Source organism: Cryobacterium sp. HLT2-28 (assembly GCF_004402495.1).
GTDB lineage: Bacteria > Actinomycetota > Actinomycetes > Actinomycetales > Microbacteriaceae > Cryobacterium > Cryobacterium mannosilyticum.
The window spans coordinates 169978-283220 of sequence record NZ_SOFH01000018.1 but is presented as its reverse complement, the minus strand read 5'-3'; the positions used below and the strand labels follow the sequence as shown (position 1 = coordinate 283220).

At 69.5% G+C, this 113243-nt stretch carries 108 protein-coding genes, 2 tRNA genes, 2 pseudogenes and 1 riboswitch (2 of these 113 only partly in view); of the genes and pseudogenes, 47 read left to right on the top strand and 65 right to left on the bottom strand.

Annotated elements, in window-relative coordinates; translation table 11 throughout:
• Both efeO and efeB read left to right on the top strand, forming a co-directional pair.
• On the top strand, positions 1 to 582 hold the 3' portion of the coding sequence (efeO, locus tag E3O48_RS08950; RefSeq protein ID WP_174774777.1) for an iron uptake system protein EfeO. It extends 588 nt beyond the left edge of the window; 582 of the gene's 1170 nt are visible here — the last part of the coding sequence; its start codon lies beyond the left edge, outside the window; its stop codon occupies positions 580 to 582.
• The gene (efeB, locus tag E3O48_RS08945; protein WP_134538136.1) at positions 582 to 1907 is read left to right on the top strand and encodes an iron uptake transporter deferrochelatase/peroxidase subunit; all 1326 of its coding nucleotides are present in this window, start codon (positions 582 to 584) and stop codon (positions 1905 to 1907) included. The genes efeO and efeB overlap by 1 nt, the downstream gene beginning before the upstream one ends.
• 26 nt (positions 1908 to 1933) lie before the next feature.
• Here the strand turns inward: efeB and E3O48_RS08940 are convergent, their stop codons facing one another.
• The 12 genes from E3O48_RS08940 to E3O48_RS08885 form a co-directional block, all read right to left on the bottom strand.
• Positions 1934 to 2395, bottom strand: a complete 462-nt coding sequence (locus E3O48_RS08940) for a hypothetical protein (RefSeq protein ID WP_134510612.1) — start codon at positions 2393 to 2395, stop codon at positions 1934 to 1936.
• Between the two features lie 113 nt (positions 2396 to 2508).
• Positions 2509 to 4419 carry a translational GTPase TypA gene (typA, locus tag E3O48_RS08935; RefSeq protein WP_134510611.1) on the bottom strand — a complete coding sequence of 637 codons (1911 nt, stop codon included), beginning with the start codon at positions 4417 to 4419 and terminating at the stop codon, positions 2509 to 2511.
• A gap of 201 nt (positions 4420 to 4620) precedes the next feature.
• Positions 4621 to 6285 carry an ABC transporter family substrate-binding protein gene (locus tag E3O48_RS08930; RefSeq protein ID WP_134510610.1) on the bottom strand — a complete coding sequence of 555 codons (1665 nt, stop codon included), beginning with the start codon at positions 6283 to 6285 and terminating at the stop codon, positions 4621 to 4623.
• A gap of 98 nt (positions 6286 to 6383) precedes the next feature.
• Positions 6384 to 8567: an ABC transporter ATP-binding protein gene (locus E3O48_RS08925; RefSeq protein WP_241982463.1), complete on the bottom strand. Its 2184-nt coding sequence runs from the start codon at positions 8565 to 8567 to the stop codon at positions 6384 to 6386.
• Positions 8560 to 9510 carry an ABC transporter permease gene (locus tag E3O48_RS08920; RefSeq protein ID WP_134510608.1) on the bottom strand — a complete coding sequence of 317 codons (951 nt, stop codon included), beginning with the start codon at positions 9508 to 9510 and terminating at the stop codon, positions 8560 to 8562. The genes E3O48_RS08925 and E3O48_RS08920 overlap by 8 nt, the downstream gene beginning before the upstream one ends.
• Before the next feature lies 1 nt (position 9511).
• Positions 9512 to 10495 carry an ABC transporter permease gene (locus E3O48_RS08915; protein WP_134510607.1) on the bottom strand — a complete coding sequence of 328 codons (984 nt, stop codon included), beginning with the start codon at positions 10493 to 10495 and terminating at the stop codon, positions 9512 to 9514.
• Between the two features lie 258 nt (positions 10496 to 10753).
• Positions 10754 to 11392: a PH domain-containing protein gene (locus E3O48_RS08910; protein ID WP_134538134.1), complete on the bottom strand. Its 639-nt coding sequence runs from the start codon at positions 11390 to 11392 to the stop codon at positions 10754 to 10756.
• A gap of 62 nt (positions 11393 to 11454) precedes the next feature.
• On the bottom strand, positions 11455 to 13200 hold the full coding sequence (locus E3O48_RS08905; RefSeq protein ID WP_134538133.1) for an ABC transporter ATP-binding protein: 1746 nt from the start codon (positions 13198 to 13200) through the stop codon (positions 11455 to 11457).
• Positions 13197 to 14183, bottom strand: a complete 987-nt coding sequence (locus E3O48_RS08900) for an ABC transporter permease (RefSeq protein ID WP_134538132.1) — start codon at positions 14181 to 14183, stop codon at positions 13197 to 13199. The genes E3O48_RS08905 and E3O48_RS08900 overlap by 4 nt, the downstream gene beginning before the upstream one ends.
• Positions 14173 to 15102, bottom strand: coding sequence for an ABC transporter permease (locus E3O48_RS08895; protein ID WP_134510603.1), 930 nt, complete (start codon positions 15100 to 15102; stop codon positions 14173 to 14175). The genes E3O48_RS08900 and E3O48_RS08895 overlap by 11 nt, the downstream gene beginning before the upstream one ends.
• 198 nt (positions 15103 to 15300) lie before the next feature.
• The gene (locus tag E3O48_RS08890; RefSeq protein ID WP_134538131.1) at positions 15301 to 16914 is read right to left on the bottom strand and encodes an ABC transporter substrate-binding protein; all 1614 of its coding nucleotides are present in this window, start codon (positions 16912 to 16914) and stop codon (positions 15301 to 15303) included.
• Between the two features lie 97 nt (positions 16915 to 17011).
• Positions 17012 to 18628 (bottom strand): ABC transporter substrate-binding protein, encoded by a 1617-nt coding sequence (locus E3O48_RS08885; RefSeq protein WP_134538130.1) that lies wholly within the window; start codon positions 18626 to 18628, stop codon positions 17012 to 17014.
• Between the two features lie 226 nt (positions 18629 to 18854).
• On the opposite strand from E3O48_RS08885, the gene E3O48_RS08880 reads away from it, so the two are divergent.
• A complete protein-coding gene (locus E3O48_RS08880; protein ID WP_134538129.1) occupies positions 18855 to 19247 on the top strand; it encodes a thiol-disulfide oxidoreductase DCC family protein in 393 nt (130 codons plus the stop codon).
• Between the two features lie 26 nt (positions 19248 to 19273).
• Positions 19274 to 20062 (top strand): CPBP family intramembrane glutamic endopeptidase, encoded by a 789-nt coding sequence (locus E3O48_RS08875; RefSeq protein WP_174774781.1) that lies wholly within the window; start codon positions 19274 to 19276, stop codon positions 20060 to 20062.
• Positions 20063 to 20160: 98 nt separating this feature from the next.
• Here the strand turns inward: E3O48_RS08875 and gcvP are convergent, their stop codons facing one another.
• From gcvP to abc-f, 6 genes are all read right to left on the bottom strand, one after another.
• Positions 20161 to 23055 (bottom strand): aminomethyl-transferring glycine dehydrogenase, encoded by a 2895-nt coding sequence (gcvP, locus tag E3O48_RS08870; protein ID WP_134538128.1) that lies wholly within the window; start codon positions 23053 to 23055, stop codon positions 20161 to 20163.
• Positions 23056 to 23083: 28 nt separating this feature from the next.
• Positions 23084 to 23455: a glycine cleavage system protein GcvH gene (gcvH, locus tag E3O48_RS08865; RefSeq protein WP_134538127.1), complete on the bottom strand. Its 372-nt coding sequence runs from the start codon at positions 23453 to 23455 to the stop codon at positions 23084 to 23086.
• A 26-nt stretch (positions 23456 to 23481) separates the two neighbouring features.
• Positions 23482 to 24666, bottom strand: a complete 1185-nt coding sequence (gene gcvT / locus E3O48_RS08860; protein WP_134538126.1) for a glycine cleavage system aminomethyltransferase GcvT — start codon at positions 24664 to 24666, stop codon at positions 23482 to 23484.
• A 170-nt stretch (positions 24667 to 24836) separates the two neighbouring features.
• Positions 24837 to 24934, bottom strand: a riboswitch (glycine riboswitch).
• 78 nt (positions 24935 to 25012) lie between these two features.
• Positions 25013 to 25630 carry an LON peptidase substrate-binding domain-containing protein gene (locus E3O48_RS08855; protein ID WP_134538125.1) on the bottom strand — a complete coding sequence of 206 codons (618 nt, stop codon included), beginning with the start codon at positions 25628 to 25630 and terminating at the stop codon, positions 25013 to 25015.
• Between the two features lie 42 nt (positions 25631 to 25672).
• On the bottom strand, positions 25673 to 26461 hold the full coding sequence (locus tag E3O48_RS08850; RefSeq protein ID WP_134538124.1) for a metal-dependent hydrolase: 789 nt from the start codon (positions 26459 to 26461) through the stop codon (positions 25673 to 25675).
• Positions 26458 to 28122, bottom strand: coding sequence for a ribosomal protection-like ABC-F family protein (gene abc-f, locus E3O48_RS08845; RefSeq protein WP_134538123.1), 1665 nt, complete (start codon positions 28120 to 28122; stop codon positions 26458 to 26460). Before abc-f ends, E3O48_RS08850 begins: the two co-directional genes overlap by 4 nt.
• A gap of 77 nt (positions 28123 to 28199) precedes the next feature.
• Here abc-f and E3O48_RS08840 point away from each other — a divergent pair, with 77 nt between their 5' ends.
• Entirely contained in the window at positions 28200 to 28556 is a 357-nt protein-coding gene (locus E3O48_RS08840; RefSeq protein ID WP_134538122.1) for a LysR family transcriptional regulator, read from the top strand.
• A gap of 64 nt (positions 28557 to 28620) precedes the next feature.
• Here E3O48_RS08840 and E3O48_RS08835 read toward each other — a convergent pair whose 3' ends face one another.
• Positions 28621 to 29340 carry a DUF2461 domain-containing protein gene (locus E3O48_RS08835; RefSeq protein WP_134538121.1) on the bottom strand — a complete coding sequence of 240 codons (720 nt, stop codon included), beginning with the start codon at positions 29338 to 29340 and terminating at the stop codon, positions 28621 to 28623.
• 7 nt (positions 29341 to 29347) lie between these two features.
• Positions 29348 to 29917, bottom strand: coding sequence for an HhH-GPD-type base excision DNA repair protein (locus E3O48_RS08830; protein ID WP_134510590.1), 570 nt, complete (start codon positions 29915 to 29917; stop codon positions 29348 to 29350).
• A 238-nt stretch (positions 29918 to 30155) separates the two neighbouring features.
• On the opposite strand from E3O48_RS08830, the gene E3O48_RS08825 reads away from it, so the two are divergent.
• The 5 genes from E3O48_RS08825 to E3O48_RS08805 all read left to right on the top strand — a co-directional run bounded on the left by E3O48_RS08825 (position 30156) and on the right by E3O48_RS08805 (position 32818).
• Entirely contained in the window at positions 30156 to 30530 is a 375-nt protein-coding gene (locus tag E3O48_RS08825; protein WP_134538120.1) for a DUF805 domain-containing protein, read from the top strand.
• A 169-nt stretch (positions 30531 to 30699) separates the two neighbouring features.
• Positions 30700 to 31392 (top strand): hypothetical protein, encoded by a 693-nt coding sequence (locus E3O48_RS08820; protein WP_134538119.1) that lies wholly within the window; start codon positions 30700 to 30702, stop codon positions 31390 to 31392.
• 40 nt (positions 31393 to 31432) lie between these two features.
• Positions 31433 to 31684: a hypothetical protein gene (locus tag E3O48_RS08815; RefSeq protein ID WP_198413044.1), complete on the top strand. Its 252-nt coding sequence runs from the start codon at positions 31433 to 31435 to the stop codon at positions 31682 to 31684.
• Entirely contained in the window at positions 31681 to 32373 is a 693-nt protein-coding gene (locus E3O48_RS08810; protein WP_134538118.1) for a DUF2306 domain-containing protein, read from the top strand. The genes E3O48_RS08815 and E3O48_RS08810 overlap by 4 nt, the downstream gene beginning before the upstream one ends.
• 172 nt (positions 32374 to 32545) lie before the next feature.
• A complete protein-coding gene (locus E3O48_RS08805; RefSeq protein WP_134510585.1) occupies positions 32546 to 32818 on the top strand; it encodes a DUF2277 domain-containing protein in 273 nt (90 codons plus the stop codon).
• A 123-nt stretch (positions 32819 to 32941) separates the two neighbouring features.
• Here E3O48_RS08805 and ychF read toward each other — a convergent pair whose 3' ends face one another.
• Complete coding sequence (gene ychF / locus E3O48_RS08800; protein ID WP_134538117.1) at positions 32942 to 34015, bottom strand: redox-regulated ATPase YchF; 1074 nt, start codon at positions 34013 to 34015, stop codon at positions 32942 to 32944.
• A gap of 84 nt (positions 34016 to 34099) precedes the next feature.
• Here ychF and E3O48_RS08795 point away from each other — a divergent pair, with 84 nt between their 5' ends.
• The 4 genes from E3O48_RS08795 (at position 34100) to E3O48_RS08780 (ending at position 37885) form a co-directional block, all read left to right on the top strand.
• Positions 34100 to 34723 (top strand): exonuclease domain-containing protein, encoded by a 624-nt coding sequence (locus E3O48_RS08795; protein ID WP_134538116.1) that lies wholly within the window; start codon positions 34100 to 34102, stop codon positions 34721 to 34723.
• A gap of 33 nt (positions 34724 to 34756) precedes the next feature.
• Positions 34757 to 35359, top strand: coding sequence for a hypothetical protein (locus tag E3O48_RS08790; protein WP_134538115.1), 603 nt, complete (start codon positions 34757 to 34759; stop codon positions 35357 to 35359).
• A 98-nt stretch (positions 35360 to 35457) separates the two neighbouring features.
• On the top strand, positions 35458 to 36861 hold the full coding sequence (gene rmuC, locus E3O48_RS08785) for a DNA recombination protein RmuC (RefSeq protein WP_134538114.1): 1404 nt from the start codon (positions 35458 to 35460) through the stop codon (positions 36859 to 36861).
• 82 nt (positions 36862 to 36943) lie between these two features.
• On the top strand, positions 36944 to 37885 hold the full coding sequence (locus E3O48_RS08780) for an alpha/beta hydrolase (protein WP_134538113.1): 942 nt from the start codon (positions 36944 to 36946) through the stop codon (positions 37883 to 37885).
• A gap of 135 nt (positions 37886 to 38020) precedes the next feature.
• Here E3O48_RS08780 and glpX read toward each other — a convergent pair whose 3' ends face one another.
• Complete coding sequence (glpX, locus tag E3O48_RS08775) at positions 38021 to 38953, bottom strand: class II fructose-bisphosphatase (protein WP_134538215.1); 933 nt, start codon at positions 38951 to 38953, stop codon at positions 38021 to 38023.
• A gap of 244 nt (positions 38954 to 39197) precedes the next feature.
• On the opposite strand from glpX, the gene fbaA reads away from it, so the two are divergent.
• Positions 39198 to 40223, top strand: coding sequence for a class II fructose-bisphosphate aldolase (gene fbaA, locus E3O48_RS08770; protein ID WP_134510575.1), 1026 nt, complete (start codon positions 39198 to 39200; stop codon positions 40221 to 40223).
• A gap of 29 nt (positions 40224 to 40252) precedes the next feature.
• On the top strand, positions 40253 to 40786 hold the full coding sequence (locus tag E3O48_RS08765) for a DUF6264 family protein (protein ID WP_134538112.1): 534 nt from the start codon (positions 40253 to 40255) through the stop codon (positions 40784 to 40786).
• A 66-nt stretch (positions 40787 to 40852) separates the two neighbouring features.
• Here the strand turns inward: E3O48_RS08765 and E3O48_RS08760 are convergent, their stop codons facing one another.
• Positions 40853 to 41893, bottom strand: a complete 1041-nt coding sequence (locus E3O48_RS08760; RefSeq protein ID WP_134538213.1) for a 4-hydroxy-3-methylbut-2-enyl diphosphate reductase — start codon at positions 41891 to 41893, stop codon at positions 40853 to 40855.
• 88 nt (positions 41894 to 41981) lie between these two features.
• On the opposite strand from E3O48_RS08760, the gene xseA reads away from it, so the two are divergent.
• The 5 genes from xseA to E3O48_RS08735 all read left to right on the top strand — a co-directional run bounded on the left by xseA (position 41982) and on the right by E3O48_RS08735 (position 46289).
• A complete protein-coding gene (gene xseA, locus E3O48_RS08755) occupies positions 41982 to 43235 on the top strand; it encodes an exodeoxyribonuclease VII large subunit (protein WP_134538111.1) in 1254 nt (417 codons plus the stop codon).
• Position 43236: 1 nt separating this feature from the next.
• Positions 43237 to 43479 carry an exodeoxyribonuclease VII small subunit gene (locus E3O48_RS08750; protein ID WP_134538110.1) on the top strand — a complete coding sequence of 81 codons (243 nt, stop codon included), beginning with the start codon at positions 43237 to 43239 and terminating at the stop codon, positions 43477 to 43479.
• Positions 43476 to 44141 carry a DUF4245 family protein gene (locus E3O48_RS08745; RefSeq protein WP_134510571.1) on the top strand — a complete coding sequence of 222 codons (666 nt, stop codon included), beginning with the start codon at positions 43476 to 43478 and terminating at the stop codon, positions 44139 to 44141. Before E3O48_RS08750 ends, E3O48_RS08745 begins: the two co-directional genes overlap by 4 nt.
• Positions 44141 to 44794: a carbonic anhydrase gene (locus E3O48_RS08740; protein WP_134538109.1), complete on the top strand. Its 654-nt coding sequence runs from the start codon at positions 44141 to 44143 to the stop codon at positions 44792 to 44794. The genes E3O48_RS08745 and E3O48_RS08740 overlap by 1 nt, the downstream gene beginning before the upstream one ends.
• A 79-nt stretch (positions 44795 to 44873) precedes the next feature.
• Positions 44874 to 46289 (top strand): aspartate ammonia-lyase, encoded by a 1416-nt coding sequence (locus tag E3O48_RS08735; RefSeq protein WP_134538108.1) that lies wholly within the window; start codon positions 44874 to 44876, stop codon positions 46287 to 46289.
• A 105-nt stretch (positions 46290 to 46394) separates the two neighbouring features.
• Here E3O48_RS08735 and E3O48_RS08730 read toward each other — a convergent pair whose 3' ends face one another.
• The 3 genes from E3O48_RS08730 to E3O48_RS08720 all read right to left on the bottom strand — a co-directional run bounded on the left by E3O48_RS08730 (position 46395) and on the right by E3O48_RS08720 (position 49878).
• The gene (locus E3O48_RS08730) at positions 46395 to 47729 is read right to left on the bottom strand and encodes a PhoH family protein (RefSeq protein WP_241982474.1); all 1335 of its coding nucleotides are present in this window, start codon (positions 47727 to 47729) and stop codon (positions 46395 to 46397) included.
• 234 nt (positions 47730 to 47963) lie between these two features.
• On the bottom strand, positions 47964 to 49085 hold the full coding sequence (locus E3O48_RS08725; RefSeq protein WP_134538106.1) for an aminotransferase class V-fold PLP-dependent enzyme: 1122 nt from the start codon (positions 49083 to 49085) through the stop codon (positions 47964 to 47966).
• A 7-nt stretch (positions 49086 to 49092) separates the two neighbouring features.
• Positions 49093 to 49878 carry an isoprenyl transferase gene (locus tag E3O48_RS08720; RefSeq protein WP_134538105.1) on the bottom strand — a complete coding sequence of 262 codons (786 nt, stop codon included), beginning with the start codon at positions 49876 to 49878 and terminating at the stop codon, positions 49093 to 49095.
• 69 nt (positions 49879 to 49947) lie between these two features.
• On the opposite strand from E3O48_RS08720, the gene E3O48_RS08715 reads away from it, so the two are divergent.
• The gene (locus E3O48_RS08715) at positions 49948 to 50649 is read left to right on the top strand and encodes a hemolysin III family protein (protein WP_134538104.1); all 702 of its coding nucleotides are present in this window, start codon (positions 49948 to 49950) and stop codon (positions 50647 to 50649) included.
• A 59-nt stretch (positions 50650 to 50708) separates the two neighbouring features.
• On the opposite strand, the gene E3O48_RS08710 is transcribed toward E3O48_RS08715, so the two are convergent.
• A complete protein-coding gene (locus E3O48_RS08710) occupies positions 50709 to 51014 on the bottom strand; it encodes a hypothetical protein (protein ID WP_134538103.1) in 306 nt (101 codons plus the stop codon).
• Positions 51011 to 51874 carry a mycothiol conjugate amidase Mca gene (mca, locus tag E3O48_RS08705; RefSeq protein ID WP_174774775.1) on the bottom strand — a complete coding sequence of 288 codons (864 nt, stop codon included), beginning with the start codon at positions 51872 to 51874 and terminating at the stop codon, positions 51011 to 51013. The genes E3O48_RS08710 and mca overlap by 4 nt, the downstream gene beginning before the upstream one ends.
• Positions 51875 to 51943: 69 nt before the next feature.
• Here mca and E3O48_RS08700 point away from each other — a divergent pair, with 69 nt between their 5' ends.
• On the top strand, positions 51944 to 52345 hold the full coding sequence (locus tag E3O48_RS08700) for a DUF4307 domain-containing protein (protein ID WP_166788658.1): 402 nt from the start codon (positions 51944 to 51946) through the stop codon (positions 52343 to 52345).
• Between the two features lie 106 nt (positions 52346 to 52451).
• Entirely contained in the window at positions 52452 to 52943 is a 492-nt protein-coding gene (gene greA / locus E3O48_RS08695; protein WP_134510562.1) for a transcription elongation factor GreA, read from the top strand.
• Between the two features lie 69 nt (positions 52944 to 53012).
• Here the strand turns inward: greA and ilvA are convergent, their stop codons facing one another.
• Genes ilvA through E3O48_RS08665 form a run of 6 tightly spaced genes read right to left on the bottom strand, consistent with a single transcriptional unit; the run spans position 53013 to position 59521 of the window.
• Positions 53013 to 54248, bottom strand: a complete 1236-nt coding sequence (gene ilvA, locus E3O48_RS08690; RefSeq protein ID WP_134538102.1) for a threonine ammonia-lyase — start codon at positions 54246 to 54248, stop codon at positions 53013 to 53015.
• Positions 54241 to 55473, bottom strand: a complete 1233-nt coding sequence (locus E3O48_RS08685) for an AI-2E family transporter (protein ID WP_134510560.1) — start codon at positions 55471 to 55473, stop codon at positions 54241 to 54243. The genes ilvA and E3O48_RS08685 overlap by 8 nt, the downstream gene beginning before the upstream one ends.
• 44 nt (positions 55474 to 55517) lie before the next feature.
• The gene (locus tag E3O48_RS08680; protein ID WP_134538101.1) at positions 55518 to 56639 is read right to left on the bottom strand and encodes an ABC transporter ATP-binding protein; all 1122 of its coding nucleotides are present in this window, start codon (positions 56637 to 56639) and stop codon (positions 55518 to 55520) included.
• Positions 56636 to 57544 carry an ABC transporter permease gene (locus tag E3O48_RS08675; RefSeq protein ID WP_134538100.1) on the bottom strand — a complete coding sequence of 303 codons (909 nt, stop codon included), beginning with the start codon at positions 57542 to 57544 and terminating at the stop codon, positions 56636 to 56638. The genes E3O48_RS08680 and E3O48_RS08675 overlap by 4 nt, the downstream gene beginning before the upstream one ends.
• A complete protein-coding gene (locus E3O48_RS08670) occupies positions 57541 to 58404 on the bottom strand; it encodes an ABC transporter permease subunit (protein WP_241982473.1) in 864 nt (287 codons plus the stop codon). The genes E3O48_RS08675 and E3O48_RS08670 overlap by 4 nt, the downstream gene beginning before the upstream one ends.
• A complete protein-coding gene (locus tag E3O48_RS08665) occupies positions 58391 to 59521 on the bottom strand; it encodes an ABC transporter substrate-binding protein (protein WP_134510556.1) in 1131 nt (376 codons plus the stop codon). The genes E3O48_RS08670 and E3O48_RS08665 overlap by 14 nt, the downstream gene beginning before the upstream one ends.
• A 299-nt stretch (positions 59522 to 59820) precedes the next feature.
• On the opposite strand from E3O48_RS08665, the gene E3O48_RS08660 reads away from it, so the two are divergent.
• On the top strand, positions 59821 to 61026 hold the full coding sequence (locus E3O48_RS08660) for a winged helix-turn-helix domain-containing protein (RefSeq protein WP_134538098.1): 1206 nt from the start codon (positions 59821 to 59823) through the stop codon (positions 61024 to 61026).
• A gap of 129 nt (positions 61027 to 61155) precedes the next feature.
• Here the strand turns inward: E3O48_RS08660 and E3O48_RS08655 are convergent, their stop codons facing one another.
• Both E3O48_RS08655 and E3O48_RS08650 read right to left on the bottom strand, forming a co-directional pair.
• Positions 61156 to 62043: a M48 family metalloprotease gene (locus E3O48_RS08655; RefSeq protein ID WP_134538097.1), complete on the bottom strand. Its 888-nt coding sequence runs from the start codon at positions 62041 to 62043 to the stop codon at positions 61156 to 61158.
• Between the two features lie 12 nt (positions 62044 to 62055).
• Complete coding sequence (locus E3O48_RS08650) at positions 62056 to 62622, bottom strand: LemA family protein (RefSeq protein ID WP_134510553.1); 567 nt, start codon at positions 62620 to 62622, stop codon at positions 62056 to 62058.
• A gap of 172 nt (positions 62623 to 62794) precedes the next feature.
• Between E3O48_RS08650 and E3O48_RS08645 the strand changes: the two genes are divergently transcribed.
• Both E3O48_RS08645 and E3O48_RS08640 read left to right on the top strand, forming a co-directional pair.
• The gene (locus E3O48_RS08645; protein WP_134510552.1) at positions 62795 to 63553 is read left to right on the top strand and encodes an ABC transporter ATP-binding protein; all 759 of its coding nucleotides are present in this window, start codon (positions 62795 to 62797) and stop codon (positions 63551 to 63553) included.
• Positions 63550 to 64284 (top strand): ABC transporter permease, encoded by a 735-nt coding sequence (locus E3O48_RS08640; protein ID WP_134538096.1) that lies wholly within the window; start codon positions 63550 to 63552, stop codon positions 64282 to 64284. The genes E3O48_RS08645 and E3O48_RS08640 overlap by 4 nt, the downstream gene beginning before the upstream one ends.
• Positions 64285 to 64430: 146 nt before the next feature.
• Here E3O48_RS08640 and E3O48_RS08635 read toward each other — a convergent pair whose 3' ends face one another.
• Genes E3O48_RS08635 through E3O48_RS08620 form a run of 4 tightly spaced genes read right to left on the bottom strand, consistent with a single transcriptional unit; the run spans position 64431 to position 69701 of the window.
• Entirely contained in the window at positions 64431 to 65900 is a 1470-nt protein-coding gene (locus tag E3O48_RS08635; RefSeq protein WP_134538095.1) for a glycoside hydrolase family 1 protein, read from the bottom strand.
• Positions 65897 to 67210: a D-arabinono-1,4-lactone oxidase gene (locus E3O48_RS08630; protein ID WP_134538094.1), complete on the bottom strand. Its 1314-nt coding sequence runs from the start codon at positions 67208 to 67210 to the stop codon at positions 65897 to 65899. The genes E3O48_RS08635 and E3O48_RS08630 overlap by 4 nt, the downstream gene beginning before the upstream one ends.
• Positions 67207 to 68442 (bottom strand): alanine racemase, encoded by a 1236-nt coding sequence (locus tag E3O48_RS08625; protein ID WP_134538093.1) that lies wholly within the window; start codon positions 68440 to 68442, stop codon positions 67207 to 67209. The genes E3O48_RS08630 and E3O48_RS08625 overlap by 4 nt, the downstream gene beginning before the upstream one ends.
• Positions 68442 to 69701 carry an MFS transporter gene (locus E3O48_RS08620; protein ID WP_134538092.1) on the bottom strand — a complete coding sequence of 420 codons (1260 nt, stop codon included), beginning with the start codon at positions 69699 to 69701 and terminating at the stop codon, positions 68442 to 68444. The genes E3O48_RS08625 and E3O48_RS08620 overlap by 1 nt, the downstream gene beginning before the upstream one ends.
• 243 nt (positions 69702 to 69944) lie before the next feature.
• Between E3O48_RS08620 and E3O48_RS08615 the strand changes: the two genes are divergently transcribed.
• Positions 69945 to 72143, top strand: coding sequence for a hypothetical protein (locus E3O48_RS08615; protein WP_134538091.1), 2199 nt, complete (start codon positions 69945 to 69947; stop codon positions 72141 to 72143).
• 31 nt (positions 72144 to 72174) lie between these two features.
• On the opposite strand, the gene E3O48_RS08610 is transcribed toward E3O48_RS08615, so the two are convergent.
• Complete coding sequence (locus E3O48_RS08610) at positions 72175 to 72804, bottom strand: response regulator transcription factor (protein ID WP_134538090.1); 630 nt, start codon at positions 72802 to 72804, stop codon at positions 72175 to 72177.
• Positions 72801 to 74042, bottom strand: a complete 1242-nt coding sequence (locus tag E3O48_RS08605; protein ID WP_134538089.1) for a sensor histidine kinase — start codon at positions 74040 to 74042, stop codon at positions 72801 to 72803. The genes E3O48_RS08610 and E3O48_RS08605 overlap by 4 nt, the downstream gene beginning before the upstream one ends.
• Positions 74043 to 74045: 3 nt before the next feature.
• Here E3O48_RS08605 and E3O48_RS18180 point away from each other — a divergent pair, with 3 nt between their 5' ends.
• The 9 genes and pseudogenes from E3O48_RS18180 (at position 74046) to E3O48_RS08570 (ending at position 80928) form a co-directional block, all read left to right on the top strand.
• Positions 74046 to 74180, top strand: coding sequence for a hypothetical protein (locus E3O48_RS18180; protein WP_255453739.1), 135 nt, complete (start codon positions 74046 to 74048; stop codon positions 74178 to 74180).
• Positions 74181 to 74226: 46 nt separating this feature from the next.
• The gene (locus E3O48_RS08600) at positions 74227 to 75303 is read left to right on the top strand and encodes an FtsX-like permease family protein (protein ID WP_134538088.1); all 1077 of its coding nucleotides are present in this window, start codon (positions 74227 to 74229) and stop codon (positions 75301 to 75303) included.
• Positions 75300 to 75992, top strand: a complete 693-nt coding sequence (locus E3O48_RS08595) for an ABC transporter ATP-binding protein (protein ID WP_134538087.1) — start codon at positions 75300 to 75302, stop codon at positions 75990 to 75992. Before E3O48_RS08600 ends, E3O48_RS08595 begins: the two co-directional genes overlap by 4 nt.
• Positions 75993 to 76048: 56 nt before the next feature.
• The gene (locus E3O48_RS08590; RefSeq protein ID WP_134538086.1) at positions 76049 to 76975 is read left to right on the top strand and encodes a Ppx/GppA phosphatase family protein; all 927 of its coding nucleotides are present in this window, start codon (positions 76049 to 76051) and stop codon (positions 76973 to 76975) included.
• A 162-nt stretch (positions 76976 to 77137) separates the two neighbouring features.
• Positions 77138 to 77395: pseudogene (locus E3O48_RS18325) on the top strand (phosphotransferase); the annotation flags it as partial.
• 53 nt (positions 77396 to 77448) lie between these two features.
• Positions 77449 to 77663, top strand: a pseudogene (locus tag E3O48_RS08585) (hypothetical protein); the annotation flags it as partial.
• 76 nt (positions 77664 to 77739) lie between these two features.
• Positions 77740 to 78669 (top strand): aldo/keto reductase family oxidoreductase, encoded by a 930-nt coding sequence (locus E3O48_RS08580; protein WP_134538085.1) that lies wholly within the window; start codon positions 77740 to 77742, stop codon positions 78667 to 78669.
• 265 nt (positions 78670 to 78934) lie between these two features.
• Positions 78935 to 80302: an HNH endonuclease signature motif containing protein gene (locus E3O48_RS08575; protein ID WP_166788657.1), complete on the top strand. Its 1368-nt coding sequence runs from the start codon at positions 78935 to 78937 to the stop codon at positions 80300 to 80302.
• Positions 80303 to 80442: 140 nt separating this feature from the next.
• Positions 80443 to 80928 (top strand): 2'-5' RNA ligase family protein, encoded by a 486-nt coding sequence (locus tag E3O48_RS08570; protein WP_134538083.1) that lies wholly within the window; start codon positions 80443 to 80445, stop codon positions 80926 to 80928.
• A gap of 18 nt (positions 80929 to 80946) precedes the next feature.
• On the opposite strand, the gene budA is transcribed toward E3O48_RS08570, so the two are convergent.
• Together budA and alsS are read right to left on the bottom strand one after the other, a co-directional pair.
• On the bottom strand, positions 80947 to 81678 hold the full coding sequence (gene budA, locus E3O48_RS08565; RefSeq protein ID WP_241975060.1) for an acetolactate decarboxylase: 732 nt from the start codon (positions 81676 to 81678) through the stop codon (positions 80947 to 80949).
• Positions 81675 to 83426 (bottom strand): acetolactate synthase AlsS, encoded by a 1752-nt coding sequence (alsS, locus tag E3O48_RS08560; protein WP_134538082.1) that lies wholly within the window; start codon positions 83424 to 83426, stop codon positions 81675 to 81677. The genes budA and alsS overlap by 4 nt, the downstream gene beginning before the upstream one ends.
• 115 nt (positions 83427 to 83541) lie before the next feature.
• On the opposite strand from alsS, the gene E3O48_RS08555 reads away from it, so the two are divergent.
• On the top strand, positions 83542 to 84432 hold the full coding sequence (locus E3O48_RS08555) for a LysR family transcriptional regulator (RefSeq protein ID WP_134510868.1): 891 nt from the start codon (positions 83542 to 83544) through the stop codon (positions 84430 to 84432).
• A 121-nt stretch (positions 84433 to 84553) separates the two neighbouring features.
• Here E3O48_RS08555 and E3O48_RS08550 read toward each other — a convergent pair whose 3' ends face one another.
• Positions 84554 to 85213 carry a GNAT family N-acetyltransferase gene (locus tag E3O48_RS08550; RefSeq protein WP_241982462.1) on the bottom strand — a complete coding sequence of 220 codons (660 nt, stop codon included), beginning with the start codon at positions 85211 to 85213 and terminating at the stop codon, positions 84554 to 84556.
• 310 nt (positions 85214 to 85523) lie between these two features.
• On the opposite strand from E3O48_RS08550, the gene E3O48_RS08545 reads away from it, so the two are divergent.
• Positions 85524 to 86078: an SRPBCC domain-containing protein gene (locus tag E3O48_RS08545; protein ID WP_134510867.1), complete on the top strand. Its 555-nt coding sequence runs from the start codon at positions 85524 to 85526 to the stop codon at positions 86076 to 86078.
• Positions 86071 to 86550: a DUF664 domain-containing protein gene (locus E3O48_RS08540; RefSeq protein WP_134510866.1), complete on the top strand. Its 480-nt coding sequence runs from the start codon at positions 86071 to 86073 to the stop codon at positions 86548 to 86550. Before E3O48_RS08545 ends, E3O48_RS08540 begins: the two co-directional genes overlap by 8 nt.
• A gap of 14 nt (positions 86551 to 86564) precedes the next feature.
• Here E3O48_RS08540 and E3O48_RS08535 read toward each other — a convergent pair whose 3' ends face one another.
• From E3O48_RS08535 to E3O48_RS08485, 11 genes are all read right to left on the bottom strand, one after another.
• Positions 86565 to 87959, bottom strand: coding sequence for an RNA polymerase sigma factor (locus tag E3O48_RS08535; protein WP_134538081.1), 1395 nt, complete (start codon positions 87957 to 87959; stop codon positions 86565 to 86567).
• 19 nt (positions 87960 to 87978) lie between these two features.
• Positions 87979 to 88311, bottom strand: a complete 333-nt coding sequence (locus E3O48_RS08530) for a YciI family protein (RefSeq protein ID WP_134538080.1) — start codon at positions 88309 to 88311, stop codon at positions 87979 to 87981.
• 97 nt (positions 88312 to 88408) lie between these two features.
• A complete protein-coding gene (locus E3O48_RS08525; protein ID WP_241975063.1) occupies positions 88409 to 88756 on the bottom strand; it encodes a YciI family protein in 348 nt (115 codons plus the stop codon).
• A 297-nt stretch (positions 88757 to 89053) separates the two neighbouring features.
• Positions 89054 to 89129 (bottom strand) — tRNA-Leu (locus E3O48_RS08520).
• 54 nt (positions 89130 to 89183) lie between these two features.
• Positions 89184 to 90722 (bottom strand): NAD(P)/FAD-dependent oxidoreductase, encoded by a 1539-nt coding sequence (locus E3O48_RS08515; RefSeq protein ID WP_134510862.1) that lies wholly within the window; start codon positions 90720 to 90722, stop codon positions 89184 to 89186.
• A 37-nt stretch (positions 90723 to 90759) separates the two neighbouring features.
• Positions 90760 to 92037, bottom strand: coding sequence for a S8 family serine peptidase (locus E3O48_RS08510; RefSeq protein ID WP_370249535.1), 1278 nt, complete (start codon positions 92035 to 92037; stop codon positions 90760 to 90762).
• Positions 92034 to 92555, bottom strand: a complete 522-nt coding sequence (locus tag E3O48_RS08505; protein WP_134510861.1) for a DUF501 domain-containing protein — start codon at positions 92553 to 92555, stop codon at positions 92034 to 92036. The genes E3O48_RS08510 and E3O48_RS08505 overlap by 4 nt, the downstream gene beginning before the upstream one ends.
• A complete protein-coding gene (locus tag E3O48_RS08500) occupies positions 92552 to 93028 on the bottom strand; it encodes a septum formation initiator family protein (RefSeq protein ID WP_134510860.1) in 477 nt (158 codons plus the stop codon). The genes E3O48_RS08505 and E3O48_RS08500 overlap by 4 nt, the downstream gene beginning before the upstream one ends.
• 118 nt (positions 93029 to 93146) lie before the next feature.
• Positions 93147 to 94427 carry a phosphopyruvate hydratase gene (gene eno / locus E3O48_RS08495; RefSeq protein WP_134510859.1) on the bottom strand — a complete coding sequence of 427 codons (1281 nt, stop codon included), beginning with the start codon at positions 94425 to 94427 and terminating at the stop codon, positions 93147 to 93149.
• Between the two features lie 93 nt (positions 94428 to 94520).
• Positions 94521 to 95783, bottom strand: coding sequence for a histidine--tRNA ligase (hisS, locus tag E3O48_RS08490; RefSeq protein ID WP_134538079.1), 1263 nt, complete (start codon positions 95781 to 95783; stop codon positions 94521 to 94523).
• 77 nt (positions 95784 to 95860) lie between these two features.
• Complete coding sequence (locus E3O48_RS08485; RefSeq protein ID WP_134538078.1) at positions 95861 to 96394, bottom strand: ferritin; 534 nt, start codon at positions 96392 to 96394, stop codon at positions 95861 to 95863.
• A gap of 84 nt (positions 96395 to 96478) precedes the next feature.
• Between E3O48_RS08485 and E3O48_RS08480 the strand changes: the two genes are divergently transcribed.
• Positions 96479 to 97423, top strand: a complete 945-nt coding sequence (locus E3O48_RS08480) for an ABC transporter ATP-binding protein (protein WP_134538077.1) — start codon at positions 96479 to 96481, stop codon at positions 97421 to 97423.
• Entirely contained in the window at positions 97420 to 98502 is a 1083-nt protein-coding gene (locus E3O48_RS08475; protein WP_241982461.1) for an ABC transporter permease, read from the top strand. The genes E3O48_RS08480 and E3O48_RS08475 overlap by 4 nt, the downstream gene beginning before the upstream one ends.
• 34 nt (positions 98503 to 98536) lie before the next feature.
• Here E3O48_RS08475 and E3O48_RS08470 read toward each other — a convergent pair whose 3' ends face one another.
• The 4 genes from E3O48_RS08470 to E3O48_RS08455 are packed head-to-tail and all read right to left on the bottom strand — an operon-like array spanning position 98537 to position 104237.
• Positions 98537 to 99265, bottom strand: coding sequence for a MazG family protein (locus tag E3O48_RS08470; protein ID WP_134510855.1), 729 nt, complete (start codon positions 99263 to 99265; stop codon positions 98537 to 98539).
• A 47-nt stretch (positions 99266 to 99312) separates the two neighbouring features.
• On the bottom strand, positions 99313 to 102951 hold the full coding sequence (mfd, locus tag E3O48_RS08465) for a transcription-repair coupling factor (RefSeq protein ID WP_134538076.1): 3639 nt from the start codon (positions 102949 to 102951) through the stop codon (positions 99313 to 99315).
• A gap of 48 nt (positions 102952 to 102999) precedes the next feature.
• Positions 103000 to 103581 carry an aminoacyl-tRNA hydrolase gene (gene pth, locus E3O48_RS08460; protein WP_134538075.1) on the bottom strand — a complete coding sequence of 194 codons (582 nt, stop codon included), beginning with the start codon at positions 103579 to 103581 and terminating at the stop codon, positions 103000 to 103002.
• A 38-nt stretch (positions 103582 to 103619) separates the two neighbouring features.
• Positions 103620 to 104237, bottom strand: coding sequence for a 50S ribosomal protein L25/general stress protein Ctc (locus E3O48_RS08455; RefSeq protein WP_134510852.1), 618 nt, complete (start codon positions 104235 to 104237; stop codon positions 103620 to 103622).
• Between the two features lie 385 nt (positions 104238 to 104622).
• On the opposite strand from E3O48_RS08455, the gene gndA reads away from it, so the two are divergent.
• The 4 genes from gndA to E3O48_RS08435 all read left to right on the top strand — a co-directional run bounded on the left by gndA (position 104623) and on the right by E3O48_RS08435 (position 108023).
• On the top strand, positions 104623 to 106026 hold the full coding sequence (gene gndA / locus E3O48_RS08450) for an NADP-dependent phosphogluconate dehydrogenase (protein WP_241982472.1): 1404 nt from the start codon (positions 104623 to 104625) through the stop codon (positions 106024 to 106026).
• Positions 106027 to 106493: 467 nt separating this feature from the next.
• On the top strand, positions 106494 to 106850 hold the full coding sequence (locus E3O48_RS08445) for a hypothetical protein (RefSeq protein ID WP_134538073.1): 357 nt from the start codon (positions 106494 to 106496) through the stop codon (positions 106848 to 106850).
• A 439-nt stretch (positions 106851 to 107289) separates the two neighbouring features.
• The gene (locus E3O48_RS08440; protein ID WP_134510849.1) at positions 107290 to 107655 is read left to right on the top strand and encodes a hypothetical protein; all 366 of its coding nucleotides are present in this window, start codon (positions 107290 to 107292) and stop codon (positions 107653 to 107655) included.
• Positions 107656 to 107690: 35 nt separating this feature from the next.
• On the top strand, positions 107691 to 108023 hold the full coding sequence (locus E3O48_RS08435) for a DUF1905 domain-containing protein (RefSeq protein WP_134538072.1): 333 nt from the start codon (positions 107691 to 107693) through the stop codon (positions 108021 to 108023).
• 81 nt (positions 108024 to 108104) lie between these two features.
• Here the strand turns inward: E3O48_RS08435 and E3O48_RS08430 are convergent, their stop codons facing one another.
• The 3 genes from E3O48_RS08430 to E3O48_RS08420 all read right to left on the bottom strand — a co-directional run bounded on the left by E3O48_RS08430 (position 108105) and on the right by E3O48_RS08420 (position 110650).
• Complete coding sequence (locus E3O48_RS08430) at positions 108105 to 109082, bottom strand: ribose-phosphate diphosphokinase (RefSeq protein ID WP_134510848.1); 978 nt, start codon at positions 109080 to 109082, stop codon at positions 108105 to 108107.
• Entirely contained in the window at positions 109083 to 110507 is a 1425-nt protein-coding gene (gene glmU / locus E3O48_RS08425) for a bifunctional UDP-N-acetylglucosamine diphosphorylase/glucosamine-1-phosphate N-acetyltransferase GlmU (RefSeq protein ID WP_134538071.1), read from the bottom strand. It abuts the gene before it with no gap.
• 71 nt (positions 110508 to 110578) lie between these two features.
• Positions 110579 to 110650, bottom strand: a tRNA-Gln gene (locus E3O48_RS08420).
• Positions 110651 to 110753: 103 nt separating this feature from the next.
• Between E3O48_RS08420 and E3O48_RS08415 the strand changes: the two genes are divergently transcribed.
• Positions 110754 to 111245, top strand: a complete 492-nt coding sequence (locus tag E3O48_RS08415) for a MarR family winged helix-turn-helix transcriptional regulator (protein ID WP_134538070.1) — start codon at positions 110754 to 110756, stop codon at positions 111243 to 111245.
• 41 nt (positions 111246 to 111286) lie between these two features.
• Here the strand turns inward: E3O48_RS08415 and E3O48_RS08410 are convergent, their stop codons facing one another.
• The gene (locus tag E3O48_RS08410; RefSeq protein WP_134538069.1) at positions 111287 to 112807 is read right to left on the bottom strand and encodes a CYTH and CHAD domain-containing protein; all 1521 of its coding nucleotides are present in this window, start codon (positions 112805 to 112807) and stop codon (positions 111287 to 111289) included.
• Positions 112808 to 112860: 53 nt separating this feature from the next.
• Positions 112861 to 113243 carry the end of a phosphate ABC transporter ATP-binding protein gene (locus E3O48_RS08405; RefSeq protein WP_134510844.1) on the bottom strand. It continues 526 nt past the right edge of the window, so only the last 383 of its 909 coding nucleotides appear in the window; the start codon falls outside the window, past its right edge; the stop codon is at positions 112861 to 112863.

Below are 113243 nucleotides of genomic sequence, written 5' to 3'. Positions count from 1 at the left end.
GCCGAGTCGTTCGGCGACCTGGACCCGAAGCTCGACCTGCGCGAGGCCGACCTCGAGGAGGGGCAGGACTGGACCGGCTGGCACGCGATCGAGAAGGACCTCTGGCCGGCGGATGCCGAGGCCGGCTTCACCGCGTACAGCCCGGACGAGCGGCAGCGCCTGGCCGGTCTCCTCGTCGCCGACACCGCCACCCTGAACGACAAGGTGCAGGACCTCCACTTCACCCTGGCCCAGCAGACGAACGGGGCGATCGGGCTGCTCGACGAGGTCTCGACCGGCAAAGTCACCGGCGAGGAGGAATTCTGGTCGCACACCGACCTCTCCGACTTCCAGGCCAACGTCGACGGCGCATCCGTGCTCTATGCCGGGGTGCGGGACATCCTCGTCGAGAAGGACGCGACACTAGCCGAGCGGCTCGACCGGGAGTTCGCGGCACTGCAGGAGCTCCTGGACGCCCAGCGCGCCGGGGACGGGTTCCGGCTTTACACCGAGCTGTCCCCCGCCGAGATCCGGGCGCTGGCCGACCAGGTCAACGCCCTCAGCGAGCCGCTGAACCAGCTCACCGCCACCCTGGTGCTGTGATGACCCGCACCGACCCCGGGGCCGCCCCCGAACCCACCGCTCCGGGGGCCGACCCCGTCGCCCGGCCGGAGCCGCGCGGACTCTCCCGCCGAGGCCTGCTCGGCCTGGCCGGGGCGGGCGTGGCCGGGCTCGGGCTCGGCGTCGGCGGCGACCGGGCGGTGCAGGCCGCGGTCGCCGTCGCGAGCCCGGCCGCCGCCTACCCGTTCTACGGCGCCCACCAGGCCGGCATCGTCACCCCCGCCCAGGACCGCCTGCACTTCGCCGCGTTCGACCTCGCACCGGACGCGACGCGCGCCGATCTCATCTCCCTGCTGCGGGACTGGACCGCCGCGGCGGCCTCCCTCACCGCGGGGGCGGCGATCGGCCAGTTCGGTGCCGCCTCCGGGTCGTACGACGCCCCGCCGGAGGACACCGGCGAGGCGCAGGGGTTGCCCGCCTCCGGCCTGACCATCACGTTCGGCTTCGGCCCCACCCTGTTCGAGACGGCGGCCGGCGCCGACCGGTTCGGTCTGGCCTCCCGCCGCCCGCCCCTGCTCGTGGACCTGCCGCACTTCCCGGGGGACCTGCTCGAGGAGGGCCGCAACGGCGGGGACCTCTGCATCCAGGCCTGCGCCGACGACCCGCAGGTGGCCGTGCACGCCATCCGCAACCTGTCCAGGATCGCCTTCGGCCGGGCCTCCCTCCGCTGGTCCCAGCTCGGGTTCGGCCGCACCGCGTCGACCAGCATCAGCCAGGCCACCCCGCGCAACCTGTTCGGGTTCAAGGACGGCACCGCGAACATCAAGGCCGAGGAGCCCGCAGTGGTCGACGAGCAGGTCTGGGTGCCGGCCGCCGACGGGCCGGCCTGGCTGGCCGGCGGCTCCTACCTGGTCGCGCGGCGCATCCGGATGACGATCGAGGCCTGGGACCGCACGATCCTGCGCGAGCAGGAGGCGGTGTTCGGCCGCACCAAGGGCGAGGGGGCGCCCCTGTCAGGCGGCACCGAGTTCACCGAACCGGACTTCTCCCTGGCCGGACGGGGCGACGCGCCCCTGATCGACGCGGCCGCCCATGTTCGGCTCGCCCACCCCCAGCAGAACGGCGGGGCGCGGATGCTGCGCCGCGGCTACAACTTCGTCGACGGCAACGACGCGCTCGGCCGCCTCGACGCCGGACTGTTCTTCATCAGCTTCCAGCGCTCACCCGAGCAGTTCAGCCGGGTGCAGCTCAGCCTGGCCCGCCACGACGCCCTGAACGAGTACACCCGCCACGTCGGCAGCGCGCTCTTCGCCGTGCCGCCGGGCGCCCGCCGCGGCAGCCACATCGGGGCCGCCCTCTTCGCCTGATCCACTCGGCGAGAGTGAGGGAGAGGTCAGGCGACGGGGGTGACCGTGTAGAGGAGGCCGTCGGTGTTGCCGACGACGACCACGGTGACGTTCGCGTTCTTCATCGCCACGACCCCGGCGGTGCCGACGGATGCCGACGGCGACTCATCGAGCACGAACCCCGCATCCGTCAGCGTCGTCTTCACCTCGGCCAGCGGATCGGCGGCGTCGGACTTCACGGTGACCACCCAGGTCCGCTTGCCGTTCTCGGTCTTCGTGGCGCCGAAGAGCAGCTTCCCGTCGACCACCGGCACCTCGGCCGGCCAGCCGGACGGCAGCTGCCCGGCCAGGCTCACGTCACCGCCGGTCGCCCCCTGCACGGCGCCGTTGACCGCGCCGCCGACCGCGTCGGCCGAGCAGCCGGCCAGCAGCGGTCCGGCGAGCACGGCCGCGGCCACCGCCGCGATGATTCGGAGTCGGGAGGTGGTCGGTTTCAGCGCGGTGCTCATGAGGCGATGCTACGTCACGCGCCGCCTCGCCTCCCAACCCGGGCGCGAAAACGCCGGTGGCGCCGCCCCGGACGAATCCAGGACGACGCCACCGGCGACGAGAGGAGCGAGGGCTAGTTCGCGTCCTGCTTCTTCAGGCGCGAGGTCTGGCGCTGGCGGGCGGATGCCGCGAGCTCGACCTTGCGGATGCGCACCATCGCCGGGGTGACCTCGACGCACTCGTCTTCGCGGGCGAATTCGAGGCATTCCTCGAGCGTCATCTGCTTCGACGGGGTCATCGACTCGAAGGTGTCGGAAGTGGACTGACGCATGTTGGTCAGTTTCTTCTCCTTGGTGATGTTGACGTCCATGTCGTCGGCGCGCGAGTTCTCGCCGATGACCATGCCCTCGTAGACCTCTTCGGTCGGGTTGACGAAGAACGACATCCGCTCCTGCAGGGCGATGATGGCGAACGGGGTGACCACGCCGGAGCGGTCGGCGACGATCGAGCCGTTGTTACGGGTGACGATGTTGCCGGCCCAGGCCTCGTAGCCGTGGAAGATCGCGTTGGCGATACCGGTGCCGCGGGTGTCGGTGAGGAACTGGGTGCGGAAGCCGATCAGGCCGCGGGACGGAACGATGAATTCCATCCGGACCCAGCCGGTGCCGTGGTTCGCCATGTTCTCCATCCGGCCCTTGCGGGCAGCCAGGAGCTGGGTGATCGCGCCGAGGTATTCCTCGGGCGAGTCGATGGTGAGGTGCTCGTACGGCTCGTGGATCTTGCCGTCGACGCGGCGCACAACGACCTGCGGCTTGCCGACGGTGAGCTCGAAGCCCTCGCGACGCATCTGCTCGACCAGGATGGCGAGGGCGAGTTCGCCACGGCCCTGGACCTCCCAGGCGTCGGGGCGTCCGATGTCGACGACCTTGAGCGAGACGTTACCGATGAGCTCGCGGTCGAGGCGGTCCTTGACCATGCGGGCGGTGAGCTTGTGGCCCTTGACCTTGCCCATGATGGGCGAGGTGTTGGTGCCGATCGTCATCGAGATGGCGGGCTCATCGACCGTGATGGTCGGCAGCGCGCGGGGGTCGTCGGGGTCGGCGAGGGTCTCACCGATGGTGATGTCCTCGAAGCCGGCGACGGCGACGATGTCGCCGGGGCCGGCGCTCTCGGTCGGGTAGCGGTCGAGGGCCTTGGTGATCAGCAGCTCGGTGACGCGCACGTTGTGCACGGAACCGTCGTACTTGATCCAGGCCACGGTCTGGCCCTTGCGGATGGTGCCGTGGAAGATGCGGAGCAGGGCGAGACGGCCGAGGAACGGCGACGCGTCCAGGTTGGTCACGTGCGCCTGCAGCGGGTGCTCGTCGTCGTAGACCGGGGCCGGGATGTGCTCGAGGATCGCTTCGAAGAGGGGCTCGAGGTCGTCGTTGTCGGGCAGCTGGCCGTTCTCGGGCTGGTTGCGGCTCGCGGCGCCGTTGCGGCCGGAGGCGTAGACGACGGGCACGTCGAGGATCGCGTCGAGGTCGAGGTCGGGGTAGTCGTCCGCCATGTCGCTGGCCAGGCCGATCAGAAGGTCCTGGCTTTCTTCGACGACCTCAACGATTCGAGCGTCGGGACGGTCGGTCTTGTTGACCAGCAGGATGACGGGCAGGTGCGCCTCGAGTGCCTTGCGCAGCACGAAACGGGTCTGCGGCAGCGGGCCCTCACTGGCGTCGACGAGCAGCACGACACCGTCGACCATGGACAGGCCGCGCTCGACCTCGCCACCGAAGTCGGCGTGGCCGGGGGTGTCGATCACGTTGATCGTGATCGGTCCGTCGGTGGCGTGGATGCCCTTGTACGAGACCGCCGTGTTCTTGGCGAGGATCGTGATGCCCTTTTCGCGCTCGAGCTCGTTGGAGTCCATGGCGCGTTCTTCCACGTGTGAGTGGTCGGCGAACGAGTTGGTCTGCTGGAGCATCGCGTCTACCAGCGTGGTCTTGCCGTGGTCGACGTGGGCGACGATTGCGACATTTCGGAGGTTATTGCGCGTGGCAATCGCCATGAAGTAAATCCTTACGAAGAATGATGTCGCAGAGTACCGCATGCGACGAAGAATGGATGTGTGTGGGCAAAGTCCGACCCAACGGATAATCCTACCGCACTCTCCCTGCCCGGAGCCTGAGAGCGCCAGGTGCGGCCGGAAACGCCGAAGCGGGGCGGGAACCGAAGTCCCCGCCCCGCCGTCGTGCCCGAGGGCTGGTGCCTACTTCTTCCAGCCGACGACGGTCCAGTCGACGGTCTGGAACTGGGTCGCGCCGTAGTTGACGAGCCCCTTCTTCACCGCGTACACGTTCGGCAGCGGCGCCAGCGGGATGATCGGCACGTAGGCGGCGAGCACCTTGTCGATCTTGTCGGCGATCACCAGGCGCTTGTCGGCGTCGAGTTCCTTGTTCGCCTCCTTGAACAGTGGGGCCAGCTTCTTGTCGGTGATTCCGGTGAAGTTGGACTCGCTCTTCACGGGCGAGAACAGGGCTTCGCTCGAGGAGATCGGGAACGCGGTGCCCTGCCAGGAGAAGCTGGTCAGCTCGAAGTCTCCCGGGATGATGTAGTCGGAGAAGTACTTGGCCGACGGGACCTCGTTGAGCTCGACGGTGATGCCGACATCCTTGAGGTCGGCCTGCACCTGCACGGCGCGCTGCTTGTTGGTGGGGGTTTCGGCCGGAACGGTGATCGAGAGCGTGAGCGGCTTGCCGTCCTTCTCGCGCACCCCGTTGCTGCCGGCCGTGTAGCCTGCCTCGTCGAGCAGTTTCTTCGCGGTCTCCACGTTGAAGCCGATCGCGGCGCCCACGTTGTCTTCGAAGCCCTTCTGGCCCGGCATGAAGATGTAGGAGCCCTGGGTGGTCGCGTCGACGCCGACCGGGGTGTTGGCCGACTCCGAGATCAGCTGGCGGTTGATCGCGTGGCCGATGGCGCGCCGCAGCTTGACGTCGGCGAGCGGCCCCTTGGCGCCGTTCATGGTGACGTGCGTCCAGGTGAGCCCCCCGGATGCCTGGATCTCGGCATCCGCCCGCTTCTTGGCGGTCTGGTAGGCGTCGGCGTTGGAGGAGATGTAGAGCACATCCGTCTCCGAGTTGCCGAATGCCGTGCCCTGCGAGGATCCGCTGACGACCTTGACGATGACGGTGTCGAGCTTGGGGGTTTCACCCCACCACTTCGGGTTGCGGACCAGGGTGACGACCTGGCCGGTGGTATCGATATTCGAGATCATGAACGGGCCGGAGGAGGGCAGCGCCTTCGACACGTAGCCCGTGTTGAAGACCTCAGGGTCGGAGGCGATCGCCGCGGGCAGCACACCCTGGACGCCGACGAGAATCGAGGCCCAGTCTGCGTTGACCTCGCTGAAGGTCACCTTCATGTCGAAGTCGGTGCCGGCCGACTCGATCGATTCGATCTGGTCCCAGATTGCCGTCGAGGCGGACGAGTAGGCCTCGTTGCTGCCGTTCATCGCCTTCCAGGTGGCTTCGTAGTCCTTGTAGGTGATCGGAGTACCGTCTTCCCAGACCGCCTTCGGGTTGAGCTTGATCTCGACGACCTGTGGGTCGTCGCTGGTCACCTCGACGCTGGAGGCGTAGTTCGGGTCGACGCTGGTCGTGCCGTCCTCCGTGATCCGGATCGGGCCACCGGTGGTGGGGGCGATGGTGTTGACCGTGTCGACCTCGTTGCCGTCGACCTCGTAGGTGTTCCAGTTGGCGGGCAGGGCGTTGATGGCGAGGTTCAGGGTTCCGCCGTCCTGCACATCGGCGGCGGCGGCGCTCTCCCAGGCTGTGGAAGGGAGGGCCTTGCTGCTCGATTGTGCGGGGCTGTCCTGTGCTGTGTTTCCGGGAGCGCATGCCGTGAGGAACAGGGCAGACGCACTCAGAACGGCCACTGCTGTGAATACAGTAGTTGTCCGTCTCATTGTGATTCTCCTTCTCTTGGTGGGTACTTTTCCTGGTGCGGAAGGTAGGTCTGGTGGGGGCCGGCGGCTCACGGAGCGAGCTCGTCCTCGCGGCCGGCGAGGGAGGCCGAGATGGCCAGGTCGTTCCGCTCCACGTGGTGGCAAGCGGTCTCGACCTGGCCGTGCGCCCGGAGCACGGGGTCCACGGTTTCGCAGAGCGCCTTGTCCGTGTCGGCGAGCAGGCTGTACAGCGGGCAACGGCTGCGGAAGTTGCAACCGTCGATCTGCTCGGTCGGGCTGGGCAGGTCACCCTCGAGCAGCACTCGCTTTCGGCTGCGTTCGATCACCGGGTCGGGGATCGGCGCCGCGGAGATCAGCGCCTGGGTGTACGGATGCCGTGGCCGGGCGAAGACCTCCGCCACCGGCCCGTATTCGACGATCCGGCCGAGGTACATGACGGCGACCGTGTCGGCGATCTGCCGCACGATTGCGAGGTCGTGCGCCACGAACAGGTAGGAGAGGTTGAGCTTCTCCTTGAGGTCCTCGAGCAGGTTGATCACCCCGGCCTGGATCGACACGTCCAGGGCCGACACCGGTTCGTCGAGGACGACGAGCCTCGGATTGGTGGCCAGGGCGCGGGCGATGCCGATCCGCTGGCGCTGGCCGCCGGAGAATTCGTGCGGGTAGCGGTCGGCCATCTGCGGGTCGAGCCCGACCAGGTCGAGCAGTTCGGCGACGCGGCCCTGCCGGGCGTCCGGCTTCACCCCGTGCACGGTCAGCGGTTCGCCGATGATGTCGCCGATCGGCAGCCGCGGGTCGAGGGCGGCCATCGGGTCCTGGAAGACGATCTGCACGTCTCTGCGCAGCCGGAGCAGTTCGGCCCGGCCGAGGCCCGCTACGTCCTTGCCGTCGATCAGGATCCGGCCGGCCTGAGGCCTGGTCATCTCCAGGACCTCGAGGATGGTGGTGGATTTGCCGCACCCGGATTCGCCGACCAGCCCGAGGGTCTGCCCGGCCTGGATCGAAAAAGACACCCCGTCGACGGCGCGCACGGTGCCGATCTGCCGGGAGAACACCCCGCCCTTGGTGAGCGGGAAGTGGCGGACAAGGCCGGTGACGCGCAGCACGGGCTCGGCGTCGGCGCGGGCCTCGCTGTGCTGCACGGCGAGCGGGGCCGGGCGAGGGAAGACGTCGGCGCGGGTGAGCAGGCCGCTCGCGATCTCGTCCGAGCGGTGGCAGGCGGCGACGTGTTCGGCCGCGAGTTCGGCCGCGAGTTCGTCCGAGAGCGTGAGACCGTGCACGAGCAGACCCGGCTCGGTCTCCCGGCAGACGTCGATGGCGATCGGGCAGCGGGCGGCGAACGGGCAGCCGCGGGGCAGCGCGGTCAGCGACGGCGGCCGGCCCTCGAGCGGCACCAGCCGCTCCGTCCCGGCGGTCTGCATGTTCGGGACCGAACGGAGCAGGCCGATCGTGTACGGCATGTGCGGCGCCGCGAAGACCTCGGTGGTGGTGCCGTTCTCCACCAGCTTGCCCGCGTACATCACGGCGATCCGGTCGGCGTGACCGGCGACGACGCCGAGGTCGTGGGTGATCAGCACCACTGCGGCGCCGGTGAGCTCCTTGGCCTTTTCGAGCACCTCGAGGATCTGCGCCTGGATCGTCACGTCGAGGGCCGTCGTCGGCTCATCGGCGATGATCAGCTGCGGGTCGTTGGCGATCGCCATGGCGATCATGGCCCGCTGGCGCATCCCGCCGGAGAACTCATGCGGGAAGGCCTTCGCCCGGCGTTCCGGCGCGGGGATGCCGACCACCTTGAGCAGTTCGACGGCCCTGGCCTGCGCCGCCCGTTTGCCCAGCGCCGAGTCGTGCAGCAGCAGTGCCTCCGCGATCTGATCGCCGACCGTGTAGACCGGGGTGAGGGCGGAGAGCGGGTCCTGGAAGATCATCGAGATCTCGCGGCCGCGGATGCCGGACAGCTGGCGGTCGTTCAGGTCGAGCAGTGAGCGGCCGCCGAAGCGGATGCTGCCGGTGACCCGGGCGGAGCTCGGCAGCAGGCCCATCAGCGCCAGCGACGACACCGACTTGCCCGAGCCGGACTCGCCGACGATGCCCAGGAACTCGCCCTTGTGCACCTGGTAGCTGATGCCGCGCACCGCGTTGACGTCGGGTCCGCCGCGCTGAGGGAAGGTGACCGACAGGTCGGTGACCTCCAGCAGCGGCGCCCCGGCCCGGGCCGGCGTCGACGCCCCCTGAATGCTCACAAGATCAGTCACGGTTGACTCCCGAGGTCGGGTCGACGGCGTCGCGCAGGGCGTCCCCGATCAGGCTGACGGCGAACAGGGTGAGGATGAGCACCCCGGCCGGGAACACGAACAGCCACGGCCGGGTCACGGCCGCGCTGGTGCCCTCGGCCAGCAGGGTGCCGAGGGAGACATCCGGGGCGCGGATGCCGAAGCCGAAGTAGCTGAGGCCGGTCTCGGCGAGGATCGACGCCACCACCCCGAGGGTCGCGTCGATGATCAGGAGGGAGGCGATGTTGGGGATGATGTGCCGGCCGAGGATGGTGGGCATCGGCACGCCCATGTAGCGGGCGGCCTTGACGAAGTCGCGGTCCCGCAGCGACCTGGTCTGGGACCTCACCACCTGGGCCATGATCATCCAGCTGAACCCGGCGATGAAGATGGTCAGGAACACCCAGGACAGCCCCTTGAACAGCGGGCTGAGGATGACGAGCAGAATGAACGACGGCAGCACTAGCAGCAGGTTGATGCACCAGACCAGCACCCGGTCGACGACGCCGCCCAGGTAGCCGGCGACCGAGCCGACGACGGCCGCGATCAGAGTGCCGAGCGGGCCGGCGATCAGACCGATCACGATGGACTTCTGAAGCCCGACCAGGGTTTGCGCGTACAGGTCCTGGCCGATGTTGTTGGTGCCGAACCAGTGCAGCTGGGTCGGGCCGAGACCCATGTTGAGCGGGTCGCGGCCGGTCGCGTCGTAGGGATAGAGCAGCGGGCCGAGGATGGCCCAGAGCAGGATGACCGCGATGGCGATCGCCCCTGCCCAGAACCGTGAGGTCTGGGTGAGCCGGCGCCAGATCAGGCGGCCGCGGGAGAGCGGTTTGGCCGAGCGGATGACGTCGGGTGTGGCCGGGCCGGGCGCCGGGGTGGCGACGGGGGTGCCGCCGGCGGCGTTGGTTTCTTCCAGCAGGGACATGTCAGTTCCTCACCCTCGGGTCGAGTGCGGCGTAGAGGACCTCGGAGAGGGTCGAGGAGAACAGCACGAGCACCGCCAGGAACAGGGTCGACCCGGCGACGGCGTTGATGTCGCTCTGGGTGATCGCGTTGAGGGTGAACTCCCCCATCCCGTGGAAGGAGAACACGATCTCCAGCATGATCGACCCGGAGACGAGGGTGCCGAAGCTGTAGGCGAAGAAGGTGGACATCGGGATCAGGGCGACCCGCACGCCGTGGCGCACGAGGGCGGCGTTGCGAGAGCGGCCCTTCGCCCTGGCCGTGCGGATGTAGTCGGCCGAGAGCACGTCGAGCATGACGCTGCGCTGGTAGCGCGAGTACCCGGCCGCGCCGATCAGCACGAGCGCGACGGTCGGGAGCAGGAGGTGCACCGCACGGTCGGCGGTGAGATCCCACCAGGAGCCGCTGAGGCCGGCCGAGTATTCCCCGGTGAAGTTGATCAGCTGCATCCCGGCCGCCCCGTTCAGCGCGGTCGCGCCGATCATCAGCAGCACGCCGATCACGAAGGTGGGGGTGGCGAAGACGAGGTAGGAACCGTAGGTGACGACCTGGTCGCTGAACTTGTATTGGCGCACGGCACCCCAGACGCCCAGGGTCACACCGACGATGGCGCCGATCACGGAACCGATCAGGAGCAGCCGCAGGCTCACCCCAGACCGGGAGACGATCTGGTCGACGACCGAGGTGCCGCCGACCGTGTTGCCGAGCGAGCCGTGCACGACGAGGTTGACGATCCAGTTCCAGAGCCGCTCGAGCACCGGCACGTCGGGGTTCACGCCCAGGCCGTTGAGGATGTTCGTGATCGTCTGCTGGGACGGCTGCGGGTTGCGCCCGTAGTACTTGGAGGCCGGGTCGAGCGCGAGGCTGGCGACGACGTAGGCGAGGCAGGTCGCGATCGCCGAGAGGATGAAGTAGTTGACGAAACGCCTGAAGATGTAGAAGGCCATGCCGGCTGCCTACAGGACCGCTGGTCCAGACCGAGGGCGCGAATGCCGCGCACTGCACCGGAAGGCAATCCTCAAACGGGTTGAAACCACGATTTTCTCCTTCGGTCTTCTTCGTGGGAAGAACACAGGTGCAGGCCGACGCAACGTTGCGTACCCGAGAGCCTAGGCCAGAGTGAGGGAACTGCGCGCCACCACCCGGTGGGTCGCAGCATTCGCGAAAAGACGATAATTCTTCGAATTTCCTGCAGGCGGTGACGGTCAGAGAAGGCGCGACCCGGCGGCCGCGAGCTGGGCAGCCACGACCAGGGCAAGGGCCAGGCCGGCGCCGATCGGAACGGTGTCCCAGCGCCGGAGGACGGCTCCGGACGGGCCGACCGGTCGACCGGTCCGCGCCAGCCGGGAGTCGACGAGCGCCTGCACCGGGGAGCCGGGTGTCCGGCCGTCCGGGGCCAGGGCACGGCTGTACGCCCGTCCCGGCCGCGCCGGCCGGGCCGCCGTCGGCGCACCCCAGCAGCGCAGCCGCTCCCCCGACACCAGGACCACGACCGTCTGGAACCGGGTCGTCACCTCGTCGACCTGGTCCCAGGGCACCACGGTGGTGCGGAGGATGTTGACCACGGTGAGCCCGTCGTCGCCCACCCGGAGGCACGGCCGCAGGTACACCAGCCAGGCCGCCCAGAGCACCAGGACCGCCGCGGGTGATCCCGCGGCGACGACGTCCCAGCGCTGCCGGGCACCGGCATCGCCGAGCAGCACGGCGCAGGCGACGACGACCGCGGCGAAGACCAGGCCGGACGAGTTCGCGCGGAACGTGATCGTGCGGGACGTGGTCGTGCGGGACGTGGTCGTGCGGGACGTGGTCGTGCGGGACGTGGACGCGGGTGAGCCGGTCGCCATCCGTCCTCCCCCGGCGGGTCGGCGGGAGGACGGGCGACCGGCCTCCCGCACGGCAGGCTGTCCTAGACGCCGAGCTTCAGGTTCGCACCGGGGATCGCGTTGAGCAGTTCCCTGGTGTAGTCCTGCTGCGGGTTGTTGAAGACCTTGTCGACGGTCGAGGATTCCACGATCTTGCCGCGCTGCATGACGCAGACGTGGTCGGCGATGACGCGGACGACGGCGAGGTCGTGGGTGATGAACAGGTAGGTCAACCCGAGTTCGGCCTGCAGGTCGGCGAGCAACCGCAGGATCTGGGCCTGAACCAGCACGTCGAGCGCCGACACCGCCTCGTCGAGGATCACGATCTCCGGCTTGAGCGCGAGCGCCCGGGCGATCGCGACGCGCTGGCGCTGACCGCCGGACAGTTCGTTCGGGTACCGGGTCGCCAGTGCGGAGGGCAGCGCCACCTGGTCGAGCAGTTCGTCCACCCTGGCCCGGCGTGACGCCCGGTCGCCAACCCGGTGCACCTGCAACGGCTCAGCGATCGTGTTGCCGATGTTGCGCAGCGGGTCGAGGGAACCGTACGGGTCCTGGAAGACCGGCTGCATGGTGCGCCGGAGGTCCAGCAGGGTCCGGCCGCGGAGCGCCGCGGTGTCAGTGCCGCCGATCGCGATCGTGCCACTGGAGGCATCCTCGAGCCGGAGCAGGAGCTTCGCGACGGTGGACTTGCCCGATCCGGACTCGCCGACGAGCGCCATGGTGGTGCCACGCTCGACCGTGAAGGAGACGTCGTCGACGGCCTTGAAATCCCGGGCGTCCCGCTTCGCGCCGCGGATCCTGTAGATCTTGGTCAGGGCGTCGACCTTGATCGCCGGCCCGCCGGCGCTCGTGGTGGCGGCCTGCTTGCCGGCACGCGCCTCGGCGGCCTCGACCAGGTCGAGGCCCTCGGCGGCGCGCGGGGCGCTGTAGCCGAGGTCGGTCAGGTTCCGGTTGGAGGACTGGATTCGCCGGGAGGCGAGGCTCGGCGCCGCGGCGACGAGGCGCTGCGTGTACGGGTGGATCGGGTTCTCGAGGATCTCCCGCGACGGCCCGGACTCGACGACCTTGCCCTTGTACATCACGACGAGCTGCTCGGCCCGTTCGGCGGCGAGGCCCAGGTCGTGGGTGATGAAGAGCACGGCGGTGCCGATTTCCCGGGTCAGGGTGGCGAGGTGGTCGAGGATGACGCGCTGCACCGTGACGTCGAGGGCCGAGGTCGGCTCGTCGGCGATCAGCAGCTTGGGCCGGGAGGAGAGGCCCATCCCGATCAGGACGCGCTGGCGCATGCCACCGGAGAACTGGTGCGGGAACTGGCGCAGCCGCTTGTCGGCATCCGCCAGCCCGGCCTCCTTGAGCACCCGGATGGCGTGCTGCTTGACCTCTTTGCCGGTGGCGATGCCGTTGGCCCGGATGGCCTCTTCGACCTGGAAGCCGATGCTCCAGACCGGGTTGAGGTTGGCCATCGGGTCCTGGGGCACGAAGCCGATCATCCGCCCGCGCACCTCTTCGAGCTGCTTCTCGTTGAGTCGGGTGAGGTCGCGGCCTTCGAAGAGCACCTCGCCGCCCGTGATCCGGCCGGAGCCGGGGAGCAGGTTGATGATCGCGTGCGCGGTCGTGGACTTGCCGGAACCGCTCTCGCCGACGATGGCGAGGGTCTGGCCGGGCATCAGGGTGATGTCGATGCCGTTGACGGCGGGGACGAGGCCGTTCTGGGTCTGGAAGCCGACCTGGAGGTTCTTGATCTCGAGGAGCGGCTTCACCGCTGCGTTGGGGGAAAGTGGCTCGCTCATCGAAGCGCCCTCGCCTTCGGGTCGAGTGCGTCGCGTACGACCTCGCCGAGCGAGATGAACGCGAACACGGTAACGGAGAGAGCGATGGACGGCAGGATCAGCGTCTGCGGGGCGGTGCGCAGGTCGTTCTGGGCCTGGTTGATGTCGTTGCCCCAGCTCATGATGTTGCTGCCCAGGCCGACGCCGAGGAACGACAGGCTGGCCTCGGCGACGATGGCGCCGGCCAGGGAGATGGTCGTGATCACGATCACGGGGGCGATCGAGTTCGGCAGCACGTGCTTGAGCAGGATCTTGAACCGGGACAGGCCGAGCGCAGTGGACGCCATGACGAAGTCCGCGTTCTTCACCCGGAGGATCTCCGATCTCAGCACCCGGGCCGTCGACGGCCAGGCGAAGATACCGATCGCGAGCGAAATGCTCCACACGCTCCGGTACTGGGACAGTACCGACATGATGACGACCGCGGCGAGGATGTACGGGATGGAGAAGAAGATGTCGCCCAGGCGGGACAGCACGGCGTCGACCCATCCGCCGTAGAAACCGGCGAAGGCACCGAACAGGATGCCGAGCGTCGACGTCAGCACGATCACGATGAAACCGACCGACAGCGACGTCGACGTCCCGTGCACGATCCGCGAGTAGATGTCGCAACCCTGCTTGGTGAAGCCGAGCGGGTGACCGTCGGCCGGCCCGCCGTTGCTGTTGCCGAGGATGCAGTTGTTGTTCGGCGGCGTCTGGGTGAACAGGCCGGGGAACAGCGCCACCAGCGCGACGACGAGGATCAGGGCCGCGGAGATCCAGAACATCGGCCGGCGACGCACGTCCTGCCAGGCGTCGATCCAGAGGTTGCTGCGCTTCTCGGCCACCTTGACGGCGTCGACGCTGACCAGCGGCGTCTCATCGAGGGGGGCTACGTAGTGGGTGCTGGAGCGTCCGCCGACGGGGGTGCCGGCGGTGGGCCCGCCGGTGGGGTTACTTGACATAGCGAATCCTTGGGTCGAGCAGACCGTAGAACAGGTCCACCAGGATGTTGACAACGAGGTAGATCAGGACCATCACGGTGACGAAGGAGACCACGGTGGGTCCCTCGCCGCGGATGATGGCCTGGTACAGGGTGTTTCCGACGCCGGGGACGTTGAAGATGCCCTCCGTGATCGTGGCGCCGACGAGGAGCACGCCGAAGTCCGTGGCCAGGTAGGTGACCACCGGGATGAGCGAGTTGCGCAGGATGTGCACGGGGATGACCCGGCGGCTGCTGAGCCCCTTGCTGTAGGCGGTGCGCACGAAGTCGAGCCCGGAGGTCTCGATCACCGACGCCCGGGTGAGGCGCACGATCTGGGCGAAGCTCACGCTCGCGAGCACGAGGGCCGGCAGGATCAGGTCCTGCAGGGGGGCGCCGCTGCTCACCGTGGTGCGCGCCCAGCCGAGCCAGACGCCGAACACGTACTGGCCGACGAACGCGATCACGAAGATCGGCAACGAGATCAGGATCAGGCTGACGGCGAGCGAGCTCGCGTCGAACAGCTTGCCCTTGCGGAGGCCGGAGACGAGCCCGACCAGGATGCCGAAGAACGTCTCGAACAGCAGGGCCAGGATGGCCAGCCGGGCCGTGACGGGGAAGGTGCGGGCCAGGATCGCGGTGACGGGCTCACCGGAGAAGGACAGTCCGAAGTCCCCGCGGAAGATGCCGCCGAGGTAGATCAGGTACTGCACGATGAACGGCTGGTCCAGGTGGTACTGGGCCCGCAGCTGGGCCACGACGGCCGGGTTCGGGGTCTTGTCGCCGAAGAGGGCGACGATCGGGTCACCCGGCATGGCGAAGACCATGAAGTAGATCAGGAAGGTCGTGCCCAGGAACACCGGGATCGCCTGAAGGATTCGTCTGAAGATGTATCCGGTCACGAGGCGCCTATGCCTTGCGGATCAGTGTAATTGGTCATACGGGCTGAGGAACCTATCTGTGATCGAGCGACCGGAGTTTTTACAGGTTACCTGCAAGGCGGCACACTCCGAGCCGAGCCCGGGTGCAGCGTTTTTTCGTGTCGGTCATGGCGCGGGGGCGGTGAGTCGGCCATCGCCCCCGCGCGCGTTTAGTTCAGACTAGCCCTTGGTGATCTCGGTGAAGAGCGGAACCGAGTCCCAGCCGAAGACCACGCCGTGCACATCGGGCCCGACACCGCCCGTGACATTGGCATACCAGAGCGGGATCGCGGGCAGGTCCTGCAGCAGGATCTCCTGCGCCTTCTGGAAGTCGCTGTTCGCCGCGGTCAGGTCGGCCTCGGCGGAACCACGCGCGAGCAGGGCGTCGAATTCGGGGTTCGAGTACTCCCCGTCGTTGGATCCGGCCTTGGTCGCATACGACGGCTGGAGGAAGTTGTACAGGCTCGGGTAGTCGGCCTGCCAGCCCGACCGGAACGCGGTCTGGATGCTCCGGTCGGCGATCGCGGTGCGGGCCTGGGCGAACGTCGGCGTCGGTGCGCCGGAGGCGTCGATCCCGAGGGTGTTCTTGATGCTGTTCGACGCGGCGTCGACCCAGCCCTGGTGGCCGCCGTCGGCGTTGTACGCGATCTGGAAGCTGCCGGTCCACGGCGAGATGGCGTCGGCTTCAGCCCAGAGCTTCTTCGCCTGCTTGGCGTTGAACGTGAGCACGTCCGCGCCCGTGAGGGTGTCGGACCAGCCGTCGAGCACGGGCGAGGTGAAGTCGGATGCCGGGGTGCGGGTGCCGGAGAAGATGATCTTGGTGATCTCCTCCCGGTTGATCGCCATCGAGAGCGCCCGGCGACGCAGGGTGCCTTCCTCGCCGGAGAAGTGCGGCAACCGGGCCGGGATCGTCACGGCCTGCAGGATCGCGGCCGGCTGGTTGACGACCCGGTCGCCCAGGTCGCTCTCGTACGTGCCGTAGGCGCTGTCCGGGATCGAGTCGAGCACGTCGAGGTTGTTCGCGAGCAGGTCGGAGTAGGCCGCGCCCTCGTTGGCGTAGAAGGTGATCGACAGGCCGCCGTTCTTCGGCTTCCGTCCGCCGTCGTAGGAGGGGTTGACGACGAGGTCGATCTTCTCGTTGTGCTTCCAGGCCTTGGGGCCGTCGAGCATGTACGGCCCGTTGCCGATCGGGCTCTCCCCGAACGCGGCCATATCCGCGAACGCGGATGCCGGGAGCGGGTAGAACGCCGCGAAGCCGAGGCGCTGCGGGAAATCGGCCAGAGGGGCGGTCAGGGCGACCGTGAAGGTGGTGTCGTCGACGACCGTGAGGCCGGTCAGCGGGCTGTCCGTCTCGACAGAGTAGCCGGCGATGTCCGAGAAGAAGGAGCTGCCCAGCTGGCCGTTGCTGAGCAGCGCGCCGTACTGCCACGCGTCGACGAAGCTGTTCGACGTGAGCGCCTGGCCGTCGCTGAAGGCGAGTCCCGGCTTGATCTTGATGGTGTACGTCGTGTTGTCGTCGGTCGTGATCGCCTCGGCGACGTCGTTCACGGTCGCCCCCGTGGCGTCGTAATAGACCAATCCCGCGAAGATCGAGTTCACGATCTTGCCGCCGCCGGTCTCGGTCGTCGTCGTCGGGATCAACGGGTTCTGGGGCTCCGACCCGTTCGTCGAGATGATCGCGTCCGCGTTCGCCTTCGACGCCGGTGCGGCGCCCCCTCCGGCGCAGCCGGAGAGCGTGAGAGCTCCGATGGCGGCGAGCGTAATGGCGGTGACGCCTAGTTTGGTGATATTCACTTTTTCCTCCTGTGCCGGGCGAACGCACACTGCGCGCCGGGCATGAAGAAAGGGCGATGACAGTGCGTCATCGCCCTTTCCTCGTGCTCAGTTCAGACTAGCCCTTGGTGATCTCGTTGTAGATCGGGACCGAGTTCCAGCCGAACTTCACGTTCTGAACGCTCGTGCCGTAACCGCCGGTCACGTTGGCGTACCAGAGCGGGATCGCCGGGAGGTCCTGGAGCAGGATCTCCTGCGCGGCCTGGAAGTCCTTGTTCGCGGCCGCCAGGTCGCTCTCGGTGGAGCCCTTCTTCAGCAGTGCGTCGAACTTGGGGTTCGAGTAGTCGCCGTCGTTGGACGAGGCCTTGGTCGCATAGATCGGGCCGAGGAAGTTGAACAGGCCCGGGTAGTCGGCCTGCCATCCGGTGCGGAACGCGGTCTGGATGGTGCGGTCCGTGATCAGCGTGCGGGCTTCCTTGAACGTCGGGTACGGCGCGCCGGACGCGTCGATGCCGAGGGTGTTCTTGATGCTGTTCATCGCCGCGTCAACCCAGCCCTGGTGGCCGCCGTCCGCGTTGTAGGCGATCTGGAAGGAGCCGGTCCACGGGGAGATCGCGTCGGCTTCGGCCCAGAGCTTCTTCGCCTGCTTGGCGTTGAACTCAAGCACATCCGCGCCCTTGAGCTTGTCGGACCAGCCGTCGATCACCGGTGAGGTGAAGTCGGAGGCCGGGGTGCGGGTGCCGGAGAAGATGATCTTGGTGATCTCGTCACGGTTGATCGCCATCGAGATGGCCGCACGACGCAGCGTGCCCTCTTCGCCGTCGAAGTGCGCCAATCGGGCCGGGATGGTGAAGGACTGGAACACGGCGGACGGCTGGTTCACGGCGCGGTCGCCGAGGTCCTTCTCATAGGTGCCGTAGGCGCTGTCCGGGATGGCGTCGAGCACGTCGAGGTTGTTCGCGAGCAGGTCGGAATAGGCGGCACCCTGGTTGGCGTAGAAGATGATGGACAGGCCGCCGTTCTTGGCCTTGCGTCCACCGTCGTAGGCCGGGTTGACGACGAGGTCGATCTTCTCGTTGTGCTTCCAGGCACCCTTGGCGGCCAGCATGTACGGGCCGTTGCCGATCGGGTTCTCGCCGAAGGCTGCAATGTCCTTGAACGCGGCGGCCGGGAGCGGGTAGAACGCCGAATAGCCCAGGCGCAGCGGGAAGTCGGACAGGGCGTCGGTCAGGGTGACCGTGAAGGTGGTGTCGTCGACGACCTTCAGGCCGGTGAGGGGGCTGTCCTCGTCGTAGCTGAACCCTTCGATGTTCTCGAAGAAGTAGCTCCCGAGCTGCGCGTTGCTCAGCAGCGCGCCGTACTGCCAGGCGTCGACGAAGCTCGACGACGTGACGGGCTCGTCGTTGGTGAACTTCAGGCCGGACTTGATCTTGATCGTGAAGGTCTTGTTGTCGTCCGACTTGATCGAGTCGGCGGCGTCATTGATCGGCGCTCCCTTGGCGTCGTAGTAGACGAGCCCGGCGAAGACCGCGTCGACGATCTTTCCGCCGCCCACCTCGTTGATGTTGGTCGGGACCAACGGGTTCTGCGGCTCTGACCCGTTTGTCGTGATGATCGCTTTTGCGTTGCTCGACGCCGTCGGCGTGGCAGCTCCGCCGCCGGCGCAGCCGGACAGCGTGAGGGCCCCCACCGCGGCCAGGGCGATGGCTGCGATACCCAGTCTGTTGATCTTCAATTTTCCTCCTGTGCAATGTGAGCGCGCGGCTGACTTGCGGCCAGGCTTACGCGCCAGATGAATTCGACCTTAGGTACCCGTCCTGCGCTCCGCATACTGAAACGCAATAACGTTACCGATGCGAAACACAACGCGCACGATTGTTTCGTCTTCCGGTGCTTTTGCGCCGGATTCTGCGCCCCGGCGGGGAATCCGCGACAGGACGATGCGATGCGATGATTGCTCCATGGACAGTCACACCACGGCGCGGCCGCCGCTGCTCATCTTCGACGGCGACTGCGCGTTCTGCACGAGCTCGGTCGGCTGGCTCGGACGCATCCTCCCGGCCATGCCGGCCGCGGCGCCGTACCAGTGGACGGACCTGGCTGCGTTCGCGCTGACCACCGCGGATGCCCGGTCGCGGGTCTGGCTCGTCGACGGCGGCCGGCAGTACGGCGGCGCCGCCGCGGTCGCCGCGCTGCTCCGCCACCAGCCGTCACCCGGCTGGCGGATGCTCGGCTGGCTGGGCACGGTTCCGCCCTGGTCCTGGGCGGCCGGCATCGGTTACCGGCTGGTGGCCCGGTTCCGGCACCGGCTTCCGGGCGGCACGCCCGCCTGCCGGATGCGGCCCGCCGAGTGAACCCGGGCCGTCTGGACTCGGGTCACCTGGACCCGGGCCGCCGGGACAGCGACCGCCAGGGCCGCGCCGGCCGGTACTGGGAGGTGGCGATCGTCCTCGGGCTCTCGCTCGGGGCATCCGCCGTCTATTCGATCGTGGCGATCATCGGCCGGCTGACCGACCCGACCCCGCTGGCCAAGCAGACGGCCACCATCAACGGGTCGCAGTCGCCGCGGGAGTGGCTCGACTTCAGCTACCAGTTCCTCGACCTGTTCTTCCAGTTGTTCGGCGTCGCCCTGGTGCTCTTCCTGCTCTGGCAGCCCGGGCGCAGCGTCTTCCGCCGGCTGGGCTTCGACCTGACCGAGAAACGGCGGGACCTGCTCCGCGGCGCCGGCCTTGTGCTCGCCATCGGCGTTCCCGGCCTGGCCCTCTACCTGGCCGGGCGGATGCTGGGGATCACCGTCGCGGTCGTGCCCCAGCCGATCGACACGTTCTGGTGGACGATCCCGATCCTGGTCTTCTCCGCCCTGCGGGCCGGGCTGACCGAGGAACTCATCGCCGTCGGCTACCTCTTCACCCGGCTGCGGGAGCTCGGCTGGTCGACCTGGACGATCATCGGGTCGACGGCGCTGCTCCGCGGCAGCTACCACCTCTACCAGGGCATCGGCCCGTTCGTCGGCAACGCGGTGATGGGCGTCGTGTTCGGCTGGTGCTACACGCGGTGGGGGCGCACGATGCCGCTGGTGATCGCGCACGCGATCCTGGACATCCTCTCCTTCGTCGGCTACCCGCTCGCCGTCGCCTGGTGGCCGGCGCTCCTCGCCCCCGCCGCCTGATCCCCACACGTCCAGGCCACCCCGCCGAACTGTGAGTAGTGTCCCGGTTTTCGGGGGGCAAAGGGTGTTCTGCTCACAGTTCGGCGAAGGTGACCCGGCTACTCGAAGGCCTCCGGCGGCGGGCAGGCGCAGACGAGGTGGCGGTCGCCGTAGGCGTTGTCGATCCGGCGCACGGGCGGCCAGTACTTGCCGCGGATGAGGCTGCGCACCGGGTAGACCGCCGTCTCCCGGTCGTAGGCGTGGGTCCACTCGCCCTCGATCACGGACTGCGCCGTGTGCGGCGCATTGTGCAGCGGGTTGTCGTCCGCAGGCCAGATCCCGGCGGCCACGGCATCCGCTTCGGCCTTGATCGCGATCATGGCCTCGACGAACCGGTCGATCTCGCCGAGGTCCTCGCTCTCGGTCGGTTCGATCATCAGGGTGCCGGAGACCGGGAAGCTCATGGTCGGCGCGTGGAACCCGTAGTCGACGAGGCGCTTGGCCACGTCGTCGACGCTGACCCCGGTCGCCTCGGTGAGCGGTCGCAGGTCGAGGATGCACTCGTGCGCGACCAGGCCGTTGTCGCCGGCGTAAAGCACCGGGTAGTGCGCCTCGAGCCGCTTCGCCACGTAGTTGGCGGCCAGCACCGCGGCGCCGGTGGCCTCGCGGAGGCCCTCGGCCCCCATCATCCGCACGTAGGCCCACGAGATCGGCAGGATGCTCGGGCTCCCGTACGGCGCGGCCGAGACCGGGCCGCCGCCGTGCACCACGGTGTCGCCGCCGTCGCCGTGCAGGTAGTGTTCGTCGCTCTGGGCCAGCGGGTGCCCGGGCAGGAACGGGGCCAGGTGCGCCTTCGCCGCGACCGGGCCGACGCCGGGCCCGCCGCCGCCGTGCGGGATGCAGAAGGTCTTGTGCAGGTTGAGGTGCGAGACGTCGCCGCCGAAGTCGCCGTAACGGGCGAAACCGAGCAGGGCGTTGAGGTTGGCCCCGTCGACGTAGACCTGCCCGCCGGCGTCGTGCACGGCCCGGCAGATGGTGCCGACCTCGTGCTCGTAGACGCCGTGGGTGGACGGGTAGGTGATCATCAGCGCGGCGAGGCTGTCGGCGTGTTCGGCGATCTTCGCCTTGAGGTCGACGAGGTCGACGTTGCCGAGCTCGTCGCAGGCGACGACGACGACCCGCATCCCGGCGAGCACCGCGGAGGCGGCGTTCGTGCCGTGCGCGCTGGACGGGATAAGGCAGACGGTGCGGTCGGCGTCGCCGTTGGCGTGGTGGTAGCCGCGGATCGCGAGCAGACCGGCGAGTTCGCCCTGGCTGCCCGCGTTGGGCTGCAGCGACACGGTGTCATAGCCGGTGACGTCGGTCAGCCAGGTTTCGAGCTGGCGGATGAGTTCGAGGTAGCCCAGGGCGTCGCCCTGCGGCGCGAACGGGTGCAGGCCGCCGAATTCGGGCCAGCTGACGGCCTCCATCTCGGTCGCCGCGTTCAGCTTCATGGTGCAGGAGCCGAGCGGGATCATCCCGCGGTCGAGTGCGTAGTCGAAGTCGGCGAGGCGCTTGAGGTAGCGCATCATGCTCGTCTCGGAGCGGTGCGTGTTGAAGACGGGGTGGCCGAGGTAGCCGCTGGTGCGGGCGAGCTCTCCCGGCAGCCCGGCGACGGGGGCGCCGAATTCGACGTGGCCGAACGCGTCCAGGCCGCCGAATGCGGCGAGAACGGCGGTGAGGTCCCGGTCGGTGGTGGTCTCGTCGACCGCGATGCCGACCAGGTCGGAGTCGACCTGGTGCAGGTTGACGCCGGCACCGGCCGCCCGGGCGACGATCTCGGCGGCCCGGGACGGGACCGACACCTGGATGGTGTCGAAGAAGGTGTCCCCGACGACGTCGACGCCGGCGGCCCGGAGCGCGGCGACGAGCCGGCCCGCGGTCTCGTGCACCTCGGTCGCGATCTTCTTCAGGCCGTCAGGACCGTGGTAGACCGCGTACATCCCGGCCATCACGGCGAGCAGCACCTGGGCGGTGCAGATGTTCGAGGTGGCCTTGTCCCGGCGGATGTGCTGCTCACGCACCTGCAACGACAGCCGGTAGGCCGGGTGGCCGGCCGCGTCGACGCTGACGCCGACGAGGCGGCCGGGCAGCTGCCGTTCGAGGCCCTTGCGCACGGCCATGTAGCCGGCGTGCGGTCCGCCGAAGCCCATCGGAACGCCGAAGCGCTGGCTGGTGCCGACTGCGACGTCCGCGCCGAGCTCGCCGGGTGAGGAGAGGAGGGTGAGTGCGAGCAGGTCGGCGGCGACGACGGCGAGGGCCCCCTGCGACTGCGCAGCGGCGATCACCGCGGCGGGGTTCCAGACCCGGCCGGATGCGGCGGGGTACTGCACGAAGATGCCGAAGTGGTCGCCGAGCTCGGCGGCCGTGGTGTCGGCCCGCAGGTCGGTCACCACGAGCTCGATGCCGAGGGCCGCGGCACGGCTGGCGAGCAGTGCGTGGGTCTGCGGCAGGGCGTCCGCGTCGACGATGAACCGGTGGGAGGCGGACTTCGACGCGCGGCGGGTGAGGAGCATGCCCTCGACCACGGCGGTGGCCTCGTCGAGCATGGACGCGTTGGCCGTGGCCAGCCCGGTGAGGTCGGCGACCATGGTCTGGAAGTTGATCAGGGCCTCGAGCCGGCCCTGGGAGATCTCCGGCTGGTAGGGCGTGTAGGCCGTGTACCAGCTCGGGTTCTCGAACACGTTGCGCTTGATCACGGCGGGCGTGATCGTGTCGTAATAGCCGAGGCCGATCATCGAGCGCTTCACGGTGTTGCGGCCGGCCAGGGCGCGGAGTTCCTCGATGGCCTCCCGCTCGGTCGCGGCGGGCGGCAGGGCGCTGTCGCCCGCCGTGCGGAACCGGTCGACGTGGATGGTCTCGGGGACCGCCGCGTTGACGAGGTCGCCGACCGAGTCGTAGCCGAGGGTGGCGAGCATGCGGGACTGCGCGTCGGCATCCGTGCCGATGTGACGCTGGGTGAAGGGCTGTGACATGTGTGGGGTGACCTGGCTTCGCTGGGGACTACTCGCCGACGAGGGCGGAGTATTCGGAGTAGCTGAGGAGGGTGGGCAGCTCGGTGAAGCTCACCTTGAGCAGCCAGCCGGCCCCGAACGGGTCGCTGTTGACCAGCTCGGGGCTGTCGACGACGGCGTCGTTGGTTTCGACGACGGTGCCGTCGACGGGGGCGAAGAGCTCGCCGACCGACTTGGTCGACTCGATCTCGCCGACGACGGTGCCCGCGGCGACGCTGCTGCCGACGGCCGGCAGTTCGACGAAGACGACGTCACCGAGCTTGTCTGCGGCGTAGGCGGTGATGCCGACGAGGGCGGTGTCGCCGTCGACCTGCACCCACTCGTGCTCGGCGGTGTACTGGAGTTCAGTCTTGTCTGCCATGGGGTTTCCTCTCGGGGGGGGGTGGACTATTTCTGGCGCTTGTAGAAGGGCAGCGGGGTGACCGTGGCGGGGATGCGGGTTCCGCGCACGTCGACGAAGACCTCCGTGCCCGGCCGGGCGAGCGACGGGGCGACGTAGGCCATGGCGATCGGATGCCCCAGTGTCGGCGACAGAGCCCCGCTCGTGATCACTCCCTCGGCGACGGGCGCGTCGGCGCTGCGGAAGACCGGGTAGTCGGCTCGGCCGGCGCGCTTGCCGGCGGCGACGAGGCCGACCAGCACCGCCGCGTCGGCGGGGGGGCCCTCCTCGCTGGCCGCGCGGCCGATGAAGTCGGTTCCCTTGGCCAGGTTGACGACGCGGCCGAGCCCGGCCTGGGCCGGGTAGCCGGTCACGGAGAGTTCGTGGCCGTAGAGCGGCATCCCCGCCTCGAGGCGGAGGGTGTCCCGGCTGGCGAGGCCGGCCGGCACGAGGCCGAACGGCTCCCCGGCGGCGCGGAGCGCGTCCCAGAGGGCGAGGGCGGCGGGCACGTCGATGTAGAGCTCGAAGCCGTCCTCACCGGTGTAGCCGGTGCGGGCGATGAGCACGTCGCTGTCCTGGAAGGTGCCGCCGAGAGCCCGGTAATACTTCAGCTCGGAAAGGTCGCCGTCGACGGTGAGTCCGGCGGTGGCCTCGAGGATGGCGCGGGAGACCGGCCCCTGCACGGCGACCAGGGCGACGTCGTCACTCTGGTCGGTGACGGTGACATCGAACCGGGCGGCCCGGTCCGACAGCGCCTCGAAGGCCGGGAACCGGTTGCCGGCGTTGGCGACGACGAGGTAGTCCTCAGCGTTGGTGCGGTAGACGACGATGTCGTCGATGATGCCGCCGGCGGCGTTGAGGATGAGACTGTACTTGGCCTGGAGCAGGTCGATCGCGGAGAGCTTGCCGGCGAGGGCGTAGTCGAGGAACGCCCCGGCATCCGGTCCGGACACGGTGATCTCGGCCATGTGTGAGAGGTCGAAGATGCCCGCTTTGGTGCGCACGGCGTGGTGCTCGGCGAGATCACTCGAGTAGCGCACCGGCATCTGCCAGCCGGCGAAGTCGGTGAAGCTGGCGCCGGCGTCGACGTGCGCCTGGTGCAGCGGCGAGAACCGTTCGTCGCTTGCCGGGACGGTGTTTGACGGGGCGTCGGTCGGCTGGTCCGAGGGGTGGGCGGCGGTGTCCGGGGTCATGAGTTCTCCAGGTTGTCGTCGGCCGGGGCCGAGCGAGAATCTCCGGGGCGCGATCGAGCCCCTGGGAACTCCCCCTCTGTCGTCAGGCCTGAGAGCTTCGCCGCCCCAACCGGGCGCGGCTTTCACCATGGGCGAGCCGCGCTGGTGCTGCGGCTACTTTTCAGAGTGGCCAGTTCGATGCGGTACGAGTACCTGAGAGATTGTCGGGGAGGATTGCTCCTTCGGTGTTCGCACGCCTGTCGGCGTCGAACTCTCCCGCATCGACCGTAATGGCCCGATATTCGGTTTTCGCCACCAGCCTAGCGCCCCGCGCCCCGCCGCCGGCACCGGGAGGGTGCCGGGCGGCTCACTCCTCCGGCCAGGGCGAACGGAAGGAGTCCACCGCCGCGGCCGTGTAGACGAGCACGGCGGTGAGCAGTCCCTCCATGGTCGTCGACCGCAGCAGGGCGATCTGGTCGAGCGGGCCGACCGGGGTGATGCCGGCCAGCTGCCAGGCGGCGGCCGTCGGGTCCTCGGAGAGTTCGACATCCGGCGACCAGGCCTGATCGGTGAATTCGCTGGCCAGGGCCAGGGCCCGCCGCACGGCCTGTTCGACCTCTTCCCGGAGCGGGTACAGGTCGTCGTCCCAGTCCAGCTCCGGGAGGTCGCGGATGAGGGCCTCCGGGTACGGGTCTTCGTCGAGCCATTCGAGCACCTCGATGCGCCGCTCACCCTGGGCGAGCACGCCGACGAACCCGTCGGATGCCGCCAGCTGGGTGATCTGGGCGACGGTGCCGTAGCGGAACCGGTGCTCTCCCCCGCCGACCTCCTGGCCGCGTTCGATCAGCACCACGCCGAACTCGGCCGGCTCGTCGGCGAGGATGCGGGACAGCATGACCAGGTAGCGTTCCTCGAACACCCGCAGCTGAAGCGGCAGGTAGGGGAAGAGCACGGACCCGAGCGGGAACATCGGCAGGTTGGTCATTCCCCCAGCGAACCACGCTGAGTCCCATCCGCCAAGGGCCGATCAGTGCAGGATCGCGGCCAGGTCGACGCCGACCTCGGCGAGCGCGGCGAACAGCATCCCGTAGCCGACGTAGAGGGTGACCGGGATCAGCAACGCCCATTCCCGGACGGAGCCCGCGTTGCCCAGCACCGGGAGGGCCAGGTAGCCGCCCGAGGTCCAGACATGCCGCAGGACGGGGACCTTCCGCCAGGCCCGTGGCGGCCTGGGCACCCAGGGCCAGAAGAGCGGCAGGCCGCCCGTGGTCAGCAGGTCGCCGGCCAGGTGCACCCCGTAGCCGAGGGTGATGCAGACGATGAACCAGTCGGAGCGCTCCGGCGTGAAGACCGTGATGCCGGCGGCTCCGACCAAGCCGATCAGCCACGCGATCGGCCAGGAACCCTGGGCCAGGCCCAGCGCGTAGCCGGCGAACGCGATCGCGGCGGCGCTCGCGGCGGCCACCCCGACGTCGATGGGCTTCTCGGCCCAGGGCGACTGCCACGACAACCGGTCGAGGCCGGTGGCGAGCAGCCAGACGCAGAGCACGGCGAGCAGACCGTGCAGCCCGTGCCGGTGGCCGCCCGAGGCGCGGGAGATCCCGCCGGTCACGAGCCGGCCGAGCACGGGAACGGAGCGCGAGATGGTGGCGGAGCCGTGGTCGGCGTCGGCGAGCAGTGCGGCCCCGGCGCAGAGGAGCGCGCCGGTGATCGTTCCCGCGGGAGACACCGGGAACAGGCCGAGGCCGTGCCCGGCGGTCGCCGTGACGGCGATCCACGCGGCCGCGCCGGTCATGGCGTGGTGGGCACCCATCATCCCTGGCTGACCTGCCCGGCGTCGACGCTCCAGCGCCGGTCGGTGGTGACGTTTTCGAGCATCCGCCGGTCGTGGGTGACCAGCAGAAGCGTGCCCTGGTAGGACTCGAGCGCCTGTTCGAGCTGTTCGATGGCCGCCAGGTCGAGGTGGTTCGTCGGCTCGTCGAGCACGAGCAGGTTGACCCCGGTGGCCTGAAGCAGGGCGAGGCCGGCTCGGGTGCGCTCGCCCGGGGACAACTCGTCGACGGGCCGGCCGACGTGGTCCGCCTTCAGCCCGAACTTGGCGAGCAGGGTGCGCACCTCGGCGACGGACAGGTGAGGCAGGAGCGCCTCGACGCGGGTGGAGAGCGGCCGATCGCCGGCGAGGAGCGCGCGCGCCTGGTCGATCTCGCCGATCCGCACGCTCGCCCCGAGTGCGGCCGTGCCCTCATCCGGGGCCTTTCGGCCCAGCAACGCCCGGAGCAGCGTGGTCTTGCCGGCCCCGTTGGGGCCGGTGATGCCGATCCGCTCCCCCGCGTTGACCTGAAGCGACACCGGGCCGAGGGTGAAATCACCCTGGCGGTACACGGCCGCGCTGAGGGTGGCGACCACGGCGCTCGAGCGCGGCGCTGCGCCGATGGTGAACTCCAGTTGCCATTCCTTGCGCGGCTCCTCGACCTCCTCGAGGCGGTTGATCCGGCTTTCCATCTGCCGCACCTTCTGCGCCTGCTTCTCGCTGGACTCGGCGGAGGCCTTGCGACGGATCTTGTCGTTGTCGGGGGCTTTCTTCATGGCGTTCCGCACACCCTGGCTCGACCATTCGCGCTGGGTGCGGGCACGACCGACCAGGTCGGCCTTCTTCGCCGCGAATTCGTCGAAGTCCTCGCGCTTGTGTCGCCGTGCCGTTTCGCGTTCCTCGAGGTAGGAGTCGTAGCCGCCGCCGAACACCCGGTTGGCGTTCTGGGCCAGGTCGAGTTCCAGCACCCGGGTGACGCAGCGGGCGAGGAACTCCCGGTCGTGGCTGACCAGCACGACGCCGCCGCGCAGCCCGCGCACGAACGTCTCCAGCCGCTCCAGCCCGTCGAGGTCGAGGTCGTTGGTGGGCTCGTCGAGCAGGACGATGTCGAACCGGGACAGCAGCAGGGCGGCGAGGCCGACCCTGGCCGCCTGGCCGCCGGAGAGCGCCGTCATCGGCGTGTCCTCGGCCAGGTCGGCGCCGAGCCGCAGGCCCAGCTCGGCGAGCACGATCGGCAACCGGTCGTCGAGGTCGGCGGCCCCGCTCGCGAGCCACCGGTCGAGGGCCCTCGAGTACACGTCGGCCGGGTCCAGGCCATCCGGACGGGGCTCAGGATCGGCGAGGGCGGATGCCGCGGCATCCATCTCGCGGGTCGCCTCCGCACAGCCGGTCCGGCGGGCGAGGTAGCCCGAGATCGTCTCGCCCGGCACACGTTCGTGTTCCTGGGGCAGCCAGCCGACGAAGGCATCGGTCGGGGCCAGGCTGACCGTGCCCGCCTGCGGGGTCAGGATGCCGGCGAGCAGCCGGAGCAGGGTGGACTTGCCTGCCCCGTTCGCACCGACCACACCGATGACGTCGCCGGGAGCGACGGTGAGGTCGAGTGAGTCGAACAGGGTGCGGTGCGCGTACCCTCCGGCGAGGCCCCTGGCCACGAGCGTTGCGGTCATTACTCCATGTTCTCATTGCAGCGCGTACCCTGTTACTGCCCCGTGACCGGCACGGCGGCAGTTCGAAGGGCTTTCTTGTGGATACCACCCTGCTCCGGCGTTTCGTCACGACCGCCGAAGCCACCAACTGGGGTGCCGCGGCGAAGACCCTGAACATGACCCGCGCCACCCTCCGCATCTCCATCCGCACGCTCGAGGACGAGGTCGGCGGCGAACTGTTCGTCACCGTCGACGACGTGCCCACGCTGACCCGCGCCGGACTCGAACTGCTCGAGGTCGCCCGACCTCTGGTGCGGAAGCCCGCGGCATCCGCGGCAGCCGCCGCACCGAAGGCTCCGGCGAAGGCCGGCGGCAAGGCAAAGGCCTCCAAGGGCCAGGGGCGTGCCCCCGCGGTCAAGGGTGCGCCGAAGCCCAAGGGGCGCCAGTCGCGCTGAGCCGTGCGGGGGTGCGGCCGTGCGCCCTGAGACTCTGAGACTCTGAGACCCGAGGGTCCGGTCGTCAGCGGGCTGATCGCCGCCCGGTCGCCGCCTCGCGCTCGAGGGGCGTGACTGCGGCCAGGGGCACGTTCAGGAAGTCGACGACGGGGGCGATCGCCCGGAATCGTTCGATCACGAGGTCGATGAACCCGTCTCCCAGTGCCGCCGCGCCCGGCAGGTTCGAGAAGAGCGCCCATCGCCGGTTCAGCAGCAGGTCGGCCGCGGGATGGTCAGCCGGGAACCCCTTCGGGGAGCGGATCAGCGGATGGCCGTCCAGCGGCTCGGTCAGCCGGACCAGGGACTCCTCGGCCAGAAGCGCCCGCAACCGGGCGTGGTGCTCGAGCAGGTGCCGGCGGATGGCGAGGAGCTGCGGCGGACCCGGGCTGTAGGAGCCCCCGGCGACCATGACTCCGTGCACGCCGACCTGGAGGAAGAACCCGGCGCCCCCGGTCTTCTCCAGACCCTGACGCGGCCAGGATGCGGCCAGGTGGGTCTTGTAGGGCGTCTTGTCGTTCGAGAAGCGCACGTCGCGGTAGATCCGCGACATGGCCTTGCTCGACGGCCGGATGTGGTCGGGGGCGAAATCGGCCAGCCTGGCGTTGACCGCGTCGATGACCTCCAGCATCCGTGCCTTCAGCTCACGCTCGTAGCTCGGCTTGTGCTCTTCGAACCAGTCACGGTTGTTGCGGTGTTCCAGCTCCTCGAGGAAGTCGAAGGCCTGCTCGCTGAAATGGGGACCCACCGCTGCCCTAGGCCTTCTTCGCGGCGGCCTTCGCCGCACGTTTGGTCTCGCGGACCAGGGCCAGCGACTCGGCGTCGACGATGTCGGCGACGGAGCGGTGCGAGCCGTCCTCGCCATAGGGGGCGGATGCCTCCCGCCACCCCTCGTTCGGCACCCGCAGTCTCTTGCCGAGCAGGGCGAGGAAGATCCGCGCCTTCTGGTCGCCGAACCCCGGCAGCGTCTTCAGCCGGCGCAGGATCTCGGCGCCGTCCGGGGAACCGGAGGTCCACAGGGAGGCGGCGTCTCCGTTCCAGTCGCGGGCGATGATGCCGGCCACCTCCTGCACGCGCGTCGCCATCGAGCCGGGGAAGCGGTGCACGGCCGGGCTGGTGCGGAAGACCTCGGCGAACGCGTCGGGGTCGAAACCGGCGATGGTCGCCGGGTCGAGGGTGCCGATCCGGTCGCGGATCTTGGCCGGCCCGGCGAACGCGATCTCCATCGCGATCTGCTGGTCGAGGAGCATTCCGAGGAGCAGGGCGAACGGATCCTCGGTGAGCAGGGTGTCCGCCGCGGGGTCGCCGGTGAGGTGCAGTGTCATGCCGCCATTGTGCCACCGGCAGGGGTGGTCCCGGCGGAGCTGCCCCGCCCCGCGAGGCGGTTTCCGACCGCGCCACAGGGAACGGCCGAACTGGACAATCACCACATGGATCACCACGCCCAGTGATGCCCAGTCACCAGGTGCCTCCGTAGATTCAGGTCTCGTGGAGTTCCCCGCTGAGGACCTCGCTGTGCGCTGAGCCCCACCACTTCCACGCCCGACTCCCTGAAAGGATCCCATGTCATTCCCCGCAGCAATCCAGATCGTCGTCCGCAAGTACGCGGATTTCACCGGCACAGCCGGCCGAGCCGAGTTCTGGTGGTGGATTCTCTTCACCACACTCGTCACCGCCGTGCTCGGCTCGCTCTCGGATCTGACGATGAACTCAGCGACCAGCTTGAGTGGGGCCTGGAACCTCGTCGTCCTCCTGCCCACACTGGCCGTCCAGATCCGACGGCTGCGCGATTCCGGTCACCGCTGGGGGAACATCTTCTGGCTCGCGCTCCCGGGGGCAGGACTCATCGTCCTCGCGGTGCTGCTCGCCCAGCCGTCCCGACCGATCGCAGCACCCCGGATCCTCGACTCGAATGCTCCGGAACCGGCACGGGCCTGATTCGAGGCGCCCGCACAATCACCACATCGATCACCACACCGGGTGATGCCCGGTCACCAGGTGCCTCCGTAGATTCAGGTTGTCGTCAGGCATCCGCCCGGGCATTTCAGAACATCCATTTCAGAACATCCATTTCAGAACATCCATTCCAGAGCATCGGAGAATCATCATGAGCATCACCTCGTCCACCCTCACCCGTGGGGCCGGCATCGCCGCCGCACTGTCAGGACTGATCTACATCGTCATCCAGTTCATCCACCCGGCCGACGAGGTCTCCTCCCTCACCACGCAGGCCTGGGTGACCGTGCACAGTCTCAGCTTCGGCATGGCCGTGCTCGGGATGGTGGGCCTCACCGGCGTCTACCTTCGCCAGGTTCGGCAATTCGGGTTGCTCGGCCTGATCGGATACGCGATGTTCGGACTCTTCTTCGTCCTGCAGTCGGCCTTCGTCTTCGCCGAGGCGTTCATCGCGCCGTTGGTCGTGGCCGACGCGCCGCAGTTCGCCGAAGACTTCGTCGGTCTCTTCGGCCGGCACCCGGCCGTGACCGACCTCGGCCCGCTCGCCGCGCTGCCCGGTGTCGGAGGCGCTCTCTACGTCATCGGCGCCCTGGTGTTCGGCATCAGCATCATCCGCGCCCGGGTGCTCTCCCGAGGAGCCGGCATCCTGCTGATCGCCGCCGCCGCCGTGACGCCCGTTGCCGGCGCGCTTCTCCCGCACACCCTCGAACGGATGGCCGCCATCCCCATGGGCCTGGCCCTGATCTGGCTCGGCTACTCCCTGTGGTCGGACCAGCGCAAATCCGCGGGCCGGAGCCTGTCCGGCGAAAGCGGCTCCCGCCTCGACCGCGCGACCACGGCCTGAACCCCGCCCCGGGCCCTTGGGAAGCGAAAGGAAGTGCGCGATGAATGAGGAGCACACGATGCCGGTCGGGCACGATCAGCTCGACCGGTATGAGATCCGCCTCCAGGGGCAGCTGGATGATTGCTGGAGCGACTGGTTCGCGGGCTTCACACTGACAAACGAGACCGATGGAACGACCACCCTCACGGGATCGATCCTCGATCAGGCTGCCCTGCACGGGCTGTTGCGGCGGGTCAGCAACCTGGGCGTCACATTGGTCTCGGTCAATGTGCTGAGGAGCGGACAATCATGACGAAAGTCGTCGCAACTGCCGCGATCCCCCGCGGCAATCGCAGGAAGGGCCCTCGAACAGGGTGGCTCGCGCCCACCGGGTTGATCCTCCTCAGCCTCATCCCGATCCTGGCCGGGGCGGCGCGACTCGGCGAGTTGACCGGCGGGGCCGTCGCCACACCGCAGAACGCCCGGTTCCTCGACTCGCCCGTGCCCGTCGTGACGCACATTGTGAGCGTGACCGTGTTCAGCCTGCTGGGCGCGTTCCAATTCGTTCCCGCACTCCGTCGCCGCGGCTGGCATCGCATCGTCGGCGGGATACTCATCCCCGCCGGGCTGATCACCGCCCTGTCCGGCATGTGGATGACCGTCTTCTACCCGCACCCGCCCGGCGACGGCGTGCTCCTCTCGGTCCTCCGGCTGGTCTTCGGCGCCGCGATGGCGGCGAGTGTCGGCCTCGGCATCCGCGGAATCGTGCGCCGGGATTTCCTCCGGCACGGCGCGTGGATGACCCGGGCCTACGCGATCGGCGTGGGCGCGGGCACCCAGGCGCTACTGCTGATCCCCGAGTCGATCTTTTTCGGCCCGGCCGCCGAACTCCCCCGAGCCGTGGCGATGGGGGCAGCCTGGGTGGTCAATCTCGCGGTGGCCGAGTACGTCATCCGTCGTCGCAGCGAGAAACTCGCATCCACGCACAGGATGTCCGGATGAGCGCGGCAGTACGGTCGGATCGCATCCGCCGGCTGCGGATCTCCTGAATTCGCCACGCACATCCCGCGGGTTTGCGGGCCGTGCCCTGGCTCGGTCGAGGGGTGGACTCTGACGGCACAGCGAAGCGGACATGCCGGGTGACGACGCCCGGACACCTGGCTATTCTGGGTGCATGTGCCGGAACATCCACACTCTGCATAATTTCGAGCCCGCCGCCACCGACGACGAGGTCCACGCGGCCGCCCTGCAGTTCGTGCGCAAGATCAGCGGCTCCACGAAGCCGTCGCACGCCAACGCCGAAGCGTTCACCCGCGCTGTCGAGGAGATCGCCCACATCTCGAGACATCTGCTCGACGACCTCGTGAGCGCGGCTCCCCCGAAGAACCGGGAGGTCGAGTCCGAGAAGGCGAAGGCTCGCTCGGAGAAACGGTTCGCCGCCGCCTAGCCACGCCTGCGCCACCTCGTCTCAGCCCGCAGATCGATCCAACTGTCGCCGGGACGGACAACTGCGTCCGGCACACCAGCCACACATGTCCGTTCCGGCGACAGTTGCGCCCGACATCACGGGCTACACGTTGAAGCGGAACTCCACCACGTCGCCGTCCTGCATGACGTATTCCTTGCCCTCGATCCGGGCCTTGCCCTTCGAGCGGGCCTCGGCGATCGAACCGGCGGCGACCAGGTCGTCGAAGGAGAAGACTTCGGCCTTGATGAAGCCCTTCTGGAAGTCGGTGTGGATGACGCCGGCGGCCTGCGGTGCGGTCCAGCCCTTGTGGATCGTCCAGGCGCGGGTTTCCTTCGGGCCGGCGGTCAGGTAGGTCTGAAGGCCGAGGGTGTCGAAGCCGATCCGGGCGAGCTGGTCGAGGCCGCTCTCGGCCTGGCCGGTGGAGGCGAGCATCTCGGCGGCGTCCTCGGCGTCGAGCTCGCTTAGCTCCGACTCGAGCTTGGCGTCGAGGAACACGGCGTTGGCCGGGGCCACGAGCGCGGCCATCACGGCGAGCTTGTCGGCATCCTGCAGCACGTCTTCATCGACGTTGAACACGTAGATGAACGGCTTGGCGGTGAGCAGGCCGAGTTCCCTGATCGGTTCGATGTCGAGGGTCGCGGAGGACAGCGGCTGCCCGGCGTCGAGCACGGCCTGCGCCTTGAGCGCGGTCTCAAGCACGATCGGGGGCATCTTGCGGCCCTTGACCTCTTTCTCGAAGCGCGTGATGGCCTTCTCGAGGGTCTGCAGGTCGGCGAGGATGAGCTCGGTGTTGATGGTCTCCATGTCGCCGGCCGGGTTGACCGCGCCGTCGACGTGCACCACGTCGGGGTCGGCGAAACCGCGGATGACCTGCGCGATGGCGTCGGCCTCACGGATGTTGGCGAGGAACTTGTTGCCGAGGCCCTCACCCTCGCTCGCGCCGCGCACGATCCCGGCGATGTCGACGAACGACACCGGCGCCGGCAGCAGCCGTTCGCTGCCGAAGATCGAGGCGAGCGCCGCCAGCCGGGAGTCCGGCAGGTTGACGATGCCCACGTTCGGCTCGATCGTGGCGAACGGGTAGTTCGCCGCCAGCACGTTGTTCTTGGTCAACGCGTTGAAGAGGGTGGACTTGCCGACATTGGGCAGTCCGACGATTGCAATAGTAAGAGCCACGAGAGTCCATCGTACCGGCTGGGCCCGGTGCCGCGCTCTGGCGCCGGGGGAAGCCGTGTCGGCGGCCCGTGAGAGCATGAAGGGGTGCCAGTCAATTTCACCGCCATCGACTTCGAGACCGCAAACTCTTCGGGCGCTTCGGCCTGCTCCGTCGGGCTGGTGAAGGTTCGCGACGGACGTGTCGTCGACCGGGTCGGCTGGTTCATCCAGCCCGCACCCGGGCACGACGCGTTCCTCGAATGGAATATCAAGATCCACGGCATCCGTCCCACGGATGTCGTCGGTGCGGCCACCTGGACGGAGCAGCTCCCCGACCTGGTCGCGTTCGCCGACGGCGACCATCTCGTCGCCCACAACGCCGGCTTCGACCTCGGCGTGATCAAGACGTCGTCCACGGTCGCCGGCCTCACGGTTCCCGATTTCAGCTATGTCTGCAGCCTTCAGGTTGCCCGGCGCACCTACCAGCTCGATTCCTACCGGCTGCCCGTGGCCGCGATGGCGGCCGGGTTCGAGGGGTTCGCCCACCACGACGCCCTCGCCGACGCCGAAGCGTGCGCGGCGATCATGATCCACGCGGCTGGGCGGCACGACGCCGACACCCTCGAAGACCTGGCCCGCATCTCCGGAGTCAAGATCGGGGCGATCGGCCCGGTCGCAACCCAGGAGATGGCCGCCACGCACGGCCCGATGGCCCTCAACCACCCGTAGCGCGAGGCCCGCCCGGAAGAGGAGAATCGGCGGATGCGCTCCTCCGACGATCTGCCGGGCAATCCCTGGCCGCACGACATGCAGGTCAGTGTCGAGGAATGCTGGCCCCCGTTGATCTACCTGCTCTTCGTGCGGAGCGCCTGGCGGCTGGACATCGATGCCGTGCCCCGGCTCGATTCGGAGCCCGACCCGGGCTCTTCCCATCGCCCGGAGAACCTCGACGTCGATGCCGCACGCAGGCGTTGGCTGTCCGAGTGGAAGCGGGCCTGGACGCACTTCGACCCGCCGATCTTCCGGGTCAGCACCCCCGACGAGATGACCCAGCACCTCCTGGACACCCTCACCGATGACGAGCTGTGGAAGGCGACCTCGACCTGGCCCTCGGAATTCTGGGGTTCCGGCATCGACCCGGACGCCTGCGAGAGGTGGCGGTCGTCGATGGCCGCCCCGCTCGGCGACCTCCCCGAGAACCGCGTCATCCCCGCCCTCGCCGAGGCCTGGCGGGCCGGGCTCAGCACCGTCATCCAGCTGCCCTACCTCGGTTCTTTCGCACTCCGGATCAACCGGGAGCACCTCGTCGTGTCGCCGACGACCCGGAACGATCCTGACCTGTACGGCCGGGCGCTCGAGTCGTAGCGCGGATTCCGAACTGACGAGCGCCGGCGCGTCGACGAACCTGCGCGGCCCGCCGCCCTATTCCCGGCGATGTCGGTGGGCGCTGGCAGAGTAGTGGCATGGATCCCTGGCTCACACTCCTTCTCGGCATCGCCCTCGGCGCGCTGCTCGGCGCCCTGGGCGCGCTCGTCCTCGTCCAACGGCGTGGAGTGCAGCAGCGCGGAACGGCCGCGAGCACCACCCCGGCCGAGGACCCCGCATTTCTGGTGGCGCGGCACCAAGTGGCGCTGGCCGAGTTGCGCTCCTCCGAGGCGGCCGTGTCGGCCATTCTGCGGGAGGAACTCGCGTCGGTGCAGGCCACGACGGATGCCCTCCGCGAGCAACTCGCAGACGCGCAGCGCCGCGCGCGCGAGTTCGACGAGCGTCAGCGCGCAGAGACCGCCGCCCGCACGCAACGCGAGCAGCGGGAAAGCACGGTCCTGCAGGCCCTCGCCCCCGTGCGGGAAAGCCTCTCCGAGATGCAGAAGAAGGTTACCGAGCTGGAGGCCCAGCGCAGCGTGCAGCACGGCGAACTCAGCCAGCAGCTGCGCAACGCCACCGAATCCGAGGAACGCCTGCGCAGCACCGCCGAAACCCTGGCGTCCGCCCTGCGCTCCAACAGCACCAGAGGAGTGTGGGGCGAGACCCAGCTGCGCAGCGTGGTCGAGGCCGCCGGCCTCATCGAGCGCGTCGACTTCGACGTGCAGTCGAGCATCAGCTCCGATGCCGGGGCCGGCCGCCCCGACATGGTCGTGCACCTGCCCGGCGGCAAGAACATCGCGGTCGACGCCAAGGTTCCGTTCACCGCGTTCCTCGAGGCGAGCCAGATTCCGGCCACGGCGACCGGGGCGGAGGGCGCCCGGCGCACCGCGCTCCTCGGAGCGCACGTCAAGGCGGTGCGCGACCACATCAGCACCCTCGGCGGCAAGGCCTACTGGCAGGGGCTCGAGGCCTCCCCCGAAATCGTGATCGCGTTCATCCCCGGCGAGTCGCTCGTCTCGAGCGCGCTCGAGGCCGACCCGTCGATCATGGAGTTCGCCTTCTCCAGGCGGGTCGCCCTCGCCTCGCCCGTCACGCTCTGGTCGGTGCTGAAGACCGTCGCATTCACCTGGCAGCAGGACGTGCTCACCCACGACGCGAAGGTGCTCTTCGACCTCAGCCGCGAGCTCTATGCCCGGCTGTCGACCACGGCGACCCACATCGAGAAACTGGGCCGTTCGATCGAACGCACGGTGAAGGACTACAACGGGTTCGTCGGCTCGATGGAACGCCAGGTGCTGCCGACCGCTCGCAAGCTCAACGCCCTCGACGAGTCAAAGGTGCTCGCTCCGCTGGCGGCCATCGAAGAGAGCACCCGGGAGCTGGCGGCCTGGGAGTTCGTGGCCGAACTGGAGGCCGCGGAACGGGACGCGAGCGACCTCGACACCAGCGACCTGGACGCCGTGGCGCTGGCGACCGCCGGACTAGACGGGGGCCGGGATTGAACCATCGGCGGGAAGCGCCGCTCTCCGCTGACCGTTCGTGGAACGCGTCGTCCTCCCACCCGTCGGCGCCAGAGGAGAGGAGATGAAGGCCTCCCGCCTCAATCCTGAGCTCCGACGCATCTTCCGCTTTGTCCCGAACCCGCCGGTGACGACGAGCGCAGGTCGCTCCGTGATCAACGGGCTGCTCAAACGAGTGAAGACACCCTCGCAGTTCGACGGGGTGTCTTTCAACGTCGTGACGCTGGCCAACGGCCAGCCCGCTCGCATATTCTCACCCCCCGGATCCTCACCCCCCGATCGCGGAAAGAGGGCGGCCCTGCTGAACATCCACGGCGGTGGCATGGTGATCGGGAAGGCGTCCCAGGACGACGTCCACATGGCCGACGTCGCTCGCGACCTTGGCATCGTGGTGGTGTCGATCGAATACCGGCTCGCACCTCAGAGCCCGTTCCCCGCAGCTCTCGACGACTGCTTCTTCGCCTGGAACGCCCTGCTCGAATCCGTCGTCGACGTCGGCGTGGACCCGGCCAGGATCGCGATCGGCGGGCAGAGCGCCGGAGGCGGCCTGGCCGCGACACTGGTTCAGCGAATCCATGATCAGGGCGGCGTCCAACCGGTCGCACAATGGCTCTTCTGCCCGATGCTCGACGACCGCACAGCCGGCCGCCGCGAACTCGACGCCGTCAGGCACCGACTCTGGAACAACAAATCGAACCGCGCCGGCTGGAAGGCCTACCTCGGTCAGGAACCAGGAGCTGCCGATCTTCCGCCGTACGCTGCCGCGGCCCGGCGAACCGATCTCACCGGTCTCCCCGCGGCGTGGATCGGAATGGGCGACATCGAGCTGTTCTATGGCGAAGGCCGCACCTACGCCGCCGCCCTCCGCGACGCGGGCGTCGACTGCACGCTCGACATCATTCCCGGCGCCCCCCACGCCTTCGAGACCATCGCCGCCACGACGCGCCTCGCAACCGACTACAAGGCCCGCGCCCACGCCTGGTTGAGGAATCGGCTGGGCGTCTGACCACCGCTGGGCGCCACCGGCCTCCGGTCTGCCTGCGGCGACGGACACGACCGTGAACGAGGAGAGTCGCCGCGCAAGCGGCGACTCTCCTCGTTCACGGCGAGGCCGGGCAACCGGGTTGCCGGGGGTTGGGCCTTAGAGCCACTTCGAGGCGAGGTGCTCCGCGATCACGCGACGGGTGGTGCCCGACTTCGACCGCATGACGATGCTCTCGGTGCGGATGACCGGCCCCATGCGACGCACCCCGTCGACGAGTCCGCCATCCGTGACACCGGTCGCCACGAAGAACGTGTTGTCACCGCTGACCATGTCGTCGAGCTCGAGCAGCTTGTCGATGTCGAGACCGGCCGCAATGCCGCCAGCACGCTCCGCGTCATCCTTCGGGGCGAGGCGCCCCTGCATGTACCCGCCGATGGCCTTGAGCGCGCACGCGGTGGTGATGCCCTCGGGGCTGCCGCCGATGCCGACGCACATGTCGATGCGCGTCTCCCAGCGGGCCGCGTTGATTCCTCCGGCGACGTCGCCGTCGCTCATCAGCCGGGTTCCGGCGCCGGCGCTGCGGATTTCGTCGATCAGGCCGGCGTGGCGCGGCCGGTCGAGCACGGCGAGGACCATCTCACCGACCGGCTTGCCGGTCTTCTTCGAGAGCTCGCGGATGTTGTCGCCGATCGACGCATCGAGGCTGACGACCCCGCGGCCGGCGCCGCCGGTGACGATCTTGTCCATGTAGAACACGGATGACGCGTCGAGCATTGTGCCGCGGGAAGACACCGCGATGACGGAGAGCGCGTTCTGGCGGCCGGCGGCGGTGAGGCTGGTGCCGTCGATCGGGTCGACGGCGATGTCGCAGGCCGGACCGCGGCCGTTGCCGACCCGCTCGCCGTTGAAGAGCATGGGGGCTTCGTCTTTTTCGCCCTCGCCGATGACGATGAGGCCATCGAAGTTGACGGTGCCGAGGAAGACGCGCATGGCGTCGACGGCCGCCTTGTCTGCGGCGTTCTTGTCGCCGCGGCCGATGAACGGAACCGCGCGAATCGCGGCCGCCTCGGTCGCGCGCACCAGTTCCATGGCCAGGTTTCGGTCGGGATGGGTGAAATTGGGGGCGATTTCGGGGCTGTTCACAGATGGTCCTTCCCGGACGAAGAGTGCGGCAGTGGCGTGACCCGTCTTTGGGCCGGCGCTGGTGGATCAGCGCTGCCGCCTTCAGCCTAGCGCCCGACGATCCCGATCCCGCCTCACGGTCTCGCACGCCCGGCGACCCTCCCTCGGTAGTATTGAAGAACCGAAACGGTTCAACCGAGGAGACTAAACAATGCCCATCGCAACCCCCGACCAGTATGCAGAGATGCTCAACAAGGCCAAGACGAATGGGTTCGCGTATCCCGCGTTCAACGTTTCGTCCTCACAGAGCATTAACGCCGTACTACAGGGCCTGACCGAGGCCGGCTCAGACGGCATCATCCAGGTCACCACCGGTGGCGCAGATTACTTCGCCGGCCACACGGTCAAGAACCGCGCATCCGGTGCGCTCGCGATGGCGCACTTCGTGCGGTCCGTCGCCGACAATTACCCCGTTACCGTTGCCCTGCACACGGACCACTGCCCCAAGGGCGCCCTCGAGGACTTCGTCCTGCCGCTGATCACCGCCTCCGAAGAGGAGGTCAAGGCCGGCCGCAACCCGATCTTCCAGTCGCACATGTGGGACGGCTCCGCCATCGCGCTCGGCGAGAACCTGGACATCGCCAAGGACATCCTCAAGCGCACCCAGGCGATCAACGCGATCCTCGAGGTTGAAATCGGCGCCGTCGGCGGCGAAGAGGACGGCGTCGAGGGTGACATCAACGAGAACCTGTACACGACCCTCGACGATGCCCTCGCCATGATCGATGCCCTCGGCATGGGCGAGAACGGCCGCTACATGGCCGCGCTCACCTTCGGCAACGTGCACGGCGTCTACAAGCCCGGCAACGTCAAGCTGCGCCCGGAGCTGCTCAAGGAGATCCAGGATGGCGTCGCCGCCAAGTTCGGCACCGGCCCGAAGCCGCTCGACCTGGTCTTCCACGGCGGATCGGGCTCGACCGACGCCGAGATCGCCGAGGCCGTCGCGAACGGCGTCGTGAAGATGAACATCGACACCGACACCCAGTACGCGTTCACCCGCGCGGTCGCCGGCTACATGCTCAGCAACTACGACAGCGTGCTCAAGGTTGACGGCGAAGTCGGCAACAAGAAGGTCTACGACCCGCGCGCCTGGGGCAAGGTCGCCGAGACGGCCATGGCCGCCCGCGTCGCCGAAGCCACCCGCCAGCTCGGCTCCGCCGGCCACTCGAACAGCTAGCACCCGGGATGACGATGGCCGAGAATCCTTTGTCCACACCAGCGGGGACCCCGCCCGAGGATTCCCGGCCACGCCCGCAATACGGCGAACTGGCGCCGGAGGGCTGGAGCTGGACTCCGGCCCCCGACGCCGTCCCGCCGGTTCCGTCGGCGACCCCGACGACATCCGGCCCGAACCAGGCCGCCCGGGCGCGCGGCACCGTGCCCGCCTGGGACCGGCCGGTGACGCTTGCCCTGCTCGTCTTCGGGCTCCTGGCCACCTTCTTCGCGGTCGGGGTGCTCGGCGCCCTCCCCCAGGCCGTGCAGATGCTCTACACGCAGCAGGACCTCGGGGACTACACCCCCGCCGCCTCGGTGGCCGGGCTGATCACCGCCGGGAGTTTCACGGAGGCAGCGGTCTGGCTTGCCTCCGCGGCCGGCGCGATCCTGCTGCTCGTCCGCGGCAAGCGCGCCTTCTACCTGCCGCTGATCGGCGCGGTCGTCGCCTTCGTCGTGATCTTCGTGTTCATGTCGGTCATCCTGGCCACCGACCCGACGCTGCTCACCTTCTACAGCCAGTCGTGATTCCTGCAGCCGGCCGCAACGGGCCGGAAAGGCGGCCCGCCGTGAGGGCCGGCCGCCGGCCTTCGTCTACTCGGCGCGGGTGACCCGGCCGCCGAGCCCTCGTGCGTCCTTGTTGCCGGCAAGGTCCTTGCGCAGTTCCTTCGGAAGCGAGAACAACAGGTCTTCCTCGGCCGTCTTGACCTCCTCGACGTTGCCGTAGCCGGCGTCCTCGAGCGCGGCGAGCAGCTCGTGCACGAGTTCCTCCGGCACGGATGCCCCACTCGTCACCCCGACCGTGACCACACCGTCGAGCCACTCCTGCTTGACCTCGCTGGCGAAGTCGACCCGGTAGGCGGCCCGGGCGCCGTATTCCAGGGCCACCTCGACCAGGCGCACCGAGTTGGACGAGTTCGCCGACCCGACCACGATCACGAGGTCGGAGTCCTCGGCGATCTTCTTGATCGCCACCTGCCGGTTCTGGGTGGCGTAGCAGATGTCGTCGCTCGGCGGGTCCTGCAGCAGGGGGAAGCGCGCCCGCAGGCGGCGCACGGTCTCCATGGTCTCGTCCACGCTGAGGGTGGTCTGCGAGAGCCAGACGACCTTCTCGGGGTTGCGCACCTGGATGGTGTCGGCCTCGTCGGGGCTGCCGACGAGGGTGGTGTGCTCGGGGGCCTCCCCCGCGGTGCCCTCGACCTCTTCATGGCCCTCGTGGCCGATCAGGAGGATCTCGAAGTCGTCCCTGGCGAAGCGCACGGCCTCGCGGTGCACCTTGGTCACCAGCGGGCAGGTCGCGTCGATCGCGAGCAGGCCGCGGTCGGCGGCGGCGCCCACGACCGCCGGCGAGACGCCGTGGGCGCTGAAAACGATGTGGGAGCCGGTCGGCACCTCGTCGACCTCCTCGACGAAGATGGCACCCTTCTTCTCCAGTTCGGAGACGACGTGCACGTTGTGCACGATCTGTTTGCGCACGTAAACGGGCGCGCCATACAGGTCGAGGGCCTTCTCCACGGCGATCACGGCGCGGTCCACGCCGGCGCAGTAGCCGCGCGGGGCGGCCAGCAGCACCCGCTTCGTTCCGTCCACGGGGGTATCCTTGAGCCTGTTGCGTGCGCTCGGGATACGTGGCATGCCCAGGCCGATTACGGGCGAATCCGTACTAATAGTCACGCTGCCAGTCTAAGCGTGCAGCGCTGAAGCGCTGTGGGAGGAACGATCGATGCAGGATGCACCCCCCACCGTGGAGACCCCGTGGCCGGTCGCAGTGCTGGCGAACAAGATCCGCGGCTACATCGAACGGCTCGGCACCGCCTGGGTGGAGGGCGAGATCACCCAGTGGGGCGTCAGCGGCGGGAACGTCTACGGCAAGCTCAAGGACCTCACCGAGGACGCCACCGTCGGCTTCACCGTGTGGTCCTCCGTGAAGGCCCGGCTCACCGACGAGTTCAAGCAGGGCGACCGGGTGATCGCCCTGGTCAAACCCAACTACTGGGTCAAGGGCGGCACGCTCACCATGCAGGTGTTCGAGCTGCGCCACGTGGGTCTCGGCGACATGCTCGAACGGCTCGAGCGGCTGCGCAAGAAGCTCGCCGGGGAGGGCCTGTTCGACGCCTCCCGCAAGGTGCCGCTCCCGTTCCTCCCGCACTGCATCGGCCTGGTCACCGGCAAGGACTCCGACGCGGAGAAGGACGTCATCCGCAACGCCCAGTTGCGCTGGCCGGCCGTGAACTTCCGCATCCGCTACGCGGCCATGCAGGGCGACCGGATGGTGAACGAGGTGACCGCGGCCATCCAGGCCCTCGACGCCGACCCTGAGGTCGATGTGATCATCGTGGCCCGCGGCGGCGGCGACTTCCAGAACCTGCTCGGCTTCAGCGACGAAATGGTGCTCCGGGCGGCGGCGGCCTGCGCGACCCCCCTGGTCAGCGCGATCGGCCACGAGGCCGACCGGCCGCTGCTCGACGAGGTCGCCGACCTGCGCGCGTCGACACCGACGGATGCCGCCAAGCGCGTCGTGCCCGACGTCTCCGACGAGCTCAACCGGGTGCAGCAGGCCCGCGCCCGGATCAGCACCCGCCTGACCGGAATCGTCGCCACCGAGATCGACCGGATCGGCCAACTCCGTTCCCGCCCCGTGCTCAGCTCCCGGGACTGGATCATCGATTCCCGCGCCGAGGACCTCACCCGCTATGTGGCCCGCGGCACCGAACTCGTCGACCGGGTGGTGGAGCGGGCGGGCGCCGCCATCGTCGACCTGCGCTCCCAGCTGCGCGCCCTCTCCCCCCAGGGCACGCTCGACCGCGGGTACGCCATCGTGCAGCTCCCCGACGGCCACGTGCTTCGCCGCCCCGACCAGGCCCCGGCCGCCACGAAACTCCTGATCACCCTCGCCGACGGCACAGTGTCGGCCACCGCAGACGACAGCGCGGCCGACACCGCCGGCGACACCGCCGACCTGATCGCGTCGAAATAGAATGGATGCCATGACCTCGCCCGCAGACGACCTTTCCGCGCTGAGCTACGAACAGGCCAGGGACGAACTCGTGCGCGTCGTGAACGCCCTCGAGCAGGGATCCTCAACCCTGGAGGAGTCGCTCGCGCTCTGGGAGCGCGGCGAAGCGCTGGCCCGACGCTGCGAGGAATGGCTGATCGGCGCGAAGGCGAGGCTGGACGCCGCGCGATCCGGCCAGACCGACACCGCCGCCTCGGCCGGATGAGTCCCGCCAAACGGGCACCCCGGGTCGTCGCCGAACTCGGCCGCCCGGAGACCCCCGAGGAGACCAGGATCCGGCTGGCCGAGAACTCCCGAAACTACCGGGCGCGGAAAACCGTGAACAACCTGGTGCTGTCGCTGCTGGTGACCGTCGGCGCCGTCCTCGTGCTGGTGCTGCTCGTGCCGCGCAGCGAGGCCCCCGTGGACCGCCCGGTCGACTTCGCCACGGTGGCCGCGCAGGTGCAGACCGGGATCGACGAACCGCTGCTGGTGCCCGATCTCCCCGCCGGGTGGCGGGCCAACGCCGCGCAGTGGCGCCTCGGCGGCTCGGACAAGATCCCGTCCTGGTACATCGGTCTGCTCACGCGCGGAAACGAGTTCATCGGGCTCACCCAGGGTCTCGGCGCGAACCCGTCCTGGGTCGCCGCGCAGTTGAAGAACGCCCCGGCAGGTGACACCGTCACCATCGACGGCGTCACCTGGGACGTCTACCGCAACACGGCCCCGGAGAAGGAGCGCGGCAACTTCGACTACGCCCTGGTCACGGAGGCCGGAACGAGCGCCTACCTGCTCGTCGGGACGGCGACGGAAGCCGAATTCGCCGAGCTCGCCGCAGCGCTCTCCGACCAGATCACGGCCAACGCCCCCACCACCGGAGGAAAATGATGACCGGAAACGACGACGACGCATCCACCCCGGCGCGGGTCTGGAACGAGCTGCAACGCGGGAACGAACGCTTCGTCAGCGGCGTGCCGCAGCATCCGCGACAGGACGTGGACCGACGGGCCGAGACCGCCTTCGTGCAGACCCCCGACGCGGCCCTCTTCGGGTGCAGCGACTCGCGTCTGGCCGCGGAGATCATCTTCGACAAGGGGCTCGGCGACCTGTTCGTGGTGCGCAACGCCGGCCAGGTCGTTTCGGACTCGGTCCTCGGTTCGCTCGAGTACGCCGTCGCGGTGCTGCAGGTGCCGCTCATCCTCGTGCTCGGCCACGACGGGTGCGGTGCCGTGCGCGCCGCCATCGACTCCCAGGCACCGGACGCCCAGCCGCTGCCCGTGCACATAGCGAAGATCATCGAGAAGATCGTGCCGGCGGTGCGCCGGGTGAGCGGCGCAACGGATGCGACTCCGATCGACCCGCACACCGTCGACGCCCTGGCCGTCGGCCGGGAGCACCTGCGCGACACGGTCGCCGAGCTCCTCGAACGTTCGGAGATGATCAGCGCCGCCGTCGCAGAAGGTACATTGGCTATCGTCGGGGCGAACTACCGGCTACTCGAGGGCCGGGCCGTGCCCGACATCGTCGTCGGCGTGGTCTGATCCGCCCGACCCGGCCGGGTGACCTGCCGCGACCCGTTTTCCCAGCTCCCCGTCTCACAATCGAAAGGTAATACACACCGTGGTGGACAAGACCGCTGAAGCCGGCTTCCGGATCGAACACGACACGATGGGCGAGGTGCGGGTCCCCGCGACCGCCCTCTACGGCGCCCAGACCCAGCGCGCCGTCGAGAACTTCCCGATCTCCGGCTCCGTGCTGGAGCCCGCGCAGATCGCCGCCCTCGCCCGGATCAAGAAGTCCGCCGCCCTGGCCAACGCGCGCCTGGGCGTGCTCGACCAGGACATCGCCGACGCGATCGCCGCCGCCGCCGACGAGGTCGTCACCGGCCGGTACGACGGCGAGTTCCCGATCGACGTGTACCAGACCGGCAGCGGCACCTCCTCGAACATGAACATGAACGAGGTGCTCGCCACCCTCGCCACCCGCAGCCTGGGCCGCCCGGTGCACCCTAACGACCACGTGAACGCATCCCAGTCCTCCAACGACGTCTTCCCCACCTCGGTGCACATCGCCGTGACGAGCGCGCTGATCGACGACCTGATCCCGTCGCTGGACCACCTCGCCGTCGCCCTCGAGGAGAAGGCCGTGCTCTGGGCCGGCGCCGTCAAGGCCGGCCGCACCCACCTGATGGACGCCACCCCGGTCACCCTCGGCCAGGAGTTCGGCGGCTACGCCCGCCAGATGCGACTGGGAATCGAACGCGTGCGCACCGCACTCCCCCGCGTCGCCGAGGTGCCGCTCGGCGGCACCGCCGTGGGCACCGGAATCAACACGCCGGCCGGTTTCCCGCAGCTCGTGATCGAGCTGCTGGTCGAGGAGACCGAGCTGCCCGTGACCGAGGCCCGGGACCACTTCGAGGCGCAGGCGAACCGCGACGGCCTCGTCGACGCATCCGGCGCCCTTCGCACGATCGCGGTCAGCCTCACCAAGGTCTGCAACGACCTGCGCTGGATGGGCTCCGGACCCAACACCGGCTTCGGCGAACTGCACATCCCCGACCTGCAGCCCGGCTCCTCGATCATGCCGGGCAAGGTGAACCCGGTCATCCCTGAGGCCGTGCTCATGGTCTGCTCGCGGGTCATCGGCAACGACGCCACCATCGCGTGGTCCGGCGCGTCGGGCTCGTTCGAACTGAACGTGGCCATCCCCGTGATGGGCACGGCCCTGCTCGAGTCGATCCGCCTGCTCTCCAACGCGACCCGCGTGCTGGCCGACAAGACCATCGACGGTCTCACCGCGAACCTCGAGCGCGCCCGAGCCCTGGCCGAGTCGTCGCCCGCGATCGTCACCCCGCTGAACCGGGTGATCGGCTACGAGGCCGCGGCGAAGGTCGCCAAGCACTCCGTGGCCCAGGGGATGACGGTGCGCGAGTCGGTCATCGACCTCGGCTTCGTCGACCGCGGCGAGGTCACCCTCGAGCAGCTCGACACCGCACTGGACGTGCTCAGCATGACCCGCCCGCCCCAGGCCCGGTAGCCGCCTGCTGTCAAATTCGACGGAGATTTTGTCCGAACACTGCCGTTTCTGCTTCAGAACCGCCTGTGTCGCTAAAATCTCCGTCGAATTTGACGGGCGCGGACCTCAGGCGGGTTCGTTGCCCTCGAGCATCTCGGTGACGAGCGCGGCGATGGCACTGCGCTCCGAACGGGTGAGCGTCATGTGCGCGAACAGCGGATGTCCCTTCAACGTCTCGATCACCGAGGCCACCCCGTCGAAGCGGCCGACCCGGAGGTTGTCCCGTTGGGCGACGTCGTGGGTGAGCACGACGCGGGAGTTCTGCCCGATCCGGCTGAGCACCGTGAGCAGCACGTTCCGCTCCAGGGACTGCGCCTCGTCCACGATCACGAACGCGTCGTGCAGCGAACGGCCGCGGATGTGCGTGAGCGGCAGCACCTCGAGGATGCCGCGGTCGAGGACCTCCTCCAGCACATTCTCCGAGACGATGGCCCCGAGGGTGTCGAAGACCGCCTGCGCCCACGGGCTCATCTTCTCGTTCGCGTCGCCGGGAAGGTAACCCAGCTCCTGTCCGCCGACCGCGTAGAGCGGCCGGAAGACCATGATCTTGCGGTGCTGCTGGCGCTCCAGCACGGCCTCGAGGCCGGCGCACAGGGCGAGCGCCGACTTCCCCGTACCGGCTCGCCCCCCGAGCGACAGGATGCCGATCTCCGGGTCGAGCAGCAGGTCGATGGCCAGGCGCTGCTCGGCCGACCGGCCCTTCAGCCCGAAGACGTCCCGGTCGCCGCGCACGAGCTTCATCTCACCCTTGCCGGTGACCCGCCCCAGGGCGGAGCCACGGTCGGAGTGAATGACCAGGCCCGTGTTGACGGGCATGTCCTGCACGAGCCGGGTGTCCATGACCTCGTTCTCGTACAGTTCGTTGATCTGGTTGGAACCGAGGGTGATCTCGTCCATGCCGGTCCAGCCGGAGTCGACCGCGAGCTCGTGCCGGTACTCGTCAGCGAGGAGTCCGATCGACGCGGCCTTGACCCGCAGCGGGAGGTCCTTGGAGACGACGGTCACGTTGAGCCCGTCATTGGCGAGGTTCATCGCCACGGCCAGGATCCGCGAGTCGTTGTCACCGAGCTGCAGCCCGGACGGGAGCACCGACATGTTGGAGTGATTCAGTTCCACCCGCAGGCTGCCGCCCTCACCGACCGGGATCGGGAAGTCGAGTCGTTCGTGCTTGACCCGCAGCTCGTCGAGGAGCCGCAGGGCCTGGCGGGCGAAGTACCCGATCTCCGGGTCGTTGCGCTTGGACTCGAGTTCGGCGATCACGACGACGGGGAGCACGACCGCGTGCTCCGCGAAACGGAAGATCGCCTTGGGATCGGACAGGAGGACGGAGGTGTCAAGCACGTACGTGCACTCGGCTTGGTCTGCTCCGGCGATGCTTCGGTGCGAACCTTTTTGGTCGATCTGATAAGCGGTCACAACCACTCCCACCCCGGCCTCGAAAGGCGCGGATTGTGTTTGCGAGTTGGCCACTAAGGTCTCGAGCCGTACTTATGTGGCCGTCTCGACCAGGCGCTATACCTGATGGATGTGACGCTACTTTCCGAAGGGTTCCAGGGGAAGTCCGACACGCCCATTGATATCAGACGTTAATCAATCCGTCACCGGGCTGCCGGCGTTCCCCACGAAGACGCCGGCTCAGTAGATCGCCGCGGTGGCATACGACGTGAACGCCCCGCGGAGCATGTCGACCGTGTCAACCGAGAGCACGGCGTGGGCGCAGAGCCGCACCGTGCCGCCCCGGGTGGTGGCCGTCACCCCGTGGTTGTGCAGGGCCGCCGTCAGCACGGTCAGCTGGGCCTTGGGCGGTTCGAGCACCACGATGCCCGCCCGTTCCCGCTCGTCGCGCGAGGAGGCGACCGGGATCGCGAACTCGTCGGCCAGGTCGATCAGCTCCGACGCGTTCACGGCGACGGCGGCCTCGATCCGGCCGATGCCGACCTGTGCGATGTCGTCGAGGGCGGCGGCGAACCTCGCCTGGGCGATCGGGTCTCCATTGCTCACCCGGAATGCGTTGGCGCTCCGGCTCGGCGGCAGCACCTCATCCCACGGCTCGGCGGTGTCGGTGCCGGCGAAACCGGAGAAGACCGGCACCAGACGCTCCACCGCCCGGTCGCTCAGGGCGAGGAACCCGGTGCCCCAGCCTGCCCTGGTCCATTTCTGGCCGCCGGAGGCGACGACATCCGCCACCTCGTAGGGGGCGTCGACGACCCCGAAGCCCTGGATGGCGTCGACGATCAGCAGGCGGTCACCGATGACCTGGCGGATGCCGTCGAGGTCGGCCCGGTGACCGGTGCGGGAGTCGACCAGGCAGACCGCGACAGCGACGGTGGCCGGGGTGAGCTGCTCCCTGATCTCGCCGGGCGTGACCCTGCCGTGCTCGGTCGCCAGCCAGACCGGCTCGACGACACGCAGGGCCTCGGCCGCCCGGACGGCGGCGAAGGGAACGGTCGGGAAGTCGTTCGGCGACAGGAGGACCGCACCGGTCAGGCCGAACATGGCCTGCATGATCCCCGTGGTGGTGTTCGGCTCGCAGACGACCTGATCGGCGCGGAATCCCGTGGCCTGCGCGACCGCGGTCCGCAGCCGTTCGTCCTGCTCGTGCAGGTGCGCGAGGCTGCCGTAACGGGCGCGGGAGAGCACCTCGCTCTGGCCGAGGGTCTCGGCGACGACCGCGGCGGACATCGGCCCGACCCGGGCGTAGTCGAGGTAGCCGGGCTCCTCGAGGAAGCCCCCCGCGAACCGGTCGACGGCGTCCATCGGTCTCCTACCCGCCGAATCGGCGCTGGCGTTTGGCGAAGTCGCGGAGGGCCCGCAGAAAGTCCACCTGGCGAAGGTCGGGCCCGAGGGCCTCGACGAAGTAGAACTCGCTGTGCGCGCTCTGCCAGAGCATGAAGTCGCTGATCCGCTGCTCCCCCGAGGTGCGGATGACCAGGTCGGGGTCGGGCTGCCCGCCGGTGTAGAGGTGGGCGCCGATCAGGTCCGGAGTGAGCGTCTCGGCGAGGTCGGAAAGCGTGCCGCCGTTCTCGAGGTGCGCGCCGACGATGCTGCGCATCGCGTCGGTGATCTCCGTGCGCCCGCCGTAGCCGACGGCGAGGTTGATGTGCAGGCCCTTCCTGCGGGCGGTCCGCGCCTCCGCGGCGTCGAGCGCCGCGACGAGGGCGTCGGGCAGTCCGGCCTTGGACCCGACGTGCTGCACCCGCCAGTCCCGGTAGCGGGAGAGCTCCTCGGCGAGTTTGGCGATGATCTTGGTCAGTTCGGAGAGTTCTTCGCTCCCGCGGTTGGTCAGGTTGTCCGAGGAGAGGAGGTACAGCGTGACCACCGAGATGCCGAGGTCGTCGCACCATTTGAGGAACTCGCGCATCTTGGCGGCCCCGGCCCGGTGCCCGTGGGCGGCCGAATCGAAGCCGAGCTGCCTGGCCCACCGCCGGTTGCCGTCGATGATCATGGCCACGTGGTCCGGAAGCACATCCGGCGTCAGCCCGCGACGAAGGCGACGCTGGTACACCCCGTAGAGGATGCCGCGCGCCCAGGGAACCTGCCGCTTATGCACACATTCACGGTAGCCCACATTGGCGCTCGCGTGCCGCACCGGGCATGCGCCCTGTCGTATTCTGGCTGCATGGCCACCGAGGACGACATCCCCAACCTGCCCCTGCTGGAGAATGACACTCCGCACCCGGATGACGTCAAACCCACCTGGCGAGGCTGGATCCACGCCGGCACGTTCCCGGTCACGATCGTGGCCGGAATCATCCTGCTCCTGCTCGCCGACGGGGACGCGGCGAAGTGGAGTTCGTTCGTCTTCGTGCTCAGTTCGATGCTCCTCTTCGGCAACTCGGCGCTGTACCACCGGTTCAACTGGAAGCCGATGACCAGGCTCGTGCTCAAGCGCATCGACCACGCCAACATCTTCCTGCTGATCGCGGGTTCCTACACGCCGATCGCGGTTCTGGCCCTGCCGCCGGCCAAGTCGATCCTGCTGCTCTCACTGGTCTGGGGCGGCGCGATCCTGGGGATCGCCTTCCGCGTGTTCTGGATCCACGCGCCGCGCTGGCTCTACGTTCCGCTCTACCTCGCCCTGGGCTGGGGCGCGTTGATGTTCATCGTCGACTTCTTCCAGGCGAACGCGACGATGATGACCCTGATCATGGTCGGCGGCCTGTGCTACTCGGTCGGCGCCGTGGTCTACGGGATGAAGAAGCCCAACCCGGTGCCGGGCGTGTTCGGGTTCCACGAGATCTTCCACAGCCTGACCGTGGTGGCGTTCCTCTGCCACTGGGTGGCGATCCTGATCATCGCGACCCACCCGCTCTACCCCTGACGGGGGCGGTCAGTGGCCGGTCAACTGGCCGGCCTGCTGGGGCCGGTCAACTGGCCGGTCTACTGGCCGGGCGTCTGCTGTCCGGTGTCCTGGCTGCCGGCTTCGCCGGCAGCATCCGTGCCGCCCGTGTCCTGCGCGGCGTTCGCGGCCATCTCGGCGGCGAGGCGCTCCTTGATCTGGGCGCGGTAGGTGTTGCGGCGGATGCGCCGGTTCAGGTCGAACCCCAGCAACACCACCATCGCGGCGACGAAGAAGATCGCCACGAAGCCGGCCGGCCCCGGGGTCACCGTGTCCGGGTTGAATTCGGGCGGCGGGGTGTTCGCCAGCACGAAACCCGCGACCGGCCCGAGCAGGAACGCGTTCACGAGTCGTCCCGCACGCCGGCGAAGAGATCGGATTCGGGCATTTCGGTGTCAACTTTCGATTCGACGAGCTGGAAGTCCTCGTACGGCCAGGCCTTGCGGATGAGGTCGTTGGGCCAGAAGAAGAAGCTGCTCCCCGGCGCCACCTGGCTCGCGTGCGAACGGAGGGCCGCGTCCCTGGCCTCGAGGAAGTCGCCGACGGGCACGTGGGTCGTCGCCAGCTTCGGGTAGTTCTTCATCCATTCGCGTGCCTCGCCGAGCGGCTCCAGCAGCGGGGACTCCGGCTCGGTGACGCTCAGTTCGAGGAACATCGCGTCGACCCGTTCGAGGTTGAAGATCCGGTCGAAGTAGAGCTTGTCGATCTGCCAGGGGGCACCGGCATCCGGGTACCTGGCCGGGTCGGCCGCAGCCCGGTAGGCCTCCATCGACACGTCGTGGCAGCGGATGTGGTCGGGGTGCGGGTAGCCGCCGTTCTCGTCGTAGGTGATGAGCACGTGCGGCCGGAACTCCCGGATGACCCGCACGACGGCTTCGGCCGAGATGTCGAGCGGGATGGCGGCGAACGAGTTGGACGGAACGGAGCCGTCGTCGTTCATTCCGGAGTCTTCGTAGCCCAGCCAGCGGTGCTGCACACCCAGGTGGCCCTGCGCGGCCTGCATCTCGAGCCGGCGGAGGCCGGCGAGGTCGCGCTCGGCCATGGCGTGGCCGGCCATGGCGTCGTTGAGGATGCTGCCGCGCTCGCCCCCGGTGCAGCTGAGCACCAGCACGTCGGCGCCGAGGCTCCGATAGTAGGCGTAGGTTGCCGCGCCCTTGCTCGACTCGTCGTCGGGATGGGCGTGCACCGCCAAGAGTCGCAGTGTCATCAAACTCCTCAGAAATGCCAGATAACCTTGAGATAAGACTAATCGTTGAACAGTGAGTGTGGAGCCGCAGTGGGAGTCACCAGCAACCTCGACACCCGGTACGGTCGCGCCCCGAATCGGCGTGTCCGTGACCGGCGACTGCTCTGGATCGGCGCGGGAACCCTCCTCGCCGTGCTCGTGGGCTGGGTGGTCTGGATCGGGCTGGGCGGGTCGCAGCCCTTGCTGGAGACCCGGGACATCCGGCACAGCATCATCGACGAGCACAGCGTCAGCGTCACCTTCGAGGCGTCGATCCCGGTCGGCCGGGCGGCGAGTTGCGCGGTCGAGGCGCTGAACGAGGGCTTCACCGTCGTCGGCTGGAAGGTGATCGACCTGCCGCCCAGCGAGCGGTATTCACGGGCCTTCACCGAGGTTGTCCAGACGACCGAGCAGAGCAACACCGGATTGATTTACCGATGCTGGCTGACCTAGACTGGTGACTTCGCCCCGACGTGATACGTCGGGGCGTCCGTTGTATTGCCGCAGGCGAACCCTGCGCGTCACACTCACCGCACTACGCGCACGAGGAGGAGCACCCATGACTACCCCAACAACGGTCACCTGGCTGACCCAGGAGGCCTATGACCGCCTGGCTGCCGAGCTTGAGTCCCTGAGCACCGTCGGTCGGGTCGAGATCGCCAAGAAGATCGAGTCCGCGCGTGAAGAGGGCGACCTCAAGGAGAACTCCGGCTACCACGCCGCCAAGGACGAGCAGGGCAAAATGGAGGCGCGCATCCGCACCCTCGTCGTGCTGCTGCGCAACGCCGAGGTCGGCCACGCGCCCGAAAGCCAGGGCGTCGTCGAGCCCGGCACCGTCATCACCGCGACGATCGCGGGCGACGAGACGCGATTCCTGATCGGCAGCCGCGAGATCGCCGGAGGCAGCGACCTCGACGTGTTCAGCGAGCAGAGCCCGCTCGGCTCCGCGATCCTCGGGCTGAGGGTCGGGGCGAAGACGTCGTACACCACGCCCGGCGGCAAGGACATCGCCGTCGAGATCCTTCTCGTCGAGACCTGGGCCGGCAACTAGCCGGCCGAGCCGGCGGGGTCTCGTCAGGCTCGACCACCGAGGGCGGTGGTCGAGCCGGCGCAGACCGGACTAGTCGACCTGCGGGTCGTAGCCGGCCGAGCGAAGCACGTCGACGACGTGCTGGCGGTGGTCGGGTCCGCGGGTTTCGACGCTGACGTTCAGCTCGACCTCGCTGATCTGCAGGCCCACCCCGTGCCGGGTGTGCAGCACCTCGATCACATTGGCGTGCGCCTCCGCGAGCAGCTCCGAGATGCGGGCGAGCTGGCCCGGGCGGTCGGGCAGCATGATCCGCAGGGTGAGATAACGACCGGATGCCGCGAGGCCGTGGCTGATCACGCGCTGCATCAGCAGCGGGTCGATGTTTCCGCCGCTGAGGATCGCGACGGTGGGCCCGGACGCGGAGATCTTCCCGGCCAGGATCGCCGCCACGGCGACCGCACCGGCGGGTTCGACCACGAGTTTGGCGCGCTCGAGCAGCACGAGCAGCGCGCGAGCGGTGTCGTCCTCGGTGACCGTGACGACCTCGTCGACCATGTCGCGCACGATCTGGAAGTTCAGCAGGCCCGGCTTGGCAACCGCGATGCCGTCGGCGATCGTCGGCGAGATCACGATCTCGGTGGCCACCCCCGCAGCCAGGGACGGCGGGTACGCCGCGGCGTTCTCCGCTTGCACGCCGATCACCCGGATCGTGCGCCCCTCCCGGGCGGCGCGCTGCTTGAGCGCGCTCGCGACGCCGGAGATCAGACCCCCGCCGCCGATGGGCACGATGACGGTGTCGAGGCCCGGAACCTGGTCGAGGATCTCCAGGCCCAGCGTGCCCTGGCCGGTGACGACATCCGGGTGGTCGAACGGCGGAATCAGGATCGCACCGGTCTCGATGGCGTAGGCCGCGGCAGCCAGGAGCGGCTCGGCGACCGTGTTCCCGCGCAGGATGACGTCCGCCCCGTAGTCGCGGGTGGCCTGGAGCTTGGGCAGCGCAACGCCGACGGGCATGAAGATGGTGGCCTTGATGCCCAGTTCACGGGCGGCGAACGCGACCCCCTGGGCGTGGTTGCCGGCCGAGGCTGCGACGACGCCGTGGCTCTTCTCCTCGTCGGTCAGCCGGGAGAGCCGGTTGTAGGCCCCGCGGATCTTGTATGACCCGGTGCGCTGCAGGTTCTCGCACTTCAAGTGCACGGGCGAGCCGAGCAGTTCGCTGAGGTAACGGGAGCTTTCCATCGGGGTGACCCGGGCGACGGTGGCGACGACGAAGCGGGCGGCCTCGAAGTCGGCCAGGGTGGGGCCGACGAGGGAAACGTTACTCATGGGCGGCACTCTCGTTCGGACGGAAGCCGGGGCGGCTTTGCGGCACGGTCTGCCAGAGCGGGGAACTGATGGCGGGTGCCGTGTCCGCGGGCACGGCCCGCCAGGTGCCGCGGTGGATGAAGTTGATCATGACGTTGAGCACGGCAGCGATCGGCACGGCGAACAGGGCGCCCGGGATGCCGGCGAGCAGCGATCCTGCCGCGACGACGAGCACCACGCCGAGCGGGTGCACCTTGACGGCCGTGCCCATGATCAGCGGCTGGAGCACGTGGCCTTCGATCTGCTGCACGAGCAGCACGACGCCGAGCATGGCCAGCGCGATCGGCCAGGAGTTGAAGAGCAGGGCGATGACCACGGCCACCGCGCCGGTCGCGACGGCGCCGACGATCGGGATGAACGAGCCGAGGAAGACGAGCACGCCGATCGGCACCGCGAGCGGCACCCCGAGCAGCGCGGCCCCGACGCCGATGCCGACGGCGTCGATCGAGGCGACGAGGATCTGCACCTTGGCGAAGTTGCCCAGCGTCTCCCAGCCGGCCGCGCCGGCCCCGGCGACGGCGGCACGGGCGCGACGCGGGAAGATCCGCACGATCCAGGCCCAGATTCCGGCCCCGTCGATGAGGATGAACAGGAGGCTGAACAGGGTGAGGAGCAGCCCGGTCAGCAGGTGGCCGAGCGAGGATCCCACCGACAGCGCCCCGCTGACGAAGACCTGGCTGTCGGCCTGGATCGCCGTCCACGCCTGCTGCAGGTAGTCGTTGATCTGCGGTTCGGTCAGGTGCAGCGGCGAGGCGAGCAGGAAGTCCTTCAGCCCGGCGTAGGAGGCGGCGAGCCGGGTGCTCAGGCCGGTCGTGCCGTCCGCGATCTGGGTGGCGGCCAGGGTGATCAGGCCGCCGAGTACGGCGAGGGTGCCGAGCAGGGAGAGCGCGACGGCGATGCCCTTCGGCCACTTGTGCCGCACGAGGAACGCGACCAGCGGAACGAGAAGGGAGGACACGAGCACGGCGACGAGCAGCGGGATGACGATGAGCCGCAGCTGCACCACGATGAAGAGGAAGACGGCGATCGCCGCACCGATGGCGACCAGCCGCCACGACCACGCGCCGGCCAGGCGGATGCCGGCGGGGATGTTCTCGTCGACACCGTTCGGGATCGGTGCCAGGGCGCGCCGTTTGCGCCCGCTCAGCAGTGCGCCCCAGCCTGGCTTTCCCGTGGATTCAGTCACCGGATCATTCTAGGCAATCCCGCATTCGCCGCCGTGCATGCCCGCTACCGGGAAACCGCGACCGCCTCGACCGAGACCGGGGCGCCGCAGAAGCGCAGCCGCACTTCGTCGCCGGGAACGGGCTGCACCCGCACGACGTGCTGCACCGACACCTCGGCGCCGTCGGCGAGCCGCACCCGGGTGCGGCGGAGCGAACCGTGGAAACTGGACGCGACAACGACGCCGGCCAGCCCGTCGCCGGAGAATTCGAGGTCTTCCGGCCGCACCAGGGCCAGCACGTCGCCGTCGGCCTGCGACGGGTCGACGAGCGGCAGCTTCGTGCCGTACAGCTCCGCGAAACCGTGGCGCACGACCCCGGCCAGCTGGTTGCTCAGGCCGACGAAGTCGGCGATGAACGGCGACGCCGGCCGGGAGTACAGGTCCTCCGGCGTGCCCACCTGCTCGATCCCGCCGTCGCGCATGACCGCGACCCGGTCGGCGACGGCGAGCGCCTCGTCCTGGTCGTGCGTGACGAACAGGGTGGTGATGCCCAGCTCGGTCTGGATCCGCCGGATCTCCTCGCGCAGGGTCACCCGCACCTTGGCGTCGAGCGCGGAGAGCGGCTCGTCGAGGAGGAGCACCCTCGGTTCGGTGACCAGGGCGCGGGCCAGCGCGACGCGTTGCTGCTGGCCGCCGGAGAGCTGGCGCGCGAACCGGTCGTAGTGGTCGTCGAGCCCGACGAGGGCGAGGGCCTCCCTGGCCCGGCTGCGACGGGCCGCGGCGGCGACCCCGCGCATCCGGAGGCCGAATTCGACGTTCTCCCCCGCGCTCAGGTGCGGGAAGAGCGAGTACGCCTGGAAGACCATGCCCATGTCGCGCCGGCTCGTCGGCAGCGTGGACACGTCGACCCCGTCGATCAGGATGGTGCCGGCATCCGTCGACTCGAGGCCGGCGAGTGCCCGCAGGGCCGTCGTCTTGCCGCTGCCGCTCGGGCCGAGCAGGGCGACGAACTCACCGGCGTGCAGGGTGAGGTCGAATCCGTTCAGCGCCCGATGGCCGCCGAAGTGCTTGGACACCCCGGAGAACTCGACCACCGCTCCGCGCCGCCCGGCCGGGCCGGCCGCCGTGGCGTTCGGGGTCTTCGGGATGTCGCCGGTGCTGGCGGTGCTGATGGTGTTCCGGGTCATGGCCGGCCTCCGATGGGGCGTCGTCGTCGCGGGCGGGTGCGTTCGGCGCCGAGGCAGCCGATGAGGAGCAGGAGCAGGAACGCGAAGGTCAGGGCGAGCAGGGAGAAGATCACGGCCGTGTACGGGTCGGCCTTGCTGACCACGACGAGCGCGGTCTGCAGGTTCACCCGGCTCAGCAGGGAGGCGATGGTGAACTCGCCGAGCACCACGGCGACGGCGATGAACGCCCCGGCCAGGATGCCGCGGCGGAGGTTGGGCACGAGCACCCGGAACAGCACGCTCCCCCAGCCGGCGCCGAGGGTGCGGGCCGCCTCGCTGAGGGTGCGCACGTCGACACCGTCCAGGTTGGCCTGGATCGCCCGGTAGGCGTAGGGCAGCACGGTGATGCCGTAGGCGAAGGCGAGCGTCCAGACGCCGCTGCCGGCGAGCCGGGAGAGCAGCGAGTAGACCGGGGCGAGGCCGACGACGAGCACGATCGCCGGGATGCTGATCGGCAGGATGCAGACGAACTCCATCACCCGTCGGAGCCGGGGAAAACGGATGTGCACCAGCAGCAGGGTGGGCACGAGCAGCAGGAGCACGATCAGCACGGTTCCCACGGCCAGGCCGACCGAGTTGCCGAGGGCGACGAGCACCTGCCGGTACTGCCCGGTCAGGCCGCCCTGGGCCAGGGCGATCCAGCGGGAGGCGTCGTGCCCGCCGCCGAGACCCTTGCGCAGGGTGAACTCGACCATGGCCACGACGGGGATGAGGAAGAACAGGCCGATCCCGCCCAGGAGAAGCGCCCGTACGGCGCGCGAAGGAGCGTGGGCGACGCCGCCCCGAGCGACCGGTCCCGGCCGGCCGCGCCGGCTGACGCCCCGGGTGCCGTCACCGGTTGCACCGGCCTCCCGGACGACGGTCATCGCTGCCACCGGGCGGCCCGGGCCTGCAGGGCGGAGTAGCCGGCCATCACCACCACCATCACCAGGATCATCCCGAGCGCCAGCGCCCCGGCCAGGTTCTCCCGGCCGAGCAGGGTCTCGCTGGTGAGCGCGGACCGGATCTGCAACGGCACGATCTGGGATCCCTGGCTGGTCAGCGCCGCGGCGGTCGCGTAGGAGGAGAACGCGTTCGCGAAGAGCAGCAGCAGGCTGCCGAGGAAGGAGGGAGCGAGCACGGGGCCGGCGATCCGCAGCCAGTAGGTGGCGCGGCTGCCGCCGAGGGTCGCGTTGGCTTCGGCCCACGTCGGTTTCAGCGCCTGGAGGGCGGGCATGAAGGTGATGAACATCAACGGCACCTGGAAGTAGAGGTAGGGCAGCACCAGCCCGGGCAGCTCGTAGAGCCAGACGCCGTCGGCGAAGATGTCCACACCGAAGGTGTCGCGCAGGAAGAGCGTGACCATGCCCTGGATGCCGATGGTCGCCACGAACGCGAAGGCGAGCATGACCCCGCCGAACTGGGCGAGCACGCCGCTGAGCGAATCGACCACGGCGCGGAGCGCGCCGTCGGGCCGGGCGCCGAGCAGGCCGTAGCAGGCGATCGCGCCGACGAGGGCGCCGATCACCGAGGTCAGGGCGGAGAGCGCGAACGAGTTGCCGAAGGCACCCAGCACCACCGGGTTGCCGAGGGCGGCCACCGTGTCGAGGGTGAACGCGCCGGACGTGTCGAAGAACCCGGTGCCGACGGCGATCAGGGTCGGCACGACGAGGAAGAGGAGCACATAAACCGCGAACGGCAGCAGCCCGAAGGCCGCTGCCGTTCTGCGGAGGCTACTGGACAGCAGCGGCCCACTTCGTTCCGAGCAGGGCGGCGCCGGCGGCGCTCTGCTCCTTGGTCGGCACCACGGTCTCGGCGGGGGCCTCGGGGAGGGCGCCGAGCAGTTTCGCGTCGATGGTGCCCGCGGCGGTCATCGCCTCGGCGCGGACGGGACGTGCCCCGCCGCCGAGCCACAGGTTCTGGCCCTCGTCGCTGTAGAGGAACTCCTGCCACAGCCGGGCGGCGGCCGGGTGCGGGGCATCCTTGCTCACCGCCTGGTTGTAGTAGCCGGCGTAGCCGGTGCCGCTGAAGACGACGACCTTCCAGTTGCGCTGGCCGTCGAGCTTCTTTCCGTAGCCCACGTTGAGGTAATCCCAGTCGAGTACGACGGGGGTCTCGCCCGAGGCGATGGTGGCCGGGGTCGGGTCGATCTTGACGAAGTTGCCGGCCGCGTTCAGCTTGCTGAAGAAGTCGACGCCGGGCTGGAAGTCATCGACCGTGCCCCCGTTCTGCACGCTTGCCATGCCGACGGCGGCGAATGCGGCCCCGGCCTGGGTCGGATCGCCGTTGATGGCGACCTTGCCCTTGTACGCGGCGCCGAGCAGGTCGCCGAGCTTCTTCGGCGCAGGGACGGCGTCGGGGTCGTAGCCCACGGCCAGGTATCCGCCGTAGTCGCCGGTGTAGAGTCCGCTCGCCTCCTTGAGGGCGTCGGGGATGTCGGCCCAGGTGGCCACCTGGTACGGCGCGAAGCGGTCGGTGCTGGAGAGGGCGACGGCCAGCCCGAGGTCGAAGACGTCGGGGGCGGTGTCCTGGCCCTTGAGGGTGTCGGCAGCCTGGATCTCCTCGGCGCTCGAGCCGTCCGGCGAGGCCTCGTTGATCGTGATCTCGGGGTACTTCTTGGTGAACGCGTCGAGCACGGCGCCGTAGTTGGCCCAGTCACGCGGCAACGCGATGACGTTGAGGCTGCCCTCCGCCTTGGCGGCGGTTTCGAGGGCAGGCAGGTCGCCGAAGGCGCTCAGGCTGGTGGCCGTGGCGGCGTCGGTCGTGCCGGTGCCGCTCGCTTGGGCGCCGGAGCATCCGGTGAGGCCGATCGCGAGTATGGCCGTGGCGGCCAGGGACGCGACCAGGGTGCGTGTGGTGATCAAGTTGTCCTCCGTCGGACCAGCGCAGGCCGCCCGCGGAAAGGCGCGCGCAGTTGTATGCCGGGTTGCTGGTCATCGCGAGACTAGGAGGCGCGGTCGACCGGCGTGCGGCACCCGCCTGAACGGCACGTGAATGCTGGGCGACGGATGCCGCGCCGGCCGCTCGGTGCCGGCCAGACGCACCGGGATGGAGTTTTTCGCGACGCGCCGCGATCCGCGGGGCCGCAGCCGGCGCGCCGCGAGAATCTCCATCCCGAACGTCGTGGACGACAGAAAGGGGGCCGGGCAGTAGGGTCGATCTGATGGTCCAGTCAGTCTCCCCCGCGCTCGCTCGCCGCGTCGCGCTGGGCGCCCAGGGCTTCGGCCGCCGGTCCGCGGCGCTGCCCGGCATCCGTCAGCTGGATGCCCTCGTGAACCGGATCGAGCTGTTGCAGATCGACTCGGTGAACGTCTTCGAGCGCAGCCACTACCTGCCGGCGTTCAGTCGTCTCGGCGGCTACGACAAGGCTCAGCTCGACCGGCTGACCAGCGGTCGTGAGGCACGGTTCACCGAGTACTGGGCGCACGAGGCGTCGTTCCTGCCGCTGGACACCTGGCCGCTGTTCGGCTGGCGGATGCAGCACTACCGTGACCTGGCCGCCGGCACGCCCGACAGCTGGGCCGCCGGCAACCGGCCGATGCTGGACTGGCTGCTCGCCGAGCTGGCCGAGAAGGGTCCGCTGCCGGCCAGTGCGATCGAGCACGACGCGAACAAGCGCAGCGGCCCCTGGTGGGGCTGGTCCGATGTGAAGACCGGGCTGGAGGTGCTCTTCCGCTGGGGCGATGTGGTCAGCGCCGGACGGCAGCGCTTCGAACGGGTCTACGGGCTGCCGGAGCAGGTGTTCCCCACGGAGTTGCTCGGCCGGCAGGTCAGCAAGGGCGATGCCCACCGGGAGCTGATCAGCCGGTCCGCGCGCGCCCACGGCATCGGCACGGCGAAGGACTTCGCGGACTACTTCCGGTTGAAGTCGACGCCGGCGGCGGCGGCCATCCGCGAGCTCGAGGATGCCGGGGAGCTGATCCCGGTGGAGGTCGCCGGCTGGGGCAGGGGCGGCACTGCCGGAGCGGCCTGGCTCCACCGGGACGCCAGACTCCCCCGCCGGGTGGACGCCGCCGCCGTGCTCTCCCCGTTCGACCCCGTCGTCTGGGAACGGGCGCGGGCGCTGCGCCTGTTCGACTTCCACTACCGGATCGAGATCTACACTCCGCAGCCCCGGCGCGTGTTCGGCTACTACGTGCTGCCGGTGCTGCTCGGCGACACGATCGTCGGCCGGGTGGACCTGAAGAACGACCGCCAGTCCGGGGTGCTGCGGGTGCAGGCCGCGTGGGCCGAGCCGGATGCCCCGGCCGACACCGCCGGACGCCTCGCCGCCGTGCTGCGGGAGACCGCCGCCTGGCAGGGGTTGGACGAGATCGCGGTGGTGCGGCGCGGCACCCTCGCCGCCGGCCTGGCCGCGGAGCTGAACTGACCTGACCTGACCTGACCTGACCTGACCTGACCTGACCTGAACTGAACTGAACTGACGTGACCCGACTCGGCGCGGTCTCGACGGGCTCGACCACCGGTGATCGAGCCTGCCGAGATCAGGTCCGGGCGATCAGAACTTGCGGCCCATGGTCTGCAGTCGTTCGATCCGGTCGTCGATCGGCGGGTGGGTGCTGAACAGCTTCGCCATCATGCCGGGCTTCAGCGGGTTGGCGATCCACAGGTGCGCCATCGAGGAGTTCTGCTTCCGCATCGGGCGCCCGTACGTCTCCAGCTTGGCCAGCGCGCTCGCGAGGGCGTCGGGGTGCCGGGTGGTCAGCGCGCTGGTCGCATCCGCGAGGTATTCGCGCTGCCGGGACACGGCCAGCTGCACCATGCTCGCCACGAGCGGCGCCACGATGATCGCGACCAGCCCGAACACCATGACGATCGGGTTGCCGTTGTTGTTGTTGTTGCGGCCGAAGAACGCCATCCGCAGGAACATGTCCGAGATGAACCCGACGGCGACGACGAGTCCGAAGACCACCATCGACAGCCGGATGTCGTAGTTGCGCACGTGGCCGAGTTCGTGCGCCATCACGCCCTCGAGCTCGGAGTCGTCCATGATCTCCAGCAGCCCGGTCGTCGCCGCGACGATCGCATGCTGCGGGTCGCGGCCGGTCGCGAACGCGTTCGGCGCCGGGTCGCTGATCACGTAGATCTCGGGCATCGGGGTGCCCGTGGTGATCGACAGGTTCTCGACGATGTTCCAGAGCCGCGGATGCTCCGCCTTGCTGTTGACGCGGATGCCGCCGCTCATCGCCACGGCCTGGCGCCCCGCCAGGTAGTACTGCACCAGGGCGTACCCGCTCGCCACGACGAGGGTGAGGATCAGGATGCCGTAGCTGCCCGGGGGGCTGTAGACCGCGTTCGCGATCCAGCCGAGCCCGGCGATGAGTGCCAGGAACAGGATGATGATGAAGACCGTGTTGCGCTTGTTGCGCGCGATGGCGCTGTACATCGACGCCCGCCGTTAGAACTGCACGCGAGGCGGCTCCGCGATGGCTGCGGAGTCGGACACCTCGAAGAAGTCACGCTGGGTGAAGCCGAGGTTCTTGGCGATGAGGTTGTTGGGAAAGACCTGGATCTTCGTGTTGAGTTCGCGAACCCCGCCGTTGTAGAACCGGCGTGACGCCTGGATCTTGTCCTCGGTGTCGACCAGTTCGGCCTGGAGCTGCAGGTAGTTCTGGCTCGCCTGCAGCTGCGGGTAGGCCTCGGCGACGGCGAAGATGCTCTTCAGCGCGGTCTGCATGTGGTTCTCGGCGGCGGCCGCGTCGGCCGGCCCCTGGGCGCTCAGCGTCTCGGCGCGAGCCCTCGTGACGTTCTCGAAGACCGCCTTCTCATGCGCGGCGTAGCCCTTGACCGTTTCGATCAGGTTGGGGATGAGGTCGGCCCGCCGCTTCAGCTGCACGGTGATGTCGCTCCACGCCTCGTCCACCCGCACCTTGAGGGTGACGAGGGAGTTATAGGTGGCCCAGAGGTAGATCCCGATGATGGCGACGAGGGCAACAACGATGAGGACCGGGATGAGCCATTCCATGGCAGCGTCTCCTTGAGATAAGCGGGGCGGGCAGAGGCCCGGGGCACCGTGACTTGCGATGCACGCCCATCATAACCGCGCGCCCTGAGGCTCCCATGCACTTCCCATGACACTCCAAGAATCGCCGTCCGCGGAGGGTGACTTCCGTGCCTGATCGGCGAATAATGTGACCATGGTGCACAAAGCCGCTCCCGCTGTCGTGGTGCGCGACCTGCATGCCCGCCGGGGAAAGCATCCGGTGCTGCACGGACTGAGCCTGAGCGTGCCCCGCGGCCTGGTCGTCGGCCTGATCGGGCCGAGCGGATGCGGCAAGACCACCCTGATGCGCTCGATCGTGGGGGTGCAGATCGTGCAGTCCGGAGAGGTCACCGTGCTGGGCCGGGCGGCGGGCACCGCGTCGCTGCGGGGCCGGGTCGGCTACGTCACCCAGGACGCGAGCGTGTACGACGACCTCACCGTGCGCCAGAACCTGGCATACTTCGCCGCCGTGCTGGGCGCGACCCGCGACGACATCGACCGGGTGATCGAGGCCACCGACCTGGCCGCGAATGCCGGCCAGCTGGCCGGCTCGCTCTCCGGCGGGCAGCGCAGCCGGGTGTCCCTGGCCGGCGCCCTCCTCGGCTCCCCCGAACTCCTCGTGCTCGACGAACCGACCGTGGGCCTCGACCCCGTGCTGCGGGCGGAACTGTGGGCCCTGTTCCATCGGCTGGCCGCCACCGGGACGAGCCTGCTCGTGTCCAGCCATGTGATGGACGAGGCGAGCCGCTGCGACCGGCTGCTGCTGATGCGGCACGGCGAGGTCCTCGCCGACGACACCCCGGCCGGCCTGCTCTCCTCGACGGGCACCCACGACGTGGAGGCGGCGTTCCTCGCCCTGATCGCCGCGCATCCGTCGCCCGACCCGGCCGCCCGGGAAGCCGGCGACCTGTGAACCCGCGCCGCACCCTGGCCACCGCCGGGCGCGTTCTCAGCCAGATCCGCCACGACCCGCGCACGATCGTGTTGCTGCTCGTGGTGCCGAGCCTGCTGATCGGCCTGCTGGCCTGGATCTTCTCGGACACCCCGGTGTTCGACACGGTCGGCCCGGCGATGATCGCACTGTTCCCGTTCATCGTGATGTTCCTGGTCACGAGCATCACCACCCTGCGGGAACGACGGACGGGCACGCTCGAGCGGCTGCTGTCGATGCCGCTGGGCAAGGGCGACTTCATCCTCGGGTACACGCTGGCGTTCGGACTGCTCGCGGTGCTGCAGTCCGCGGTCGCGGTGGGCTACTCGGTCTGGGTCTGCGGCCTGTCGATCACGGGATCGGTCTGGCTGCTGCTCGCGGTCGCGGTCGCCGACGCCGTGCTCGGCACGGCCCTCGGCCTGCTCGCCAGCGCGTTCGCGCGCACCGAATTCCAGGTCGTGCAGTTCATGCCGGCGCTGGTCTTCCCGCAGATCCTGCTCGGCGGGATCTTCCTGCCGCGCGACCAGCTGCCGGATGCCCTCCGCGCCTTCAGCGACTGGCTACCGCTCTCGCACGCGATCGACGCGCTGCAGGCCGTCGCGAATGATTCCCAGGATGCCGCGTATGTCGGCGGTGAGCTGCTGATCATCGGGGCGTGGATCGTCGGCGCGGTCGTGCTCGGCTCGATCACCCTGCGCCGCCGCACCCCGTAGCCTCCCCCGTCCCCTCCGCCCCTCCGCCCCTCCGTCCCCTCCCTTGCCCCTCCTCGCCGTCGAAACCTCGCCGAACTGTGAGTTACGCCCGGTTTCGGGGCCGGAAACGGTGCCGAAGTCACAGTTCGGCGGGGAGAGCGGGCGGGTCAGCGGGCGGCGAGCACCTGCTGGAGCCAGCGGTAGGAGGACTTGGGGGTGCGCCGGCGGTTTCCGTCGGCGAAGTCGACGTGCACCAGGCCATAGCGCTGGGTGTAGCCGGCCGTCCACTCGAAGCCGTCGAGGAGGGACCGCACCAGGTAGCCGCGCAGGTCGACGCCCTCGGCGACGCCCCCGGGCGCGACGGCGTCGAGGGCCGCGCTGAGGTGCTCGGCGAGGTAGTCGATCCGGGCCGGGTCGTCGACGACGCCGTACCGGTCCGCCGCGTCGGGGAACCCGGCGCCGCTCGCGGTGATGTAGACCGGCGGAAGCCGGTCGCCGTAGCGGGTGTGCAGTTCGCCGAGGGCCACAGCCAGGTATTCGGGGGCGACGGCCGCCCCGGCCCCGGTGACCGGGAACTCCCGGAACGGGGTGACGTGGAACGGGAACGACACGGTCGTCTCCGGCTTCGCCGGGGCGCGCGGCGGGCCGGCCGGGGTCGTCGCCGCGGCCGGCCCGGCCTTGATCCGGGACGGCTGCAGGTAGTTGAGCCCGTAGAAGTCGAGCGGCTGGTGGATGGTGGAGAGGTCGTCCGGGTCGGTTTCGAGGAGCATCCGCAGGTCGAGCGCATAGGGCTCGGGCGGCTCGGGGTAGCGGCCGAGCAGCACCGCGTCGGCGAAGAGCCGGTTGTGCAGCACGTCGAACAGTTCGGCCGCGACCTCATCGGCCTCCCGGCCGCTGTCGGCCTGCACGGGAGTGTGCAGGTTGGCGATGCCGATCCGGCCGCGCACGTCGGCCGCCCGCAGCGCCTGCACGGCCAGGCCGTGGCCGAGGAGCTGATGGTGAGCGGCCGGCAGGGCGGCGAAGCGGCGCTTCTCCCCCGGCGCATCCGTGCCGAGCGCATACCCGTTCAGGAAGACGGTGGCCGGGTCGTTCACGGTGAGCCAGGAGTCGATCCGGTCGCCGAAGACCTCGCCGAGCATGTGCGCGTAGTCGCCGAAGCGCAGCGCGGTGTCGCGACCGAGCCAGCCGCCGCGGAGCCGGAGCGGCGTGTCCCAGTGGAACAGCGTCGCCATCGGGCTGATCCCGGCGGCGAGCAGGCCGTCCAGCAGCCGGTCGTAGAAGGCCAGCCCGGTGCGGCTGAGCGCGCCCCGGCCGTCGGGTTGCACCCGTGACCAGGCGAAGGAGAACCGGTAGACGTCGGCGCCCAGCTCGCGGAGCAGGGTCAGGTCTTCGTCGAGCTTGTGGAAGTGGTCGGCGGCGACGGATGCGTTCGAGCCGTCCACGATCCGGCCCGTCGTGCGGGTGAACGGGTCCCAGCTCGACTCGCCCCGCCCTTCGTCCCTGGCGCCGCCCTCGATCTGGAACGCGGACGTTGCCGTGCCGATGACGAAGCCGGCGGGCAGCCGGTCGCCGAGTTCGCGGGCGCGGTGGGGCCAGGCCCTCGCCGCGGGGGTGTTGCCTGCCGGTTTGGTGCTCATCGACCCAGGACTCTTTCCAGATAGCTGTTGCTGAAGCGGCGCTCCGGGTCGAGCCTGTCACGCACCTGCAGAAAATCCGCAAACCGGGGGTAGGCCGGGCGGAGCGTCTCCGCGTCGCGGTAGTGCATCTTGCCCCAGTGCGGGCGCCCGTCGTGTGCCCGCATGATCGCCTCGACGGCGTGGAAATACTCGGCCGGGTCTTCCCGGTGGTACCGGTGCACGGCGATGTAACCGGTCTCCCGGCCCTGCGCGGTGGAGAGCCACAGTTCGTCGGCGGCGGCCGATCGCACCTCGAGCGGGAAGGAGATGCGCCAGCCGCGGGCGTCGATCAGCGCCCGCACCTCGCGGAGGGCGGCCGGAACCAGGTGCCGGGGCAGCGCGTACTCCATCTCGTGGAAGCGCACTGTGCGGCGGGAGACGAAGACGCGGTGGGAGGCATCCGTGTACTCGCGGCGGCCGGCGAGCCGTTCGGCCAGCCGGTTGAAGCCGGGCACCAGGCCGGGCAGCGCCGTGCCGGCGGCGCAGATCCCCCGGTAGGCGCCGTTGGCGAACAGCTCGTCGTCGACCCAGCCGGAGAGCCGGCCGACCGGCGCCCTGGCCGCGTCCCCGGGCAGCCGGGTGTTGCTCTTGGTCAGGGCGCTGCCGGTGTGCGGGAACCAGTAGAACTCGAAGTGGTCCACCGTGCGGGAGCGGTCGAGGTACCCCTCGAGCACCTCCTCGAGCGGCTCGGCGGTCTCGACCGCGTGCAGCAGGAAACGGGGCACGCATTGCACGGTGACGTCGACGAGGATGCCGAGGGCCCCCAGCCCGAGCCGGGCCGCCGGCAACAGCTCGGCGTTCTCGGCGGCGTTGACGCGGAGCAGGCCGCCGTCGGCGGTGACCAGGGTCACCGCCGTGATCTGGGTCGCCAGCCCGCCGAAGCCGCCGCCGGTGCCGTGGGTGCCGGTGGAGGTGGCCCCGGCGATGCTCTGCCGGTCGATGTCGCCCAGGTTGGCCAGGGCGAGCCCGTGGGGCGCGAGCAGGGCGGGAAGCTGGTGCAGCCGGGTGCCGGCGGCCAGGGTGACCTGGTCCAGGGATTCGTCCACGGCGACCAGGCCGGAGAGGTCGTTCAGGTCGAGCTGCACCCCGGGGGCCACGGCGATGCCCGAAAAGCTGTGGCCGGAGCCGACGGCCTTGATCCTGAGGCCGGCCGCGGCGGCGGCCTGAACCGCACGCTGCACGGCGCCGACGCTCGCCGGGCGTTCCACCCGCACCGGCCGGACCGACTCGCTGCCGGCCCAGTTGCTCCACCGGGCGCCGCTCGCGCTCACAGGAACGCCTTCCCTTCGCCGCGGTAGGTGGGCAGCAGGTCGACCACCTGGCCGTCGTCGACCACCGCGAACTCGTTCACGTGCTCGCTGGCCTCGCCGGACTTGGTGTGCCGCAGCCACACCCGGTCGCCGACCCGCAGTCCGGCGGCGGCGGCGCCGGTGACCGGTGACTGCACCTCGCCGGCCATTTCCCGCGGCAGGAACGCGAGGCCCTCCGGCCAGACCGGCAGCGGGTTGCGGTCGGGACCGGGCGGCCCGGAGGCGATCCAACCGCCGCCGAGCAGGGTCGCGGTCGCGGCGGTCGGCTTGCGCACGACGGAGAGGGCGAAGGCGGCGGCCGGCGCCGGCCGGAAATCGGAATAGTGGTCGAAGAGGTGCCCGCCGAAGAACCCGCTGCCGGCGGCGATGTCGGTGACCGAGGCGTCGGCGCGGGTGCTTTCCAGCGACCCGGTGCCGCCGCCGTTGACGAACTCGAGGTTCGCGACCTCCCGCACCGCCGCGACCGCGGCGGCCCGGCGCGCGGCCAGTTCCTCGCTCGAGCGGCGGCGCATCCAGCGGATGGCGACACCTCCGAGCGGCCGGCCGGCCGGCCGGTCGCCGACCCCGGCGATCTGCGCCTCGTAGCCCATCAGCCCGACGAGGCTGAAACCGGGCCGGGCGGCGATGCCGGCGGCCAGGGCGCGGGCCTGGCCGACCGTGTGGACGGGCGAGCGGTGGACGCCCAGGCGGCCGAGCACGGGCGCGTCCCAGCCGGCGTCCAGTTCGAGGCAGAGCCGGATGGTCTCCCGCCGTCCCGGAGGGAGGACGGCGTCGATGAAGTCGAGATGGTCGAGCGAATCGACCATCAGGGTGACCCGCCCGGCGAGCTCCGGCGACCGGCCGAGAGCCAGGATCGCCCCGCTGTCGGCGGTCGGGTAGCCGACGACGATGTCGGTCATCGTGTCGGCCAGCCAGAGCGCCTCCGCCAGCGTGTAGGCGAGCAGCCCCTGATAGCCCGGAACGGCGAGGATCGCCTCGATCACACCGCGCACCCGGATCGACTTGGTCGCGACCCGGATCGGGCTGCCGGCCGCGCGGGTGAGCAGGTCGGCGGTGTTGTGCCGGAGGGCGCCGAGGTGCAGCGCGGCGACGGGGGTGCCGAGGCCGGAGGTGGCCTCGGTGAGGGCTGGCCAGTAGCGGTCCGGGGTCAGCCACGGCGCGGCATCCGTCGTGACGGCCAGGTCGATGCCCATCAGCGCACCGCCGTGACCTTCTCCACGGCGATCGCCCCGGCGAAGGCGCACAGCCCGGCCAGCACGAAGAGTCCCGGGAAGCCGAATGCCGCCACGACGCCCGCGCCGAGCAGCGGCGCGACGGCCTGCGGCACCGCGGTGGCGATGTTCATGATGCCGAGGTCCTTGCCGCGCGTGGCCGGGTCGGGCAGCACCTGGGTGGCCAGCGCCTGGTCGACCGACAGGAAGGCGCCATAGCCGAGGCCGAGGATGCCCGCGGCCACCATCGCCGCGGGCAGCGCGGGGATGAACGCGAGCATGACCGCGGCGACACCCTGCAGCCCGGCCGCAACGAAGACGAACAGCTTGCGCCGGTTCAGCACGTCGCTCAGGCGTCCGAAGCCGATCGACGCCACGATCACGAAGACCATGTAGACCAGCGTCAGCAGGATCAGGTCGTCCTCGGCGTTGGCGTCGCCCAGCCCGAACATCAGGAAGTACAGCAGCAGGGTGGTGCCGAGGGCGTTCCCGAGACTGACGAGCACCCGGCTGAGCAGGGTCCAGCCGAAGTCCGGATGCTCGCGCGGGCTGATCCACAGGCCCTCCACGACCTCGCGAAGGGTCAGTCGCTCGTGCCGGGCGGGCAACACCGCGTCGGGCAGCAGCAGGAACGGGATGGTGAGACAGAGCAGCAGCGCCGCCACGACCGCGTACCCGGCGAATTGGCCGGTGAACAGCATGGTGACCAGCAGCAGGCCCAGGATCGTGCCGATGGCCTGCGGCGCGGACAGCCAGCCCGACACGAATCCGCGCTGGGGCACCGGGACCTGGTCGGAGATGGTCGCGGTGAGCGCGGCCGTCAGCACGCAGAAACCGGTGAGCGCCAGCGCCCAGCACACGCCGATGCCGACGAGGGTCACCTGCAGGCCGAGCAGCAGCAGGGCCGCCGCGAACAGCACCGCCCCGCCGGCGATCCAGGGCCGGCGGCGGCCGAACCTGCTCGTGGTGCGATCGGAGAGCGCCCCCGCCAGCGGATAGGCCACGATGGCGCAGGCTCCGGCGATGCCGGAGATGACACCGAACGCCACGACGCTGTCGATCCAGTGCTCCGGGTGCAGCCGGCGGTCGATCTGCGCGGGCAGCAGCAACTGGATCGGGGTGAGCTGAGCCATCCAGATGCCGAGCCAGGCCGTGGCGAAGGCGGCGATCCACCGGCCCGGCACCCGCCGGGTGGGTTCGGCGAGGACGGCGACGACCGTGGTTCCGCCGGCGCCGGTCATCCGGCGTCCGGGCGACCGGCGTCCGGGCCACCGGCGTCCGGGCGACCGGCGCGGGACGGCAGGAAGGGGCGGGCCGGAACCATGAGAGACCTCACTCTTCGCCGAAAAGGAGCGGGACGTTCGACCCTGACGTCAGTATGCACCATGCCCGGAGATAACGAATCTGCCGCGTCGGAGACACGCGGGGTCACTGATGTTGACTTTTGCGGCCATGACCCCTGAAATGGTGACAGGGGGGAATTCATGCTTCGGTCTCGCTTCGCCGTATCGCGCCTCACGGACGCGCGACAGGGCCGCCGATCGAACCCGCGCCGGGCCGCCGCATCCGCTCTCGGCCTGGTGCTTGTGCTGGGGTTCGGAGTGTGCGCCACGGCCCCCGCCCAGGCCGGCCAGCCGCGGGCCGTGCAGTCCGTCCCGGCCGACCCTGCGCCCACGCCGACCCCGTCGCCGGCCCCGACCCCGCGAGACACCGCCGCGGCGGTCGCCCCGACCATCGACAGTCCGCCGGCCGGCAGTTTCGTCGGCAGCGGAAGCACCACGGTATCCGGCACCCGGGAGGCCGGCCAGGAGATCCAGCTGCTGTCCCCCACCGGCGACGACCCGCTCTGCATCGTGGCCGCCGGCCCGTCCACCGCCTGGACCTGCACCCGCGTGCCGCTGCCGAGCGGACCGTCCGTGCCCCTGCGGGTCGTCGTCACCGGGCAACCCGCCCTCGCTGCCGAGCAGACCATCGCGGTACTCGCGGCGCCGAGCGTCAGCGGCGGGCCCACCGGCGGCGGCGCCTCGAACGGCGTCGTACGCGGGAACGGTTATCCGAACGCATCCGTCATCACCGAGTTGAGCAGCGGCCAACGGTGCACCTCCACCGCCGACGGGGCCGGCGCCTGGTCGTGCACCTTCGGCGGCGGCCTGGCCGGCGGCCCGGTCGACGTGACCGCGGTGCAGCAGATCTCGTTCAGCCTGCCCTCCTCCTCCAACTCCAGCACCCCCGTCACGCTCCGGTTCGACGTCGACGCCCCCGCCGCCCCGGGGCTGGCCTCCCCCGCCGACTCGGCGCGGGTGCCGCTGAGCGGGGCCAGCTATGAGGGTGCGGGTGAGGACGGCGCGACCGTCACGGTCTTCGCCGGGCCGTATTCGGTGTGCACGGCCCGGGTCTCCGGGGGCGTCTGGCGCTGCACCGCCGGCGGAGTCGCCGCCGGCTCCTACCAGGTGCGCGCCGTGCAGCAGGATCCGGCCGGCAACATGAGCAGCGGCAGCCCGGCGAGGACCGTGTTCTACGGCGACGCAGCGGCGACGGCGCCGCCCTCGAGCGGCGGGGGTGCGGCCGCCGCGGCACCGCCGACCGGGGCCGGCGACGACGCGACGACTGCCCCGCCGGCACAGCCCGTGCGGCCGCCGGACGCGGCACCGCCGGCCCCGCAGGCGCTCCCCCCGGTTCCCCACCCGGACGCCGTCGTTCCGTCGACCGGGCTCGCCGGAGGCTGGAACGACCCGACCCAGTTCACGACGGCGGTGCTTCCGCCCGGCTCGGGCTTCTCCTGGCTGCAGGCCGCGCTCTTCGCCCTCGGCTGCCTCCTGCTCCTGGCCATCCCGGCCCGCCTGCTCAGCGGCACCATCTCCCGCGCCCGGGCCGGGCGCCCGCTCTGGCCCGCGGCCCCGATCGCCGGCCGCAACCACCCGCGGGACGACTTCGAGACCGCGCCGACCGTGCTCGTGAACCGCTGGCTCGTGGCCGGGGCGGCCCTGGTCTCCGCCGCGACCCTGGTGATGCTGTCGGGGCCGGTGGGCAGCCGGCCGGCCTACCTCAGGCTGCTGGTCGCCGTCATGATCGCCCTGCTCGTGGTCAACGGGGTCGGCGCCCTCGTTCCCCGGTGGTGGGGCCGGCAGGTGCTGCGGCTGAACGCATCCGTCACCTTCCTGCCGCGCTACCTGCTCCTCGTCGGGGTGAGCGCGCTCGCGTCGCGGGTGTTCGAGATCCACCCGGCCCTGCTGTTCGGATTGCTCGGCAGCGTCACGATCGCGGCCGACGCCCGGCCGGAACGCCGCGGCCAGCTCGCGGCCGTGCGGGCGGGGAGCCTGATCGTGCTCGCCGTCGCGGGCTGGCTGGCGCTCGGGGTGCTGCCTCACGCCACCGGTTTCGCCAGCGCCTTCGGCGCCGAGATCGCCAACAGCGTCGTTCTCGCCGCGATCGGGTCGGCCGCCATCGTGCTGGTGCCGATCGGCAGCACCAGCGGGCGCAGCATCCTCGCCTGGTCACCGCCGGTCTGGGCCGGCCTGACCGTGCTCGCCTTCACGATCATGTTCGCGGTGCTGGCGCCGGCGATGACCACGTGGCATGGCAATGGGACCATCACCCTGCTCTGGGTGGCGGCCGGCGCCTTCGCGGCGCTGAGCACGGGGGCATGGGCGTGGCAGCGTTTCGTCGCCCCCGCGGTCGACTGATCCGAGTGGGCGCGAGCCGCCGCGACGGCCGCTACTGCCGGCGCAGCAGCCCGCTCCGGCGCGCCGCCGCCACCGCGGCCGTGCGGGAGGACACCCCGAGCTTGGGGTAGATGTGCGCGAGGTGCGACTTCACCGTGGTCTCACTGAGGTGCAGGTGGGCGGCGATGTCGGTGTTGCTGCTCCCCTCGGCGACCAGGGCCAGCACCTCCAGCTCGCGCGCGCTGACCGCCGGGCTCGCGTTGCGCACCCGGGACAGCAGCCGGGTCGCCACCGCGGGGGCGAGCGCCGACTGGCCGGCGGCAGCGGCGGCGACGGCGGCGATCAGGTCGTTGGGCGGCGTGTCCTTGAGCAGGTAGCCGGCGGCCCCACCCTCGATCGCGGTGATGATGTCGCTGTCCGAGTCGTAGTTGGTGAAGATGAGCACGCTCGGCGGGTTCGGCAGGGCACGGATGCGCCGGGTCGCGTCGGCACCCCGGAACTCGCCCGCGAACTGCAGGTCCATCAGCACGACGTCGGGTCGGAGGCTCTCCGCCGCCGCGACGGCCTCGTCCGGTGTACCGACGGCGGCCACGACGCTGATCGTCGGCTCGGTGCCGAACAGCGCTTCCAGGCCCGACCGCATGATCGGGTGGTCTTCGGCGATCAGGACCCGGATGCTCATTCGCCCACCTCGAAGCCGGCCACGACGCTCGTTCCGATTCCCGGCGTGCTCTCGACCGTGAGGGTGCCGCCGAGTTCGGCCACCCGTTCCCGCATCGCGCGCAGGCCGAACGAGGTGCGCCCGGTCCCGGCCGTTCCCGGGGCCGGGCCTGCCGCCGCGGTGTCGAAGCCGACACCGTCGTCGACCACGTCGAGGATGAACTCGGTGTCGAGGGTGCTCAGGGTCAGGTCGATCCGGGTGGCTCCGGCGTGCTGCACGGCGTTCGACAGCGCCCCCTGGGCGATGCGCAGCAGCGCGGTCTCGTACCGGGTCGGCAGAGGCTCGAACTCGCCGGCGACGGTGACGCCGATCCGGATGCCGCTGGTGCGGCCGGTCTCGGCGGCGAGCCGTTCCAGGGCCTCGACCAGGGTGCCCTGCCGGAGCATCGGCGGCGCCAGCTCGTCGATGAACTGCCTGGTCTCCGCGAGCGCCGCCGTGGCGGCGTCCCGCGCCTGCCTCATCCGCACGGCCGCAGCGTCGCCGGCCGGGTCGCTTCGCTCGGCCGCGTGCAGCAGCATCACGATGCTCGAGAGGGACTGGGACACGGTGTCGTGGATTTCCCGGGCGAGCCGGCCGCGTTCCTCCTGAACGCCGGCAGCCCGCTCGGCGGCGGCGAGCCGGCTGCGGGCCGTCAGGAGTTCGCCGATCAGGATCTCGCGCTCCTGCGCCTCGCGGGCGAGAGAGCGGTAGGCCAGCCCGATGGCGACCGCGAGGGCGGCCCCGAGCAGCGGGCCGACGACGCCGCCGACGCTGAACCCGCGCTGGTTGCCGAAGGCGAGGATCGCCAGCAGGGTCGTGACGAGCACGGCCACCGGGCCCCGCCAGCCGGCCAGGACGTGCAGGTAGAGGAAAAACAGCGGGAAGACCAGGTACATCGCTTCGGCGCTGAGCGCGGCGAGGACCAGCCATTCGGCAGTGAGCACGCCCAGCCAGGCCGGGGCCGCCCAGGCACCGGAGCGGATGGCGCCGAGCGCGCCGCCCGTTTTCCCCGCACCAGCCAGGCTGCGGCCGAGCATCGCGCCGAAGGCGTAGCTGCCGAGGAAGACGACGGCGACGATGGTGAGCACCATCGCCCCCGGAAAGCCTGCGGCGCCGGCCGTCGCGATGACGAGCACGACCAGTCCGAGGACGAGCGAGTGCAGCCCGATCCGCAGGCCGAGGAAGACGGGGTTGAGGGCGGAACCCTGAGGCCCGGTCACGCTGTGATCACTCCCTCAGGCTACGCCGAGCCGGCCCGGCCGGCATCCGCCGAAAGGTGGAAAGGATCTTCCACCTTCGGGCCGGAGAAGACGGTCAACCCGCACGATGACGGCGAGCGCCGCCCGGACGAGAGTTGACCTGTCCGGCAGTCCGGACGCTCATCCCGATGAAGGAGCCCTTTTCGTGTTCGTAGCTTGGCGTGACCTCAGATTTGCCAGGGGACGGTTCGTGCTGATCGGCACCGTCGTCGCCCTGATCACCCTGCTGGTGGGCTTCCTGTCCGGCCTGACCGCCGGCCTGGCCGACCAGAACATCTCGGCGGTGACCGGCCTCAGCGCCGACCGGATCGTCTTCTCCGGGCCGGAGGGGGACGCAGCGGTCAGTTATTCCGATTCCGAGGTCACGGCCGCCGACGCCGAGGCGTGGCGCGAGCGCCAGGGGGTCGAACGGGTGAGCCCGCTCGGGATCAGCCAGCTGCGACTGTCGGCCGGAGGGGGAACGGCCGCCGTCGCCCTGTTCGGGGCCGGATCCGGCTCGGCCCTCTCCGGCGACGTCCCCTCCCGGGCCGGCCACCTGAGCCTCCCGGAGACCGTCGCGGAGGACCTCTCCCTGCGTGCCGGCGACTCCGTCGACCTGGCCGGTTCGCGCTACCTCGTCGACACGGTCACCGCCGACACCTGGTACTCGCACACTCCCGTGGTGTGGCTGCAGCTGGCGGACTGGCAGGCGATCGCCGCCGCGACCGGCCGGACGGACGCCTACGCCACCGTTCTCGCGGTGACCGGCCCGGGCGTCGACTACCCGGCCGCGGATGCCGCGACGGGCACCTCCTCGGCCGGGGTGCTCGCCTCGCTCACCGCCCTCGGCGCGTTCCGGTCCGAGATCGGTTCCCTGCTGCTGATGGTGGCGATGCTGTTCGGCATCTCCGCCCTCGTCGTCGGCGCCTTCTTCACCGTGTGGAGCATCCAGCGCCAACCGGATGTCGCCATCCTCAAGGCGCTCGGCGCCTCCAACCCGATGCTCATCCGCGACGCGCTCGGCCAGGCGGTGCTCGTGCTCGTCGCGGGCGTCGGGGTCGGCATCATCCTGACCGCCCTCCTCGGGGCCGTCGCCGGCACCGTGCTGCCGTTCGTGCTCAGCCCGCTGACCACCCTGGTGCCCGCCGCCGCCATGATCGTCCTCGGCCTCGCCGGCGCGGCGTTCGCCCTCCGTTCCGTGACCACCACCGACCCCCTCACCGCCCTCGGGAGCAACCGATGATCCAGCTCGACAATGTCACCCTCACCTTCCCCGACGGCGAGAATCGCATCACCGCGGTCGACCACGTCACCCTCACCGTGCGGCAGGGCACCGTGGCCGGCGTGACCGGGCCGTCCGGCTCCGGCAAGTCGAGCCTGCTCGCCGTCGCGTCGACGCTGATCACCCCCGACAGCGGAACCGTGCGGATCGGCGGGGTCGACGCGACCGCGCTGTCGATGCCCGAGCGGGCGGAGTTGCGCCGGGACCGCCTGGGGATCATCTTCCAGCAGTCCAACCTGCTGCCGGCGCTCACGGCCGCCGAGCAGCTCGTGGTGATGGGCGAACTCGGCGGCCGGGCGCGCGGGCGGCGGGCCGCGGGCATCCGTGCCCTGGAGCTGCTGGATGCCGTCGGCCTGGCCGACCAGGCCGGCAAACGGCCGGCCCAGCTCTCCGGCGGGCAGCGCCAGCGGGTGAATATCGCCCGGGCGCTGATGAACGAGCCGACCGCGCTGGTCATCGACGAGCCCACGAGCGCGCTCGACCAGGAGCGGGGCGCGAGCATCCTCGACCTGATCCTGCGGCTGACGAGGGAGCACGACACCGCCACCGTGCTGGTCACCCACGACCAGCGCCTGCTGCCGCTGATGAGTTCGGTGCACACCATGGTCGACGGCACCCTGCGGGCGAGCCGGCACACCGTCACCGCGTGACCGAGTGCGCAGGCACGCGGTGACCGTGACCGTCCGCGAGGCGCTATCGTCGGAGCGTGCGCCTCGGAGTTCTTGACGTCGGTTCGAATACCGTCCACCTGCTGGTCGTCGACGCGCACGCGGGCGCGCAACCGGTGCCGATGGCCTCCGACAAGGCCGTGCTCCGGCTGATGCGCTACCTCACCCCGGCGGGCGAGATCACCGAGGAAGGCTGCACGGCCGTGCTCGAGGCCGTGGGCAACGCCGCAGGCATCGCCCGGCGTCACAACGTGGACGATCTGCTCCCGTTCGCCACCTCCGCGCTCCGCGACGCGACCAACGGCGCCGAACTGCTGGCCAGGGTCGAACGCGAGACCGGCGTCGCCCTGCAGGTGCTCTCCGGCGAGGACGAGGCCCGGCTCACCTTCCTCGCCGTGCGCCGCTGGTACGGCTGGTCGGCCAGGGACATCCTGCTCTTCGACATCGGCGGCGGCTCGCTCGAGATCGCCGCCGGCGGCAACGAGATCCCGACCGTCGCTGTGTCGCTCCCGCTCGGCGCCGGGCGCTCCACGATCGGCTTCCTGCACAACGACCCTCCGCTGCCCGAGCAGGTCAGCGCGCTTCGGAAGCACGCGGCCGCCGTGCTCGCGGATGCCGTCGACGCCTTCGCCGGGCTCCCCGCACCGCACCACGTGGTCGGCTCCTCGAAGACGATCCGGTCCCTGGCCAGGCTGGCCGGTTCGACCTCCGAGGGCTTCGGCTCCGGCGAACGGATGCTGCTCGGCCGCGCCCAGCTCGCGGACTGGGTGCCGCGCCTGGCCCGCATCCCGGCCGAGGCCCGCCCGGCCCTGCCCGGGATCACCGCCGACCGCACGTTCCAGATCGTCGCCGGCGGGATCGTGCTCGGCGCGGCGATGGCCGCCTTCGACGTGACCGAACTCGAGGTGTCGCCGTGGGCGCTCCGCGAGGGCATCATCCTGCGCTACCTCGACCACCTGGACTGAGGGTCGAACCTCTGAGGATTGTGGTCAACCGCCCAGGGCGTGGCGTCTCTGGCGGGACACGCAGTTCGTCGGGTGCTCGGGGCACGGGAAAGTGCCGCCACGCGACGGCGTCCGTTGGAATCGAGACCGGTGGCTGACGCCCTCCACGCTGACGAGATCCCGATGGGTTTTCCCCTTGTCCGGGCTCTCGTCGACCGTGCTCTGCCGGCGCTTGCTGAACTTCCACTGCGCCCGCTCGGCCACTCGGGCTCGAGCAACGCACTCTTCCGCCTCGGAAATGAACTTCTGGTGAGACTCCCCCGCCAACCCGGAGGTTCACAAACCATCGACATGGAGGCCCGGTGGCTTCCCTGGGTCGGGCCACTTCTGCCGGTGGAAGTGCCACGCATCGTCGCGCTCGGAGAACCGGGCTTCGGCTATACCGAGCGATGGTCCGTCGTGCGATGGATTCCAGGTGACGTTCCGCCTGCGGCGTCGCCCTGGCCGCGACCGGTTACTCCCGGGGCACGATCACCCCGCTCGGCAGCACGACCGCCTGGTCTTCGCCGACGAACGCCTGCGCGGCAGCAGGGTGGCAATGGGCGCCGGCGAGCACGGCTACTCCGCTTTCGTCGACGCCGACGCCCTGATGGCCGCATATGACGCGACCGTCGCCGACATCACCGACCCGCTCACACCGTGCGGGTGAGCGCAGCGCTCGCAGGCACCAACGGAATCAGCGGCGAGTGGAGGGACAAGGCCAGGCAGTCCGGCAGGATGGAACCATGAAGACCATGACCCTGCCGCACACCGATCGCGAAGCCTCGAACATCATCCTCGGCCTGATGCGGATCTCCTCGCTCAGTGATGACGACATCCGTTCCCTGGTCGGCGCCGCCAGGGATGCCGGCATCAGCGTCTTCGACCACGCCGACATCTACGGCGACGAGCGGCACGGCTGCGAGAAACGCTTCGGCGACGCCATCGCCTTCTCGCCGGCGGAGCGCGCGGCGGTCACGATCCAGTCGAAGGTCGGCATCCGCACCGGGTTCTTCGACTTCTCGGCCGAGCACATCCTGCGATCCGTCGACGAATCTCTCGCCGCGCTCAAGGTCGACTACCTCGACCTGCTGCTGCTGCACCGCCCCGACACGCTCGTCGAACCCGACGAGGTCGCGGCGGCTTTTGACACCCTGCACAGCGCCGGGAAGGTGCTGGGCTTCGGCGTCTCCAATCACACCCCCGGTCAGATCGAGCTCCTGAAGCGTTCCCTGACCCAGCCGCTGATCGTGAACCAGGTGCAGCTGAGCATCACCCACTCCCCCGTGATCGCTGCCGGCGTCGCCGCTAACATGGCCGGGCTCGACCAGTCGATCGACCGCGACAACGGTCTGCTCGACTACTGCCGGCTGAACGACATCACCCTGCAGGCCTGGTCACCGTTCCAGAAGCAGTTCTTCGACGGCGTCTTCCTCGGCGACCGGGAGAACTTCGCCGAGTTGAACGACGAGATCGACCGGCTCGCCGCCGTGTACGGCGTGTCCCCCGCGGCCATCGCCGTCGCCTGGATCACCCGCCACCCGGCGAACATCCAGGTCGTGCTCGGCACCACTAACCTCGACCACCTGCGGCAGTCCGCCGACGGGTCAGAGATTCCGTTGTCCCGCGAGGAGTGGTACCGACTCTTCACCACCGGCGGTCACGTCCTGCCCTGAACGCTGCCGGAGCTCGTGCCGAGCTCGCGAATGCCGCTCGCCGCGCCGGTGGTCGAGCCCGGCGGGTCTTTTCAGGCGAGTCCGTTCCAGTGGTCGATCTTGTCGACACCCCGACCTCGGATGCCACCCGAGCGGGTTCGAAATACCGCCCCGGCGGGCAACGTGTTCTCCTCCACATAACCGGTGTGATCAGGTTATCCACAGTCGCTCCGTGGGGCCGGTTTCGGGCCTGGGAATGTCGGTGGCTGCCCGTAGTGTGACCGGTATGACAGCAGCTTTCATCGCCCGGCAGGAGGGCCTCGGCTCCCGGTTCGACGCGATCGCGGCGACCGATCGGGAGATCGCAGCCGCGTTCGCCCGGCGGGCCGCGCAGGTCGATGAGGCCCGCCGGTTCAGCGAAGCCACCACCCCCGCCGAGGCCAGTCCAGGCGGCCGGTGGACGGCGGCAATGGTCGCCGAGCGGGAGTTCGTCAGCGAACTCGCCGTGACATTGCGGTTGCCGCAACGCACCGCGGAAACCCTGATCGCGGAGAGCACGGCCCTGGCCGACGACCTGCCCGCAACCCGGGCCGCCCTGGCCGCCGGGGAGATCAGCTACCGGCACGCGCAGGTTTTGGTGCGGCAGGCATGGACGATCCCGGCCGCGGGCAAGCCCGGGTTTGAGGCGGCGCTGCTCCGCACCGCCGGGCACCTGACCGCCGCGAAGCTGAAGTACAAAGCCCGCGTGCTCCGCGAACGCCTGCACCCGGAGACGATCCTGGCCCGGCACACGATCTCCCTGCTCGACCGGAAGGTGCTGATCGAGGCCGACGCCGACGGGATGGCGTCGCTCTGGCTCTACGACACCGCCGAACGCGTCACCGCCGCACACCTGCGGGTCAGCGTCACCGCGCAAAGCCTGCAGTGCCCGACCGAAACCCGCACCCTCACCCAGTTGCGGGCGGATGTGCTCACCGACCTGCTCCTGGACGGCGTCACCCCCACCAGCGCCACAAGCGGCACCACCGGCGGCAGCGGAGGCGTCAGCGGCGGGGTCGGCGTCGGGGTCGGCGTCGGGATCCGGGCCACGGTGAACGTGACCGTCCCGGTACTGACCCTGATGGGCCAGTCCGAGGAACCTGGACACCTCGAAGGCTACGGGCCGATCGACCCGGAGACGGCCCGGAAACTCGCCGGTGGGGCGACCGGATTCACCCGGCTACTCACCCACCCCGAGACCGGCGTCGTGCTCTCCGTCGGCCGCGACCGCTACAAAGTCCCGAAACCGCTCAAGAAATGGCTTAGGTTGCGCGATGAGACCTGCCGCTTCCCCGGCTGCAACAACCCCGCGGGGCGCTGCGATCTGGACCATTCGCTGGATTGGCAATTCGACGGCCTCACCGCCCACGACAATCTTGCGAATCTCTGTGGCGGCTGCCATTCCCTCAAGAGCGAGACCGGGTGGACCGTGACACACCTGCCCGACGGGTTCCTGCACTGGACCACCCCGACCGGACGCACCTTCACCACCGAACCCGCCATCCTCATCCACACCACCCTGCCCGCCACGAATGCCGTACCACCACCGCAGAAACCCGCACCAGACGAGACCGAACCGCCCGACCCGCCTGAACCAGAGCCCGCCCCGTTCTGACCTGCGGGATCTCGACAGGCTCGATCACCGGCGGCCGTATCGGGCGCGGCGAGCCGCGAGGGCACAGCGCTCGCTTGCTTGCTCGCTCCCCCGAATGCTCGACCGCAACCCACCGCGCGCCCGCCGCCTAGACTCGGCCCATGTCCCGGCTCGTCGTCGTCCTCCCGCTCACACCGCTCCACACCGGTGAGAGCTTCCTGGTGCCGGACTGGCCGCCGCACATCACCGTGCTGCCGCCGTTCTACACGGATGCCTGGGCCGCCCAGATCGCCGACGTGATCGCCGCAGCCACCGCCGGCCAGGCTGCCCTGACCGCGACGGCCGGCCTCGACGAGCTGTTCGGGCGCCGGGAGGACATCCCCGTGACGGTCATCACCCCGAACCCAGCCCTGACCACGCTGCACCGGAGGCTGATCGATGCGGTCCGGCCGTTCGCCGCGTCACCCGACGAGCCGGCATTCACCGGCCCCGGCTTCCGGGCGCATGTGACCGTCAAGCGTTCAGGGCGGGTCAACGAAGGCGACGTGTTCTCCCTGACCCAGCTCGCGCTGGTCGACATGGCACCCCGGGCGGACAGGGGCGGTCGGACCGTGCTCGCCACCCTACCGCTCGCGCTCCCCGGCTGACGGGGCGACATTCCTGCCCTACGCGTGCGACTCGGTCTTGAGCAGCTGCCTGGCGAGGTCCTCCGGTGCGAGATTGGCGTCGCGGAAGGCATCCGTCAGCGGCAGTTGCAGCCGGAGGTCGGTGCCGAGGCACAGGGCCGCGCGACCGGTGCGCAGCTTGAAGTCGAGCACGTGCCCGCCGGCCGTGCGGTCGTCGGTGATGAAGTGCGCGTGGCAGCCGGGCACGCCGATGCCCTGCTCGTAGAGCGGGGTGCGGAAGCCGACGACGACGCCGGTGACGTCGTGCAGCTCGACGACCCGGTCCTCATCGGTCGCCTCGACCATCGGCCGGTACGGTTTCTGCTGCTTGACGACGGTGCGCATCCGGATCCACTCGAAGTCGCCGTCGATGCGCAGCGCGTACATGTAGTTCTCGGATGCCGTCAACCGGTCGATCACGTCGGACGCCTCGGCGCGCAGCACGCCGGGCGGCAGCTCGCTCTCGATGTGCGGCACGAAGTTGGTGACGACCGCGTACGGGGTGTGAGCGCCGAGGTCGGCCTTCGTCACCCCGCCGTCGGCGCGCAGCTGGTAGCAGCTGCCGTCGACGATGAGCATTTCGCCGTCGAGCCCGTTGAAGGTGCCGATGCCGAAGCTGCCGTGGCCGAGCAGGTCGCGCACGGTCATCTCGCCCTCGTACACGCCGTCGAGCAGGGCGCTCATCAGGCTCGTCTGGAAGATCTCGTGCCGGGACACGGTCATCTCGCTCATTGCAGCACATCGCTTTCCAGGTCTGCCATCAGTTCGTCTCTATTGTTGCGGTAGTCGACCCGCACGTCGATGATGCTCGGGCCCGGCTCGGCCATGGCCGTGGCCAGCACGGCGGCGAAGTCGGCGAGGTGGGTCACCTGGTAGCCGTGCGCGCCGAACGACTCGGCGTAGCCGACCACGTCGTAGTCGCCCAGCTGCACCCCGGAGGTGCGACCGTACTTGCCCTGCTGCTGGAACGCGACCATGTCGTAGCTTCCGTCGTTGAAGATCACGTGCGTGAAGGTCGAACCGAGCCGCACGGCCGTCTCGAGTTCCATGGCGGAGTAGAGGAAGCCGCCGTCGCCGGACACGGACACCACCGGGGTGCCCGGCCGCACCAGGGTGGCCGCGATCGCCCAGGGCAGGGCGACGCCGAGGGTCTGCTGCCCGTTCGAGAACAACAGGGTGCGCGGGTGATAGGTGCGGAAATGCCTGGCCATGTAGATGTAGTGCGAGCCGACGTCGCAGAGCACCGTGGTGTTGTCGGGCAGCAGCTCGCGCATCATCAGGGTCAGCTCGGCCGGGTGCACGCCCTCGGTTTCGTCGTGGCCGGTCGCCTGGTCGGCCTGGGCGAGGCGAGAGCGCTGCTCGGCGACCACCGCGGCCGCCGCCGCGGGCAGGCTGAGCCCGTCGATCTGGCGGGCGAGCGCGTCGAGGGTCTCGGCGACATCGCCGCGAAGCTCGACCGTCGGGCGGTAGTAGTCGTCGAGGTCGGCCGCGAGCTCGTCGAGGTGGATGATCACCCGCTGGTGGTCCTTGTTCCACTTCGACGGTTCGTATTCGACGAAGTCATAGCCGACGGCCAGGATCACGTCGGCCTTGTGCAGCAGGATGTCCCCTGGCTGGTTGCGGAACAGGCCCACCCGGCCCAGGTAGTGCTCTTCGAGCTCGTGCGAGATGACCCCGGCGGCCTGGAAGGTCTCGACCACGGGCAGGCCCGCCACGCCGAGCAGCCGGCGCACGGCCGCGGTGGCGCGGTCGGAGCCCGAGCGGGCGCCGGCGAGGATGACGGGGAAGGTCGCGTTCTGCAGCAGGGCGGCGGCGCGCTGCACGCTCTCGGCCGGGGCGGCGCCCAGCTGCGGCACCCAGTGCGGGTTCTTCATCGTGACCGTGGTCGAGTCGACGAGCACGTCGTAGGGCAGTACGACCGCGGCGGCGCCCTTGGGCTCCTGGGTCGCCTGCCGGAAGGCGTTGGCGATGGCCTCCGGCACGTTGTCCGCGACGCTGACCTCGCCGGCGGATTTCGTCACGGCGGAGAGCATGCCGACGGCGTCCATCGACTGGTGGGTGCGCTTGAGACGGTCGGCGCGAGGGACGGCGCCGCACAGGGCGACCATCGGGTCCCCCTCGGTCGTCGCGGTGAGCAGGCCGGTCGCCAGGTTGGAGGTGCCCGGGCCGCTCGTGACGAGCACGACGCCGGGGTGGCCGCTCAGCCGGCCGACCGCCGCGGCCATGAACGCGGCGTTCTGCTCGTGCCGGCAGACGATCAGCTCGGGGCCGGCGTCGACGAGGGAATCGTAGACCGGGTCGATCTTGGCGCCGGGAACTCCGAACACCCACTTGACGCCGTAGGCCGTGAGGCACTCGACGACCCGGTCGGCGGAACGGCGCGACAGGGCAGCGGTGCCGGCGCCGTAGGGCGTGACCGGGTCTGCCGGCGCATGCGCGGCATCCGTCACTTCGTCGTTGCGTACGGATGGGTTCGTCATGGTGCCTGCCTCCTGGCGCCGAAAGTCCGGCGCCTGCATTAATCGTCCCTCGCCGACCGATAGGAAACAACGCCGATGACGGATGCCATCAATCTCCGAATGAGATGATTGGCGGATGGACCTCCGCCAGCTCGAATTCTTCAGCGCCGTCGCCGCTGAACTGAACTTCACCCGCGCCGCCGACCGGCTCACCATCGCCCAGTCCGCCGTGTCGGCCGGGGTGAGGTCGCTCGAGAGCGAACTCGGCGTCGAACTCTTCGACCGCAGCCGCCGTCAGATCCGGCTCACCTCCACGGGCGACCTGCTCCTGCCCAAGGTGCGGGAGGCGCTCGACGCCGTGAACGAGGTGCGCGACGCCGCCCAGCAGAGCACGCACGCCATCACCGGCTCAATCGTGATCGGGCTGATGACCTCGGTCACCCTCGTCGACGTCCCCGGGCTGCTCGGCCTGTTCCGCACCGGGCATCCAGGCGTCGGCGTGCGCCTGCGGGCCGCCCGGCGCGGGTCGGCCGGGCTGGTCGACGACCTGGCCTCCGGCGAGCTCGACCTGGCCTTCCTCGCCCTGAGCGGACCGGTGCCGGGGGCGCTGATCGCCCGGCCGATCGCGTCGTCGCCGATGGTGCTGGTCGTGCCGGACGACCACCGGCTCGCCTCCGCCCGCCCGGTCGAACTCGACGGTCTCGCCCGGGAGGAGTTCATCGACCTTCCCCCCGGCTATGCCAGCCGCGGGATCGTCGACGACGCGTTCACCGTGGCCGGCGTCGAACGGAGGGTGATGATCGAGGTCTCCGACATCGGCACCGCCGCCGAATATGTCGCCAACGGCCTCGGCGTCGCCCTGCTGCCGGAGTTCGCCGCACGCGACGCCCGCGGCGTGCGGCGGCTCCCGGTCGCGAACGTGCCGGAGTTCACCGTCTACCTGGCGGCGTCCCGCAGCAGGCGGGTGTCGGCGGCGGTGCGCGCCTTCGTCGACCTCGCCCTCCCCGGCGAGGTCGCGGCGCGCTGACGCCGGCTTGCGTGGTGCCCCCACTGGGACTCGAACTCTAGTTCCACCCCAGTCGAGGCCTCAGTCCGGGCCAACTTCCGCGTATTTTCAACGTTCTTGGGTCACCTCCGAGGGTTCTGAATCACCATGATGTTCGGGAAGTGTAAGTGGCCCGTCCGCTCCGCAATGCCTCCGCGTACTGAGTGCACAAGGCAACCCTCTCCGGAGTGTTAGGGGCGTTCGGCGTTTGTGAGGACACCCACCGGGTCTCGCCGTCTTTCTCGGTGGAGGTCGGGCGTAGTGCTTGATTTCGAGCGACGCCCATCGAGGCCTGGTGCTCCGGATGGATATGTGCGACGAAACGGTTAACCTCGTGTGCTCGCAACCATCCGATCATCATCTGGGTGGCTTCGGAGGCTATGCCTTGGCCTTGGAGCCTCGGCGAAATGACCCAGGCGATCTCAGCAACGAGCATTGAACCGTCGCACGCGACGGTTGCCTGCACGAAACCGGCCGGCTCACCGGTGTCTCGGTAGGTGACTATCCAGTTCACCCACCATTGGGAACCGTCATCAGACTGCCCCACGATCTGTGCGGCATATCTGCTGTGGAGCACGTCTAATGACGGGGCTTCGCCGCCGGTGTACTCGTATAGCGACGGGTCGGCCAGAACGTCGACCATCGAAGCTGCATGGTCCACCGCGAGTGGTTCAAGCAGGAGCCGCTCAGAGCAGACCGGTTCAGGTTGAGGCCAATCCATCTCCTGAGAATGGCACAGGCGCGGTTGGATCACATGGGCCATTGGTGGAGCGGATCTCGCCCCAACGGGGACGCACTAGGCGCGAGAGATCTGGGCCAGTGCCTCACCCAACGGTTCATGCCCTCGTGCCTGTCCGCGCCCTGCCCTCGGAATCCGTCGGTGCAACTCGACGGTCGGCCTGACTTGGACCGCTCAATGGCGGTACTGCCGCTTGAATCCGTCGTCGCTTCCAGCAGTGGACAATGTATGGTGCCTTACGCCAGTTCTTCGAATCGCGTTCAGGCGGTCTCGAAAAGCACCTCATGATTGGCCCCAGCCACGAATTTCACCTCTGACAATCTGAAGGAGCGCGATGATGTCTCAGACACGAACTGAACGAAGCTTCACCCTGTCCCGCGTCGTGCCCGCGCCGCGCAATGTAGTTTTTACGGCGTGGACCGAGCCGGAACACCTCGCCTGGTTCTACAACCCCGCTATGCCCACTCCCTCGACGCCTATCCAGGTAGACCTCAGGGTGGGCGGCGTGTGGCGTCAACAGATGGTGGTCGATGACGACCTCCAATACCCCACCGGCGGCGTATACCTTGAGGTCGTACCCAACGAGCGGTTGGTCTTTCGGTGGGGAGCGACTGGAGGATGGCCTGAGCTCACCGGAAACCGCGAGGACGAAGCGCCGATCGTGACCGTTGACCTCCACGACGTCGCAGAAGGCACTCGCCTCGCGCTCACGGTTACCTTTCCCGACCAGTTGGCGGATGATGATGTACGCAACCTCATCGAGGGCGGCACCCGCGATGGATGGAGCGCCACCATCGCCCGAGTTGCACACAGCACTGCCATCACCACCGGTCTCCTCCGCCGACCGACGAGAACGCACGATGGAGCAAACAGTGCTGATCATGAGTGATGCACCCCTGCTCGCGCAGCTGGCGAATGAACGACAACATGTGCTGAGAACGGTGAGGGGGCTGGCGGAGGACGACATGCATCGCGCATTCGTCCCGTCGGGTTGGACGATCACCCGGCTTCTCAATCACCTCGCATACGACGACGAAATGTTCTGGATATCAGCCATTCTTGGTGGTGACGCGGAAGCGATCGAAGCCGTTCATGACGGCTGGTCGTCGGACCCGATGGCGGGTGCTGAAGCAATCAACGTGTACGAGCGGCAGATAGCCCGCAGTGACGAGGTGCTCAGGAGGATCGATCTCGACGCCCCTCCGCTCTGGGTGCCCCCAGCCAGCGTTTACGATGGGCCACCGATGCGGAACGGGCGCGCGGTCATCTTTCGCGTCCTTGCGGAGACCTCCGTGCACGCGGGCCACCTCGACATCGTGCGCGAGCTCATCGACGGTCATCAGAACCTGGTCGTTGGATGATTCCCGACATGAGGTCAGGTGGCATCAACCTGCATAGGTGGCCCGCCAGGCGGGGCCGTCGACGACGGAGTTTGTGCGGTTGTCCGCATCTCGTCGATCCGCCGCTGGAGGAAACGACGCTCCGGATCGGAGGGTGCGAGTTCGAGGGCGCGCATGTAGTGCGGCAGGGCATCGGCGAACCGCCCGCCGCGGCGGAGGAGGTCGGCGCGGGCTGCGGGCAGTAGGTGGTAGTCGGCGAGATGTGCGTTGCGGTCCAGGATGTCCAACAGTTCGAGCCCAGCCTCCGACCCCTCCGCCAGTGCCACGGCGATCGCGCGGTTGAGGTCAATGATCGGCGACGGAGAGACCCGCCCGAGACGGGCGTAAAGTTCGGCGATGCGGTGAAAGTTCGTCGCCGCCGCAGTCGGAGCTGTCGCGTGCTGCGCGGCGATCTGCGCCTGGAGCTGGTAGGTGCCGGGCACTCCGCCGAGTCGCTGGCGCTCTTCCTCGGCTGAGGCAAGCACCGCAATGCCCTCCGAGATAGCGGCTCCGTCCCAGAGCCGCCGGTCCTGATCTTCGAGCAGCACCAGATCGCCGTCGTCGTCGATGCGAGAGCCCGCACGGGACTGCTGGAACAACTCGAGTGCGAGCAGTCCGAGCACCTCGGGCAGCTGCGTGGAGTGCCGCGTCAGGGTAACCATGAGGCGGCTCAACCGGATCGCTTCCTCCGCGAGGGCGGAGCGCACGAGCTCGGCGCCGCTCCCTGACGAGTATCCCTCGGTGAACAGAAGGTAGATCACGGCGAGCACTCCTGAAGTCCGCTCGGGCAGCATTTCCGCGGGTGGCACTCGATATGGGATACCCGCCGCGCGGATCTTCGCCCGCGTCCGAACCAGCCGCTTCTGCATGGTCTGTTCGGTCACCAGGAACACGTGCGCGGTCTCGCGCACGCTTAGCCCCACCACGGTGCGGAGAGTGAGCGCGACGCGGGCATCCATCGCGAGCGCCGGGTGGCAGCAGGTGAAGATCAAGCGGAGGCGGTCGTCGTCCAGGGCGTCATCGGATGTGCCAGGCAGCATTTCCCTGCCTTCCCCTCCGGATGCCGCGGTCAGGCGCTCCTGCGCGTCGATCTCGGTCTCGAGGGCGTAGCGCCTGGTGGTGTTCCGTTCAGTCGACGCGCGCCGTAGCGCGTCGATCACGAGATTTTTCGAGACGGTGGTGAGCCACGCACCGGGGTTATCGGGGAGGCCGCACTCCGGCCACGATGTCAGCGCGCGGGCGACGGCATCTTGGAAGCAGTCCTCCGAAAGGTCCCAGTCGCCCGTGATGCGGATCAGTGTCGAGACGATTCGTAGGCGCTCGGATGACGCCACCGAGGCGAGCACGCGGCCCACCTCGGTGGCGCCGTGGCCAGCGTCGGGACTGGTCATCCGAGTCGAGTTGTTATGCTCACTCGAATGGCCAGACCGGACGGACCTCGACGCGTCCGAACCTTGCCATCGGATGTTTTGCGGCGATCTCGATCGCCTCGTCGAGGTTTTCGACGTCGATGAGGTCGAAGCCGGCGATCCACTCCTTGGTCTCGGTGAATGGACCATCGGTGACGATCGTCTTGCCGTCGCGCACGGTCACGGTCGTCGCATCGGAGACCGGACGCAGCCGGTTGCCGCCGCGGGCGACCCCACGGCTCTCAAGGTCGGCGACCCACTCCTCGATGTTGTCCTCCTCGGGGATGTAAGTGGGCGCAGCCGGGTCGCTAACGATGAACAGCAGGTACTCCATGAGATCTCCTTGATTTGGTCGGTGTCGGATTGGCGTCGTTTAGGTCCTCGGCGAAGAAGGGCCGCAAGCCGGGGGCCATTCTGCGAGCCCGAGCCGGTCAGCTCGTGGGCGGCGTGTGCACGACCCGCCGGATCTCGATCGGCGAGTACCGGTTCTCAGTGAACCGACCTGCTATCTCGACAGCACGCTCCCGGTCGACGACGTCGACGATGTAGTAGCCGCCGATCCACTCAGTGCCCTCGGTGAACGGACCGCGCGTTGCCACGGGCTCGCCATTGTGGTGACCGATCACGGTGACATCCTCCACGTCCAGCTCGTTGGTGTCGACGAGCTCGCGGGACGCGATCAGCTCGCCGACCACGGCGCCGTGCGTCAGGTCGAGCGCGGCCTTCTCGCCGTCAGCCCACGCCGTCTCGGCGATGTTGTTGGAATGAATGAGGATCATGTAGCGCACGGATGTTCCACTTCCTGTCGAGGACAATTACACCAGTACGACGCGGCAGGGTCGAGCGGGAGGACACACATTCGTCGGTTGAGCACTTCACCACCAGGAGCATGAGTCGGTAATGCCTTTTCGACGTCGATCCGACAGAGTGTGGGCCAACGTTCAGAGAGCACGCCGAGGCGTTGCTGTGGCGATCGGTGTGGGCAAAATGTGGGCACGGAGTGGCCAAGAGCCCTCAAACGGACCTCTGGAGGGCCGAACTTCCGCGGAATCACGCGGAAGTTCGGTGACGGATCATGGTGCCCCCACTGGGACTCGAACCCAGACTGTGACGATTTTAAGTCGTCTGCCTCTGCCATTGGGCTACGGGGGCGCGCCCGGCCGAGGCCGGACGCTTCAAGCGTAGGTGCTGCCGAGAGCGCCGGTGTTACTTCGACACGGAAACGGTGTCCTCGACGTCGACGGTCTCCACGGCCGCATCGGCGGTGACGACCGGCTTCGCGGAGGTCTTCCGCGGCGCCCGCGGTGCTCGGGCTGCCGGCGCGGCCTTCTCCGCTGCAGCACCTGTCGTGACAGCAGCGGCGGCGGTCCTGGCCGGGGCGGCCTTGGCGGGAGCAGCCTTGGCCGGTGCGGAGGCTTCCGCCGGCGGCTTCGGGCGCGACGCGAACTCCTCGAACACGGCGCGCGGGTTTTCCACGGCAGCGAGGGAGACGATGTCGCGGCCCAGGAAGAAGTTGTTCAGCCAGCCCCAGACGACGCGGAGCTTGCGTTCCCAGCTCGGCATGGCGAGGCCGTGGTAGCCGCGGTGCGCGAACCAGGCCGGAAGGCCGGTGATCGCAATCCTCCCCGACTGGAAGACACCGTGGCCGACGCCGAGGCCCGCGACGGCGCCGAGGTTCTTGTGCAGGTATTCCTTGGGCGTTTCGCCGCGGAGCACGGCGACGATGTTCTTCGCGAGGAGCTTGCCCTGGCGCACCGCGTGCTGGGCGTTGGGAACGCAGAAGCCGCCCACTCCCCCGCCGCTGAGGTCGGGCACGGCGGTGACGTCGCCGGCACCCCAGGCGTCCGCGATGATCTCGTCTTCGGTGCCGACCCGCAGGTCGGTGCGAACCTGCAGGCGGCCACGCTCTTCGATCGGCAGGTCGGTGTGGCGCACGATCGCCGGGTTCGCCATGACACCGGCGGTCCAGACGATGAGGTCGGTCTCGAAGCTCTCACCGGTGGACAGTTCGATCTTGCCGTCGACCGCGCTGGTCAGCTGGGTGTTGAGGTGGATCTGTGCGCCGCGCTGATCGAGGTTCTTGATCACCCAGAGGCTGGTCGGCACGGACACCTCAGGCATGATCCGCCCCATCGCCTCGACGAGGTGGAAGTGGGTGTCGTCGAAGCCGATCTCCGGGTAGGACTTGAGCAGCGAGGTGGCGAACGAGCGCAACTCGGCGAACACCTCGATGCCGGCGAAGCCGCCGCCGATGACGACGAAGGTCAGCAGGCGGTCGCGCTCGGGGCCGGCGGGCAGCTGAGCCGCCTTGTCGAAGTTGGTGAGCACGCGGTCGCGGATGGCGACGGCCTCCTCGATGGTCTTCAGGCCGAAGGCCTGGTCGGCGACGCCCGGGATCGGGAAGGTGCGCGAGACGGCGCCGGCGGTGACCACGACGACGTCGTAGACGAATTCCCACGGCTCGCCGACCGGCGGCGTGATGGTCGCGGTCTTCGTGGCGTGGTCGATGTGGGTGACCTTGGCCGTGAGCACGTTGGTCTTGGAGAGGTGGCGCCGGTGGGCGACGACGGCGTGGCGGGCCTCGATGGAACCGGCCGCGACCTCAGGCAGGAACGGCTGGTACGTCATGTACGGAAGCGGGTCGACCATGGTGACCTCGGCTTCGCCGGCTCGCAGCCATTTCTCCAGCTTCCAAGCGGTGTAGAACCCCGCGTAGCCGCCGCCGACAATGAGAATTTTGGGCACGATTAGAGGTCCTCCTACAGATTGGATGCGCGAAAACTCAGCGTTTTGATCGTAATCGCTTGAAGTGCCGAGTGGCCCCTACGCCGAACAGCGTTACTAGGATACCAAACCCGACCAGAACCATGAGCGGCACCGTCACATAGGTCAGGCTGAGCGGACCGGGCAGCCACGCCGCCGCCAGGTTGTGCGCGGGGAGGGCGGGGTCCTTCTTCGGCGGGACCGGCGCGACCGCCGTGGTCTCCGGTGCCGGTGTCGGGGCGGTGTCGGCGCGGCGGTGCACCCGGATCCACTCCTCGAGCAGCTGCGTCGGCGTCGGCGCGGTGGAGGCCGGCACGGATGCCGTCACGGCGGCCGCCGCGTCGATCAGCCCGTTCCCGTAGATCGGGCTGGGCACCTCGTGGCCGTTCGGGTTCGCCGTGGCGATCACCCGGTTCATCACCTCGGCCGCGTCGAGTTTCGGGTAGGCGGAGCGCACGAGCGCGACCAGGCCGGAAACGATCGGCGCTGCCGCGCTGGTCCCGTCCCACTGCACGTAGCCGCCGCCCGGCACCACGCCGACGAGCTGCTCGCTCGGGGCCGCCACCGAGATGGTGATGCCCTGCGAGGAGGCGTCGAAGCTGGCGGCCTTGTTGCGGTCGACACCGCCGACCGTGAGCACGCCGGGGATGGTGGCCGGCGCGCCGACCTCGGTGGTGCCGCTGCCCCGGTTGCCGGCGGCCGCGACGACGACGACATCATGCTCGAACGCGTAGAGGAACGCGTCATCCCAGCTGGTGGGCCAGTCCAGGGTGTTGCGGGTCAACGACATGTTGATCACGTCCGCCCCGTTGTCGACGGCCCACCGGATGCCGGCGGCGATCTGCTCGTCGTTGCTGAGGGTGGCGCCGTTGGTGCCGAACGCGACGGACACGGCCAGGATCGACGCGGCCGGGGCCACGCCGATGATTCCGGTTCCCTCGCCGGTGCCGCGACCTGCCATCAGCGAGGAGACGAGGGTGCCGTGTTCGCTCCGGTCGCCCACCGGGGTCTGGCCGTTCGGGGAGCCGAGACCGGAGACATCCGTGCCGCCGACGACGGCGCCGGCCAGTTCGGTGATGTTGGGGGCCACCCCGGTGTCGATCACGGCCACCTTGACGCCGGCGCCGCGGGTGGTCGCCCAGGCCTGGGTGAAACCATAGTCGTTCAGCCAATACTCGAGGTCGCGCACCTGGTCGGCGTGGGCCGGCGGCGCGTCGATGACCACGGATGCCCCGCCCAGCGCCAGGGCCAGGCTCAGGCCGACGCCCGTCCCGATCCGTCGCCAGGGTGAGGTCACGCGTCCGCCGCGGTGTAGTCGAGGCACTCGCAGACCGCGGGCGACCAGGCCGCCCTGGCCAGGGCGAGGTCGCCGATCGGGTTGACGCCCGGTCCGGCGGCGAGGGAATGCGCGGCGAGGGCGTGCAGGCATTTGACCCGTTCCGGCATGCCACCGGAGGAGATCCCGGCGATCTCCGGGACGACGCCGATCGATTCGCGGTCGGAGAGGAAGCCCTCGTGCGCGCGGCGGTAGCGGGCGCGGATGTCCTCGTCGTCCTGGAGCAGCTGGTTGTACTCGTTCATCACCTGGGTGGCCTCGAGGAAGGACAGCGCGGCGGTGGCGGCCGGGTGGGTGAGGTAATAGAAGGTGGGGAACGGCGTGCCGTCGCTCAGCCGCGGCGCGGTGGCCACCACGGTCGGGGCGCCGCAGACGCACCGACCGGCGATGCCGACGACGTCGCGGGCCGGCCGGCCCAGCTGCGCGGAAACCGTATCGATGTCGGCCTGGCTGACCGGGGCGAAGGGTGGCCGCGTCATTTCGTGGCCTCCGGGGCAAGGCCGGCTGTCATGACGGAGGCGAACATGGAGGAGAGCCAATCGACGTTGGTGTTCTGGATGACGGAGCTCGCCGGCGGCGGCTCCGTGCCGCCCGCGACGGGCAGGGCGAGGTCGTTGATCACCAGGAAGCTGACGTCGCCGGGAAGGACGTAGGAGAGCCGGTCGCGGGCCTGGGTCGTGACGAAGGTGCGGTCGTTCCAGCGCTCGCGTTCGGACTTGAGCTCGTCGACGCTGCCCTGCTGGGCCGTGACGGCCTTCGTCAGCCGCTCGATCTGCTGCTGCTGCTCGGCGTAGGTGCGGATGCCGGGGGCCAGCACGATCACGGCGAGGATCAGGATTCCCATCATCATGAAGGAGAAGCCCGACAGCCGCAGCCCGCGCAGCCAGTTGCTGGTGGCGGTTTCCGTGGTTGTCAGGGCGACGGGGTGTCGCTCCGCGCGTTTCCTGCCCATGGCTCACCCCTCTCGCACTCGTCGGGTTCGGGAGGCTACTCGAACCCTAACCGAATCCGGACAAAAAAATGGAGCTCTCGAGGCCCGGACGACCCGGGCCTCGAGAGCTCCGGAACAGCTAGGCCTTGAACCGCGGGAAAGCGGAACGGCCCGCGTAGACCGCGGCCTCGCCCAGCTCTTCTTCAATCCTCAGCAACTGATTGTACTTGGCGACGCGCTCGCTGCGGGCAGGCGCTCCGGTCTTGATCTGGCCGGCGTCGACGGCGACCGCGAGGTCGGCGATGAACGTGTCTTCGGTCTCACCGGAGCGGTGGGAGATGACCGTGGTGTAGCCGGCGCGCTGGGCGAGGGCGACCGCGTCGAGCGTCTCGGTGAGGGTGCCGATCTGGTTGACCTTGACCAGGATCGAGTTGGCGGTGCCGAGCTCGAGGCCCTTGGCCAGGCGAACCGGGTTGGTCACGAACAGGTCGTCGCCGACGATCTGCACCTTGTCACCGAGTTCGGCGGTGAGGTGCACGTAGCCTTCCCAGTCGTCCTCCTCGAGCGGGTCCTCGATCGAGACGAGCGGGTAGGCGGCGACGAGCTCGACGTAGTACGCGGACAGCTCCTGGGCAGTGAGTTCCTTGCCCTCGAAGTGGTAGACGCCGTCCTTGTAGAACTCGGAGGCGGCGCAGTCAAGCGCGAGGCCGATGTCCTTGCCGGGCGTGTAGCCGGCGTTGGTGATGGCTTCGACGATGAGGTCGAGGGCCGCACGGTTGCTGGGCAGGTTGGGGGCGAAGCCACCCTCGTCGCCGAGGCCGGTGGACAGGCCCTTGGACTTGAGGAGCGCCTTGAGCGCGTGGTAGGTCTCGGTGCCCCAGCGGAGGCCCTCGGCGAAGGATTCGGCGCCGAGCGGGACGACCATGAATTCCTGGATGTCCACGTCGTTGTCGGCGTGCGAGCCACCGTTGATGATGTTCATCATCGGCACCGGCAGGGTGTGCGCGTTCGGGCCACCGAGGTAGCGGAACAGGGGCAGGCCGGCCGAGGTGGCGGCGGCCTTCGCGACGGCGAGGCTGACGCCGAGGATGGCGTTGGCGCCGACGCGGTGCTTGTTGTCGGTGCCGTCGGTCTCGTTCAGGACCGCGTCGACGATGCGCTGGTCGGTGGCGTCGAGGTCCTCGACTGCCGGGCCGAGCTCGTCGATGACAGCGTCAACGGCCTTGAGCACGCCCTTGCCCAGGTAACGCGACTTGTCGCCGTCGTGCAGTTCATAAGCTTCGAACGCACCGGTCGATGCGCCGGACGGAACCGCAGCGCGGCTAACCGAACCGTCGTCAAGCAATACCTCGACCTCGACGGTCGGGTTGCCTCTGGAGTCAAGAATCTCGCGCGCTACTACTGCCTCAATGAGAGCCACAGCTATCTCCTGTTTCCTTTTATTTTCTTTAATTGGGGGTGGGGATCTGGGGGAATCTCGGAAGACCTCGCTGTGTTCCAATCCCATAACAGTCTAGTGATGGTGGGCTGATTCGCCCAGCGGACGGAACTGGAGCGAGGCGGCCGGGGCGGTTTCGGGGCTGACGAACGCGTATCGCCCGTACCCGGCGGCGGCCGCCCGGTCGAGCAGCGCGGTGAGGTTCTTGGTGCGGCGTTCGAGGCGCACGCGCAGCCCCGTGGCAACGAGGGACGCCTTGAGCGCCACCAGGGCGGCCGGGTCGGCATCCTTCTCGTGCACCAGCACGACCGCGTCGGTGTCGGCCGTCCCGGCCTGGCCGAGCAGGTCGACGATGCGCTCGAAGCCGATCGAGAATCCGCAGGCGGGCACGTCAGTGCCGAGGAACCGGCCGATCATCCCGTCGTAGCGGCCGCCGCCGCCGAGCGAATAGCCCAGCTCCGGGTGGGCGATCTCGAAGATCGTGCCCGTGTAGTAGCCCATGCCGCGCACGAGGGTGGGGTCGAAGACCAGTCGGGTGGCCGGCAGGGCGTCGCGCAGGGCGCGGAGGTCGGCGTAGGCGGCGGGGTCGAGCCAGGCCGGTGCGTCGGCGTCCCAGCCGAGGCCGGGCATCCCCTCGAGGGTGTCGGCGATGCCGTCGGTGTCGACGCCGAGGGTGCCGAGCTCGGTGACGACTCCGGAGACGCCGATCTTGTCGAGCTTGTCGATGGTGATCAGCGCCCGTTCGGCGAGTTCCGGCGGCACGCCCCAGTGCGCGAGGAGGGAGGCGAGGATGCGCCGGTCGTTGATCCGCACGGAGCAGCCGGTCAGGCCGAGGGCGTCGAGGGCAGCGGTGGTCGCGGCGATCAGCTCGATCTCGGCGAGGGGTCCGGCCTCGCCGATGATGTCGATGTCGCACTGGACGAACTGGCGGTAGCGCCCCTTCTGCGGGCGCTCGGCCCGCCAGACGGGGGCGATCTGGATGGACCGGAACACGGCGGGCAGTTCGGCCCGGTGGCTGGCGTAGAACCGGGCCAGCGGCACGGTGAGGTCGAAGCGGAGGCCCAGGTCGGCCAGTGACAGGAGGTCGCCGGACTCGGCGGCGGCCTCGACATCCGCCGGGGACAGCCCGCGTCTGAGCACGGCGAACCCGAGCTTCTCGTTGTCGCCGCCGAGGCCGGAGTGCAGGCGGGCCGAATCCTCCATCACCGGGGTTTCGATTTCGTCGAACCCGTGCGCGGCGAAGCTCCGCCTGATGGTGCCCAGCGCGTGCTCCCGGACCGCTTTCTCATTGGGGAGGAAATCGCGCATGCCGCGCGGCGGGGTCACAGGTGTTGCCATGCCTCCAATTGTGTCAGGTCCTGCTCCGACGCCGTTCCGCCCGGAGGGCCGGCTGGGGAGGGCAGGACAAACCGAGGCTAGAGGGCGCCGCCCGCTGCAGCGGGGGCATCGGAGTCGACCGGGCCGCCGGCTACGGTTTCCCGCGCGATGTAGTTCTCGATGTCGAAGAGGTTGTCGCCGGCCCGCTGCGCGATCGTCAGCAGGGTGGACATCGACGCGACCTCTTCGACCTGCTCCTTGAGGAACCACAGCATCGCCTGCTCGCCGAGGGCGTCCCCGTCGGCGCGGGCCGCGCGGAAGAGCGCCTCGATCTGGGAGGTGACCTGCTTCTCCTGGGCGAGGGCGAGCGCGATCGGCTCGACGGCGAGGGTGAAGTTGTTCTGCACGGCCGGAATTCCCGGAATCTCGACGCCGAGGTCGCGGTCGAGCCGGTACTGCACCAGCATCATGGCGTGGTTGCGCTCTTCGATCGACTGGGCGTAGAAGTGCGCGGCGAGCCGGGGCAGGGCCTGGTTGTCGAACCAGACGGCGATGGCGATGTACTGCTGGGACGCGGCAAACTCATTGCCGATCTGAAGGGAAAGGAGTTCGCTGAAGGAAGTCTGGCTCATGCTCTGACGGTACTCGCCACCGTCGTCCGCCGCCACCGAACGGCATCCCCCTAGACTTCGATCATCACGCCGGAGGGGGCAACGATGGAATCACACGCAGCACGGGGAATCACGGTCACGGGGGTGCGCCGTTCGTTCGGCAGCGTGCATGCCGTGCGGGACGCCACGCTCACCGTGCCAGCGGGCTCGGTGACGGCCCTGATCGGGCCGAACGGCGCCGGCAAGACGACACTGCTGCTCATGCTGGCGAGCCTGCTCGCCCCCGACACCGGCACAATCACGATCGCCGGGCACGACCCGGTGGCAGACCCGCAGGCAGTGCGCGCCGCGATGGGCTGGATGCCCGACGTGCTCGGCTCCTGGCCGAGCCTGAGCGTTCGCGCCTCGCTGGAAGTGACCGGGCGGATGTACCGGATGAGCCGCCCGGCCGCCGCCGCCCGCGCGGATGAACTGATCGGCCTGACCGGCCTGGAGGCCCTCGCCGACCGGCCGTCCCGGGTGCTCAGCCGCGGGCAGAAGCAGCGGCTGAGCCTGGCCAGGGCCCTCGTGCACTCCCCTTCCGTGCTCCTGCTCGACGAGCCGGCATCCGGTCTCGACCCGGCCGCCCGGGTGGCGCTTCGCGTGCTCGTCCGCCGCCTCGCGGGTGAGGGAACGGCGATCCTCGTCTCCAGCCACGTGCTCTCCGAACTCGACGAGATGGCGGATGCCGCCGTGTACCTCGCCGACGGAGTCACGGCGAGCGCCGAGCGCGTCGCGCGGGCCGGCGCCAGCGCGAGGTCCTGGCGGATCCGCTCACTCGACCCGGCCGCCCTGGAAGACGGCCTCCAGACATCCGGCGTGGCCGGCACCCGGACCGACCACCTCGGCACGCTCGTGCAGGTCGACAACGAGGCGGCGGCGGCCGATCTGCTGGCCCGGCTGGTCGGCGCCGGCGTGCGGGTGAGCGCCTTCGGTCCGGCGGTCGGCGACCTCGAACACACCTTCCTCGACCTGTCCCGACCCGAATCCACTGGAGGGGCAGCAGCATGAGCAGTGACCTGGACGCCACCGCCCGTATCAGCCCGGTCCCCGACCGCACACCCGCTCGGGGCTTCCTCGCCGGGCTGTGGCTCATCGTCACCCTCGAGTTGCGCCAGCGCGTGCGCGGGGTCGCCTGGTACGTGCTGCTCGGCATCTTCGTGCTGCTCGTCGCAGCGGTCACGGTGCTGCTCTGGCTGTCGACCGCGGCCTGGGAGACAGGCGGCGGCGCGGTCTTCTCGGCCGTCATCTTCTTCGTGCTCCTGCTCGGCACTCTCGTCTCGCCCGCGCTCAGCGGCAACGCCGTCAACGGCGACCGCGACATCGGCACCCTCGCCACGACGCAGGTCACCCTGATCAGCACGGGCCAGCTCATACTCGGCAAGTTCGTCGCGGCCTGGATCACGGCCCTCGCGTTCCTCGCCACCGCGGTGCCGTTCCTGCTCTTCGCGGTCACCCTCGGCCAGGTCTCGCTGTCCACGATCGCCGTCTCCGTGCTCGTGCTCGCCGCCGAGCTCGGGGTGATCGCCATGCTCGGCGTCGGGCTCTCCGGCATCGTCACCCGTCCCCTGTTCTCGATCGTCGTCACCTACCTCATCGTCGCGGCGCTGAGCGTCGGCACACCCATCGCCTTCGCCCTGCTGGGCACCGCGACGAAGTCGGAACAGACCCTCATGCCGCCGGCCGGCTGCGACGATCCCGCGACCACGATGGACGTTCCCCGTTTCGACCGTTACTGGTGGGTGCTCGCCGCGAATCCGTACGTCGTCGTCGCGGATGCCTCCCCCGGAGTCTTCGACCCCACCGGCAACCCACAGGACCTGTTCGGCTGGATCGCGGTCGGAGTTCGGCAGGCACAGGTTGCGCCCGACCTGCAGGGCGAAACCCCGTACTGCAACTCGACGGGCGCCTACTACGGCGGCGACGATGACAAGCGGCCGACGGCACGGGAGGTCTACGACAGCGCGGTGCCGTCCTGGTTCGTCGGCCTGGGCATCCACCTGGCCCTCGGCGCCGCGGCATTGCTCTGGGCCTGGCGCCGCACGATCACCCCCTCCCGGCGGCTCCCCGCGGGCCGGCGCATCGCCTGACCGCGCGCCGGGCCCGCACGCGCGACCCGGTCGGTCAGCCGGGCAGGCCGATGATGCCGGCGTCGAAGACGTCGGTCCCGTCCGTGGCGACGGCATCAGGCCCGACGGCATCCGGCCCGACGCCCTCGGCCACACGGATCTCGTCCTGCAAGCCGCGGAGCGCGGTGCGGAGAGCACGCTCCGAGTCGAGCCCCTGGGCCTTGGCGGCGGACACGACGGCCAGCAGCAGCGGTCCGAGCTCGTCCTCACTCTCGATCGGGAGGGGGAAGGCGGACTCCGTGCCGAGCAGGCCGATCTTCTGCGCCCGCCCGAGCACCTTGTCGGCGAGGGCGAGGGCGGGCATCCCCTGCGGGATCCCGTCGAGCACGCTGGTGCGGTGCGGCTTCTCGGCGGCCTTGAAGTCGTCCCACGCAGCGACGACGTCATCGGCGGTCTCCAGCGACAGGTCTCCGAAGACGTGCGGATGCCGCCCCACCATTTTCGCGGTCATCTGCGCGGCCACGTCCTGGATGTCGAAGTCCTCGCCGCTGGTGTGCGCGGCAAGGTCGGCGTGGAAGAGCACCTGGTAGAGCACGTCGCCGAGTTCCTCGATCATCTCCTCGCGGCTGCCCGCCTCGATCGCGTCGATCAGCTCGTGGCTTTCCTCGATCAGATACTGCACGAGGGATTCATGGGTCTGGTCCGCGTCCCACGGGCAGCCGCCGGGCGCACGGAGCCGGGCGACCGTCTCGATCAGGATGTCGAGCTGGCTGGGCGGGGTCATGCGGGCCTCCTGGGGTTCGGTCTCATCGTAGGCGGCGGGTCCGGGCGTCACGCGGACGGCGCCGCGACCGCGTCGACCGGCCGGGGGAAGATCGCGTCCAGCAGTGAGCCGGCCCAGGCGATCAGGGCCGCGTCGCCGAGCGGCTCCCCGTTGATCCGGGGCATCGGCACCGTCATCGACCCGTTCTGGGTGAAGTAGCGCGAGCCCGGGTACATCCGTTGCAGGCGCACCTGCATCGAATCGGCCAGGTTCGCCGGCGAGACGCGGAGGTTCGAGCCCATGGCGACGACCTCGCCGAGGCCGGCCTGCTGCGCCAGCCAGCGCAGCCGGGAGACCAGAATGAGGTTCTGCACCGGCTGCGGCGGCTCGCCGTAGCGGTCGGTGAGTTCGTCGAGGACCAGGTCGATCTGGTCCTTCGCCGCCGTCGGCGAGCTGGCGGCGGACAGCTTCTGGTAGGCCTCGAGGCGCAACCGCTCGCTGTCGACGTAGTCCTCGGGGATGTGCGCGTCGACGGGCAGTTCGAGCCGCAGCTCGGTCTGGCCCTCGGCGACGTCGCCGCGGAACGTGCTCACGGCCTCGCCGATCATCCGCAGGTAGAGGTCGAAGCCGACCCCGGCGATGTGCCCGGCCTGCTCGCCGCCGAGCAGGTTGCCGGCTCCGCGGATCTCGAGGTCTTTGAGCGCCACCTGCATGCCGGCGCCCAGCTCGTTGTTCGCGGCGATCGTCGACAGCCGGTCGTGGGCGATCTCGGTGAGCGGCTTGTTCTCGTCGTAGAGGAAGTAGGCGTAGGCGCGCTCCCGGCCGCGGCCGACCCTCCCCCGCAGCTGGTGCAGCTGGCTGAGCCCGAACTTGTCGGCGCGGTCGATGATGATCGTGTTCGCGTTGGCGATGTCCAGGCCGGTCTCGATGATCGTGGTCGAGACGAGCACGTCGAACTTGCGTTCCCAGAAGTCCACGACCACCTGTTCCAGCTGGGCCTCCGGCAGCTGGCCGTGCGCCACGGCGATCCGCGCCTCGGGCACGAGCTCGGCCAGCTTCGCGGCGACCCGGTTGATGCTCGACACCCGGTTGTGCACAACGAAGATCTGGCCCTCCCGGAGCAGCTCGCGGCGGATCGCCGCCGCCACCTGCCGATCGGAGTACGGGCCGACGAAGGTGAGGATCGGGTGCCGGTCCTCCGGCGGCGTGGCCAGGGTCGACATCTCCCGGATGCCGGTGACCGCCATCTCCAGCGTGCGCGGGATCGGGGTGGCACTCATCGCGAGGATGTCCACGTTGGTCTTCAGCTTCTTCAGCGCGTCCTTGTGCTCCACCCCGAACCGTTGTTCCTCGTCGATGATGACGAGGCCGAGGTCCTTGAATACGATCGACTCGGAGAGCAGCCGATGGGTGCCGATCACGAGGTCCACGGTGCCGTCGAGCATCCCGGCGATGGTTTCGCGGGACTCCTTCTCGGTCTGGAACCGGCTGAGCGCGCGCAGGTGCACCGGGAACCCGGCGAAGCGCTCCTGGAAGGTCTCCATGTGCTGGCGCACGAGCAGGGTCGTCGGCACGAGCATGACGACCTGCTTGCCGTCCTGGATCGCCTTGAACGCGGCCCGCACGGCCACCTCGGTCTTGCCGAAGCCGACGTCGCCGGAGAGCAGCCGGTCCATCGGGATGGGCCGTTCCATGTCGGCCTTCACCTCGTCGATGGTGGTGAGCTGGTCGGGGGTCTCCGCGAACGGGAACGCCTCCTCCAGTTCGCGCTGCCACGGGGTATCCGGCCCGAACGCGTGGCCCTTGCTGGCCATCCGTGCCGAGTACAACTTGACCAGTTCGACGGCGATGTCGCGCACGGCCTTGCGGGCCTTGGTCTTCGCGGCGGACCAGTCGCTGCCGCCCATCTTGCTGAGCGCCGGGGCCTCCCCGCCGACGTACCGGCTGACCAGGTCGAGCTGGTCGGTCGGCACGTAGAGCTTGTCCCCGGGGTGGCCGCGCTTCGAGGGGGCGTATTCGAGCACCAGGTATTCACGTTTGGTCTTGACCGGGTTGCGGCCGCCGCTGGAGACCTCGCGCTGGGTCAGCTCGACGAACCGGCCGATGCCGTGGGTCTGGTGCACGACGTGGTCGCCGGCTTTCAGCTGGAGCGGGTCGACGACGTTCTTGCGGCGGCTGGCCAGTTTCTTGACCTGGCGGGCGTCGTAGCCGACGACCCGGCCGTAGAACTCGGACTCGCTGACCAGGGTGAGCCTGGTCTCCGGGATTTCGAAGCCGTGGTCGACGGATGCCTTGAGCAGGTAGGCGATGCCGGGTTCCGGAACGCCTGGCCATTCGGAGACGATCCGGGCCGGGAGTTCGCGCTCGGCGAGCACGTCGGCGGCGCGTTCGACCAGCCCGGCGCCCTGGGCGACGATCCCGACGGTCCAGCCGTCCTTCAGCCGGGCGGCGAGGTGCCCGACGGCGCCCTCCACACTGCCCTGGAAGCTCGGCACGGCGTCGCCGTCGACGCGCACGGTGAGCAGCTCATCGAGTTCGCGGTGCTCGGGGAGCACCGGGGCATCCGTCGGCGCCGCCTGGAATGAGCTGAACGTCCACCACACGTGCGCGGACGGCGGGGCACCGGGGGCGCTGAACGTGACCGACTCGCGCAGCCGGCCGAGGGTGAGGAAGTCCCCCGATTCGAGGTCGATCGGCGCCTCCGCGCCGGCGGTCGCGGCGCTCCAGGCGGCGCCGAGGAACTCGCGGTTCGTCTCGGCGAGGCTGATCGCCCGGGAGGCGACCCGTTCGGGCGAGATCACGGCCACGGCCGCCTCTCGGGGCAGGTAGTGGGTGATCGGCACGAGCCGGTCGACGAGGGCGGGCGCGAGGCTCTCCATCCCCTCGACGGGGATTCCCTCGGCGATCTTGGCGAGCAGCCCGGCCAGGCTCGGGAACTCGTGCTGCATCTCCCTGGCTCGCTGGCGCACGGCCGGGCTGAGCAGCAGCTCGCGGCTCGGCGGCAGGGACACCCGTTCGATCGGCTCGGGCAGGGAACGCTGGTCGGCGACCGAGAAGGCGCGGATCTGCTCGACCTCGTCGCCGAAGAACTCCGCCCGGTACGGATGCGGCGCCACCGGCGGGAACACGTCGAGGATGCCGCCGCGCACGGCGAACTCGCCCCGGCGGGTGACCATGTCGACCCGGGTGTAGGCGAGGCCGACCAGTTCCCGGGCGATGGCGCCGAGGTCGTGGCCGCGGCCACCGGCGGCCAGTTCGATCGGCTCATAGTCGGTGAGGTTGTCGGCCACCGGCTGGAGGGCGGCCCGCACCGAGGCGATGACGATCAGCGGGCGCCGGGCGGCCGGGTCGGACTCCTCCCAGTCCCGCATCCGCCGGAGCGCGTAGAGCCGCTTGCCGACGATCTCCGCGCCGGGGCTGAGCCGTTCGTGCGGGAGGGTCTCCCAGGCGGGGAAGTCGACGATCTCGGCGCCGTCGGCGAAGCAGGCCAGGTTCTCGTGCAGGGATTCCGACTCACGCCCGGTCGCGGTGATGACGAGCAGGGCCTGGGCCTTCTCCAGCCGGCCGCGCTGCTCGAGCATGGCCGCGATCAGCGGCGCCCGCAGGCCCTCGGTGAGCGAGAAGTCCGCGTCGCGGTTCGCGAAGGTGAGGGCGTTGTCGAATGTGGAGGCGCGCGAAAGTGTGGAAATTAAGCCCTGGAGAGTCACCGGTCAAGTCTACGCAGCGCCGGCACGGGCAGCGGAACGGGCGAAGAGCTACGGGGAGTGGACCTTCTGCTGGGCGGCGGTGACGCCCTCGGCCGCGATCAGTTCGATCGCGTCGGCGGCATCCGTCAACAGGTTGGGCAGGACCGCCCGCTCGTCCTTGCTGAAATCGTGCAGCACGAAGTCGGCGGCGTCCTGGCGCCCGGGCGGGCGGCCGATGCCGATCCGGATCCGCACGAACTCCTTCGTGCCGGTCGCGGCGATGATGTCGCGGAGGCCGTTGTGGCCGCCGTGGCCGCCGCCGACCTTGATCTTGATGGTGTCGAAGGGAAGGTCGAGGTCGTCGTGGACGACGATCAGCCGGTCGGGCTCGAGCGAGTAGAAGCGCAGGAGCGCGGCGACCGGGCCGCCGGACACGTTCATGTAGGTGCTCGGCTTGGCGAGCACCAGTTTCGGTCCGCCGGGGAAGCTGCGCCCCTCGGCGACGGCCGAATTGGTTTTGTGGTTCTTGAAGTTCGCCGACAGGCGGTCGGCGAGCACGGCCGCCACCATATGGCCGACGTTGTGTCGGTTGCCGGCGTAGCCGGGCCCGGGGTTACCGAGCCCGACTACGAGCCAGAGATTCTCGTCCAGGGAATTCCTCCGCGGTCGACGAAGCCAGGTGGGGAAGACTACTCGGCGGCAGGAGCCTCGGTGGCCTCGGCTTCGGCCGGCTCTTCCTCTTCCTCGGCGGCGGGCAGGTGCACGTAGACCACGACGGCGTCGGGGTCGGAGATGAGAGTGGCGCCGCCCGGGAGCACGACGTCCTTCGCGTGGATCTGCGCGCCGTCGTCGAGTCCGTCGATGGAGACGACGACGTTCTGCGGGATGCTCGTGGCCTCGACCTCGAGCATGAGGACCTTCGAGTCCAGGTCGGCGATGGTGCCGGAAACGGCCTCGCCGGTCAGGTGCACGGAAACCTCGACCTGGACCTTCTCACCCTTGCGGATGACGATGAGGTCGAGGTGCTCGATGATCTGCAGGAACGGGTCCTTCTGGACATCCTTCACCAGGGTGAGGTGGGTGGTGCCTTCGACGTCGAGCTCGAGCACGGCGTTGGCGCGGCGCAGCAGCAGGCCGATCTGGTGGGCCGGGAGGGCGACGTGCACCGGGTCGGTGCCGTGGCCGTAGATGACGGCGGGGATCTTGCCCAGCACGCGCAGCTTGCGGGCAGCGCCCTTGCCGAACTTGACGCGCAGGTCGGCGGAAATCTTGTTGTCTGCGACAACCTTCTTCTTGGCCTCAGCCATGATGTTTCTCCTTGCGGGCCTGGACGGCCCAGTCTGGTTTCGCGGACCGAAGCCCGGGAATCGTGGGTACTGGTTCAACTCGAACGCGTGTGCGCGTGAGGAAAGGCCGTGAAGCATCCCGCCGCGTCGATAACGGATGCCGGTGGACGGTTTCCCGCCGCCGACAGCCCTCGCCGAAGTTCAACTAGTGAGTCTAGCGGAGCGGGCGGGCCGGGGCGAACCGGGCGCCGGGCATCCGTCGCCCGAGGGCCGCCGGTCACGCCACGTAACCGTTCGGGCCGACGCAGTAGCCTTGACGGAGGTTTGAGAACAATCACCTGAAGGAGCAAACGTGGCCGAAACCGGCGCAGCACAGGCAAACATTGGCGTAGTAGGACTGGCGGTGATGGGGTCGAATCTGGCCCGCAACCTCGCCAGCCGGGCGGGGAACACGGTGGCGGTGTACAACCGCTCCCCCGAGCGCACCCGCCTGCTCACGGGCGAACACCCGGAGGCGAACTTCGTCGCCTCCGAGACGATCGAGGAATTCGCCGCGTCGCTCCAGAAGCCGCGCACCGCGATCATCATGGTTCAGGCCGGCACGGGCACGGATGCCGTGATCAGCCAGCTGACCGCCCTGTTCGAGCCCGGCGACATCATCGTCGACGGCGGCAACGCCGACTTCCAGGACACCATCCGCCGGGAGAAGGATGTGCGCGCCACCGGCGTGAACTTCGTCGGCGCCGGCATCTCCGGCGGCGAGGAGGGCGCCCTCAAGGGCCCGAGCATCATGCCCGGCGGCTCGGCAGAGGCGTACGAGACCCTCGGCCCGATCCTCGAGTCGATCGCGGCCGTCGTCGACGGCGTGCCCTGCGTCACGCACGTGGGCACGGACGGCGCCGGCCACTTCGTCAAGATGATCCACAACGGCATCGAATACGCCGACATGCAGCTCATCGCCGAGGCCTACGACCTGCTCCGCAAGGTCGGCGGGCACTCCCCCGCCGCCATCGCCGACGTGTTCACCGACTGGAACGACGGCGACCTCGAGAGCTACCTGATCGAGATCACCGCCGAGGTGCTCCGCCAGGTCGACGCGAAGACCGGCCTGCCCTTCGTCGACATCGTGCTCGACGAGGCCGGCTCCAAGGGCACCGGGGTCTGGACCGTGCAGAACGCCCTCGACCTGGGCGTGCCCGTCGGTGGCATCGCCGAGGCCGTGTTCGCCCGCGCCGTGTCCAGCCACCCGGAGCAGCGTGTGCCGCTCCGCGCGGCCCTGGTCGCCCGCCCGGAGATCGCCGTGGTCGGCCACACCTTCCAGGACGATGTGCGCCAGGCGCTCTACGCCTCCAAGGTCGTCGCCTACGCCCAGGGCTTCGACGCGATCATCGCCGGCGCCGAGAAGTACGGCTGGAAGATCGACAAGGGCGCCATCGCCACGATCTGGCGCGGCGGCTGCATCATCCGCGCCCAGTTCCTCAACCGGATCGTCGACGCCTACGCGAACGACCCGTCGATCCCGACCCTGCTCGTCGACCCGTATTTCGCCCAGGCCGTCGCCGACGGCGAGTCCGCCTGGCGCCGGGTCGTGTCGACCGCGGCGCTCTCCGGCATCCCGGTTCCCGGGTTCGCGTCGGCGCTGAGCTACTTCGACTCGCTCGCGAGCGAGCGCCTGCCGGCCGCCCTGGTGCAGGGCCAGCGTGACTTCTTCGGCGCGCACACCTACAAGCGCGTCGACAGGCCCGGCACCTTCCACACCCTGTGGTCGGGCGACCGCAGCGAGGTCGAGACCGAGGGCTCCTCGCACTAGCACCTCCGGTGGACAACTGTTGCCGGAGCGGACGAGTGTTGCCGGCATCCCGGCAACAGTTGTCCGCTCCGGCAACAGTTCTGTCTGTCAGCCGCCCGGTCAGCGGAGGACCGGGAGCCCCGCGGTCGTGAGGATGCGCAGCAGCGACTGGCGCTGGCGCAGATCGGACGGACCCCAGCGCGCCACGCCATTGCCTTCCGCGCGAAAGGTCGTCCTCGCGAACCTTCTCACGATGGACCGCTTCCCCGGGAGTCAGTCCCCGCAGGCACTCGTCCTTCACGTACTTGCCCTTCCCGTCGAACTCCCCGATCAGGCGATAGGCCGGCCATTCGAAGTCGGTGAAGTAGAAGCCGCCGCGGGGGTTGAGATGGCACGTCTGAAGCAGTGGATCGGGGAAACCCAGTTCGAAGATCGCCGCGCGACTCATCGATTCACCGGGGTTGTCCGCATTGGGCCGACCGAAGCCGATGGCCCGGTCCGCCCTCACGGCTCCCCTGGCCGAGACCGATTCGTGGAGTTTCTCGCTGAGCATCTCCGCGGTCAGGAAGACCTCCGGGGATGCGTTCCGCGGGTTGAGGGCATGGTCGATCGCAACGACGGCGGTGGTGAAACTCACCGTGCGCGCCAGGTCGATGAGGGTCCGGGCGGGACTGGTCACGAGCATCCCGTCGATTTCGACCACGTCCCGGTCGGTGATGTCGCTGCGGTGGACTGTGACGCCGTTTTTGCTCCGCGCCCTGGAGTTCGGTGGGGCCAGCACGTGCACGGTGCTCGGCCAGGCGTCGGCCAGGGGAATCCCCCACACGACCGCCGCCGATTGGTGACTGATCAGCGGGTCCCGCGTTCGAGTCGCAACGACGGCCCGGACCTCCGCGAGGTGCCGCTGGCTCGGTGGGAGCCCCGCCCAATGCCGGGTAGTGGTGAAGACGCCGCGGCGCAACCGAATGGCGCTCCCCCCGGCCTGCGACTCCCGCCGAAACTGCCGGCCGGCTGACTCAGTGGCGGCTGCGCCGCCCGAGAGGTACAGTCCGGTGTGCTCGTCGATGCTCTCGTCAGCCATCCGCTGAGGTTCGCAGCCTGCGTCAGGCCGGCGCCGCTCCGCCCGGATTCCGTGGGGACTGCGCGGGCCCGCGCGCCTGGGGAGGGATAGCACCTGCCGGGACAATCGTTGCCGAAGCGGACGACTGTCGCCGGTGTGCGGGCAACAGTCGTCCGCTTCGGCAACATCTCCGGTCGTCCGGGGACTGCGATACTGGGACGGACATGAGCGACGAGCACCCCGAACTCTCCGGCTACGAACCGCAGGATGCCGACCGGCCCCTGCGCAGTCGGCGCGCCCTCACGCTCATGCGCATCGTCGTCGTGCTGGGGCTCGTGGCGCTGGTCGTGCCCGGCATCCTGACCACGCTGCAGGTCGCGACGACGACCGCCGCGAACACCTGCCGGCTGGCAACCCAGCACTTCTACCCGTATGCGGTCGGGTCGGACGCCCGCTTCGAGCTGACCGGGCCGGGCGGGCTCGGCTGGCAGTGCTACGCGGTCGACCGCAACGAACGGGAGACCTACGTCGTCCCCCTCGGGATCATCCCCTCGGCGCCGCGGGCGCCGGAGTCCGGCATCCCGGCGTAGCCGAAGCCAGGAAGGCGCAGGAGGGAGTCGCTCCGATGGATACCACGCCCGGCGCCCGGGAGCCCGCCCGCGGTCCGACGTTCGCCTTCACGGCGGAACTGTGGGAGTACGAGGGCGCGGCGGCCTGGATCTTCGTCTCGTTGCCCGCGGAGTTGGCCGACGACATCCGCGAACTGACCGAGGGCCGCCGGAACGGATTCGGCTCGGTCAAGGTCCTCGCCGCCATCGACGACACCCGGTGGTCCACGTCGCTCTTTCCGGACAGCGCCCGCGGCACGTTCCTCCTGCCGGTGAAGAAGGCGGTGCGCGTGGCCGAGGGAGTCACAGTCGGCGACGCTGTCACCATCCACCTGCAACTCGTGCTGTAGCCGCGGCGGTCCCAGCGGCGTACAGACCGATGGCCGGCCACCGACATCCGTCGACGACCGGCCGGAAGCCGTTCGGTGCCCCTATGCGGCGCCCTCGAACATCGACGTGACGGACCCCTCGTCGAACACCTCGTGGATCGCACGCGCCAGCAGCGGCGCGATCGGCAGCACGGTGAGCGTCGGGAAGCGCTTCTCCATCGGGATCGGCAGGGTGTCGGTGACGACGACCTCGGAGATCGCCGGGTTCTGCAGCAGTTCGAGTGCCGGGTGGCTGAACACGGCGTGGGTTGCGGCGACGACGACGCCGATGGCGCCGGCCTTGCGCAGCGCCTCCGCGGCGAGCACGATCGTGCGGCCGGTGTCGATCATGTCGTCGACGATCAGGCAGACGCGGCCCTCGACCTGGCCGACGATCTCGTGCACGGAGACCCGGTTGGGCACGAGCGGGTCGCGCCGCTTGTGGATGATGGCCAGCGGGGCGCCGAGCTTGTCGCTCCAGATGTCTGCGACGCGCACGCGGCCCATGTCGGGCGAGACGACGGTCAGGGTGGCCGGGTCGAGCTTCTCCTTGAAATGCTCGAGCAGCACCGGCATGGCGAAGAGGTGGTCGACGGGGCCGTCGAAGAAGCCCTGGATCTGGGCGGCGTGCAGGTCGACCGCCATGATCCGGTCGGCGCCGGCGACCTTGAACAGGTCGGCGACGAGGCGGGCCGAGATCGGCTCGCGGCCGCGGCCCTTCTTGTCCTGCCGGGCGTACGGGTAGAACGGCGCCACCACGGTGATCCGCTTGGCGGAGGCCCGCTTGAGCGCGTCGACCATGATCAGCTGTTCCATCAGCCATTCATTGATCGGGTTGGTGTGCGACTGGATGACGAAGGTGTCGCTCCCGCGTACGCTCTCGTCGAAGCGGGCGTAGATCTCGCCGTTCGCGAAGGTGCGGGCGTCCGTGTGGACGAGTTCGGTACCAAGCTCCGTGGCGATGTCCAGTGCCAGTTGCGGGTGAGCTCGCCCCGAAACCAATACAAGTCGCTTTTCGCCGCTGGTCTTGATTCCAGACACCTAGTCTCCGCTCTTTGCCGCGGCCACCGCCGCGTCGGTTCCTGGACGGTGGGTTTCGACCCAGCCCTCCATATTGCGTTGTGGAGCAACACTCAGGGACAACGCCCCGGCAGGTACGTCCTTGCGGACGATTGTGCCGGCTCCCGTGTATGCCCCGTCCCCAATCCTAATCGGCGCGACGAACACGTTGTGCGACCCGGTGCGCACATGCGACCCGATTTCGCTGCGGTGCTTGTCCACGCCGTCGTAGTTGGCGAAGATCGTGCCTGCCCCGATGTTGGACTGGTCGCCGACGGTCGCGTCGCCGACATAGCTCAGGTGCGGCACCTTGCTGCCGGCGCCGATGGTGGCGTTCTTGGTCTCGACGAACGCCCCGATCTTGCCGTCCGCGCCGAGGATGGTGCCGGGCCGCAGGTAGGAGAACGGGCCGACGGATGCCCCGGCGCCGATCACCGCGAGCGTCGCGTCGGTGCGCTTCACCACCGCGTTCTCGCCGACCTCGCAGTCCACGAGGGTGGTGTCCGGGCCGATCACGGCGCCGGTCTCGATCACCGTCGCGCCACGGATCTGGGTGCCGGGCAGGATGGTCACGTCCGGCGCGAGCTGCGCCTTGAGGTCGATCCAGGTGGTGGCCGGGTCCTGAACGGTGACGCCGGCCAGCTGCCAACCGTGCACGATGAAACCGTTGAGCTGGCGGGCGGTCTCGCTGAGCTGGGCGCGGTCGTTGATGCCGGCGACGAGCCAGGCATCCGCGACGGGCACGGCCCGCACGGACGAGCCGGCGTCGCGGAGGAGCCCGATCACGTCGGTCAGGTACTTCTCGCCCTGCACGTTGTCGGTAGTGAGGAGCGCGAGCTGCTCGCGCAGTTCGGCGATGCTGAAGGCGTAGACGCCCGCGTTGGTCTCGGCGATCTGGCGTTCCTCGGCCGAGGCATCCTTCTGTTCCACGATGCGGTCGAAGCCGCCCGTCTCGGAACGCACGATGCGGCCGTAGCCGGTGGAGTCCTCGGGGAACGAGGAGAGCACGGTGGCGGAGACCTCGCGCTCGCGGTGCGCGGCGACGAAGCTGGCCAGGGTGGCGGAGTTCAGCAGCGGCACATCGCCGGAGACGACGAGCACGTCACCCTCGAAGTCCTCGGGCAGGGCCGCGACGGCGAGCTCCACGGCACGCCCGGTGCCGGGGACCTCATCCTGGTCGACGATCAGGCTCTCGGGCAGGTCCTCGGCCACGAGGGCCGCGACCAGGTCGCGTTCGTGGCGCACGACCGTGACCACGTGGGCCGCGTCCAGCGCACGCGAGGTGGCGAGAACATGGCTGAGCATGGGCAGCCCGGCGAGCTCGTGCAGCAGCTTCGGGGTGCTGGATTTCATGCGGGTGCCCTGGCCTGCGGCCAGCACGACGATAGCGAGTCGGGAATCGGTCACGGGGTTTCCTCTTTGCTTTTCGTGTTGCCGGCCGGGGAGACCGGAGAAGCTTCACTGGTCTGCAACCAGTGCTCCGCCGCCAGGACTCGAACCTGGACCTAACAGCTCCAAAGGCTGTCGTGCTGCCATTACACCACGGCGGAATTCGCCGGCCCGGGGCCGACCAACGGTGTCAAGTCTGCCAGAAGTATCGTGCCCGGCGCGCAGCGAGCAACCGCGGCCGCCCCGAGGCCGGATAATGGACTGATGCCCGCCCATGACGAAGTCGACCGGATCGTAGACGCCTGGCTCCGCGAACGCCCCGACCTCGACTTCGCTCCGTTGCAGGTCCTGTCCCGGGTCGGCCGGCTCTCCAAGCACCTGGATCGGGCCAGGCGCACCGCGTTCTCCCGCTCCGAACTGGAGTCCTGGGAGTTCGACGTGCTCTCGGCCCTGCGCCGCGCCGGCGCGCCCTACGAGCTGAGCCCGAAGGCCCTGCTGCAGCAGACCCTGGTCTCCAGCGGCACGATGACCAACCGGATCGACCGTCTGGTCGAGCGCGGGCTGGTCACCCGCCGCACCGACCCCAACGACGGGCGGGGCATCTTCGTCGGGATGAACCCGGCCGGCCTGACCCGGGTGGATGCCGCGATCACCCGACTGGTCGATGCGGAGGCCGAGCTGCTCTCAACCCTGTCGGCGAGCGACCAGGACCGGCTGGCCGGGCTGCTGCGCAAGCTCAGCCTCGACTTCGACTGAGCCCGCTCCCCGCCGGCGGCCGGCTCGACGTTCCGTGGCCTCTACTTGTCGATCGAGGCGGAGGGGAAGTCCTTCCAGGCGGTGAAGAAGCGGGCCTCGGTGCCGGCCGCGCCCGCCTCCTCGACCGCGTGCATCCGTCCGTAGGTGAAGGCGTTCTCGTTGAACAGGAACGCCTTCATGCCCAGGCCGAGCAGTTCGCCGCGCGCGACGACACTGTCCTGGTGGTCTCCGAGGATCTCCTGCACCTGCCGGGCCGCGCCGACGAGCCGTGCGGCGCGCTTGCTGCGAAGAGGTGCGGCCGTCTCCGCCGCGTAGCGCAGCTGCTTGGCGCGTTTGCGGGCCTCGTGCAGGGCCGCGTCGCGTTCGGTGCCGGTCGCGGTGCGGCGGGCCGCGCGCACCGCCGCGCGGAGGTGCTTCCAGTCTGCGCGGACCAGGCCGGGGACGACCTTCCGCGCCGGCTTGTCGGCCGTGCGGTACAGCGGCGGGGACGCGAGCAGCTCGTCGAGGGTGTCGAGGAGCCGGAAGTAGCGGTCGGAGTCGAGGGCGGACCGGGTGTCCGCCTCGCTGATCCGCACGACGGTGGAGAAATGCTCGTCGATCCGCGGGGCGACCGGTCCGGCGGTGAGGCCCGTCGGCTCCAGGTCCAGCCGGTGGGTGAGACGCTGGCACATCACCTGGGCGTCCCGGGCTCCGCCGAGCACGCCCGCGATCCAGCGCAGCTCGACCCGGAGCGGGTCGGCGACCCCCGCGTCGAGGAGCGGACCGTAGGTGGACAGGGCCGAACGCAGCCGCCTGGTTGCCACGCGCATCCGGTGCACGGCCTCAACATCGCTTTCGCGAACGAGGGGGTCCTCGGCCGTGACCGCCTCCACCTGCGCCCGCAGGTACGCCAGCAGCACGTCCGCGGTCGAGCTGTCGGGCCCCGGCCGTTCCGGCGCGACGGGCGTGCCGGCTGGGGCGAGGTCTCCGAGGGCTCGGGCGAGCTTGGACGGGCTTGCAGCCGGCTCGACTCCCACGGTCGACAACCGCTCCTGGGCCGCGTCGAGCAGCGCTCGGGACCCGTCGACGAGTTCGATCTCCCATTCGCGCCAGGCCTGGTTCAGCGGTTCGGAGCCGAACCGTTCGGCCTGCACCGAGTCGTCGCAGACCTCCGCGAGCACGGCGTCGTCCCGGCCGACGAGGTGGTGCACGACGCGCAGGGTGCGGAGCCGCACGACGGGCATCAGCGGCCGGCCGCGCAGGTAGACCCGAACCAGGCGGAGGATCGCCTCGGGGATCACGTCGGGGTCGGCCCCGACGGGTTCGCGCATCTCGCGGCGTTCGTCGGCAGCGACGGGGAGCTTGAGGTGCCAGCCGGCGTCATCGCCGCCGGCGCGCCGCCGGAGGGTGATCCGGCGGCCGGCGAGCGCCAGGTCGGCGGTGTCGAAGTAGAGGGCGTCGAGGTGGTGCTCGACGGGCGGGGCGACGTGGGTCACCCCGGGAAGGTCGTGCAAGGTCGGCAACGGCGTCGCCGGGTTCACGTCGAATTTGCGCTCGATCTCGGCAAAGCCCTCGGAAGTCATGCCTCATCTTATCCGCGGGTGTCACGCAGCCGGAGGGTGCGACCGCCCGCGCGTCAGCCGAATCGGCCGTTGACGTAGTCGGCGGTGCGGCTGTCGATCGGGTCCCCGAACATCGCCTCGGTCGGACCGTGCTCGACGATCCCCCCGGGGGTTCCCTGCGCGGCGAGGAAGAACGCGCAATTCTGGGAGACCCGCTGGGCCTGCTGCATGTTGTGGGTGACGATCACGATCGTCACCTCGTGGGCGAGCTCGAGCATCGTCTCCTCGATCACCCGCGTCGATGTCGGGTCGAGCGCCGAGCACGGTTCGTCCATAAGCAGGATGCGCGGGGTCACGGCGAGGGACCGTGCGATGCACAGACGCTGCTGCTGGCCGCCGGACAGTCCGCCACCCGGGGCGCGGAGACGGTCCCTGACTTCCTTCCAGAGGCCGGCCT

Coding starts and splice junctions, on each gene's coding strand:
- E3O48_RS08415 (WP_134538070.1), top strand. CDS start 110,754: ATGCCCGCCCATGACGAAGTCGACCGGATCGTAGACGCCTGGCTCCGC.
- E3O48_RS08810 (WP_134538118.1), top strand. CDS start 31,681: ATGACGAAAGTCGTCGCAACTGCCGCGATCCCCCGCGGCAATCGCAGG.
- E3O48_RS08675 (WP_134538100.1), bottom strand. CDS start 57,544: ATGACCGTCGTCCGGGAGGCCGGTGCAACCGGTGACGGCACCCGGGGC.
- E3O48_RS08645 (WP_134510552.1), top strand. CDS start 62,795: ATGGTGCACAAAGCCGCTCCCGCTGTCGTGGTGCGCGACCTGCATGCC.
- glpX (WP_134538215.1), bottom strand. CDS start 38,953: ATGGAACTGGTGCGCGCGACCGAGGCGGCCGCGATTCGCGCGGTTCCG.
- E3O48_RS08595 (WP_134538087.1), top strand. CDS start 75,300: ATGATCCAGCTCGACAATGTCACCCTCACCTTCCCCGACGGCGAGAAT.
- E3O48_RS08575 (WP_166788657.1), top strand. CDS start 78,935: ATGACAGCAGCTTTCATCGCCCGGCAGGAGGGCCTCGGCTCCCGGTTC.
- E3O48_RS08880 (WP_134538129.1), top strand. CDS start 18,855: ATGGACAGTCACACCACGGCGCGGCCGCCGCTGCTCATCTTCGACGGC.
- E3O48_RS08900 (WP_134538132.1), bottom strand. CDS start 14,183: ATGTCAAGTAACCCCACCGGCGGGCCCACCGCCGGCACCCCCGTCGGC.
- E3O48_RS08740 (WP_134538109.1), top strand. CDS start 44,141: ATGACCGGAAACGACGACGACGCATCCACCCCGGCGCGGGTCTGGAAC.
- E3O48_RS08650 (WP_134510553.1), bottom strand. CDS start 62,622: ATGGAATGGCTCATCCCGGTCCTCATCGTTGTTGCCCTCGTCGCCATC.
- gcvH (WP_134538127.1), bottom strand. CDS start 23,455: ATGGCAGACAAGACTGAACTCCAGTACACCGCCGAGCACGAGTGGGTG.
- E3O48_RS08635 (WP_134538095.1), bottom strand. CDS start 65,900: ATGAGCACCAAACCGGCAGGCAACACCCCCGCGGCGAGGGCCTGGCCC.
- E3O48_RS08825 (WP_134538120.1), top strand. CDS start 30,156: ATGTCATTCCCCGCAGCAATCCAGATCGTCGTCCGCAAGTACGCGGAT.
- E3O48_RS08915 (WP_134510607.1), bottom strand. CDS start 10,495: ATGGCCTTCTACATCTTCAGGCGTTTCGTCAACTACTTCATCCTCTCG.
- alsS (WP_134538082.1), bottom strand. CDS start 83,426: ATGACGAACCCATCCGTACGCAACGACGAAGTGACGGATGCCGCGCAT.
- rmuC (WP_134538114.1), top strand. CDS start 35,458: ATGGATCCCTGGCTCACACTCCTTCTCGGCATCGCCCTCGGCGCGCTG.
- xseA (WP_134538111.1), top strand. CDS start 41,982: ATGCAGGATGCACCCCCCACCGTGGAGACCCCGTGGCCGGTCGCAGTG.
- E3O48_RS08410 (WP_134538069.1), bottom strand. CDS start 112,807: ATGACTTCCGAGGGCTTTGCCGAGATCGAGCGCAAATTCGACGTGAAC.
- E3O48_RS08750 (WP_134538110.1), top strand. CDS start 43,237: ATGGATGCCATGACCTCGCCCGCAGACGACCTTTCCGCGCTGAGCTAC.
- E3O48_RS08535 (WP_134538081.1), bottom strand. CDS start 87,959: ATGACCAGTCCCGACGCTGGCCACGGCGCCACCGAGGTGGGCCGCGTG.
- E3O48_RS08485 (WP_134538078.1), bottom strand. CDS start 96,394: ATGAGCCAGACTTCCTTCAGCGAACTCCTTTCCCTTCAGATCGGCAAT.
- gndA (WP_241982472.1), top strand. CDS start 104,623: ATGGGGTCGAATCTGGCCCGCAACCTCGCCAGCCGGGCGGGGAACACG.
- gcvT (WP_134538126.1), bottom strand. CDS start 24,666: ATGACCCCGGACACCGCCGCCCACCCCTCGGACCAGCCGACCGACGCC.
- E3O48_RS08815 (WP_198413044.1), top strand. CDS start 31,433: ATGAATGAGGAGCACACGATGCCGGTCGGGCACGATCAGCTCGACCGG.
- E3O48_RS08555 (WP_134510868.1), top strand. CDS start 83,542: ATGGACCTCCGCCAGCTCGAATTCTTCAGCGCCGTCGCCGCTGAACTG.
- E3O48_RS08475 (WP_241982461.1), top strand. CDS start 97,420: ATGAGCAGTGACCTGGACGCCACCGCCCGTATCAGCCCGGTCCCCGAC.
- E3O48_RS08570 (WP_134538083.1), top strand. CDS start 80,443: ATGTCCCGGCTCGTCGTCGTCCTCCCGCTCACACCGCTCCACACCGGT.
- E3O48_RS08470 (WP_134510855.1), bottom strand. CDS start 99,265: ATGACCCCGCCCAGCCAGCTCGACATCCTGATCGAGACGGTCGCCCGG.
- E3O48_RS08805 (WP_134510585.1), top strand. CDS start 32,546: ATGTGCCGGAACATCCACACTCTGCATAATTTCGAGCCCGCCGCCACC.
- E3O48_RS08620 (WP_134538092.1), bottom strand. CDS start 69,701: ATGACCGGCGCCGGCGGAACCACGGTCGTCGCCGTCCTCGCCGAACCC.
- E3O48_RS08680 (WP_134538101.1), bottom strand. CDS start 56,639: ATGACCCGGAACACCATCAGCACCGCCAGCACCGGCGACATCCCGAAG.
- E3O48_RS08855 (WP_134538125.1), bottom strand. CDS start 25,630: ATGACCAACCTGCCGATGTTCCCGCTCGGGTCCGTGCTCTTCCCCTAC.
- E3O48_RS08455 (WP_134510852.1), bottom strand. CDS start 104,237: ATGGCTGAGGCCAAGAAGAAGGTTGTCGCAGACAACAAGATTTCCGCC.
- mca (WP_174774775.1), bottom strand. CDS start 51,874: ATGACACTGCGACTCTTGGCGGTGCACGCCCATCCCGACGACGAGTCG.
- E3O48_RS08625 (WP_134538093.1), bottom strand. CDS start 68,442: ATGGGCATCGACCTGGCCGTCACGACGGATGCCGCGCCGTGGCTGACC.
- gcvP (WP_134538128.1), bottom strand. CDS start 23,055: ATGTCACAGCCCTTCACCCAGCGTCACATCGGCACGGATGCCGACGCG.
- E3O48_RS08530 (WP_134538080.1), bottom strand. CDS start 88,311: ATGGAGTACCTGCTGTTCATCGTTAGCGACCCGGCTGCGCCCACTTAC.
- E3O48_RS08715 (WP_134538104.1), top strand. CDS start 49,948: ATGGCCACCGAGGACGACATCCCCAACCTGCCCCTGCTGGAGAATGAC.
- E3O48_RS08760 (WP_134538213.1), bottom strand. CDS start 41,893: ATGCCACGTATCCCGAGCGCACGCAACAGGCTCAAGGATACCCCCGTG.
- E3O48_RS08615 (WP_134538091.1), top strand. CDS start 69,945: ATGCTTCGGTCTCGCTTCGCCGTATCGCGCCTCACGGACGCGCGACAG.
- budA (WP_241975060.1), bottom strand. CDS start 81,678: ATGAGCGAGATGACCGTGTCCCGGCACGAGATCTTCCAGACGAGCCTG.
- E3O48_RS08500 (WP_134510860.1), bottom strand. CDS start 93,028: ATGGGCAGGAAACGCGCGGAGCGACACCCCGTCGCCCTGACAACCACG.
- E3O48_RS08540 (WP_134510866.1), top strand. CDS start 86,071: ATGAGTGATGCACCCCTGCTCGCGCAGCTGGCGAATGAACGACAACAT.
- efeB (WP_134538136.1), top strand. CDS start 582: ATGACCCGCACCGACCCCGGGGCCGCCCCCGAACCCACCGCTCCGGGG.
- typA (WP_134510611.1), bottom strand. CDS start 4,419: ATGGCGATTGCCACGCGCAATAACCTCCGAAATGTCGCAATCGTCGCC.
- E3O48_RS08780 (WP_134538113.1), top strand. CDS start 36,944: ATGAAGGCCTCCCGCCTCAATCCTGAGCTCCGACGCATCTTCCGCTTT.
- E3O48_RS08850 (WP_134538124.1), bottom strand. CDS start 26,461: ATGATGGGTGCCCACCACGCCATGACCGGCGCGGCCGCGTGGATCGCC.
- E3O48_RS08660 (WP_134538098.1), top strand. CDS start 59,821: ATGGTCCAGTCAGTCTCCCCCGCGCTCGCTCGCCGCGTCGCGCTGGGC.
- fbaA (WP_134510575.1), top strand. CDS start 39,198: ATGCCCATCGCAACCCCCGACCAGTATGCAGAGATGCTCAACAAGGCC.
- E3O48_RS08550 (WP_241982462.1), bottom strand. CDS start 85,213: ATGGCCCATGTGATCCAACCGCGCCTGTGCCATTCTCAGGAGATGGAT.
- ilvA (WP_134538102.1), bottom strand. CDS start 54,248: ATGAGTAACGTTTCCCTCGTCGGCCCCACCCTGGCCGACTTCGAGGCC.
- E3O48_RS08655 (WP_134538097.1), bottom strand. CDS start 62,043: ATGTACAGCGCCATCGCGCGCAACAAGCGCAACACGGTCTTCATCATC.
- E3O48_RS08445 (WP_134538073.1), top strand. CDS start 106,494: ATGGCCCGGTCCGCCCTCACGGCTCCCCTGGCCGAGACCGATTCGTGG.
- E3O48_RS08940 (WP_134510612.1), bottom strand. CDS start 2,395: ATGAGCACCGCGCTGAAACCGACCACCTCCCGACTCCGAATCATCGCG.
- E3O48_RS08545 (WP_134510867.1), top strand. CDS start 85,524: ATGATGTCTCAGACACGAACTGAACGAAGCTTCACCCTGTCCCGCGTC.
- E3O48_RS08505 (WP_134510861.1), bottom strand. CDS start 92,555: ATGACGCGGCCACCCTTCGCCCCGGTCAGCCAGGCCGACATCGATACG.
- E3O48_RS08790 (WP_134538115.1), top strand. CDS start 34,757: ATGCGCTCCTCCGACGATCTGCCGGGCAATCCCTGGCCGCACGACATG.
- E3O48_RS08745 (WP_134510571.1), top strand. CDS start 43,476: ATGAGTCCCGCCAAACGGGCACCCCGGGTCGTCGCCGAACTCGGCCGC.
- greA (WP_134510562.1), top strand. CDS start 52,452: ATGACTACCCCAACAACGGTCACCTGGCTGACCCAGGAGGCCTATGAC.
- E3O48_RS08440 (WP_134510849.1), top strand. CDS start 107,290: ATGAGCGACGAGCACCCCGAACTCTCCGGCTACGAACCGCAGGATGCC.
- hisS (WP_134538079.1), bottom strand. CDS start 95,783: ATGGCAACACCTGTGACCCCGCCGCGCGGCATGCGCGATTTCCTCCCC.
- E3O48_RS08580 (WP_134538085.1), top strand. CDS start 77,740: ATGAAGACCATGACCCTGCCGCACACCGATCGCGAAGCCTCGAACATC.
- E3O48_RS08830 (WP_134510590.1), bottom strand. CDS start 29,917: ATGACACTGCACCTCACCGGCGACCCCGCGGCGGACACCCTGCTCACC.
- E3O48_RS08920 (WP_134510608.1), bottom strand. CDS start 9,510: ATGTCCCTGCTGGAAGAAACCAACGCCGCCGGCGGCACCCCCGTCGCC.
- E3O48_RS08435 (WP_134538072.1), top strand. CDS start 107,691: ATGGATACCACGCCCGGCGCCCGGGAGCCCGCCCGCGGTCCGACGTTC.
- E3O48_RS08610 (WP_134538090.1), bottom strand. CDS start 72,804: ATGAGCATCCGGGTCCTGATCGCCGAAGACCACCCGATCATGCGGTCG.
- E3O48_RS08905 (WP_134538133.1), bottom strand. CDS start 13,200: ATGAGCGAGCCACTTTCCCCCAACGCAGCGGTGAAGCCGCTCCTCGAG.
- E3O48_RS08910 (WP_134538134.1), bottom strand. CDS start 11,392: ATGGCGACCGGCTCACCCGCGTCCACGTCCCGCACGACCACGTCCCGC.
- E3O48_RS08820 (WP_134538119.1), top strand. CDS start 30,700: ATGAGCATCACCTCGTCCACCCTCACCCGTGGGGCCGGCATCGCCGCC.
- abc-f (WP_134538123.1), bottom strand. CDS start 28,122: ATGACCGCAACGCTCGTGGCCAGGGGCCTCGCCGGAGGGTACGCGCAC.
- E3O48_RS08525 (WP_241975063.1), bottom strand. CDS start 88,756: ATGATCCTCATTCATTCCAACAACATCGCCGAGACGGCGTGGGCTGAC.
- E3O48_RS08480 (WP_134538077.1), top strand. CDS start 96,479: ATGGAATCACACGCAGCACGGGGAATCACGGTCACGGGGGTGCGCCGT.
- E3O48_RS08725 (WP_134538106.1), bottom strand. CDS start 49,085: ATGGACGCCGTCGACCGGTTCGCGGGGGGCTTCCTCGAGGAGCCCGGC.